The 110401-nt window shown below is 70.2% G+C and carries 114 protein-coding genes and 5 pseudogenes; 61 read left to right on the plus strand and 58 right to left on the minus strand.

Annotated elements, in window-relative coordinates; translation table 11 throughout:
• Positions 1 to 67: 67 nt before the first annotated feature.
• Together H4W81_RS47070 and H4W81_RS47075 are read right to left on the minus strand one after the other, a co-directional pair.
• A complete protein-coding gene (locus H4W81_RS47070) occupies positions 68 to 691 on the minus strand; it encodes a site-specific integrase (RefSeq protein WP_225958587.1) in 624 nt (207 codons plus the stop codon).
• Positions 673 to 1044: a hypothetical protein gene (locus H4W81_RS47075; RefSeq protein WP_225958588.1), complete on the minus strand. Its 372-nt coding sequence runs from the start codon at positions 1042 to 1044 to the stop codon at positions 673 to 675. The genes H4W81_RS47070 and H4W81_RS47075 overlap by 19 nt, the downstream gene beginning before the upstream one ends.
• Positions 1045 to 1518: 474 nt before the next feature.
• Between H4W81_RS47075 and H4W81_RS12985 the strand changes: the two genes are divergently transcribed.
• Positions 1519 to 2424 carry an MIP/aquaporin family protein gene (locus tag H4W81_RS12985; RefSeq protein WP_192775045.1) on the plus strand — a complete coding sequence of 302 codons (906 nt, stop codon included), beginning with the start codon at positions 1519 to 1521 and terminating at the stop codon, positions 2422 to 2424.
• Between the two features lie 60 nt (positions 2425 to 2484).
• A complete protein-coding gene (gene fdhA / locus H4W81_RS12990) occupies positions 2485 to 3708 on the plus strand; it encodes a formaldehyde dehydrogenase, glutathione-independent (protein ID WP_192775046.1) in 1224 nt (407 codons plus the stop codon).
• A 240-nt stretch (positions 3709 to 3948) separates the two neighbouring features.
• Here the strand turns inward: fdhA and H4W81_RS12995 are convergent, their stop codons facing one another.
• Positions 3949 to 4200: a hypothetical protein gene (locus H4W81_RS12995; RefSeq protein WP_192781467.1), complete on the minus strand. Its 252-nt coding sequence runs from the start codon at positions 4198 to 4200 to the stop codon at positions 3949 to 3951.
• Between H4W81_RS12995 and H4W81_RS47080 the strand changes: the two genes are divergently transcribed.
• On the plus strand, positions 4132 to 4347 hold the full coding sequence (locus H4W81_RS47080; RefSeq protein ID WP_420538751.1) for a hypothetical protein: 216 nt from the start codon (positions 4132 to 4134) through the stop codon (positions 4345 to 4347). The genes H4W81_RS12995 and H4W81_RS47080 overlap by 69 nt on opposite strands.
• 174 nt (positions 4348 to 4521) lie before the next feature.
• Here the strand turns inward: H4W81_RS47080 and H4W81_RS13005 are convergent, their stop codons facing one another.
• From H4W81_RS13005 to H4W81_RS13025, 6 genes are all read right to left on the minus strand, one after another.
• Entirely contained in the window at positions 4522 to 4785 is a 264-nt protein-coding gene (locus H4W81_RS13005) for a hypothetical protein (RefSeq protein WP_192775047.1), read from the minus strand.
• 312 nt (positions 4786 to 5097) lie between these two features.
• Positions 5098 to 5973 carry a sigma-70 family RNA polymerase sigma factor gene (locus H4W81_RS13010; protein WP_192775048.1) on the minus strand — a complete coding sequence of 292 codons (876 nt, stop codon included), beginning with the start codon at positions 5971 to 5973 and terminating at the stop codon, positions 5098 to 5100.
• Positions 5970 to 6161, minus strand: a complete 192-nt coding sequence (locus H4W81_RS47085) for a VOC family protein (RefSeq protein WP_225958590.1) — start codon at positions 6159 to 6161, stop codon at positions 5970 to 5972. The genes H4W81_RS13010 and H4W81_RS47085 overlap by 4 nt, the downstream gene beginning before the upstream one ends.
• Positions 6131 to 6361, minus strand: a complete 231-nt coding sequence (locus H4W81_RS47090; RefSeq protein ID WP_225958591.1) for a VOC family protein — start codon at positions 6359 to 6361, stop codon at positions 6131 to 6133. The genes H4W81_RS47085 and H4W81_RS47090 overlap by 31 nt, the downstream gene beginning before the upstream one ends.
• 300 nt (positions 6362 to 6661) lie before the next feature.
• A complete protein-coding gene (locus tag H4W81_RS13020; RefSeq protein WP_225958592.1) occupies positions 6662 to 6973 on the minus strand; it encodes a serine integrase family protein in 312 nt (103 codons plus the stop codon).
• Positions 6974 to 7061: 88 nt separating this feature from the next.
• Complete coding sequence (locus H4W81_RS13025; RefSeq protein ID WP_192775049.1) at positions 7062 to 8258, minus strand: cytochrome P450 family protein; 1197 nt, start codon at positions 8256 to 8258, stop codon at positions 7062 to 7064.
• A gap of 100 nt (positions 8259 to 8358) precedes the next feature.
• Between H4W81_RS13025 and H4W81_RS13030 the strand changes: the two genes are divergently transcribed.
• The gene (locus H4W81_RS13030) at positions 8359 to 9492 is read left to right on the plus strand and encodes a TetR/AcrR family transcriptional regulator (RefSeq protein WP_192775050.1); all 1134 of its coding nucleotides are present in this window, start codon (positions 8359 to 8361) and stop codon (positions 9490 to 9492) included.
• 23 nt (positions 9493 to 9515) lie between these two features.
• Positions 9516 to 10226, plus strand: a complete 711-nt coding sequence (locus tag H4W81_RS13035) for a phytanoyl-CoA dioxygenase family protein (RefSeq protein ID WP_192775051.1) — start codon at positions 9516 to 9518, stop codon at positions 10224 to 10226.
• 504 nt (positions 10227 to 10730) lie between these two features.
• On the opposite strand, the gene H4W81_RS13040 is transcribed toward H4W81_RS13035, so the two are convergent.
• Positions 10731 to 10904: a hypothetical protein gene (locus tag H4W81_RS13040; protein ID WP_192775052.1), complete on the minus strand. Its 174-nt coding sequence runs from the start codon at positions 10902 to 10904 to the stop codon at positions 10731 to 10733.
• A 20-nt stretch (positions 10905 to 10924) separates the two neighbouring features.
• On the opposite strand from H4W81_RS13040, the gene H4W81_RS13045 reads away from it, so the two are divergent.
• The 7 genes and pseudogenes from H4W81_RS13045 (at position 10925) to H4W81_RS48545 (ending at position 16298) form a co-directional block, all read left to right on the plus strand.
• Positions 10925 to 11449, plus strand: a complete 525-nt coding sequence (locus H4W81_RS13045) for a GNAT family N-acetyltransferase (RefSeq protein ID WP_192775053.1) — start codon at positions 10925 to 10927, stop codon at positions 11447 to 11449.
• A 319-nt stretch (positions 11450 to 11768) separates the two neighbouring features.
• Positions 11769 to 12275: a DUF1269 domain-containing protein gene (locus H4W81_RS13050; protein WP_192775054.1), complete on the plus strand. Its 507-nt coding sequence runs from the start codon at positions 11769 to 11771 to the stop codon at positions 12273 to 12275.
• Positions 12276 to 12371: 96 nt separating this feature from the next.
• Positions 12372 to 13847 (plus strand): basic amino acid/polyamine antiporter, encoded by a 1476-nt coding sequence (locus tag H4W81_RS13055; RefSeq protein ID WP_192775055.1) that lies wholly within the window; start codon positions 12372 to 12374, stop codon positions 13845 to 13847.
• 24 nt (positions 13848 to 13871) lie between these two features.
• Positions 13872 to 14399, plus strand: a complete 528-nt coding sequence (locus H4W81_RS13060; protein ID WP_192775056.1) for a copper chaperone PCu(A)C — start codon at positions 13872 to 13874, stop codon at positions 14397 to 14399.
• Positions 14400 to 14607: 208 nt separating this feature from the next.
• Positions 14608 to 15915 (plus strand): FAD-binding oxidoreductase, encoded by a 1308-nt coding sequence (locus H4W81_RS13065; RefSeq protein ID WP_192775057.1) that lies wholly within the window; start codon positions 14608 to 14610, stop codon positions 15913 to 15915.
• A gap of 45 nt (positions 15916 to 15960) precedes the next feature.
• A pseudogene (locus H4W81_RS48540) lies at positions 15961 to 16076 on the plus strand (hypothetical protein); the annotation flags it as partial.
• Positions 16077 to 16148: 72 nt separating this feature from the next.
• Entirely contained in the window at positions 16149 to 16298 is a 150-nt protein-coding gene (locus H4W81_RS48545; protein ID WP_264083288.1) for a transposase, read from the plus strand.
• Positions 16299 to 16493: 195 nt separating this feature from the next.
• Here H4W81_RS48545 and H4W81_RS13080 read toward each other — a convergent pair whose 3' ends face one another.
• The 6 genes from H4W81_RS13080 to H4W81_RS13105 form a co-directional block, all read right to left on the minus strand.
• Positions 16494 to 17033 carry a phosphatase domain-containing protein gene (locus H4W81_RS13080; RefSeq protein ID WP_192775058.1) on the minus strand — a complete coding sequence of 180 codons (540 nt, stop codon included), beginning with the start codon at positions 17031 to 17033 and terminating at the stop codon, positions 16494 to 16496.
• 296 nt (positions 17034 to 17329) lie between these two features.
• Complete coding sequence (locus tag H4W81_RS13085; RefSeq protein ID WP_192775059.1) at positions 17330 to 17551, minus strand: hypothetical protein; 222 nt, start codon at positions 17549 to 17551, stop codon at positions 17330 to 17332.
• A 70-nt stretch (positions 17552 to 17621) separates the two neighbouring features.
• Positions 17622 to 19337 (minus strand): ABC transporter ATP-binding protein, encoded by a 1716-nt coding sequence (locus tag H4W81_RS13090; RefSeq protein ID WP_192775060.1) that lies wholly within the window; start codon positions 19335 to 19337, stop codon positions 17622 to 17624.
• Positions 19334 to 21172 (minus strand): ABC transporter ATP-binding protein, encoded by a 1839-nt coding sequence (locus tag H4W81_RS13095; RefSeq protein WP_192775061.1) that lies wholly within the window; start codon positions 21170 to 21172, stop codon positions 19334 to 19336. The genes H4W81_RS13090 and H4W81_RS13095 overlap by 4 nt, the downstream gene beginning before the upstream one ends.
• Positions 21173 to 21188: 16 nt before the next feature.
• Complete coding sequence (locus H4W81_RS13100; protein WP_225958593.1) at positions 21189 to 21527, minus strand: cupin; 339 nt, start codon at positions 21525 to 21527, stop codon at positions 21189 to 21191.
• A 128-nt stretch (positions 21528 to 21655) separates the two neighbouring features.
• A complete protein-coding gene (locus H4W81_RS13105; protein ID WP_318781710.1) occupies positions 21656 to 23098 on the minus strand; it encodes an MFS transporter in 1443 nt (480 codons plus the stop codon).
• 317 nt (positions 23099 to 23415) lie between these two features.
• Between H4W81_RS13105 and H4W81_RS50020 the strand changes: the two are divergent.
• Positions 23416 to 23613 (plus strand): annotated as a pseudogene (locus H4W81_RS50020) (Tn3 family transposase); the annotation flags it as partial.
• On the opposite strand, the pseudogene H4W81_RS13115 reads toward H4W81_RS50020, so the two are convergent.
• Positions 23595 to 24080, minus strand: a pseudogene (locus H4W81_RS13115) (class I SAM-dependent methyltransferase); the annotation flags it as partial. The pseudogenes H4W81_RS50020 and H4W81_RS13115 overlap by 19 nt on opposite strands.
• 310 nt (positions 24081 to 24390) lie before the next feature.
• Here H4W81_RS13115 and H4W81_RS13120 point away from each other — a divergent pair.
• A complete protein-coding gene (locus H4W81_RS13120; protein ID WP_192775064.1) occupies positions 24391 to 25038 on the plus strand; it encodes a hypothetical protein in 648 nt (215 codons plus the stop codon).
• Between the two features lie 97 nt (positions 25039 to 25135).
• On the opposite strand, the gene H4W81_RS47100 is transcribed toward H4W81_RS13120, so the two are convergent.
• Positions 25136 to 25465, minus strand: coding sequence for a hypothetical protein (locus H4W81_RS47100; protein WP_225958594.1), 330 nt, complete (start codon positions 25463 to 25465; stop codon positions 25136 to 25138).
• A 145-nt stretch (positions 25466 to 25610) separates the two neighbouring features.
• Positions 25611 to 26573: an ankyrin repeat domain-containing protein gene (locus H4W81_RS13130; protein WP_192775065.1), complete on the minus strand. Its 963-nt coding sequence runs from the start codon at positions 26571 to 26573 to the stop codon at positions 25611 to 25613.
• Positions 26574 to 26993: 420 nt separating this feature from the next.
• Here H4W81_RS13130 and H4W81_RS50025 point away from each other — a divergent pair, with 420 nt between their 5' ends.
• Together H4W81_RS50025 and H4W81_RS13140 are read left to right on the plus strand one after the other, a co-directional pair.
• Positions 26994 to 27149 carry a helix-turn-helix domain-containing protein gene (locus tag H4W81_RS50025; RefSeq protein WP_192775066.1) on the plus strand — a complete coding sequence of 52 codons (156 nt, stop codon included), beginning with the start codon at positions 26994 to 26996 and terminating at the stop codon, positions 27147 to 27149.
• A 289-nt stretch (positions 27150 to 27438) separates the two neighbouring features.
• Positions 27439 to 28203 carry a hypothetical protein gene (locus H4W81_RS13140; RefSeq protein ID WP_192775067.1) on the plus strand — a complete coding sequence of 255 codons (765 nt, stop codon included), beginning with the start codon at positions 27439 to 27441 and terminating at the stop codon, positions 28201 to 28203.
• Between the two features lie 740 nt (positions 28204 to 28943).
• On the opposite strand, the gene H4W81_RS13145 is transcribed toward H4W81_RS13140, so the two are convergent.
• Entirely contained in the window at positions 28944 to 29729 is a 786-nt protein-coding gene (locus tag H4W81_RS13145) for a LysR substrate-binding domain-containing protein (protein ID WP_225958596.1), read from the minus strand.
• Here H4W81_RS13145 and H4W81_RS13150 point away from each other — a divergent pair.
• The 4 genes and pseudogenes from H4W81_RS13150 to H4W81_RS49290 form a co-directional block, all read left to right on the plus strand.
• Positions 29729 to 30436, plus strand: coding sequence for an alpha/beta hydrolase (locus H4W81_RS13150; protein WP_192775068.1), 708 nt, complete (start codon positions 29729 to 29731; stop codon positions 30434 to 30436). The genes H4W81_RS13145 and H4W81_RS13150 overlap by 1 nt on opposite strands.
• 235 nt (positions 30437 to 30671) lie before the next feature.
• On the plus strand, positions 30672 to 31538 hold the full coding sequence (locus H4W81_RS13155) for a metalloregulator ArsR/SmtB family transcription factor (protein WP_192775069.1): 867 nt from the start codon (positions 30672 to 30674) through the stop codon (positions 31536 to 31538).
• Positions 31535 to 32134 carry a dihydrofolate reductase family protein gene (locus tag H4W81_RS13160; protein WP_192775070.1) on the plus strand — a complete coding sequence of 200 codons (600 nt, stop codon included), beginning with the start codon at positions 31535 to 31537 and terminating at the stop codon, positions 32132 to 32134. Before H4W81_RS13155 ends, H4W81_RS13160 begins: the two co-directional genes overlap by 4 nt.
• Before the next feature lie 185 nt (positions 32135 to 32319).
• Positions 32320 to 32433: pseudogene (locus H4W81_RS49290) on the plus strand (IS630 family transposase); the annotation flags it as partial.
• 73 nt (positions 32434 to 32506) lie between these two features.
• Here the strand turns inward: H4W81_RS49290 and H4W81_RS13165 are convergent.
• The 3 genes from H4W81_RS13165 to H4W81_RS13175 all read right to left on the minus strand — a co-directional run bounded on the left by H4W81_RS13165 (position 32507) and on the right by H4W81_RS13175 (position 34884).
• Positions 32507 to 33049, minus strand: coding sequence for a DUF1707 SHOCT-like domain-containing protein (locus H4W81_RS13165; RefSeq protein ID WP_192775071.1), 543 nt, complete (start codon positions 33047 to 33049; stop codon positions 32507 to 32509).
• A 4-nt stretch (positions 33050 to 33053) separates the two neighbouring features.
• A complete protein-coding gene (locus H4W81_RS13170; protein WP_192775072.1) occupies positions 33054 to 33875 on the minus strand; it encodes an ABC transporter permease in 822 nt (273 codons plus the stop codon).
• Between the two features lie 64 nt (positions 33876 to 33939).
• A complete protein-coding gene (locus H4W81_RS13175) occupies positions 33940 to 34884 on the minus strand; it encodes an ATP-binding cassette domain-containing protein (RefSeq protein ID WP_192775073.1) in 945 nt (314 codons plus the stop codon).
• Positions 34885 to 34969: 85 nt separating this feature from the next.
• On the opposite strand from H4W81_RS13175, the gene H4W81_RS13180 reads away from it, so the two are divergent.
• Positions 34970 to 35740 (plus strand): TetR/AcrR family transcriptional regulator, encoded by a 771-nt coding sequence (locus H4W81_RS13180; protein WP_192775074.1) that lies wholly within the window; start codon positions 34970 to 34972, stop codon positions 35738 to 35740.
• 295 nt (positions 35741 to 36035) lie between these two features.
• Here the strand turns inward: H4W81_RS13180 and H4W81_RS13185 are convergent, their stop codons facing one another.
• Positions 36036 to 37037, minus strand: a complete 1002-nt coding sequence (locus H4W81_RS13185) for an SDR family NAD(P)-dependent oxidoreductase (protein ID WP_192775075.1) — start codon at positions 37035 to 37037, stop codon at positions 36036 to 36038.
• Positions 37038 to 37120: 83 nt separating this feature from the next.
• Between H4W81_RS13185 and H4W81_RS13190 the strand changes: the two genes are divergently transcribed.
• Complete coding sequence (locus tag H4W81_RS13190; RefSeq protein ID WP_192775076.1) at positions 37121 to 37741, plus strand: TetR/AcrR family transcriptional regulator; 621 nt, start codon at positions 37121 to 37123, stop codon at positions 37739 to 37741.
• A 33-nt stretch (positions 37742 to 37774) separates the two neighbouring features.
• On the opposite strand, the gene H4W81_RS13195 is transcribed toward H4W81_RS13190, so the two are convergent.
• Together H4W81_RS13195 and recD2 are read right to left on the minus strand one after the other, a co-directional pair.
• Complete coding sequence (locus tag H4W81_RS13195; protein ID WP_318781711.1) at positions 37775 to 38914, minus strand: L,D-transpeptidase; 1140 nt, start codon at positions 38912 to 38914, stop codon at positions 37775 to 37777.
• Positions 38915 to 39077: 163 nt separating this feature from the next.
• A complete protein-coding gene (recD2, locus tag H4W81_RS13200; protein ID WP_318781712.1) occupies positions 39078 to 41273 on the minus strand; it encodes an SF1B family DNA helicase RecD2 in 2196 nt (731 codons plus the stop codon).
• A gap of 62 nt (positions 41274 to 41335) precedes the next feature.
• Here recD2 and H4W81_RS13205 point away from each other — a divergent pair, with 62 nt between their 5' ends.
• From H4W81_RS13205 to H4W81_RS13215, 3 genes are all read left to right on the plus strand, one after another.
• Positions 41336 to 42667 carry a serine hydrolase domain-containing protein gene (locus H4W81_RS13205; RefSeq protein WP_192775078.1) on the plus strand — a complete coding sequence of 444 codons (1332 nt, stop codon included), beginning with the start codon at positions 41336 to 41338 and terminating at the stop codon, positions 42665 to 42667.
• Between the two features lie 71 nt (positions 42668 to 42738).
• Positions 42739 to 43602 carry a hypothetical protein gene (locus H4W81_RS13210; RefSeq protein ID WP_192775079.1) on the plus strand — a complete coding sequence of 288 codons (864 nt, stop codon included), beginning with the start codon at positions 42739 to 42741 and terminating at the stop codon, positions 43600 to 43602.
• A 163-nt stretch (positions 43603 to 43765) separates the two neighbouring features.
• Positions 43766 to 45001 carry a tryptophan 2,3-dioxygenase family protein gene (locus H4W81_RS13215; RefSeq protein ID WP_192775080.1) on the plus strand — a complete coding sequence of 412 codons (1236 nt, stop codon included), beginning with the start codon at positions 43766 to 43768 and terminating at the stop codon, positions 44999 to 45001.
• A gap of 18 nt (positions 45002 to 45019) precedes the next feature.
• Here the strand turns inward: H4W81_RS13215 and H4W81_RS48550 are convergent, their stop codons facing one another.
• Together H4W81_RS48550 and H4W81_RS13220 are read right to left on the minus strand one after the other, a co-directional pair.
• Positions 45020 to 45145, minus strand: a complete 126-nt coding sequence (locus H4W81_RS48550; protein WP_264083158.1) for a hypothetical protein — start codon at positions 45143 to 45145, stop codon at positions 45020 to 45022.
• Between the two features lie 89 nt (positions 45146 to 45234).
• The gene (locus tag H4W81_RS13220; protein ID WP_192775081.1) at positions 45235 to 46077 is read right to left on the minus strand and encodes a siderophore-interacting protein; all 843 of its coding nucleotides are present in this window, start codon (positions 46075 to 46077) and stop codon (positions 45235 to 45237) included.
• A 64-nt stretch (positions 46078 to 46141) separates the two neighbouring features.
• Between H4W81_RS13220 and H4W81_RS13225 the strand changes: the two genes are divergently transcribed.
• From H4W81_RS13225 to H4W81_RS13235, 3 genes are read left to right on the plus strand one after another with little or no spacing between them, the layout of a single operon-like run.
• Positions 46142 to 46906, plus strand: a complete 765-nt coding sequence (locus tag H4W81_RS13225) for a TetR/AcrR family transcriptional regulator (protein WP_192775082.1) — start codon at positions 46142 to 46144, stop codon at positions 46904 to 46906.
• 11 nt (positions 46907 to 46917) lie between these two features.
• Positions 46918 to 47385 carry a MarR family winged helix-turn-helix transcriptional regulator gene (locus H4W81_RS13230; protein ID WP_192775083.1) on the plus strand — a complete coding sequence of 156 codons (468 nt, stop codon included), beginning with the start codon at positions 46918 to 46920 and terminating at the stop codon, positions 47383 to 47385.
• A 26-nt stretch (positions 47386 to 47411) separates the two neighbouring features.
• Positions 47412 to 47597 carry a WYL domain-containing protein gene (locus H4W81_RS13235; protein ID WP_192780774.1) on the plus strand — a complete coding sequence of 62 codons (186 nt, stop codon included), beginning with the start codon at positions 47412 to 47414 and terminating at the stop codon, positions 47595 to 47597.
• A gap of 18 nt (positions 47598 to 47615) precedes the next feature.
• Here the strand turns inward: H4W81_RS13235 and H4W81_RS13240 are convergent, their stop codons facing one another.
• Entirely contained in the window at positions 47616 to 47882 is a 267-nt protein-coding gene (locus H4W81_RS13240; protein ID WP_192775084.1) for a DUF1876 domain-containing protein, read from the minus strand.
• 126 nt (positions 47883 to 48008) lie between these two features.
• Between H4W81_RS13240 and H4W81_RS13245 the strand changes: the two genes are divergently transcribed.
• Positions 48009 to 48947 carry a TIGR03885 family FMN-dependent LLM class oxidoreductase gene (locus tag H4W81_RS13245; protein ID WP_192775085.1) on the plus strand — a complete coding sequence of 313 codons (939 nt, stop codon included), beginning with the start codon at positions 48009 to 48011 and terminating at the stop codon, positions 48945 to 48947.
• A 12-nt stretch (positions 48948 to 48959) separates the two neighbouring features.
• Here the strand turns inward: H4W81_RS13245 and H4W81_RS13250 are convergent, their stop codons facing one another.
• Positions 48960 to 49586 (minus strand): TetR/AcrR family transcriptional regulator, encoded by a 627-nt coding sequence (locus H4W81_RS13250; RefSeq protein ID WP_192775086.1) that lies wholly within the window; start codon positions 49584 to 49586, stop codon positions 48960 to 48962.
• A 317-nt stretch (positions 49587 to 49903) separates the two neighbouring features.
• On the opposite strand from H4W81_RS13250, the gene H4W81_RS13255 reads away from it, so the two are divergent.
• Positions 49904 to 50275 carry a 5-carboxymethyl-2-hydroxymuconate Delta-isomerase gene (locus H4W81_RS13255; protein ID WP_192775087.1) on the plus strand — a complete coding sequence of 124 codons (372 nt, stop codon included), beginning with the start codon at positions 49904 to 49906 and terminating at the stop codon, positions 50273 to 50275.
• A gap of 55 nt (positions 50276 to 50330) precedes the next feature.
• On the opposite strand, the gene H4W81_RS13260 is transcribed toward H4W81_RS13255, so the two are convergent.
• On the minus strand, positions 50331 to 52256 hold the full coding sequence (locus H4W81_RS13260) for a PQQ-binding-like beta-propeller repeat protein (RefSeq protein WP_192775088.1): 1926 nt from the start codon (positions 52254 to 52256) through the stop codon (positions 50331 to 50333).
• 216 nt (positions 52257 to 52472) lie between these two features.
• Between H4W81_RS13260 and H4W81_RS13265 the strand changes: the two genes are divergently transcribed.
• Positions 52473 to 53081 (plus strand): TetR/AcrR family transcriptional regulator, encoded by a 609-nt coding sequence (locus H4W81_RS13265; RefSeq protein ID WP_192775089.1) that lies wholly within the window; start codon positions 52473 to 52475, stop codon positions 53079 to 53081.
• A 9-nt stretch (positions 53082 to 53090) separates the two neighbouring features.
• Positions 53091 to 54695 carry an FAD-dependent oxidoreductase gene (locus tag H4W81_RS13270; protein WP_192775090.1) on the plus strand — a complete coding sequence of 535 codons (1605 nt, stop codon included), beginning with the start codon at positions 53091 to 53093 and terminating at the stop codon, positions 54693 to 54695.
• A gap of 20 nt (positions 54696 to 54715) precedes the next feature.
• On the opposite strand, the gene H4W81_RS13275 is transcribed toward H4W81_RS13270, so the two are convergent.
• Positions 54716 to 55132 (minus strand): SRPBCC family protein, encoded by a 417-nt coding sequence (locus H4W81_RS13275; RefSeq protein WP_225958597.1) that lies wholly within the window; start codon positions 55130 to 55132, stop codon positions 54716 to 54718.
• A gap of 5 nt (positions 55133 to 55137) precedes the next feature.
• On the minus strand, positions 55138 to 56088 hold the full coding sequence (locus H4W81_RS13280; protein ID WP_192775091.1) for a helix-turn-helix transcriptional regulator: 951 nt from the start codon (positions 56086 to 56088) through the stop codon (positions 55138 to 55140).
• Positions 56089 to 56141: 53 nt separating this feature from the next.
• On the opposite strand from H4W81_RS13280, the gene H4W81_RS13285 reads away from it, so the two are divergent.
• Positions 56142 to 57236: an epoxide hydrolase family protein gene (locus tag H4W81_RS13285; protein ID WP_192775092.1), complete on the plus strand. Its 1095-nt coding sequence runs from the start codon at positions 56142 to 56144 to the stop codon at positions 57234 to 57236.
• On the opposite strand, the gene H4W81_RS13290 is transcribed toward H4W81_RS13285, so the two are convergent.
• The 4 genes from H4W81_RS13290 to H4W81_RS13305 all read right to left on the minus strand — a co-directional run bounded on the left by H4W81_RS13290 (position 57223) and on the right by H4W81_RS13305 (position 60630).
• Entirely contained in the window at positions 57223 to 58257 is a 1035-nt protein-coding gene (locus H4W81_RS13290; protein ID WP_318781713.1) for a winged helix DNA-binding domain-containing protein, read from the minus strand. The two genes, H4W81_RS13285 and H4W81_RS13290, sit on opposite strands and share 14 nt — an antisense overlap.
• 69 nt (positions 58258 to 58326) lie before the next feature.
• Positions 58327 to 58968 (minus strand): response regulator, encoded by a 642-nt coding sequence (locus tag H4W81_RS13295; RefSeq protein ID WP_192775093.1) that lies wholly within the window; start codon positions 58966 to 58968, stop codon positions 58327 to 58329.
• A complete protein-coding gene (locus tag H4W81_RS13300) occupies positions 58959 to 60011 on the minus strand; it encodes a sensor histidine kinase (protein ID WP_192775094.1) in 1053 nt (350 codons plus the stop codon). Before H4W81_RS13300 ends, H4W81_RS13295 begins: the two co-directional genes overlap by 10 nt.
• Positions 59995 to 60630, minus strand: coding sequence for a DedA family protein (locus tag H4W81_RS13305; RefSeq protein WP_225958598.1), 636 nt, complete (start codon positions 60628 to 60630; stop codon positions 59995 to 59997). Before H4W81_RS13305 ends, H4W81_RS13300 begins: the two co-directional genes overlap by 17 nt.
• Before the next feature lie 102 nt (positions 60631 to 60732).
• On the opposite strand from H4W81_RS13305, the gene H4W81_RS13310 reads away from it, so the two are divergent.
• From H4W81_RS13310 to H4W81_RS13320, 4 genes are all read left to right on the plus strand, one after another.
• Positions 60733 to 63315 carry a DEAD/DEAH box helicase gene (locus tag H4W81_RS13310; RefSeq protein WP_192775095.1) on the plus strand — a complete coding sequence of 861 codons (2583 nt, stop codon included), beginning with the start codon at positions 60733 to 60735 and terminating at the stop codon, positions 63313 to 63315.
• Complete coding sequence (locus H4W81_RS13315) at positions 63312 to 64010, plus strand: SWIM zinc finger family protein (RefSeq protein ID WP_225958599.1); 699 nt, start codon at positions 63312 to 63314, stop codon at positions 64008 to 64010. The genes H4W81_RS13310 and H4W81_RS13315 overlap by 4 nt, the downstream gene beginning before the upstream one ends.
• Positions 63962 to 64369, plus strand: a complete 408-nt coding sequence (locus H4W81_RS47105) for a hypothetical protein (RefSeq protein WP_225958600.1) — start codon at positions 63962 to 63964, stop codon at positions 64367 to 64369. The genes H4W81_RS13315 and H4W81_RS47105 overlap by 49 nt, the downstream gene beginning before the upstream one ends.
• A 146-nt stretch (positions 64370 to 64515) precedes the next feature.
• Positions 64516 to 65472: an acyl-CoA desaturase gene (locus H4W81_RS13320; RefSeq protein WP_225958601.1), complete on the plus strand. Its 957-nt coding sequence runs from the start codon at positions 64516 to 64518 to the stop codon at positions 65470 to 65472.
• A gap of 274 nt (positions 65473 to 65746) precedes the next feature.
• On the opposite strand, the gene H4W81_RS13325 is transcribed toward H4W81_RS13320, so the two are convergent.
• Positions 65747 to 66121 carry a nitroreductase family deazaflavin-dependent oxidoreductase gene (locus H4W81_RS13325; protein WP_192775097.1) on the minus strand — a complete coding sequence of 125 codons (375 nt, stop codon included), beginning with the start codon at positions 66119 to 66121 and terminating at the stop codon, positions 65747 to 65749.
• A 202-nt stretch (positions 66122 to 66323) separates the two neighbouring features.
• On the opposite strand from H4W81_RS13325, the gene H4W81_RS13330 reads away from it, so the two are divergent.
• Complete coding sequence (locus H4W81_RS13330; protein WP_192775098.1) at positions 66324 to 66938, plus strand: TetR/AcrR family transcriptional regulator; 615 nt, start codon at positions 66324 to 66326, stop codon at positions 66936 to 66938.
• A gap of 156 nt (positions 66939 to 67094) precedes the next feature.
• On the opposite strand, the gene H4W81_RS13335 is transcribed toward H4W81_RS13330, so the two are convergent.
• The gene (locus H4W81_RS13335) at positions 67095 to 67715 is read right to left on the minus strand and encodes a pentapeptide repeat-containing protein (protein WP_225958602.1); all 621 of its coding nucleotides are present in this window, start codon (positions 67713 to 67715) and stop codon (positions 67095 to 67097) included.
• Positions 67705 to 68418 carry a FadR/GntR family transcriptional regulator gene (locus tag H4W81_RS13340; RefSeq protein WP_192775099.1) on the minus strand — a complete coding sequence of 238 codons (714 nt, stop codon included), beginning with the start codon at positions 68416 to 68418 and terminating at the stop codon, positions 67705 to 67707. The genes H4W81_RS13335 and H4W81_RS13340 overlap by 11 nt, the downstream gene beginning before the upstream one ends.
• A 53-nt stretch (positions 68419 to 68471) precedes the next feature.
• Here H4W81_RS13340 and H4W81_RS13345 point away from each other — a divergent pair, with 53 nt between their 5' ends.
• Complete coding sequence (locus tag H4W81_RS13345) at positions 68472 to 70154, plus strand: 2-isopropylmalate synthase (protein WP_192775100.1); 1683 nt, start codon at positions 68472 to 68474, stop codon at positions 70152 to 70154.
• A gap of 23 nt (positions 70155 to 70177) precedes the next feature.
• Here the strand turns inward: H4W81_RS13345 and H4W81_RS13350 are convergent, their stop codons facing one another.
• A complete protein-coding gene (locus H4W81_RS13350) occupies positions 70178 to 72130 on the minus strand; it encodes a hypothetical protein (RefSeq protein ID WP_192775101.1) in 1953 nt (650 codons plus the stop codon).
• A 154-nt stretch (positions 72131 to 72284) separates the two neighbouring features.
• Between H4W81_RS13350 and H4W81_RS13355 the strand changes: the two genes are divergently transcribed.
• Together H4W81_RS13355 and H4W81_RS13360 are read left to right on the plus strand one after the other, a co-directional pair.
• Positions 72285 to 73394 carry an alkaline phosphatase PhoX gene (locus H4W81_RS13355; protein ID WP_192775102.1) on the plus strand — a complete coding sequence of 370 codons (1110 nt, stop codon included), beginning with the start codon at positions 72285 to 72287 and terminating at the stop codon, positions 73392 to 73394.
• A 23-nt stretch (positions 73395 to 73417) separates the two neighbouring features.
• On the plus strand, positions 73418 to 74287 hold the full coding sequence (locus H4W81_RS13360) for a bile acid:sodium symporter family protein (protein WP_192775103.1): 870 nt from the start codon (positions 73418 to 73420) through the stop codon (positions 74285 to 74287).
• On the opposite strand, the gene H4W81_RS13365 is transcribed toward H4W81_RS13360, so the two are convergent.
• Positions 74247 to 75455: a PucR family transcriptional regulator gene (locus tag H4W81_RS13365; protein WP_192775104.1), complete on the minus strand. Its 1209-nt coding sequence runs from the start codon at positions 75453 to 75455 to the stop codon at positions 74247 to 74249. The two genes, H4W81_RS13360 and H4W81_RS13365, sit on opposite strands and share 41 nt — an antisense overlap.
• A gap of 122 nt (positions 75456 to 75577) precedes the next feature.
• On the opposite strand from H4W81_RS13365, the gene H4W81_RS13370 reads away from it, so the two are divergent.
• Positions 75578 to 76804 (plus strand): MFS transporter, encoded by a 1227-nt coding sequence (locus tag H4W81_RS13370; protein WP_192775105.1) that lies wholly within the window; start codon positions 75578 to 75580, stop codon positions 76802 to 76804.
• Here the strand turns inward: H4W81_RS13370 and H4W81_RS13375 are convergent.
• From H4W81_RS13375 to H4W81_RS13385, 4 genes are all read right to left on the minus strand, one after another.
• Entirely contained in the window at positions 76731 to 78398 is a 1668-nt protein-coding gene (locus tag H4W81_RS13375; protein WP_192775106.1) for an alkaline phosphatase D family protein, read from the minus strand. The genes H4W81_RS13370 and H4W81_RS13375 overlap by 74 nt on opposite strands.
• 501 nt (positions 78399 to 78899) lie before the next feature.
• Complete coding sequence (locus tag H4W81_RS13380) at positions 78900 to 79199, minus strand: MFS transporter (RefSeq protein ID WP_318781715.1); 300 nt, start codon at positions 79197 to 79199, stop codon at positions 78900 to 78902.
• Between the two features lie 189 nt (positions 79200 to 79388).
• Positions 79389 to 79514, minus strand: coding sequence for a hypothetical protein (locus tag H4W81_RS48555; protein ID WP_264083159.1), 126 nt, complete (start codon positions 79512 to 79514; stop codon positions 79389 to 79391).
• Positions 79511 to 80020 (minus strand): NADPH-dependent FMN reductase, encoded by a 510-nt coding sequence (locus tag H4W81_RS13385; RefSeq protein WP_192775107.1) that lies wholly within the window; start codon positions 80018 to 80020, stop codon positions 79511 to 79513. The genes H4W81_RS48555 and H4W81_RS13385 overlap by 4 nt, the downstream gene beginning before the upstream one ends.
• Before the next feature lie 87 nt (positions 80021 to 80107).
• Here H4W81_RS13385 and H4W81_RS13390 point away from each other — a divergent pair, with 87 nt between their 5' ends.
• Together H4W81_RS13390 and H4W81_RS13395 are read left to right on the plus strand one after the other, a co-directional pair.
• A complete protein-coding gene (locus tag H4W81_RS13390; RefSeq protein ID WP_192775108.1) occupies positions 80108 to 82999 on the plus strand; it encodes an AfsR/SARP family transcriptional regulator in 2892 nt (963 codons plus the stop codon).
• 45 nt (positions 83000 to 83044) lie between these two features.
• On the plus strand, positions 83045 to 83947 hold the full coding sequence (locus tag H4W81_RS13395) for a zinc-binding dehydrogenase (RefSeq protein WP_192775109.1): 903 nt from the start codon (positions 83045 to 83047) through the stop codon (positions 83945 to 83947).
• Here the strand turns inward: H4W81_RS13395 and H4W81_RS13400 are convergent.
• Entirely contained in the window at positions 83934 to 84524 is a 591-nt protein-coding gene (locus H4W81_RS13400; protein ID WP_192775110.1) for a TetR/AcrR family transcriptional regulator, read from the minus strand. The two genes, H4W81_RS13395 and H4W81_RS13400, sit on opposite strands and share 14 nt — an antisense overlap.
• A gap of 92 nt (positions 84525 to 84616) precedes the next feature.
• On the opposite strand from H4W81_RS13400, the gene H4W81_RS13405 reads away from it, so the two are divergent.
• On the plus strand, positions 84617 to 85018 hold the full coding sequence (locus tag H4W81_RS13405; RefSeq protein WP_192775111.1) for a nuclear transport factor 2 family protein: 402 nt from the start codon (positions 84617 to 84619) through the stop codon (positions 85016 to 85018).
• Positions 85011 to 86015, plus strand: a complete 1005-nt coding sequence (locus H4W81_RS13410; protein ID WP_192775112.1) for a zinc-dependent alcohol dehydrogenase family protein — start codon at positions 85011 to 85013, stop codon at positions 86013 to 86015. Before H4W81_RS13405 ends, H4W81_RS13410 begins: the two co-directional genes overlap by 8 nt.
• On the opposite strand, the gene H4W81_RS13415 is transcribed toward H4W81_RS13410, so the two are convergent.
• Positions 86005 to 86373 (minus strand): nitroreductase/quinone reductase family protein, encoded by a 369-nt coding sequence (locus H4W81_RS13415; protein WP_192775113.1) that lies wholly within the window; start codon positions 86371 to 86373, stop codon positions 86005 to 86007. The two genes, H4W81_RS13410 and H4W81_RS13415, sit on opposite strands and share 11 nt — an antisense overlap.
• Before the next feature lie 67 nt (positions 86374 to 86440).
• Here H4W81_RS13415 and H4W81_RS48560 point away from each other — a divergent pair, with 67 nt between their 5' ends.
• The 3 genes from H4W81_RS48560 to H4W81_RS48570 all read left to right on the plus strand — a co-directional run bounded on the left by H4W81_RS48560 (position 86441) and on the right by H4W81_RS48570 (position 87466).
• Positions 86441 to 86746, plus strand: a complete 306-nt coding sequence (locus H4W81_RS48560) for a transposase (protein ID WP_264083290.1) — start codon at positions 86441 to 86443, stop codon at positions 86744 to 86746.
• Positions 86747 to 86807: 61 nt separating this feature from the next.
• The gene (locus H4W81_RS48565) at positions 86808 to 87347 is read left to right on the plus strand and encodes a Tn3 family transposase (RefSeq protein ID WP_192775114.1); all 540 of its coding nucleotides are present in this window, start codon (positions 86808 to 86810) and stop codon (positions 87345 to 87347) included.
• Positions 87332 to 87466: a hypothetical protein gene (locus H4W81_RS48570; RefSeq protein WP_264083160.1), complete on the plus strand. Its 135-nt coding sequence runs from the start codon at positions 87332 to 87334 to the stop codon at positions 87464 to 87466. Before H4W81_RS48565 ends, H4W81_RS48570 begins: the two co-directional genes overlap by 16 nt.
• Before the next feature lie 15 nt (positions 87467 to 87481).
• Here the strand turns inward: H4W81_RS48570 and H4W81_RS13430 are convergent, their stop codons facing one another.
• Positions 87482 to 88270, minus strand: a complete 789-nt coding sequence (locus H4W81_RS13430; protein ID WP_225958603.1) for an arginase family protein — start codon at positions 88268 to 88270, stop codon at positions 87482 to 87484.
• A 449-nt stretch (positions 88271 to 88719) separates the two neighbouring features.
• Here H4W81_RS13430 and H4W81_RS47115 point away from each other — a divergent pair, with 449 nt between their 5' ends.
• The gene (locus H4W81_RS47115) at positions 88720 to 88974 is read left to right on the plus strand and encodes a transposase (RefSeq protein ID WP_225958604.1); all 255 of its coding nucleotides are present in this window, start codon (positions 88720 to 88722) and stop codon (positions 88972 to 88974) included.
• 153 nt (positions 88975 to 89127) lie between these two features.
• On the opposite strand, the gene H4W81_RS13440 is transcribed toward H4W81_RS47115, so the two are convergent.
• Positions 89128 to 90447, minus strand: a complete 1320-nt coding sequence (locus H4W81_RS13440) for a serine hydrolase domain-containing protein (protein ID WP_192775115.1) — start codon at positions 90445 to 90447, stop codon at positions 89128 to 89130.
• Positions 90448 to 90582: 135 nt separating this feature from the next.
• Between H4W81_RS13440 and H4W81_RS13445 the strand changes: the two genes are divergently transcribed.
• Entirely contained in the window at positions 90583 to 90729 is a 147-nt protein-coding gene (locus H4W81_RS13445; RefSeq protein ID WP_192775116.1) for a hypothetical protein, read from the plus strand.
• Positions 90730 to 90771: 42 nt separating this feature from the next.
• Here H4W81_RS13445 and H4W81_RS13450 read toward each other — a convergent pair whose 3' ends face one another.
• From H4W81_RS13450 to H4W81_RS13465, 4 genes and pseudogenes are all read right to left on the minus strand, one after another.
• On the minus strand, positions 90772 to 92328 hold the full coding sequence (locus tag H4W81_RS13450) for a serine hydrolase domain-containing protein (protein ID WP_225958605.1): 1557 nt from the start codon (positions 92326 to 92328) through the stop codon (positions 90772 to 90774).
• Between the two features lie 741 nt (positions 92329 to 93069).
• A complete protein-coding gene (locus tag H4W81_RS50030) occupies positions 93070 to 93663 on the minus strand; it encodes an MBL fold metallo-hydrolase (RefSeq protein WP_192780782.1) in 594 nt (197 codons plus the stop codon).
• Between the two features lie 3 nt (positions 93664 to 93666).
• A pseudogene (locus H4W81_RS50035) lies at positions 93667 to 94032 on the minus strand (DUF4158 domain-containing protein); the annotation flags it as partial.
• A gap of 298 nt (positions 94033 to 94330) precedes the next feature.
• Positions 94331 to 94795, minus strand: coding sequence for a MarR family winged helix-turn-helix transcriptional regulator (locus tag H4W81_RS13465; protein WP_192775117.1), 465 nt, complete (start codon positions 94793 to 94795; stop codon positions 94331 to 94333).
• Between the two features lie 79 nt (positions 94796 to 94874).
• On the opposite strand from H4W81_RS13465, the gene wrbA reads away from it, so the two are divergent.
• The 3 genes from wrbA to H4W81_RS13480 all read left to right on the plus strand — a co-directional run bounded on the left by wrbA (position 94875) and on the right by H4W81_RS13480 (position 98740).
• Positions 94875 to 95555 (plus strand): NAD(P)H:quinone oxidoreductase, encoded by a 681-nt coding sequence (gene wrbA, locus H4W81_RS13470; protein WP_192775118.1) that lies wholly within the window; start codon positions 94875 to 94877, stop codon positions 95553 to 95555.
• A 25-nt stretch (positions 95556 to 95580) separates the two neighbouring features.
• Complete coding sequence (locus H4W81_RS13475; RefSeq protein ID WP_225958606.1) at positions 95581 to 97461, plus strand: MFS transporter; 1881 nt, start codon at positions 95581 to 95583, stop codon at positions 97459 to 97461.
• 64 nt (positions 97462 to 97525) lie between these two features.
• The gene (locus H4W81_RS13480; protein ID WP_192775119.1) at positions 97526 to 98740 is read left to right on the plus strand and encodes a S8 family peptidase; all 1215 of its coding nucleotides are present in this window, start codon (positions 97526 to 97528) and stop codon (positions 98738 to 98740) included.
• Between the two features lie 251 nt (positions 98741 to 98991).
• Here H4W81_RS13480 and H4W81_RS13485 read toward each other — a convergent pair whose 3' ends face one another.
• Positions 98992 to 100086, minus strand: coding sequence for a M20 family metallopeptidase (locus H4W81_RS13485; RefSeq protein WP_318781717.1), 1095 nt, complete (start codon positions 100084 to 100086; stop codon positions 98992 to 98994).
• 209 nt (positions 100087 to 100295) lie between these two features.
• Here H4W81_RS13485 and H4W81_RS13490 point away from each other — a divergent pair, with 209 nt between their 5' ends.
• Positions 100296 to 100490 (plus strand): response regulator transcription factor, encoded by a 195-nt coding sequence (locus H4W81_RS13490; protein ID WP_192775120.1) that lies wholly within the window; start codon positions 100296 to 100298, stop codon positions 100488 to 100490.
• Between the two features lie 766 nt (positions 100491 to 101256).
• On the opposite strand, the gene H4W81_RS47125 is transcribed toward H4W81_RS13490, so the two are convergent.
• Both H4W81_RS47125 and H4W81_RS47130 read right to left on the minus strand, forming a co-directional pair.
• On the minus strand, positions 101257 to 101544 hold the full coding sequence (locus tag H4W81_RS47125) for a hypothetical protein (RefSeq protein ID WP_225958607.1): 288 nt from the start codon (positions 101542 to 101544) through the stop codon (positions 101257 to 101259).
• Between the two features lie 4 nt (positions 101545 to 101548).
• Positions 101549 to 102637, minus strand: coding sequence for an AfsR/SARP family transcriptional regulator (locus H4W81_RS47130; protein ID WP_225958608.1), 1089 nt, complete (start codon positions 102635 to 102637; stop codon positions 101549 to 101551).
• Positions 102638 to 102819: 182 nt separating this feature from the next.
• On the opposite strand from H4W81_RS47130, the gene H4W81_RS13500 reads away from it, so the two are divergent.
• Complete coding sequence (locus H4W81_RS13500) at positions 102820 to 103950, plus strand: serine hydrolase domain-containing protein (protein WP_225958609.1); 1131 nt, start codon at positions 102820 to 102822, stop codon at positions 103948 to 103950.
• Positions 103951 to 104174: 224 nt separating this feature from the next.
• Positions 104175 to 104648, plus strand: a complete 474-nt coding sequence (locus tag H4W81_RS13505; protein WP_318781718.1) for a pyridoxamine 5'-phosphate oxidase family protein — start codon at positions 104175 to 104177, stop codon at positions 104646 to 104648.
• A gap of 422 nt (positions 104649 to 105070) precedes the next feature.
• On the opposite strand, the gene H4W81_RS13510 is transcribed toward H4W81_RS13505, so the two are convergent.
• Positions 105071 to 105811 carry a TioE family transcriptional regulator gene (locus H4W81_RS13510; RefSeq protein WP_192775123.1) on the minus strand — a complete coding sequence of 247 codons (741 nt, stop codon included), beginning with the start codon at positions 105809 to 105811 and terminating at the stop codon, positions 105071 to 105073.
• Between the two features lie 90 nt (positions 105812 to 105901).
• Here H4W81_RS13510 and H4W81_RS13515 point away from each other — a divergent pair, with 90 nt between their 5' ends.
• The 4 genes from H4W81_RS13515 to H4W81_RS13530 all read left to right on the plus strand — a co-directional run bounded on the left by H4W81_RS13515 (position 105902) and on the right by H4W81_RS13530 (position 110288).
• Positions 105902 to 107059, plus strand: coding sequence for an erythromycin esterase family protein (locus H4W81_RS13515; RefSeq protein WP_192775124.1), 1158 nt, complete (start codon positions 105902 to 105904; stop codon positions 107057 to 107059).
• A 604-nt stretch (positions 107060 to 107663) separates the two neighbouring features.
• Positions 107664 to 108074 carry a group II intron maturase-specific domain-containing protein gene (locus H4W81_RS13520; RefSeq protein WP_192775125.1) on the plus strand — a complete coding sequence of 137 codons (411 nt, stop codon included), beginning with the start codon at positions 107664 to 107666 and terminating at the stop codon, positions 108072 to 108074.
• 520 nt (positions 108075 to 108594) lie between these two features.
• A complete protein-coding gene (locus tag H4W81_RS13525; protein ID WP_318781719.1) occupies positions 108595 to 109125 on the plus strand; it encodes an RNA polymerase sigma factor in 531 nt (176 codons plus the stop codon).
• Complete coding sequence (locus tag H4W81_RS13530) at positions 109122 to 110288, plus strand: hypothetical protein (RefSeq protein ID WP_192775126.1); 1167 nt, start codon at positions 109122 to 109124, stop codon at positions 110286 to 110288. Before H4W81_RS13525 ends, H4W81_RS13530 begins: the two co-directional genes overlap by 4 nt.
• Positions 110289 to 110401 lie beyond the last annotated feature (113 nt).

Below are 110401 nucleotides of genomic sequence, written 5' to 3' on the forward strand. Positions count from 1 at the left end.
TCAACTCCAGGGCTCGGTGGTTTCGGGTCGGTCGGGATGATCAGGATCGACGGGTCGGCCGACTCGGTCACGTGCCGCCTCGGCGTGTGTCGCCGGGTGCGAGCAGGCTGGTGAGTTCGGCGATGGCGTCCGGCGACGGCTTGAAGTAGCGGCGGACGTTCTCCGCCTTCTTGTGCCGCGACTTGGCCATCAACATCAGCAGGCTCGCCCCCTGCTCCCCGAGGTGGGTCAGCCCGGAGTGCCGGAACTCGTGCAGATCCCAGCCTGTGCCCGCCCCGTGCAGCGCGGTGTGCTCGTCCAGCAGGGCGCGGGCCTGGCCGTACGACAGCCGGGCCAGCCCGGAATCCGGGCACACGTCCCGCGACGAGACGACCTTGCCCGGCCCGGGGCGGCGGTGAGTGACGAACACCGGGCCGCGGGTGCGGTTCTTCAGCAGCCGCGGCAGCAGCCGGGCGGTGCCGGCGTCCCAGTACACGGGCTCCAGCACGAAATCCTCGCGGGCCTGGCCGCGGCGGCGGGCCTTGGACTGCGCGCCGGCCTTCACCAGCGCGCGGCGGCCAGCGAAGTCCAGGTCCTCGATGTTCAGCGGCAGGATCTCCTCCGCCCGCGCCACGGTCTCGTACAGCATCCGGTAGAAGCACTTCTCCCGCAGGTGCACCTCGCGGCGGGCGATCAGTCGGTCGATCGCCATCTTCGAGCGCGCCGGCGTCTCGGAGTCCGGCGGGGTCGCTTGGACCAGGCCGGCACCTCCGGGCCGTCGAAGCCGCGCTCGGCGCACCAGGCGAGCCAGGACAGCACCGCCGCCCGGCGGGCGTTCCAGGTGTTCACCGCCGTCGAGCCCCACAGCGCTTCGAGGGCCTCGCCGATCTCGTCGTCCGCGACCTGCCCGAGCGGCCGGCCCTCGCCGACCCGTTCGGCGGTCTTGCCGACCCCGATCGCGTAGTTCCGCACCGTGTTCGGGTTGCCGAGCGCGTCGAGGAAGGCGTCCGCGGCGCCGCGGACGGTGAGCGCCTTCCCGGCGGGCAGCTGCGCGACGGTGGCCACCGCTTCCCCCTTGCCACAGATAACAGGGCCGCTTCGCGTAGCGGCCCGGAACCGCCGCCGCAGGTCGCGATCAACGATGCCCCAGATAATAGGGCATTATCCGTGGCAACACTCGACCTCAACCATCGCGAACACCTCCCTCTACCCGCTCCAAGATCATCCCAATGTGGGGTTTTGGGCTTATGTGGGCTGACCCCCGTGTAGGCCATCTGCGCCACAGCGCGCCGCCGAAGATGGCGCCAGCACCTCCACCTTGCTCGCCTCCCTGGCTCGCTACGTCCGCGTTTCCCCCGAAGCCCTGGCCCGCTGGCAAGAAGGCCGTGATCCGGCTGCTCGACGCCGGTGACCTTACGGTGAGGCGCGGCGCGTGGCGCAGCATGTCCACGGTACTGCGGGGCAATGCCGCCATTGTCGTGGTTAACACCGGGTATATATTCGAATTAAGGAGCAAACCATCGTCTTCGGGGGAGTGCGATGGTCGGAGATCTGCCGCGGCGACTCGTCGCGGAAGCCATCGGAACGATGTTGCTCATCCTTTTCGGCGCCGGATCGATCGTGGCCGCGCTGGTCATCGGTAACGGCCAGTTGGACTACGCCGGACTCGGCATCATCTCGCTGTCTTTCGCCGTGGTCGTTGCGATCGTCATCTACGCGTTCGGCAGCACTTCGGGCGCGCACATCAATCCAGCAGTCACCATCGCTCTGGCTGTAGGGCGCCGATTCTCGTGGGCTGAGGTGCCGTTCTACATTGGCGCTCAACTCGTCGGCGCGTTCGTCGGTGGTCTGCTCATCGTGGGCGGATTCGGCCGACGGGCGGTCGAGCTGGGCGGTGTTGGGCTTACCCGTCTCGGAGAGGGGGTGAGCTACGGGCAGGGCATTCTGCTCGAGGCGCTCGGGACGTTCCTGCTCCTGCTCACGATCATGGCGCTGGCGGTCGACCGCCGGGCGCCGACCGGCTGGGCCGGCCTGATGATCGGACTCGCCGTGGCGGGCGAGATCTTCGTGATCGGTCCGTTCACGAACGGTTCGGTCAATCCGGCCCGCACCTTCGGGCCGTACCTGACGAACAGCCTGTTCGGCGGTGACACGCCGTGGGCGCAGTTCGGCGTCTACATCGCCGGCCCGGTCATCGGCGCGGTGCTGGCCGTCGTGGTGTACGACCTGGTGGCCCGCCCGACCCACGAGGTGCCCGAGAGGGCCGAGCAGGGTGCCGCCGGGGAGATCGTCGGTGCGCGGGAGCCGCAGGGCGCGGCGCCCGAAGCCACCCGGCCGACTGCCGCGGGTGACATCCCGGGGGCCCGTCAGCCGCACGACGATCAAATTCGGGATCGCGTGGGGCACGGAGGCCGCCGGCGATGGCGTCCAGGCCGAGGGAGGTGATTCCGCGCGATTCCATGAACGACTACTCGTCCGCCACTTTCGTGCAAGGGAGGGTACGTCATGCCTGGCAATAGGGGAGTCGTATACGACGGTCCAGGCAAAGTCGAGGTACGCGAGACTAACTATCCCGATTTCGAGCTCAAGGATGGCCCGGGAGTAAATCCGGCCAACGTCGGGCGCAAGCTGCCACACGCCGCGATTCTCAAGGCCGTCGCGACGAACATCTGCGGCAGCGACCAGCACATGGTCCGCGGCCGCACCACGGCCCCGCCGGGGCTCATCCTTGGCCACGAGATCACCGGCGAGGTCGTCGAGACCGGCCCTGATGTGGAGTACATCAAGACCGGCGACCTCGTATCCGTTCCGTTCAACATCTCCTGCGGCCGCTGCCGCAACTGTAAGGAGCGCAAGACCGGCGTCTGCGAGAACGTCAACCCTGACCGGCCGGGTTCGGCGTACGGCTACGTCGACATGGGCGGCTGGGTGGGTGGACAGGCCGAGTACGTCCTGGTTCCCTATGCCGACTGGAACCTGCTCAAGTTCCCCGACAAGGACCGGGCCATGGAGAAGATCCTTGATCTCGCCATGCTCTCGGACATCTTCCCGACCGGTTTCCACGGCTGCGTCACCGCAGGGGTGAAGCCGGGGTCGAGCGTCTACATCGCCGGCGCCGGTCCGGTCGGGCTCGCCGCGGCCGCCTCGGCTTTCCTGCTCGGGGCCGCCGTGGTCATCGTCGCCGACCTGAACAAGGAGCGTCTGGACCAGGCTCACAGCTTCGGCTGCGAGACCATCAACGTGACCTTGGGCGAGCCGAAGGATCAGATCATGCACATCCTTCGCGAACCGGAAGTGGACTGCGCCGTCGACGCCGTCGGCTTCGAGGCTCGCGGTCACGGTAACGAGGCGGAGGTGGAACGGCCCGCCGCCGTACTCAACACGCTCATGGACGTCACCCGGGCGGGTGGCGCACTCGGAATCCCCGGCCTGTACGTGACCGGAGACCCGGGCGCGTCGGACGAGGCCGCCAGGCAGGGATCCCTGTCCATTCGGATCGGTCTGGGCTGGGCGAAGTCGCACAGCTTCACCACCGGCCAGTGCCCCGTCATGCGGTACAACCGCCAGCTCATGATGGCGATCCTGCATGACCGGGTACAGATCGCGAAGGCGGTCAACGCCACACCGATCCCGCTCGACCAGGCACCGCGGGGCTACCACGAGTTCGACGAGGGGGCTGCACGCAAGTACGTGCTGGACCCGCACGGCATGCTCAGCAAGGCGTCCTAGCGACGTCCCTTCCCTGCGAGCGGTAGGTCAGCGTGCAGCGGTCCGCGATCGTCATGCGGGGGAGCATCTGGAGCGGGGTGTCGCGGCGGATCTGTTCGTAACTCACCGGTTCCGCTGACCGAGCAGGCGCGTCCGCGCCGATAGCTTGTCGGTGACGATCTCTATCGTCTGCCCAAGAGCCTGTTGAAAGCGGACGCGCCCCCGACTCGGTCGAGCCGGGGGCGCGTCACGAGGTCAGCCTCAGGGTTGCTTCCACGGCTCGAAGTACGCGACCGTCGCGAAGTCGATCTCCAAGGCGTCGGGCGGGCTGCCGCCCGTCGCACTCGATCCGGTCACGAAGATCCGCACCCCGGCGCCGTCGGTCGCGTCCACGGCGAGCGCGAGCTCGTCACCCGAACCAACGGCGATGTCCTGCCAACGCTCCTGGTCGACGGCTATGTCGCCGGCGTGTTGCGGCCGGCCGGGGATGGGATCGAGGCCACCGCGTTCCATCCGTTGCCCGGCCAGGTGTGGGACGAGCTGGCCGCCGAGGCGCAGGCGCTGGCGGCGCTGCTGGCCGACCGCGAGCCGGGGGTTTACCGCCGCTATGACCGCTGGTGGTCCGATCTACCCGGTGCGGAGGTACGGATCGTCCGGTAGATGGATCATGGCTTGGCGCGAGGGAACTGGGAGGAAGGCAGGTCAGCGAAGTGGAGACACCTGTTTACGCGATGTCGCCAGTGCGTGTTACCACTGCCGCACTGGCGACATCGTCGCGCAGCCCCTCGGTGGTGATCGTGACTCCCGATTGGCTCATACCTCTCGCCCTTTCGGTCAGGGCTCGTCGCCCTCGGTCAATGCCCGCAGCACCTTGGCCTGCTCCACATCGGTTCCCTCGGCCCGCATCCGGGCCGCCTCCTCGCCGGTGAAACCCGCCGCACGCCAGGCCGCCACCTCCTCGATCGGCATGCCGGCGCGCCAGAACTCAGCCATCAGCGAAATAGCGTCCTGCCCCGAGGCGAGCACCCGTTCGGCCTCGCGGGCGGACAGGCCGAGCGCGTCGAAGACCCGCGCCTGTCCCGCCTCGACGCGGGGCATGACGAGCATCGGAAAAGTCCCGTTAGCAGAGCAGAGTTGAGCGCCTTACCGTGACTTTCCGTTCGGATGCGCCTCGCTGGAGGGTTTCCGCAGGTCATAGCGCGTAGAGCGGGCTATTGGGCTGTGATGTGCCGATCCAGGCGGGAAGTGATCCACACGAAGCGCAGTCGATCATGGTCCAGGTGTCACGGCGGCGGTGACGCGGGCGGCGTAGACCCCCGGTGTGCTTTGCGCTCAACCGGCCCGGCGCCCTTTGGATTTGACCGTGGGGGCGGAATCGACCAATTCCGCCCCCACCCTGACGACACCGGCTCAGGCCGGGGCGGGCAGATGGATCGAGGCGAGTTTGGCCGGGTCGACGACGATGTGGATGCCGGTGATCCGGCCTTCGGTGACTGTGAAGGCGATGGCGGAGAGAGGGGTGCCGTCGGGGCGCCAGGACATGTGGCCGGGGATGCCGTTGACCAGCACGGGTCGGTGGCGGGCGACCTCGCCGAAGAACATGCGGGCGCCGGCGGCGACCTCGGTGGCGCCGAGGGTGACGACCATGCCGTCGGAGGTGTCGACGGTCAGCTTCACGTTCGGGTCGAGGACACGCAGGAGCGCTTCGAAGTCGCCGCTGAGCGCGGCGGCGCGGAATGCCTGGACGACCTCTTGGTGCTCGCGGCCGGGGCCCGCCGGCCGGTCCGTGGCTTGGACCTTGCGGCGGGCGCGGCTGGCGATCATCTTGGTGGCGTCGGCGGATTTGCCCAGAATCTGGCCGATTTCGTGGAACGGGACCGCGAACATGTCGTGCAGGACGAACGCCAGGCGCTCGCTCGGGGTGAGCGAGTCGAGCACGACGAGCAGGGCGAGGCCGACCGAATCGGCCAGCGCCACCTGCTCGTCCGGCGCGGGGTCGTCGGCGGGCGTCACCACGAGGTCCGCAAACTCGTGCCCGTAGGCGGTCTCGGGGTGGGCTTGGCGGGATCTCAGGAGGTCCAGGCTGATTCGGCCGACCACGGTGGTCAGCCAGCCCGCCAGGTTGCCGATGGTCGCCTCGTCCTGGCGGACGAGGCGCATCCAGGCTTCCTGGACCACGTCCTCGGCGTCGGCGTGTGAGCCCAGCGCGCGGTACGCGAGGGCGCGCAGCCGATCGCGCTGGGCTTCGAACGCCTCGGTCACGAGGCCGGACGGGTGGGCGGTCACGGCTTTCGCTGCTGACGGAGCGAGACCCGGTTGCCGTCCGGGTCCGCCGCCTCGATGCGGACCCCGAACGGATAGTCCACGGGTTCGGACTCTTCGAAGGTGACGCCGCGCTGGCGCAGGATCTCGAAATCCTTTCGCAAATCGTCGGATTCGAGGATCAGCGGACCGGGCGCGGCATGCTGGCCCACGTCGCCCGGCTGTCCCGCGGCCGCGCATGCGACCACAGGAGGATCTGCACCGGGCTATCGGGAACGCCGACGGTGAGGAACCGTCCGTCGGGCCCCGAGAAGTCGATCCGCTTTTCCAGGCCGAGTCCCTCGGTGTAGAACTCCAGCGCGCGGTCCTGATCGGTGACGTAGATCGTCACGTACATGATGTTGGTCAGCATCCTGTTCTCGATTCACTCGTTGGTGCGACGACCGTTCGCATTCGGTCGTCGCACCTATGACGAGTGCCGACGGGAAAAGGTAACAGGACCGGTCTGCCGGAGCGGTTACCAGGCGCATGCGGTGTGGCTCGGCAGCACGCGTCCAGGCCCAGCACATGATTCAGCTGATCGAGACGGAACACACCCCCGCCAGGGAGTAGGGCCACCAGCCACCAGAATCGGTGGCCGCCCATCACCAGATCTTGGCCGTGTACCACCAGGTCCGGTTGGCCACTACCAGCCTGGGGGTGGGGTGTCTGATCAGGTGCTGGTCGGCTGGGGCTGCGCGGTGGTCTGTTCGTCGTGGTCGCGGAGCATGCGCAGGACGGTGGCGGGTGATGGGTGCTGGCCCTTCTTCTTGCCTGTGGTGATGACGAGCCGGGCGGCGATGTCGCGCAGGCTCAGGTTTTGTTCGCGCAGGTGGAGGGCGTGGGAGAGCATGGCGTCGTCGGTGACGGTGGCGCCGCCGATGTTCTTGCCGCGGGTGCGGGCGGACTCGTGGCCTTCGAGGGTGCGGTCGCGGATGTACTCGCGTTCCATGCCAGAGAGGGCGGCCAGCACGGTGAAGACCACTCCGGCCGGGTCGTGTGATTCCTGACCTGCTGGTGGGTCTTGCCGCAGAACGTGCAGGTCAGCGGGTTGGCGATGCGGGCCACCGGGGTCAGAGGGTGACCGGCAGCGTGAGCAGCCGCCAGGTGCCGGGGTCGGGGGCGCGCCGCGCCTCGTGCGGGGCGGCGGCCGGCGCCAGGTCGGGGTAGCGGCGCAGCAGCGCGGTCAGGGCGACCTCGGTCTGGACGCGGGCCAGTGCGGCGCCGAGGCAGAAGTGCGGGCCGTGGGCGAAGCCCAGGTGCGGCGCGGTGCCGGCGGGCCTGCCCAGGTCGAGGGTCTCGGGGTCGGTGAAGACGCGGGGGTCGCGGTTGGCGCCGGCGATGGAGACGCTGACGGCCTCGCCCTTGTGGATCAGCGTGCCGCACAGTTCGACGTCCTCGCGCGCGTAGCGGGGAATCGACAGCAGCTGCGGGCCGCACCAGCGCAGGAACTCCTCCACCGCGCGGGGCATGAGGACCGGCTCCTCGCGCAGCCGCGCCCGCTGCTCGGGGTGGGTCAGCAGGACGTGCACGGCGTTGGCGATGAGGTTGATCGGCGTCTGCCCGGCCAGGACGACATTCCAGACCATGGTGATCATCTCGGTGTCGCTGAGTTTGTCGCCGTCCTCGGCCTGGGCCGTGAGGAGGTCGGTGAGCAGGTCGTCGGCCGGTTCGGCGCGCCTGAGGGCGAGGGCGTCCCTGGCTCCGGCCACGATGCCGGGGATGGCGGCGCCGAAGCCCTCCCCGGTGCCGGCGGCCACGGCGGCGCCGTACTCGCGCCAGCGGGGCCGGTCGGCCTCGGGGATGCCGACCAGTTCGCAGATGACGTCGATGGGCAGCGGGCGGGCGAAGTGCGGGAGCAGGTCGACGGCGCCCCCGTCGAGGTGGTCGGGCAGCTCGTCCAGGAGCGCCTCGACGAGCGGTTCGATGCGGGGCCTGAACTCGGCGGCGCGCCTGGCGGTGAAGGCTGGCGCGACCAGCCTGCGCAGGCGCAGATGCGAGGGCGCGTCCATCTCCGTCATGGTCCGCAGGTACGGCCGGCAGTCCTCGGGGACGCCGGGCGGCGGGGTGAAGCTGCCGGAGGTGATCTCGAAGCGGGGGTCGCCGAGCACGGCCCTGGCCTCGTCGTAGCGGGTCAGCACCCACACCGAGAAGCCGGGAGCGCTGACGCGGGCCAGCGGCGCCTGCTCGCGGGCCCGGCCGTAGGCGGTGAAAGGGTCGCGCACCACGTCGGGGTCGGTGAGGTCGATCTCGGGGACGCCGCTGGTCATGAAGGACTCCAAAATCTCGAATGATCGGATCAGATGATGCTGTCATCTGAATGGCCACGGTATCTTGGTTTCGCGACGAACGGCAACGCGGAGGAGGCCGATGGACCGGCTCAGCAGGGCGCAGACGCAGCAGCTCAACCGCGCCAAGGTGCTGACCTCCGCCAGAGCCGAGTTCGCCGAACGCGGATATCGCGACGCCAAGGTCGACGGCATCGCCGAACGCGCGGGCCTGACCCGCGGCGCGGTCTACTCCAACTTCCCCGGCAAACGAGCCCTGTACTTCGCCGTCCTGGCCGACCTGGCCGAACGCGCCCCCGAACCAGACCAGCCGGGCCGAGCGGCCGACCTTGCGGCCGGTCGGGAGGCCGGGCAGGCGCTGGGCGCCTTCGCCCGCGCCTGGGTCGCCAGGCTCCCCCTGACCACCGACGACCACGACGGCGCCAGGCTCGGCACGGACCTGCTGGCCGAGGTGATGGCCGACGAGCGCACCAGGCTGCCGTTCGCGCAGCTGACGAAGCTGCAGGCGATCGTGCTCGGCCTCGCCCTGGAGCGGCTGCGCCCGCCGCAGGCGCCGCCCGCCCGCCTGGTGCACGTCGCCGAGGCGGTGCTGACCACCCTGTACGGCGCCGCCCAGCTGGCCGCCGCCGCGCCCGGCTTCGTCGAGCCGTTCAACGTCGTCACCGCCTGCGAGCGCCTGGCCGGGCTCGACCCGCACGACACCTGGCCGCCCCCGCACCTGCCCTGGATCCCGCGAGCGCGCCCCGCCGACGAGCCGTGGTCGCCGCCATCGGCCGCCGACGTGCTGCGCGCCGAGCCCGTACGCCCTGACGAGGACGGCGTGCTGGCCGTCCTCGGGCTGCACCGGCTGGAAGCCGTCGAGGAGGCGGTGCGGGCCGCGCCGCAGGGCGCGCGGGTGACCGCCGTGCTGGTCACCGGCGACCCGGGAGAGCTGGCGCCGCTGGCCAGGCTGGTCCTGGCCGAGCTGCGGCACGGCCTGCGCCAGGCGTTCGCGCCGCAGGACTGGCCCGCGCTGCGGGTGGTCTTCGACGAGAGCGGCGAGCTCGCGGCCGCGGCGGGCCTGCGCGCCGTCAGCGACGGCACGGAGGCCGCCGTCGCCGTCAGCGGCGCCCGCGTCGTGGCCCGCGCCGACGGCCGCGGAGCCTGTCACGCCGCCGCCTCCGTCCTGCACGACCACCCCGTCGCGAGCCGCGAGTTCACCGCGAAAAGCGATTGACGCGCATTGCTAGCGTGGCCGGCATGGGAATCAGTGACGATTTCATCGCCAACGGGTTCGTCAAGGTGCGGGCCGCGCCCGACGAGGTGGGGCTGGCCGCCCAGGCGCTGCTGTGGCGGCAGATCGGCCTGTCCCCCGACGACCCATCCGGATGGACCGAACCGGTCCGATGGGCCGCCGACCTGACCGGTGAGGGGCCGTTCGGGCAGATCATCAGCTCACCCGCGCTGGCGCGGACGCTGGACGAGGTGTGCGGGGAAGGCGGCTGGCTGCCGAGCGGCAGCTGCGGCAACATCCCGATCCGCTTCCCGAAGGTGGCCCCGGCCGACGACAGGGGCTGGCACATCGACCTCAACGTCATGCGCGAGGACGGCAGCTGGGCGGTCAGCGGCCGCCCGGCCACCCTGCTGCTGCTCATCCTGTTCTCCGAGGTCGGCCCGGACGACGCGCCCACCCGCATCAGGATCGGCTCGCAGCGCGACGCGGCCGCGGCGCTCGGCGAGGGCGTCCACGAGCATGTGCCGGCCAGTCAGTTGATCGAGGCGGCCAGCGCACACCGGCCGCTGGCCCACGCCACGGGCGCGCCGGGCGAGGTCTACGTGGTGCATCCGCTGACCGTGCACGCCGCGCAGGAACACCTGGGCGCCAGGCCGCGCTTCATGGCGCAGACGCCGGTCTTCCTGTCGGCCCCCTTGGACCCGTCGGCGGACACGCCACTCGCCAGGGCCGTGTAGCAGGACCGTGTAGCGATGTCACATTCCGCGCGGCCGGTCCCTCTCAGGAGGTGACATCCCGCGGAAGGAGCCGCCCATGACGCCCGACAGCCCGACGCAGGTCTTCCTCGACCATCGGGAGCTGATGTTCTCGATCGTCTACGCGATGCTGGGCAGCGTCGCCGACACCGAGGACGTGCTGCAGGAACGTGGCTGGCGTGGGAGCCGCGCAGCCGGGAGGGCGAGCCGATCGCCAACCCGCGCGCCTACCTGGTGCGAGTGGCGGTCAACGCGACGCTGGCCCGCCAGGCCGCCATCAGCCGCCGCAGGGAGCACTACGTCGGCCCTGGCTGCCCGAGCCGCTGCTGGCCGCCGACGGGTACCGAGACGGCGGTGCGCTCGGAGTCGGTGTCGATGGCGTTGCTGGTTGTGCTGGAGGCAGGTCGCCGCCCTCCTCCCGCTTCAGCTCGGTCACCTGGCGGGCCAGGTACGCGCCGATCACGCGGGAGTTCCAGCCCTTCTCCTTCAGCGTCGTGGAGAATCCTTGCCCATCTCCGGCCAGTCGAACTCGCCCTGGGGGTCGCAGATGTAGCCGTCGATGGAGGTGTGGATCCAGTGGATGACGCTGCGCCTGGTGGTCTCTCCTGTTCCGTGGTGGCTTTCACGGACAGGTCGGAGCAGCGGACGGGTTCTCGACACGCGCGCCCTATGATCTCCGGATGGATATTCGCAAAGGTGGACCAGGTGACGTGGCGGCGGTGCTGCGGATGTTCGACAGCGCGATCGAGTGGCTGGTGGCGCAGGGCAGGACCGGCCAGTGGGGCAGCGAGCCCTTCTCGGCCGACCCCAAGCGGGTCGGGCAGGTGACCACCTGGGCCGAGGGTGAGGGCATGCGCATCGCGATGCTCGACGGCGAGGCGGCCGGGTGCATGACGGTCGGCGGGCCGCTGCCGTACGTCACCCCTGCCGAGGAACCCGAGTTGTACGTGCAGGGGCTGGTCATCGACCAGCGCTTCCACGGGCGGGGCGTGGGCAGGGCGCTGCTGGACCGGGCGGTGAGCGAGGCCGAGGACAGGGGCGTGGACCTGGTGCGGGTCGACTGCTACGCGGGCGATGACGGGCAGTTGGTGCGCTACTACGAGAGCTGCGGCTTCCGGCGCGCGGAGACGTTCACCGTGGGCCAGTGGCCGGGGCAGGTGCTCGAGCGCAGGGTCTCCGAGAGGGTCTCCGGCGCCGCTCGCTGAGCGCTCGTGAGGCGCCTGCCGCACACTCGATGTCGGGGGCGCAGATCGAGGAGATCAGATCGCGGCGCGCTTCCCCGAGGCCCGGTCTCTCCGGGGTGGAGGTGCGCCCGATCATCGATGCCCGTCTGACCACTCAGGAAGCACCAGCAGCCCGATTTGGTAAAGGAAGTCCACTCTAGGGGTTCGTGAAGCGTTTGAGGCGGAATGATGGCGATTGCGGCGCCGAGCCCGGACCTTGATCAGAGTCCGTACGGCGGCGCCAGGTCTCCCCCCGAGACGCACAGCCCTGACGACAGGGCGTCAAGAATCGGGGACATTCATGAGCAACCTCATCGCCATCGCCTATCCGGACGTCGAGACCGCCATACGCGTACGCGACCGGCTGCTGGACATGCAACGCGAGAAGCTCATCACGCTGGCCGACGCGGCGGTGGCCGAGAAGAAGGCCGACGGCAAGATCAAGCTGCACCAGCTGCGCGGCACCGTCGGCGGCGGCGCGGCCGCCGGCACGTTGTGGGGCGGGCTGATCGGCCTGCTGTTGCTGGCCCCGCTGCTGGGCATGGCCGTGGGCGCGGCCGCGGGAGCGGCCGGTGGCGCGATGACCGACCTCGGCGTGGACGACTCCTTCATGAAGGACCTCGGCCAGCGCCTGCAGCCGGGCGGCGCCGCGCTGTTCCTGCTGGTCATCCAGAGCACTCCGGACAAGGTCGTCGCCGAGGTCGCCCCCTACGGAGGGGAGATCATCCAGACCTCGCTGAGCGCGGAGGCGGAGGCCGCCCTGCGCGAGTCGGTCGAGGCGGCGCGATCGGCTGCCGCGGCCCGCTGACGGACCGGGCCTACCTGCCCTTCTCCGCGTGGTCCACGGGTTCACCGGGTTCACCGGGTTCACAGTCGAGCGGCTCGACGACGAACGGCAGCGCACATGAGCGAACACAGGGGTGAACACAAGGCTGGACACGGCGCGGTCGCGCAGACCTCGAGCGCGCGGAAGCTGCCGCTGCTGACACTGACCGCGATGGTGGTCGGGTCGATGGTCGGCGCGGGGGTGTTCTCGCTGCCCCGCAACTTCGCCCAGGCCACCGGCGTGCTCGGCGCGCTGATCGCCTGGACGGTCGCCGGGGTGGGCATGCTGATGCTCGCCTTCGTCTTCCAGACGCTGGCCGTGCGCAAGCCCGACCTCAACGCCGGCGTCTACGCCTACGCCAAGGCCGGGTTCGGCGAGTTCCCCGGTTTCTTCTCCGCCTTCGGCTACTGGGCCAGCGCCTGCGTCGGCAACGTCTCCTACTGGGTGCTGATCAAGTCCACGATCGGCGCGGCCGTGCCCGGCTTCGGCGAGGGCGACACGCTGCTGGCCGTGGCGGTCTCGGTCGTCGGCGTGTGGGCCTTCCACTTCATGATCGTGCGCGGGGTCAAGGAGGCCGCCGCGATCAACAAGATCGTGACGATCGCGAAGCTCGTGCCCCTGCTGTTGTTCGTGGTGATCCTGCTGGTCACCTTCAAGGCAGGTATGTTCGGCGCGAACTTCTGGGGCGGCCGGCAGCCTTCGGCCGGAGCGCTGTTCGGGCAGGTCAAGGCGACCATGCTGGTGACGGTCTTCGTCTTCCTCGGCGTGGAGGGCGCCAGCGTCTACTCCCGCTACGCCAGAAGGCGCGAGGACGTCGGCAGGGCCACCGTGCTCGGCTTCCTCAGCGTGCTGGCGCTGTTCGCCTCGGTGACCATCCTGTCCTATGCCACGCTGCCCCAGGGCGAGCTGGCGGGGCTGCGGCAGCCGTCCATGGCGGGGGTGCTGGAGTCGGTGGTCGGCGGGTGGGGCGCCGCGCTCATCAGCGTCGGCCTCATCGTCTCGGTGCTCGGCGCCTACCTGGCCTGGACGCTCATGGCCGCCGAGGTGCTGTTCGTGGCCGCCAAGGACGAGGACATGCCGGCCTTCCTGCGGCGGGAGAACGCCAAGGGCGCGCCGGTCGCGGCGCTGGTGATGACCAGCGTGCTCATCACCGCGGTGCTGGCGATCACATTGTTCTCCGACGACGCCTTCGCCTTCACGCTGAAGCTGTGCAGCTCGCTGTCGCTGGTTCCGTACCTGCTGGCCGCGGGATACGCGCTCAGGCTCACCCTCACCGGAGAGAGCTACGACACCAACGCGCAGGGGCGGCGCAGGGACCTGATGGTGGCCGCGCTGGCCGTCGTCTACACCACCTTCCTGATCTTCGCGGCGGGGCTGGAGTTCCTGCTGCTGTCGTTCGTCATCTACGCGCCCGGCACGATCTTGTTCATCATCACCAGACGCGAACGCGGCAGGAAGGTCTTCTCCCCCGCCGAGCTGGTTCTGTTCGTCGTGGCCGTCGTGGGGGCGGTCATCGGCGTCGCCGGTCTGGCCACCGGCCTCATCACCATCTGACCATGATCGACAAGGGGGTGTGACATGAACAGATCCGATCGGGGAGCGCGTGCGGCGCTGCACGCCCTGCTGGCGGCCTGCCTGCTGCTGGTGTGCCTGGCCTGCGCCGAGGAGCGTGGCCCCGAGCAGTGGGACCGCGGCGGTCTGGTCGACGGGCAGGTCGGCCCGGTCCAGCTGATCCACGCCCACATCCTGGCCCCGCCCATGGGCGAGCAGAAGGCCGGCGACGCCCTCGGGCTGTACGTGACGCTGGTCAACAACAGCGACAGGGACCAGGTCCTGGACGGCGTCAGCACCGTGCACGCCGACAGCGTCGTCTACCGGGAGGGCAGGGAGAAGCCGCAGCCGATCGAGGTCACGGTGCCCGCGCGCCGTATCGCCAGCCTGCAGGAGGGTCATGACCGGCCGCACCTGGAGCTGGTCGGCATCCACCGCCCGCTCGGCGCCACGCCCATCGACGTCACCTTCCGCTTCCCCTCGGCCGGGACCATCACGCTCCGCATCCCCGTGCTGCCGCTGTCGCGGGGCGCGGGCTACTCCTCTCGGGGGTGAGCCGGGAGCGGGTGTTGACGAGCATGCGAACGAAAGTCGCGCGCCGCATCGACGGAGCCTGCCTCAACCGGGCGGTCGACGCCTACCTGATGGACGGCCAGGTCCCCGCCAGGGGGACCACGTGCCGGGCGTACTCCGCCTGCCGTACCCCAAGGTGTCTTCCCCGGGACGACGACCGCGCCGGGTGTGGCGGGCGACGATCTTCCTCATGGACAACAGACTGCGCGACCTCGTCGAGGGCGCCGTGCACACCCCTGGCGACGAGCGCTACGAGGCGGAGCGGCTGCCGTGGAACCGTCTGATCGACCCCAGACCGGCCGTCGTCGTCGAGGCGGCGAGCCCCGGCGACGTGCGGGCGGCGCTGCTGGTGGCCCGCGAGCACGGGATGCCGTTCGCCGTCCAGTCCACCGGGCACGGCACGCTGGTGCCCGCCGACGGCGGGGTGCTGGTCAAGACGACGCCGATGGCGTCGGTGCGCGTCGATCCCGAGCGGCGCACCGCCCGCGCGCAGGCCGGTGCGATCTGGTCGGACGTCATCGCCGCCGCCGCGCCGTACGGCCTGGCGCCCGTCTCGGGCACCCCCGCGATCGGGATCACCGGCTACACGCTGGGCGGCGGCACGGGATGGCTGTCGCGCCTGCACGGCTACGCCGCCGACAACCTGCTCAGCGCCGACGTCGTGACGGCCGAGGGGCAGTGCCTGACCGTCAGCGCCGAGGCGCATCCCGATCTGTTCTGGGCGTTGCGCGGCGGCGGCGGCAACTTCGCGGTGGTGACCGCCCTGGAGTTCAGGCTGCACCCGGTGGGCGAGGTGCACGCGGGGATGGCGCTGTTCCCGATCGAGCGGGCGGCTGACACGCTGGCCCGCTACCGGGAGTGGGCGCTGAGCGAGCCGGACGAGCTGAACACCTCCGTCATCGTGATGCGCGGGCCCGGCAGCGGCTGGACGCTGGCCGTGCGGGCCTTCCGCGCGGGCGGCGACGGGCGCGCCCTGGAGTCGTTGCTGGAGGTGGCCGGGCCCGCGCTCGGCGGGGGGTTCGCGGCGATGAGCTTCGCCGAGGCGGCTACCGCGTTCGGCGGTCCCCCTCCCCCGCCGATGGCCGTCCTCCAGCACCTGGACCTGCTGGAGGAGGTGTCCGACGAGGCGATCGAGACGATCGTCAAGAGCGCGGACGAGCCGCTGACGGCGATCGAGGTGCGGCACTGGGGCGGCGCGATGGCCAGGCCCGCGCCGGACGCGGGGCCCGTAGGGCACCGGCAGGCGCCGTTCTCGGTGATCGCCACCTCGGTGCTCGACGGCTCCCGCGAGCGCGAGGAGGTGGCCGAGCGCCAACGGGCGGTGGCGCGGGCGCTGCGACCGCACGCCACCGGCGGCTCGTTCCTGAACTTCCTCACCGACCCGGGCCTGACGGCGACGGCCTACAGCGCCGCCGACTTCGCGCGGCTGGGCGAAGTGAAGCGGGCGTGGGACCCCGACAACGTGCTGGGCCACACGCACAACATCGCCCCGGCTTGACGCTCAGCCGGCTCCTGGTCCTGGGGTGGGAAAGCCGAAGACGGCCGCATCGACAAGACGATGCACCTGTTCAGCGTGCTGGACCCGATGGACGGCAGCTACCGGCGCAGCCTGGGCCAAGCAGTTGCCGTCCAGGAGTCCCGGCACCGCCTCGCCCGGAGGATCTGCCACGGCAACGCCGGGAAGATCCGACAGGCGTATCGGCGCTGGGGCTGGTCGTCAATGCCGCGGTTCTGCGGAACCCTTTGTCGGCGATCGTCGACCGGCTGCGCGCCCAGGGCATCCTGGTCAAGGACGAGGGCGTGGCCCGGCTCAGCCCGCTGGGCCACGCCCATCTCAACTGCCCAGGCCGCTACGTCATTGCCTCCTCTGCACCCGAGTAGGGCCTGCGGCCGCTGCGAGACGCGCCGCTGCCCGAGCCTGGCGCTCGCACCGGCGAAGCAGCCGTGGTGGATGAGGACGGAGTGCGCGGCGTCCACCTTTGATCGTTGGTGTGCCGAGGTGAGGTCAACGGCTAGCCCGGACAGATCTCGCGGGGAGGCTGTAGGCGCTCGAATCCATGCCGGCCGCGATATGGCTCAGCGTGATGTCTCAGGATCAGCACCCTGGTCGCGCGGATCCGAGCGGAGGGGTGGTGGGAAGCGCAGTACCCAGCGGCGCTGCCACGGGGTCTCGATGGCCCGATGGTGGTGGTGCTCCCGTGTCCAGGCGACGGCGTCGGCCGGGTCGAGACCGGCCAGGACAGCGAGGCAGGCGACGACCGTGCCGGTGCGGCCGACGCCGCCCCCGCAGGCGACCTCCACCGCGGCGCCCGTCCGCGCTCGCTCGTGCAGCGCGCGGATCTGCTGTACAGCCAGGTCGCGGTCGCGGGGCAGGAGAAAGTCGGGCCACTGGATCCACGCGTGGGGCCACCGCAGCCCGCTCTCGTGGCGGCGGCGGAGCCGGTCGGAGCCGAGGTAAAGGCCGAAGTCGGGCATCGGCCCCTCCGGCAGCGGACGGCGTAGGCCGCGGCCGCGGATCCAGGAGCCGTCCGGGAGCCGGAGGGCGCCTACGAGCGGCGGCCCGCTCACCGGCCTGCCGACCGGGCCGGCTGGCGTGCTGTCCATAGGGTCTTTCATCGGGGTTCTCCTTGTGCCTCTCTGGGCGGCGCTGTCCAACCGCCGCCGTGCGCGGTGATTCGCTACCAGAGCATGACTCTCCGCTCAGCTGGATGTTTGCTTCAGGCGTTTCGCCGGTGAAACACCGCGCCGACCGCGCGTTCTCAACCAGCCGACATGTCATGCTCCAGAGGCTACGAATGATCAGACAGGTCCGGAATGAGACGCATGGCCGTTTCGGGGCTGCGGAAAACCGCAGATGCAGGCGCCCTCGGAGACGCGGACCTGCGGACGCTGGCCTCCGATCACGACGTCACCTACTTCCGCGCGCTCGGCACCATGATCACGTATCCGGACCAGCTCGTCTGGCCGCTGGCGGTGCTGGCCGTCGGCGCGGTGGCGGGCCTGGCGCTGCTGGCCCGCATCAGGCGGCTGCTGAGCCTGCCCCGGCTGATCGCGGCGGCGTTCTCGGCCGTGGTGCCGTTGGCGGTGGCGACCGCCGGGGCACGGGCGGGAGCGGGGCGGCGCTCGGCGAGCAAGAGCGGGGCGCGTTGGCGTCCGCCGATGAGGTGGGCAGTCCCGCAACAAAGGATCGAACACCGTACCGACTCATTCACTCGCTACCGATGTCATGGAAATTTCCCAGAAATCGGCGTAGCGGCCGCCGTGGCGCAGTAGCTCGTCGTGGCTGCCTTCTTCCACGATCCGACCGCCGTCCAGAAAGACGACACGATCGGCGCGTCGGACGGTCCGCATCCGGTGCGCCACCATCACCACCGTCCGGCCCGCCATCAGGCGCTCGATACCCGCGTGGACGGCCGCCTCGTTCACTGGGTCCAGCGCGGAGGTCACCTCGTCCAGCAGCACGATGGGCGCATTCTTCAGCAGCGCTCGCGCGATCGAGACCCGCTGGCGCTCACCACCCGACAGCAGTGCGCCGCCCTCGCCGACATTCGTCGCCCATCCGCCGGGCAGTCGCTCGATCACCTCGTCCAACCGCGCCGCGGTCGCCGCCGCCCGCACCTCGGCAACGCCTGCGTCGGGACGGCCGAGGCGCACGTTCTCCTCGATCGTGCCGTCGAAGAGATAGACGTCCTGGAAGACGATGGCGATCTGCGCCATCAACACCTCAGAGCTGATCGCGCGCACGTCCACGCCTCCCACGCGCACCGCGCCCGCGTCCACGTCGTAGAAGCGCGCGAGCAGCTGAAGCAGGGTGCTCTTGCCCGCGCCCGAGGGTCCGACGACGGCAAGCCGCTGCCCCTCCGGCACGGACAACGACACATCGTCGATCACCGTGCGATCGCCATGCCGGAAGGCGACGGACTCGAACTCCAGGTCATGGCCTACCGGCTGGATCGGCTCGCGAGCTTCCGGCAGCGGCTCGGTACGCAGCACCGTGTCGAGTCTCGCCAGCTCGGAACGTGCGCCGCGCACCTTGCCACCGATGTCCGACAGCGACAGCAGCGGATCGGCGCAGCGGGCGGCGAGCACCAGGATCGCCAATACCTCTGCCGTACCGATGCTCCCGCCGAGCGCGAGGTAGGCGCCCAGGACCAGCAACACGGTGAACATCGCCTGCACCACGAGCGTCAAGCCCACCGCACCGGACAGCGCCGACAGCGTGGAACGGCGGGACGCGCGCTGGACTTCCCGCAGCGAGTCGTCGAGCAACCGGAAGCGTTCGACGGTCCGGCCGCCGGCTCGCAGCACCGGCTGGGCCTGGAGATATTCGATGACTCGCCCGGTGGCCTCATGGCCGCGTTCGGCGCGCTCCGCATCGCCGGCGGCCATCGAGCGTCCCGTCCAGATCTGGATCGCCGCCACGACCGGGGCGGCGACCAACGCGGCCAGCCCCATCTGCACATTGAAGGCGAACATCACGGCGACGATCGTCAGGGGAGTCACGCAGGCGGAGATGAACGGTGCCAGCAGATGCGCGATCACGCTCATCGCCTGCAGGACGCCCTCGCTGGCCAGGACCGACACCTCCCCGACGCGACGGGCGCTGTACCAGCCGATGGGCAGTCGGGCCAGATGGCCGCCGAGCCGGTGATACATGCCACGCAACAGCGTGGTCCCGACGCGGAAACCGGACAAATCGCTGTAATAGCGCAGCGCCGCGTAGACCGCGACCGCGGCCCCGAACGCGATCAGCCAGGGCCAGGCGTCCCCGGGCGTGTTCCCGAACAGTGCCCGCAGCACGGGAACCAGCAGGGCGTAGGACAAACCCTCGGCTATCGCGGTCGTCGTCATCAGGGCCACGGTGCGACGCACCGGCTGGGCGTACTCGTGTCCGAGCACGCGCAGCAGCATTCGAATCATCGGAGCTCGTCTCCTTGCAGTACGCCACGGTGGGTTTCGGTCTCATCGGCGATCGCCGGCCGGTGGGATTGCCAGAACGCGGCGAACTTGCCGTTCTGTGCCAGCAGCTCGGCGGGCATGCCGCGCTCGACGATCGACCCGTTCTCCAGCACCACGACGGTGTCGGCGTCGGCGACCGTCTCCAGGCGATGGGCGATGACCAGGATCGTCCGATCGCCACCCAGCGTCGCCAGGGCCCGGCGCACCGCCTGTTCGGTCTGCGGGTCGGCGAAGGAGGTCGCCTCGTCGAGCACCAGAATGGGCGTGGCGGCGAGCAGCGCGCGGGCGAGCGAGATCCGCTGTGCCTCGCCACCCGACAGTCCGGCGTCTTCACCGATCACCGACTCGTATCCGCGCGGCAGCTGAAGAATTCGATCATGAATGTTCGCCAGCCGGGCGGCGCGAACCACGTCATCGCGGTCGGCATGCGGTACCGCCAGCGCGATGTTTTCCGCGACCGACGCGCGCAGCAGGCGCACGTCCTGGAAGACGAAGGAGACCATCCGGTAGAGCTCCCGACTGCCGATCTCGCGCAGATCGACACCGCCCAGGACGACCGAACCGTGGGTCGGGTCGAAGAACCGCGGCAACAGCTGAACCAGCGTGGACTTTCCGCTTCCCGACGGCCCCACGATCGCGGTGACCGTTCCCGGCTCGAGCACCAGGTCGATCCCGCGCAGCACCTCGTGATCGGCTTCGTAACCGAAGCGGACGTCACGCAGTTCCACCCGGTGTCCCTGTGGTGCGACCGGGTGCGCAGGCTCCGCCAGCGACCGCACCTCGAGCACGTCCCGGATCCGGCCGACCGCGCGACCGGCGGCCTGCATCTCGTCGAAGCCGTGGCCGAGGGCCGCCACCGGAGCGGTCAGGCCCAGCCCGAGCAGCAGGAAGGGCAGCAGGTCGGCCGGGGCCAGGCCACCGGACGTGATCAGAGCCGTTCCGCCGATCAGCACCACCAGCAGCACGAACGGCGGCGACAACGCCACCTGCATCCCCGCGCCGATCCCGGAGATACCGTGCACCAACCGGGAGAAGATGCCGACGAAATCGTCCACGGCCGTAAGGAATCTGCGGTGGGCGCGACCGGATCCGCCGAACGCCTTGACCACCGAGATCCCCTGGACGAACTCGACGACGGAACTCGAAATCCGTCCCATGGCCCCGTCGAACTCCTTCTGCTCGCGCAGCCGGGTCGGGGTCATCATCAAGGGGACCAGCGCCACCGCCAGCACCACCGGGATCAGCGTGATCAGCGTGAGCCGCCAGTCGACGGTGAACAAATAGATCAGCGACACCAGCGGCACCACGAATGCGGCGACGAGCTCACCCGGGGTGTGGGCGATGAACGGGTGCACGGCACTCACGTCCTCCCCCACCACCTTTGCCAGCTCTCCGGTCCGGCGCCGGGAGAACCAGCCGATCGGTACGCGCCCCAGCCGCGCGGCCAGTTGCCGGCGGAACGTCAGTTGCACCTGGCCGTCGACAAGATGCCCGATTCCGGACGACGCGGCCGTGAACAGCAGCCGGACGAACAAGCCGACCGCACCCGCGATCACGACGGTCCAGACATGACCGTGATCGATCGGGCCGGGCGACAACAGAGTACGACCCAGTTCGACGACCGCCAGCAGCGGCGCCAGACCCGCGACAGCGCCGATCACCTGCAGGATCACAACGGCGGCGAAACTCCAGAGATAAGGACGCAGCAGCCCTGCCATGCTCTGCCCCGCCGCGGAATCGGCATCCGGTGGCGGTTTGGACTGCTCCCTCGCCTTGGCAAGGTCGGTGGCGTTCATCGCTCTCCCGTCTTCGTCAATCTCGTCGCGACCAGACCCGTGGCTGAGCCGATGGTGGATGAGGACAGGGTTCGGTCCGCTTCTCCAGCCGGCTGCCACGCGGCAGAGTGGGGATGTGCAGCTCGATGCGGTGCCATCGCTCGCGCGGGACGATGGCAGCGGCTCCGGCCGTCAGCCTGGACTCTTCCTCCTCCAGCCCCGGCCGCTCCGGACGGAGGTAGAGGCGTATCTTTCCGATGAGGCAGGACACGACCTCCTCGGCCGCGGGGTGGACTTCCCAGTGGTCGGTGTGGACGTCGGCGTCGGTCTTCGCGTGGAAGGCCATCAGCTGCCAGCCGTCCCGGTCGGAGTCCATTGGTCTTTTCTCGGCGTGAAGCTTGCCGCCTTGGTGAAGGTGGATCGATCGAGGTAACAGCCATACCGAAACGACCTTCCTGCGGTGATCTTTCAACTGGTGGGTTGCGGCATGGCGTGGATCGCTGGTCAATCCCGGGCGGGGAGCGAATCGCGGTCATCGGCCTGCTCAGCCCGTGATGGTGGGCTGGTCCGGCGCAGGACGGTGAGGGCGATGAGGACGGCGGCGGCCAGGAGCGCGGCGCTGAGGGTCAGGCCGAGCGCGTACCCGTCGTTGAGGGTCTCGGGTGTGGCGGTCTGGCCGGTGCGGTGGTGCGCCACGGTGCCGAGCACGGCAAGCCCGAGCGAGGCGCCGATCTGGCGTGAGCTGTTGAGCAGGCCCGATGCGGTGCCGGTCTCGTGGCGCGCGACGCCGACGGTGGCGATGGAGACGAGCGGTCCGAGGCCGAGCCCGAAGCCGACGCTGGCGACGATCGAGGGCCCCAGGACGTCGGTGGTGAAAGCGCCGTCCGGGCTGATCAGGCCGAACCAGGCGAACCCGGTCGCGGTCAGCAGTCCACCGATGACCAGAAGCGTCCGCGGCGCGAGACGGTAGCCGAGTTTGACGGCGAGCACGGAGCCGGCGACCACGCCGAGGGCCAACGGCAGGAACATGAGCCCGGTCAGCGCCGGCCCCGTTCCGAGCACTCGTTGGAGGTAGAGGGAGACGAAGTAGAAGGCCGAGGCGAGGGCCGCACCGACCAGGAGGTTGTAGGCGTTCGCACCGGCGACCGAACGGTTGGCGAACAGGCCGAGCCGGATCAGCGGTTCGCGGGTGGTAGTCCGCTCGACGTGGACGAAGGCGACCAGCAGTGCTGCGGCGACCGCCAGGGTCGTCACGGTGACCGGCGACGTCCACGGATACTGGTCGGTGCGGACGACGCCGAACACGAGCAGCGTCATGCCCGCCGTGGCCAGGACGGCACCGAGCACATCCGGACGGCTGCTGCGAGCAGGGGGCGGGCCGGCGGCGACACCCCGCCAGACCAGGGCCAGCGCGCAAGCGGCCATCGGCACGTTCACGAACATCACCCAGTGCCAGCTGGCGTACTCAGTGAGCAGGCCGCCGATCAGGACGCCGAGGGCGCCCCCGGCGGCGTTCGTCGCGCTCCATATTCCGAAGGCCCGGACGCGGGCCTTGCCCGTGGGGAACGTCGTGGTCAGCAGCGCCAGCGCGGCAGGAGCCAGTGCGGCGGCCCCGATGCCCTGTACGGCTCGGGCGGCGACCAGATGGCCGGGTTCCTGGGCGAACCCGCCGACGAGTGAGGCGAGGCCGAACAGACCGAGCCCGAGCAGCAGGACCCGCTTGCGGCCGTACCGGTCGGCGGCCTTGCCGCCCAGCAGGAGCAGCCCGCCGAAGGTGAGCGCGTAGGCGTGGATCACCCAGGTCAGGCCCACTGCACTGAAGCCGAGGCCGGCAGCGATCTGCGGGAGTCCGACGTTCACGACGGACAGGTCCAGCGACACCATGAACTGCACGACGGCCACCGCGGCGAGGGTGAGCCCCGGCCGAGCACCCGACTCGATGACCACGCTTCCGCCCGCTGATTGTCTACTTGTCAACGCAACTCAGCCCTCTGAGCTGGGGGCATTCTTGACATGGGCGTTTCCGTCACCGCACAGCGCTTGCTGGTAGCAGGTCGATAGCGCGTCGTCGATGGCAGCCCGCCGGCCGGCAACGCCGCCCCGTGGATGTCGTGACTGACTTCTCATGACCGCAATCGTCGTCCAGCCACTGTTCAGAGGCGTCCTGCAGGCGGAGTCATTTGCCGCTACCACATCGGGATCAACGACCGACCGGACTACGACGCCGGGAGTAGTCCCGCAGTACGGCATCGCAGGATGAGCGGGTGCTACGCCGACTGGGCTCCCACTCCCGCAATAACGAGATCTATCGGGCCTTTCGCGAGGTCGGGCGCAGCGTGCGCACCGTGGCGCTCCTGCGTTTCCTGGCCGATCCCGCGCTGCGGCGGCGCGTCACCGCGGTCACCAACAAGGTCGAAGGCTTCAACGGCCTCTCCGCCTGGCTGCGCTTCGGCAACGACGGCCCCCAGTCCTCCAGGTAGTGCAGCACCAGGAACGCGATGACATCGTCGAACGCATCGTCGGGGAACGGCAGCGGATCACGCAGGTCGGCCACCCGCAGATCCGCGCCGTCACCGAGCCGCCGCCGGGCCTGCTCCAGCATTCCGGCGCTGGCATCGATGCCGGTCACGACGGCACCCCGCTCGCGCAGCGCCGCGGACAGCGGACCCGAGCCGCAGCCGGCGTCGAGGATCCGCCGGCCGGTCACCTCCCCGGCCAGGGCCAGGGTGGCGGGCCGCTCGTAGTAGGCGTTCAGGATGCTGGTCTCGTTTTCGGCTGTGTACGCCTCGGCGAGACGGTCATAGTCGTTGACTCGGGACAGATGGGCGGACTCAACGTGATTGTCGGGCACGGTAGACATGCGGACCATCCTGGCTTTCCAGGCTCGGGCGACGCCAATCTTGATTTCAGGGGTGACTTCTGGTCCCATCTACGGGTGAATTTCGGCCCCGCTTCGCGATCTTTGTCGGTGCGGAGTGCCAGCGAGATTTGGCCCCACCTTCCCGTCGCCGTTGATGGGTGCAGACATAGTCGATGAGGGAAACTCCGGCGCGGCGTCGAACCAATGGTCGTGTAGTGGCATCCAACAAGATCACAGGATCGGAAGGGACTCATGTGATCATCTGGTTGAACGGTGCCTTCGGAGCAGGCAACCATGTCACCGTGGCTGGGCCTTTCGATAGGCGACCGTGGCTGCGCATGACGCAGGGTGCCCTCGCAGCCGTGAACGTGTCCCAGGCATGGTGATCCGCAAACGCGCCCCACGCTCCACGCAGCGAATCGACGTGACCTGCCTTCCCGAAAACGTCGTGGCGCTCATCGACGCCCTTGAGCCCGGCGAGAACTTGATCATCACGCGTGACGGCGAGTCGATCGCGACGATCTCCAGCACCATCGACGTGCTCCAAGGCGCCATCGTCGATCGCGACACGCCAGAGGAGGCCAACGACCAACCACCGATCGACTACGACAACGTGATCGTCGTCGCCACCGCGATGAAGCTGTCAAAGGCGGCCCGGATGTCGCTGTCCACCCAACTGGGGGCGGACTACATCGTGCTCGACATGCTCGCGGCTCCCGCAACGGCCGACGTCCTGCTGGCACCACCAGGCAGCCCGCAGCTGATCGCCGGTCTCCGATCGATGTTCCCAAAAGCTCGTGTCATCATCACCGAAATCGAGGACCACGAGCTCGGAGTCAATTATCAAGGCCCGGTCCGGCGCCTGCTCAACGCCGGCGCCGATGCCTACCTGCCCGCGACGAGCGTCCCTCGTCTGGCCAAGCAGCTCGACTACACGCTCACTCATGGGCTTCAACTCACCGGCGGGATCGCCACGCCACGAGAAATCGCACCGGCCACGGAACCACCAGATCCCGAAGATGACTGACCCCGTTGCTGCTCCTCCTCACGGCGAACCACGAGATCAACTCGTTCGCCGAACGCCGGGTCCCTCAGCCACGGCGGGCCTACGTGCCTAACGTGCCTTAACGACCATCAACCAGCTGACCAGCCAGATCGCTTGCCAGGCCTAGATAACGATGGCGCCCGCTGTCGCCGGGCGCGAGCAAGCTGGTGAGCTCGGCGATGGCTTCCGAGGACGGGCCCGGTCCTGGGCGGCGGTGCGTGACGAAGACCGGGCCGCGGGTGCGGCCCTTGAGCAGGCGCGGCAGCAGCAGGGCGGTGCCGACGTCCCAGTAGAGGCTTTCCAGCACGAAGTCTTCACGCACCTGGCCCCGGCGGCGGGCCTTGGTCCGCGCGCCTTTGGCCTTGACCTGACACCGGCGCCCCGCAAGGTCCAGGTCCTCGATGTTCACGCCCAAGACCTCTTGCGACCGCCCGGCGCTCCGCGTGGACCCGGCGCGTCCGGCGCTGGCGCCCTGCCGGGCGACCGACATGGGCGCGCCGGAACCTGGTAGTCAGGCCGCTGGCCGGGTCTCGAGATGGGCAGCAACCGCGTGATCAGTGCCAGTAGTCCCGTTCGGGCAGTCGCAGGTAGGTGTCCGGGTGGGTGATCGCGTGGGCGTCGGCCGGACGCAGGCCCGCGCCGGCGAAGCAGTAAGCCTCGGCGTAGCCGTCGTACAGGTATTTGAGCAGGATCTCCTCGGCAGAGTCAGCGGAGGACACGTCGCCGCCGCCCGGGTGGGTGTCCCAGTCCACGACCTCGCCGTCGCGGTAGACGCGGCCCTGATTGCCGCTCTTGGGGTTGGCGTACATGCCGTAGGCGACCGTGCCCGCTGACAGTGCCTTCATGACGCCGGGGGTGGAGGCCATGTATCCCCACTGCTGGCTGACGACGCAGCCGCCGGGCACGTCGGTGAAGCCGATGAGCTGCATGGCCTCGTCGTCGAAGGGATCTTCCATGATCTCTTCCAGCTCTTCCTCGCTGGCGGGTTCGGCGGCCAGGCGCTGTGCCGCCTCGGCGGCGCTGATGCCGCGGACGCACGCCAGGCTGAAACCGTCGTCCTCGATGTCGCCCAGCGCGCCGGTCAGGCGTTCGGCCTCCGCGACGGCGGCGGCCTCGGCCTCGGTCAGACCCGCATGACCGAGCGGGAGTGGGAAGAACAGGCCGGGCGTGGGGCCCGCCAGGCTGAGCCGGCCTGGCGACCAGCCGCCCATCATGGGCCGCCACGGGTCCGCTCCGGCAGCGACCAGCGCACGGGCGTTCTCGGGCCGGTTGTTGAAGACAGCCTCCCAGAGCGCGGTGCGGCCCTCGCACTCCGCGTCGACGTCATCGACCCGCCCGGCCAGCTCGGCGACCACCTCCGGCGAGCCGCGCTCCGCCGCAGCGTGCAGCGGCCGCTCGTAGGGGTACGCCCCATCGTTCGGGTCGGCGCCCGCGTCGAGCCTGGCGCGGACGAGAGCGAGGTCCTTCCAGGAATGCCACCCGAAATTGGACCATCCGGCGGTTTCGTTGGCGGTCATGACGGCTCCTTCGAGATCACGTGAGCGGATACGAGCGGGGCCATCATGGCGGAGGGCAAGGACAATTCTGGCGTTTGCGCTCCCGACGGACCGCACCGTCCTGCCACCGGCCGGTGGGACGCGGGCCGGCCGCGGTCGCGACGGCGGCCGAGGCGGCGCGTCCGGGATGGACGTGTCCCGGCCCAGCGCGCGCACATCTTCACCGCTGCGTCCTTGCCTTCAAGTGGTGTGTCGGTCTGGTAGGAGCCGGCAGCGCCGTGGCGGAACGCGGAGGCTGGCCTCGGCGACACCTTCGTGTTCTGGCCGCGCCCGACCTCCAGGTTGTTGTGCTGGTTTCCTGCGTTGGCGGGCGAGGAACCCGCGATGGCAGGAGGAGTGCACGAGGCGGGTCGGGTTGCCGGCCGGTGAGCCGGGTTGCCCGTGGATCACGAGATAGTCGGGTCCGGCCGAGACGAGGGCTGGACGCTGAGGGAGATCGCCGCCGAGCTGGGGTGCCCGCCGCGGAGCGTGACCATCTGGCTGAGAGCGAGGGGATTCGAGCTCTACGGGTCCGGTGCGCCCGTCCAGCACCGTTGACAGGACTCGGGGAGAACGTGCACCAGCTTCGCCACATGCATCCGCGCACAGCCACGCAGCGAGGAGTGGCGATGATTGGCCGTCTCCACATGGCCACGGCCAGCGCGCGAGCAGGCCGGCTCCCGACAGGCGTGCGGCTCGGGCTGGTCTGGTCGGTGAGGACATGCCCGAGCCACTGCTGGAACAGCCGGCTCCAGCTTGTCCAGGGCGAAACACAGGCGCCGAGACGGCATCGTGATCACTGCCCGGCAGAATCGGCTGACACTGCAGCCGATCGAAGGGTCCCTCTATGAAGCAAATTGTCGGTGCGCTCCTGGCCGGCGTCCTCATCGTCACCCCCGCCCAGGCCGCCGTCACGCCGGCCGATCCTGTCCCCGCGCTGAAGAGCCGCGTCGCGGCAGGCAGGGGCGTGATGTTCACCGACGTCACCTCTTTCGTGGAGCTGTCGGGTAAGACGAAGGTGATGAACCGCAGAGGAACGCTCCAGTACGGCAAGTCCGGGTTCGCCGCCTCCGACATCTCCGTCATAGTCGCCGACCAGGACAAGGTGTCCACCGTCTTCGCCGACGAGCGCGCCATCACCGTCGGAAAGGTGTCCTACAGGAAGGGCGGCCCCCTCGCCCCAAGGCTGCCCAAGGGCAAGAGCTGGATCAAGATCAACAAACCGGTCCCGGTCGGAGTGAGCGGCGCGTTCAGCCAGCCCGTCAACGCCGCGGAGCCGGAGACGCTCAAGGCGCTGACCTCCATGGGCAGGCGGACGGGCCTGACGTACACAGGGAACATCACCTTCCAGCAGCTCAGCAAGATCTCCCCGTGGGCTCGGGTGAGCTTGCCAAGCAGGCGGGGCGAGGAGCTCATCCGCTATACGCTCACGCTGGGCTCCGACAACCTGCCCAGGAAGCTGGTGACGACCTACCTGGCGGAGGGTCATTGGCTCGGACGAAGCAACGAGGGCGACGAGGTCCACCACGAGACCGTCTACAAGGGGTGGGGCGGCCGCTACACGATCACGCCTCCGCCCGCCAGCCAGGTCTATTCGAGCAAGCAGCAGTAGCTCGAACTTGGGTACGACGGTTCAGCTCCGGGACGCTTCGACGCTCGACGTTGCGGGGTCGACCAGCATCCGAGAACGCGCCGACATCGGCCACTCGGCGGTTGACCGCGACGCTCACGGCCGACAGATCGTCCTGGCTCACCTCGCCGGTGAAGCCCACGCCCTGCAACATCAGGTGCAGCCACTCGACGGGGATCGGTCCCAGCGCGCCGGTCGCCCCCAAACTCTGGCTGGACCTTGGCCGCGAAGTCGAGGAGTGCAGGCCTGGACGCCGATCCGGTCACCGGCGCCAGCCTGCACCGGCGCAGTTGTCGTTGACCTTCACACCTGGGAGCTACCAGCCCGGAATACGCGCAGGCGGTGCTGACGTCGGTGTCCGCCCGGCGGACCCACGCCTACGCCGCCAAGGCCCGGTGGCACGCCGTGCAGCGCTGCTGGACGGCCACAAGACGATCATCTTTCCACGATAGGCCCCACCAGCATCGGGCGGCCGAACATGTCCGGCGTGAACGACACGGCCCTTGAGCAGCAACTGAACGGCCAACGGCGTTAGCAAGCCGGGCAGGACGGAGTTACCGCCGTCCACCGTTTGGTTGCCGCCCGTGAGGGCCCGCGCGAGTTCGGGGCGGACGGTGGCGCGGGTGGAGATCTTCTCGGCGAAGATGCGGGTGATGCCTGCGACCTTGAGCGCGTCGGTCTGGGTGTCGAGTGACTGGCGCAGGGTGCCGCGCTACCCCTGCTTACGTGGTCGGACCGGAGTACTCCAGGGCCAGCTCGTCGGCCAGGTCGGACGCAATTTCGATGGCGATCTCGATCGCTCGGGCTGCCAAGGGAGAGTGGGTACGGCCGGCCCGCCAGTGCAGGCAGACCTCGCGTGGGGGAATGGCCGGTCGCAGCTCGTGGACGCGGAGCCGGTCGTCGGACTCGGCGTCGGCAGCGTGGATGGCGAGCCACGGCAGCACTGCCGATCCCATCCCAGCTCGCACCATCGACAGCAGCGTCTCGTTGCCTGCCGTACGGAAGACGATCTTCGGGTTCGCGCCGGCGCGGGTGAATGCCTCCTCCATCCTGGGCTGGTCGCAGGTCGACGGCCAGGCCACCAGCGGTGCGCCGTCGAGCTGGTCCAGCGGGACAGAATGCTCGGAGAAGGTGCCGCGCCTGGCCACCAGCAGGTACGGATCGTCGAGCAGCTTGACATGCTCGACGTCGCCGTTGAGGGGGCCATCGTAGAACAGCAGGTCGAGATCGCCGATCTGAGGCGCCTCCGGCTCTTCCTCAGACAGCCGGATGTCGCAGCCGGGGTGCTCGTCGCGCAGCCGACGTACGACGACCGGCGAGATCACCGTGGATACGCTCTGGAAGGTGCCGATGTCGATCCGGCCGTCGCCGGCCTGGAACCGGTCCACGGCCTCGGCCAGGGCTGCCGCCTTCGCCAGCAGCTCGCGTCCGTGCTCGCGGTCGCCGTCGTCGTGCGCTCCGAGTTCCAACGATAAATCCGGGTTCCAACGATCAAAGGGAGAGTCCAATGAGCACATTCGTGTTGATCCACGGCGGAGGAGACGTCGGATGGTCCTGGCACCTGGTGGAGGCCGAGCTACGAGCGCGTGGGCACGACGTGCTGGCTCCCGACCTTCCGGGTGATGACGAGTCGAAGACCCTGGCGGACTACGCCGACGCCGTGGTCGAGGCCGTCGGTGACAAGCAGGACCTGGTCGTCGTGGGCCACTCGTTCGGTGCGTTCACCGCCCCGTTGGTCGCCGATCGGCTGCCCGTCGATGTGCTGGTCCTCCTGGCCGGCATGATCCCGTCGCCAGGTGAGTCGCTGGATGAGTGGTGGGCCAACACCGGCTGCCAGAGCGCGGTAGAGGAGCAGGCCAAGCGCGATGGCGGTTTGACCGGCAGCGCGGATCCATTCGTGAGCTTCTACCACGATGTACCCCGGGAGCTGGCCGAGGAGGCGATGGGCAAGGAGCGCGACCATCCGTCCAGGGCCGCATCGGCCGCTCCGTGGCCGTTGGATGCGTGGCCGAACGTGCCGACGAGGTTCGTGCTCTGCAGCGAGGACCGCTTCTTCCCGCCCGACTTCTTTCGCCGGCTGGTGCCCGAGCGTCTGGGTATCGTCCCCGACGAGATCGCGGGCGGCCACTGCGTCGCACTCAGCCGCCCCAAAGAGGTGGCGGACATGTTGGCGGGCTACGCGGCTACCGCGTCTGCCACGAGGATCGAGCAGTGAACCGTTCCTCGGCGGCGGCTGGCCTGCCGGGCGTCGAGGCATGGACGCGGCCCGCGCAGACCGCCGCGCCGAGAGGCAGGCGCTTGGCCACGTCGAGGACGAAGATGGTCGTTTTGACGACTGGGGACACCTTCGGGAGTGGAGGGCCAACCCGGCCTGCCCGATCCCGACACTGCCCGACGAAACCACAGATATTCCTTGACACGAATATTCTCTATAGAGAATACTTATGTCCATGGACGCACTCCTCACCGCGCTGGCCGACCCGGCCCGCTGGCGGCTCGTGAGCCTGTTGGCCGAGCGGCCCCGCTCGGTCGGTGTCCTCGCCCAGCTCGCCGAGGCGCGCCAGCCGCAGACGACCAAGCACCTGCAAGCCCTTGAACGCGCCGGCGTCGTCACCTCCCAGCGCACCGGCCAGCGCCGCATCTACGCGCTCCAGCCTGGTCCCCTGCGGGAGTTGGCGGCTGCGCTCAGCCGGCTCGCCGACACCGCCGACCAGGCCGGTGGCTCGCGCGAGACCTACGACCGCTACGGGCTCAGCCTCCACGCGGAGCGGCTCGCCGCGAAGGAGCCGGGGTGGGCCGACAGCCGCTCGTTCAGATTCCTCCGGTCGCTGACGGGACCTCCCGAGCTGGTCTGGCGCCACCTGACCGAGACCTCCCTGCTCGCCCGATGGTGGACGCCGGACGACCTGCGCGTCTCCGAGCTCGTCTTCGAGGCGCGACCGGGCGGGCGGATCGTCCACGAGTACCGCGATGCCGAGGACGCCGACGGCTCCGACCTGGTCGCCGGGCGCGCGCAGGGAGTCGTCGACGACGTACGCCCGGGTGAGCGCCTCGCCTACCGTCTCTCCCCGCTGCTTCCCGACGGCGGCCTCGCCTTCACCGCCCACGTCGACCTCGGCCTTCGGCCCACCGATACCGGCACGGACCTCGACGTCCACTGGCGGATCACCGACAGCACGGTCGACTCCGCGGACTTCATCGCAGGCATCGAGATCGGCTTCGGCCAGAGCCTCGACAAGCTCGCGGCGACCCTCGTCGCGGATTCCGACAGCACCGACGACACCGGGCACGACACCGATACAAGGAGCACGAAATGACCAACTCGACCGGCCGCAGGGTGACCGCGAACCTGAGCCTCACCCTCGACGGGCGTTACAACGGTCCTGGCGGGCCCGGCGATTTCGGGGCGTTCGCCCCGTATGTGACCACCGAGGTCGCGCGAGACCACATGACCCGCATCTGGGAGGGCGCGACGACGGCGCTGCTCGGCCGGCTCAATGCCGAGGGTTTCATGGGGTACTGGCCGCCGGTCGCCGAAGACGACAACGCCGATCCGCGTGATCGCGGATACGCGAAGTGGCTGGTCGACACGGAAAAGGTGGTCTTCTCGACCACCTTGACCGAAGCGCCGTGGGAACGCACCCGCGTGGTGAACGCCCCCGCCGCGGACGTCGTCGCCGAACTCAAGGCCACCGGTGAGGGCGACATCCTCGTCAACAGCAGCGCGAGCATCATCAAGGCGCTCCTCTCGGCGGACCTGCTCGACCGGCTGTACCTCATGATCTTCCCCGAGATCGCCGGGGGTGGGCAGCGACTGTTCGACGACGGCCTGCCTGCTTCGAAGTGGACGCTCACGCACCAGGAGACCGGCGAGCTGGGCGAGGTCGCCATGGTCTACGACCGAGTCCGCTGAGCCGGCCGATCAGCGCACTCAGCCGGCGAGGTGGCCCCAGCTCGAAGCCCCGATAGTTGCGTCACGGCGGTCGCGCCGAGCTCGCCGTGACGCAACCCGGTCAGAGCCCGCCAGGGTCCTACTCGCTGGGGTCCTGGTGAGTTCGTCGGCGAGGCTGCGCAGTTCGACGGCGAACGCCGCCCGGGCGCAACGCCAACGCCCGCCACCACGACGTCCTGGCCGCCGAACGCAAGGAACGCGCCCGGATCAGAGGTGAGAAGGGCATCCGCTGGGGCGGACGCCCTCTCAAAGCCGCAGCCTGCACAACCCGGCGAACCTACGTGGCCACAGCACCAGCAGTCGAGCGGGGACGAAGAAGTGCCGGATGGGGCCTCAACGCCGCGCGTGGCGGATCTTCAACCGTCCTAACCCCATGGTCCCGGAGATCCGGATCTTCGGCCCGCCGGGGCGGGAGCGCCGCCGGGTCTTGTAGAGCGGGTCCTTCCACCCGGTGCGCAGATCCTCGACGTCGACGATCGCGTCGCGAGGCACCGTGATCTTGGCTCTGCCGGTGCCGAGTTGCAACTCGATGTCGACTACCGGATGGTCGATGACCGCCCGGGACAGGTCCAGGTGCACCCTTCCGAGTGCGGACTCGACCTTGAGGATCCGAGGGACCCGCCATGCGCCGCGCCGCTGGATCCGTCCGCTGACGGCGGCAATCGTGGACGTGGTGCCCGCATTCTCCTCCGGGAGCGAGGCCAGAGCCGACACGAGCTCGCTGGGCGTCTTGGCGGTGAGCACCTGGTGGAGGCGTTCGTTCATCTCCTCGTGTGAGATGTGCCCTTCGATGTACGCCTCCTGCAGGCGCTGCACGGCCGTGTCGCGTTCGTCTTCGCTGATCAGTGACGGCGGGCCTTCCGGCAGGGACGTCACCGTTTCACCGTCCCCTGCGCTTGTAGGTACGGACCGACAGCGGGACGAACACCACCAGCAGCGCAGCCGACCAGAGCAGGACCGCGGCCACCGGATGCGCGAGCGGCCAGGCCACGTCGCCGGACGTCACACCCGGATTCCCGAACAGCTCCCGGGAGGCGGCGGTGATCGCGCTCACCGGGTTCCAGTCGGCCAGGAACCGCAGCCACCCCGGCATGCCGTCGGTCGGGACGAACGAGTTGGACAGCATCGTGAACGGCAGGAACAGCGGCACCATCGCGTCGGCGACCTGGTCGTTCTTCACCGCCAGGCCCACGTAGACGCCCACCCAGCTCAGCGCGTACCGCAGCAGCATCATCAGCAGGAACGCCCCGGCCGTGGGTATCAGACCGCGGTGCGGCTGCCAGCCCACCAGCAGGCCCGCCCCCACCATGATGGCCAGGAGCGGCAGGCCGATCAGGGAGTCTGCGCCGGTCTGCCCGAACGGCACCGCCAACCGCGCCATCGGCATGGAGCGGAACCGGTCCATGACCCCGCGGGAGGCGTCGGTGGCCACCCGCGTCATGACCCCCATCACCGCCGAGAAGGTCACCATCGAGAACAGCCCGGGCATGAGGTACTCGCGGTAGTCGCCGCCGCCCGGCACCTGGATCGCGCTGCCGAAGACGTACCCGAACAGCACCACCATGATGGCCGGGAAGATCAGCGCGGCGACGAGTTCCCCGGGGTCCTGCCGCAGCCGTCCCAGCTCGCGGCCGACCAGGGTCAGCCCGTCGGTGAACGTCCAGCGCAGGCGGGGGCCTATCGGCGGGGTGAGGGCGGTCATGAGCCCTCCTTCGTCGGTCTCATGACCAAGGTTCTGTGCTTATTGATGACCTCGACAAGCTCGGTCACGAGACGTTCTCCTTCCGGTCGGTGAGGCGCAGGAACACCTCGTCGAGGGTGGGGCGGCGCAGGCTCACGTCGGCCGCGGCGACCCCTGCGCGGTCGAGCTCGCGCACGATGTCGGCGAGCCGGAAACCGCCGCCGGGCAGGGCGACGCTGAGCTGGTCGGCGCCCGTCATCGTGGGATCGGTCCCGACCAGGGCGTTCAGCGCGGTCGCCGCCGGACGCAGCGCGGCGGGGTCTTCGAGAACGACGTCGAGGCGGTCCCCGATCGTGGCCTTCAGCTCGTCGGGAGTGCCCGTGGCGATGACCTGTCCGTGGTCGATGACGGCGATGTCGTCGGCCAGCTGGTCGGCCTCGTCCAGATACTGCGTGGTGAGCAGCACCGTGGTGCCCTCCGCCACCAGCTCGCGGACGCTGTCCCAGATCTCGCCGCGGCTGCGCGGGTCCAGGCCGGTGGTCGGCTCGTCCAGGAAGAGCACCTCGGGGCGCAGGATGAGGCTGGTGATCAGGTCGAGGCGGCGCCGCATACCGCCGGAGTAGCCGGCGACCTGACGATCGGCGGCGTCCATCAGACCGAAGCGTTCGAGCAGCTCGTCGGCCCGCTGGTGTGCCTCGCGCCGGGACAGGTGGTAGAGGCGCCCGAACATGCGCAGGTTGCCACGGCCGGTGAGCTTCTCGTCCACGGCGGCGTACTGGCCCGCGAGCCCGATCCTGGCCCGCACCTTGCCGGCCTCGCGGACGACGTCGTATCCGGCGATGCGGGCGTGCCCGGCATCGGGATCGGACAGGGTCGCCAGGATGCGCACCGCGGTCGTCTTCCCCGCGCCGTTCGGCCCCAGCACGCCGCAGACCGTTCCTCTCGGGACGCTCAGGTCCAGGCCCCGCAGCGCATGGGTGTCACCGAAGGACTTGTGCAGCCCTTCGGCGACCACGATCGGATCCGCCATGATCCCTCCACTGGGTACGTTGTACGCGGTTATGGCGGCCAGACTAAGTTACTGGGTACTATGTACGCAAGTAGGGGGTGGAACGGTGACCGACGCCGAGTACGTGAACATCTGGATGCGGCCCGAGCGCCCGGCCCGCGGGCCGAAGCCGGCCTACAGCCGCGCGCAGATCACCGAGGCGGCGGTCCGGATCGCCGACGCCGAGGGGCTGGAGGCCGTCACCATGCGGCGGATCGCCGCCGAGATCGGCGCGGGCGCGATGTCGCTCTACCGGTACGTCCCGAGCCGCGACGACCTCATCGAGCTCATGGCCGACCGGCTGATGGGCGAGATCGACGTCGCGGGCCTGCCCTCCGGCGACTGGCGCGCGGACCTGACGCGCTACGCCGACGGCATGCGCGCGATGTGGCTGCGGCACCCGTGGATCATCACCGTGCACCGGTCACTGCCCAGCTTCGGCCCCAACCAGCTGCTCCTTATCGAACGAGTGATGGGAGCCCTCGACGCCCACGTCTCCATCGACGAGAACCTCGGCCTCATGGCCATCCTGAACGGCTACATCGAGGGCGCCGTCCGCGAGGAGATCAGCTGGGCCGAGGAGGTCCGCCGCAGCGGGCTCAGCGAGTCGGAGTGGATGGTGCGGAGCTCCCCGCGCGTCCACCAGCTGGTGAAGAGCGGGGAGTACCCGATCTTCACCAAGATCGTGATGCAGGCGCGCCAGCCGCACCTGAGCCGCGACGACCAGTTCCGGTACGGGCTGGAGCGCGTCCTCGACTGCATCGCCGCGGCCCTCCCGCCAACGGTCGAGCCTCCGGTCGCGGCGCACCGAGAGGGGCAGGAAGACCGCGACGATTAGCAGCGGCCAGGCGATGGCAGCGGCAGCGCGTGCTGCGCTGCCCATGACTCCCCCGCCAGCCCGGGATTGCCGAACAGGTCCCGGATCGCGGTCACCGTCGCCGACAAGGGTGTCGGGTGGGGAGTCGTAGATCAACGCCGGCGTCTCCATCGAGGCCGTCCGCCGCCGCCTCGGCCACGCCTCCACCGAGGCCACCCCGCTCTACGCGCTGCTGGACAAGGTCGCCGACGCCGCGGCCAGACAACGCGCCGAGGAACCTCACGACCACGAGCGACCTCTCACGCTGCGATAAAGCTCATTTCCAGCTGTCCGCCGGTTCCTCAGCCCCGTGGTCGAGGAGCGTGTTGATCATCTCCTGGATCTCGCTCTGCCCGGCCGGGCCGAGGGCGCGGCCCAGAGCGTCGGCGAGCTTGTCGAAGGGGTCGCTCATCGGCAGGCCGGGCACCTGCTCGGCGAGTTCGGCGACGGTCCACAGGCCGTCCTTGTCGATGGTCGCGCCGCGCGACCAGCCGTGGTTGACCGCGACCGACCCGCCGCGGACGGAGAGCACCTGCCCGGTGAGCGGGCAGGTGCTGGTGGCCAGATAGGCGGCGATCGGCGCGCTGGTGGAGGGGTGCAGCGGGTCGAAACGTCCCGGGGACGGCTCCGCGCTCATCCCGGGGACCTCGAGGGTGAGCCGGGTGCGGGCCATGGAGGGCGAGATGCAGTTGACGCGGACGCCGTACCGGCCGAGTTCGAGGGCGCCGACGGTGGTCATCGCCGCGACGCCCGCGTTCCCCGCCGCGTAGGAGGCCTGCGTGGGCAGGGGGTTGAGCAGGCCGGAGCCGGAGGAGGTGTTGATGACGGCCCGGTCGATCCGGTCGCCGGCCTCGAACCGCGCGCGCCAGTGCCGGGCCGCCCAGCGGGTGACCGCGAAGGTGCCTTTGAGCTTCACGGCGACGACGTCGTCGAAGTCCTCCTCCGACAGGTTCACCATCGCGCGGTTGCGTTCGATGGTCGCGTTGTTGACCACGACGTGGAGGTCGCCGAAGGCCTGCACGGCCGTGTCCACCATGCGCTGGGCGCCGCGCCAGTCGGCGACGCTGTCGGTGTTGGCGACTGCCTGGCCGCCGCGGGCGACGATCTCCTTGACCACCGCGTCGGCCACGCCGCCGTCGCCGCCCGTGCCGTCGATGGCGACGCCGGGGTCGTTGACCACGACCTTCGCGCCCTCGGCCGCGAAGAGCAGGGCCTCCTCTCGCCCGATGCCGCGCCCCGCGCCGGTGATGAGAACGACGCGTCCGTCCAAGCTGCCCATGGATGATCACTCCTCAATTCGGTGCACTTGATGAAGTAATACATTGCATGAAGTGATGCATGGAATGCAATAGGATGTGGCGCATGACGGGAAGCGCGCAGAGCGTGGGACTGCGGGAGCGCAAGAAGCGACGCACGCGGCAGGCGCTGGTCGACGCGGCGGTCGGCCTGTTCGAGGAGAAGGGCTACGAGCACGTCACGGTGGCTGAGATCGCCGAGGCGGCGGAGGTGTCCACCCGCACGTTCTTCCTGCACTTCCAGGCGAAGGAGGACGTGCTGTTCGCCAACGCCGACGTGCGGATCGACCTGGCGCTGCGGGCGGTGGCCGAGCGCAGCGCCGAGGAGCGCTTTCCCGACGTCCTCGTGCGGGCGATGGAACAGATGATCGGCAACAGCTGGGACAGCGATCTGACCAGCGGGCTGGCCGCTCTCCGGGTACGGCTGTCGGCGTCGGCGCCCGCGCTGCAGGCGCGGATGTTGCAGCGGTACGTCGCGGCCCAGACCGAGCTGGCGCAGGCGCTGCACCGGGCCTATCTGGAGGAGCTGGATCCGGTCACCGCCGCCGCCCTGGTGGGCGCGATGGTCGGCGCGGTGAGCGCCGCGACGCTGGCCAGCCTCCAGCGTGGCGACCAGCCCGAGGATGTGCGCGACGCGATGCGGCAGGCCATGGAGCTGGTCGCGGGATGCGAAGGCCGGCCGCGCTGACGAGCGGCCGGCTCAGGGAGAGCGACGGGGCGGTTACAGGGCCGAGCCCTTCTTCCACTCCTTGAACGACAGCTGCCAGAAGCCCCAGCCGTTGTTCCACTCCAGCTTGCGGGTGGTGCCGATGATGTCGACCACGTCGCCGCGCTGCATGGTGTCGTGAAACCACTTGGCCTGGTCGGGGCGGGAGTTGATGCAACCGTGGCTGACGTTCTGCCGGCCCTGCGCCCACACGTTGTTCTTGGCGTGGACGTACTCACCCGAGTTGGAGATGCGCACGGCGTGGTTGATCATCACGTCGTAGTAGCCGGGGTCGCCCTTCTTGCGGCCGGGGGAGATCATCCGGACCGGGTTGGCGCGCTCCATTGTGAGGTGGACGCCCGAGGTGGTGGTGTACTCCCGCGTGGTGGCCATGCCCGCGCTGATGCGCATGGTCTTGACCTTCTTACCGTCGCGGTAGACGTACATCATGTGCGTCTTGGTGTTGATCTTGCTGATCTGCTTGGCGCCGATCTTGATGGTCGTCGTGTAGTCCTTCACGCCGTACATGTCCTTGCCGCCCTGCACGCCGTTGAGGCGGGCGGTCAGCTTGACGTCCTGGTGGGCGGGCCAGTACTTCGCGGTGCGGTAGATGACGGTCTTGTCGTTGATCCATCGCCACGCGCCCTCGACCGGCTTCTCGGCCTCGACCTCGAGCGCCCCCTCGACGGCCTCCTTGTCGGCGACCGGGTTGTTGAAGGTGACGATGATCGGCGCCCCCACGCCGACCTTCTCACCCTTCTGGTTCGGGGTGACGTCGGCGACCTCGAGCTCGACCTCGGGCTTGAGGGTCTTGAAGCTCGCCGCGGCGGTGGTCGACCCGGCCTTGGCCGAGACGCTGTAGCTGCTGGTCGGCTTCAGCGGGTCCTTGGAGACCCACTTGGTCTTGTCGGCGTTGAAGGAGCCCTCGAGCTGCTTGCCACCGCCTTCGACGACCACCTCGTCCAGCGCGCCGCCCGAGGCGGTGACCACGACCTTCTTGTTCGGCTTCACCTTCGAGCTGCCCTCGGCGGGGCTGATCTTGATGGCGGGGGCGGGCGAGGCCGACGCCGAGGCCGTCCCCGATCCTCCAGCCGCGGCGGGGCCGCCCGTGGCGGCCGAGCCGCTCGAGCACGACGCCGTCAGCGCGGCGGCCACAATGACCGCGGCTCCGGCGACCGGCCTCCTCCAAGCTGGCGTAACACTCAACACAGATCTCTCCCCCAGAGCAGCAAAGCGCACCCAAAAACCTTAATGGTCATACCTGTTAGATGCCGAATCATATGGGAGAGTTCGGTAACAATCAGGACACCGAAGGCTGTCAACCAGTTGACAGGCGGTGAGTCAGGCCTGTGTGCCTGCGGCCCGCGCCCTTGGTGCGGATGGCCTGAGCCAGTGCGCGGCGCGAGCCGACGATCACCACCAGCCGTTTCGCCCTGGTGATCGCGGTGTAGAGCAGGTTGCGCTGGAGCATCATCCACGCGCTGGTGGCCAGCGGGATGACCACCGCCGGGTACTCGCTGCCCTGGGAGCGGTGGATGGAGACGGCGTAGGCGTGGGCCAGCTCGTCCAGCTCGTCGAAGGAGTAGTCGACGCTCTCCTCCTCGTCGGTCAGGACGGTCAGCTTGTGCTCGTCGGGCCGGATGTCGGTGACCACCCCGACGGTGCCGTTGAAGACCCCTGCCGCGCCCTTGTCGTAGTTGTTGCGCAGCTGGGTGACTTTGTCGCCGATCCTGAAGACGCGCCCGCCGTAACGCCGCTCGGGCATCCCCTCGCGCGCGGGGGTCAGCGCCTCCTGCAGGGCCAGGTTGAGCGCGCCCGCGCCCGCCGCGCCCCTGTGCATGGGTGCCAGCACCTGCACGTCGCGGCGGGGGTTGAGGCCGAACTTCCTGGCGATACGGCGGGCGACCACGTCCACGGTGAGCGTGGCGATCTCCTCGGGCTCCTCGCAGGGGAACAGGAAGAAGTCCTTCATGCCCTCCAGGACGGGATGGCGGCCGGTGTTGACCCGGTGGGCGTTGACCACCACGCCCGACTCCTGCGCCTGGCGGAAGATCTGCGTCAGCCGTACCCGGGGGATGTCGTCGGCGGCCAGCAGGTCCTTGAGCACCTCACCCGCGCCGACCGAGGGCAGCTGGTCGACGTCGCCGACCAGCAGCAGGTGGGCGCCGGGGGCGATGGCCTTGACCAGCTTGTTGGCCAGCAGCAGGTCGAGCATGGAGGCCTCGTCGACCACGACCAGGTCGGCCTCGAGCGGGTTGTCGCGGTCGAAGGTGGCCTCGCCGCCCGGGCGCAGCTGCAGCAGGCGGTGCACGGTGGTGGCCTCGTGGCCGGTCAGCTCGGCCAGGCGCTTGGCGGCCCGGCCGGTCGGGGCGGCCAGGATGACCTTGGCCTTCCTGGCGCGGGCCAGCAGCACGATGGACCTGACGGTGAACGACTTGCCGCAGCCCGGACCGCCGGTCAGCACGGCGACCTTCTCGGTGAGGGCCAGGCGGACGGCCTGACGCTGCTCGGCGGCCAGTTCGGCGCCGGTCTGGCCGTGCAGCCACTGCTCGGCCCTGACCCAGTCGACGTCGGCGAAGCCCTTCAGCCGGTCGCGGCCGGTGCGCAGCAGCGTGAGCAGGCTGCCGGCCAGCGACAGCTCGGCGCGGTGGAAGGGCACCAGGTAGATCGCGGGCACCACGTTGTCGCCCGCGGGGATGTCCTCGCGCACCACGCCCTCCTCGGCGACGAGCTCCTCCAGGCAGCTCTTCACCAGCTCGGGCGGCACCTCGAGGATCTTGACGGCGTCGCCGACGAGGTTGGGGGCGGGCAGGTAGCAGTGGCCGTCGTCGGCGGCCTGCGACAGGGTGTAGCGCAGGCCGGCCTTGACGCGTTCGGGGCTGTCGTGCGGGATGCCGACCGCCTGGGCGATGGTGTCGGCGGTCTTGAAACCGATGCCCCACACCTCGTCGGCCAGCTTGTACGGCTGGCCGCGCACGACCGAGATCGACGCCTCGCCGTACTGCTTGAAGATGCGCACCGCGATCGAGGTGGACACGCCCACGCCCTGCAGGAAGATCATGACCTCTTTGATGATCTTCTGCTCTTCCCAGGCGACGGCGATCAGCTTGGTCCGTTTGGGACCCAGGCCCGGCACCTCGACCAGGCGTTCGGGACTGCTCTCGATGACGTCGAGGGTGTCGGTGCCGAAGTGGTCGACGATGCGCTCGGCCATCTTGGGGCCGATGCCCTTGATCAGGCCGGAGCCCAGATACCGGCGGATGCCCTGGACGGTGGCGGGCAGCACGGTGGCGTAGGACCAGACCTCGAACTGCCGGCCGTAGCGGGGGTGGGAGGTCCAGCGACCGGTCAGCCGCAGCGACTCGCCGACCTGCGCGCCCAGCAGCGGACCCACCACGGTGAGCAGCTCGGCGCCGGAACGCTCGGTGGCGACGCGGGCGATGGTGTAGCCGCTCTCCTCGTTGGCGTAGGTGATCCGCTCGAGCACCGCCTCCAGCACGCTGCCGTTCTCCACGCCGACCATCCTAAAGGCGATCTTTTCGGCGTCCCACGTGTCTCTCGATACCCTTCGGCGTTATGAGTGAAGTGGGTGAGTCCACCGCCAGGGCGCTGCTGCGCCGGCTGGCCGTGGAGCAGAGTGAGTCCAGGGTGCCGTCGCTGACGGCGGCGATCGTCCGCGACGGCCAGGTGGCGTGGTTCGGCGGCAGAGGCAAGGTAGGCGAGGGCGAGCCCACCCGCGACACGCAGTACCGCCTCGGCTCGATCACCAAGAGCATGGTCGCCGTCGTCGTCATGCGGCTGCGCGACGAGGGCCTCGTCGACCTGCTCGACCCGATCGGCAAGCACGTCGAGGGCACCCCCTTCGAGCAGGTGACGATCGCGCAGCTGCTCTCGCACACCGGCGGGCTGACGGCCGAGCCGCCGACCGAGTGGTGGGAGCGCACGCCGGGGCTGCCGATGGAGGACCTCCTGGGGCGGCTGGGGCCGGACAGCTCCAGGCACCGGCCGGGACGCCGCTTCCACTACTCCAACCTCGGCTTCGGGCTGCTGGGCGAGCTGGTGGCGCGCCATCGCGGCATGCCGTGGCTCGAGGCGGTCCGGCGGGAGGTCCTCGAGCCGCTCGGGATGAACGACACCACCGCCAGGCCGCGCGCGCCGCACGCGACCGGCTACGCGGTGCACCCGTTCGCCGACGTGCTGCTGGCCGAGCCCGAGCACGACGCCGCCTCGATGGCGCCCGCGGGCCAGCTGTGGTCCACGCCCGCCGACCTGGCCCGATGGGCGATCTTCCTGGCCGGCTCCAGCGACGGGGTGCTCGAGGAGTCGACGCTGGCCGAGATGCGTGAGCCCGCCACCGTCGCCGACGACGACGCCTGGAGCGCCGGCTACGGCCTGGGCCTGCAGCTGCTGCGCCACGCCGGACGCCGCCTGGCCGGCCACACCGGATCGATGCCGGGCTTCCTGGCCACCGTCTGGGCCGACCCCGCCGAGCGGGTCGGCGTGCTGTTCATGGCCAACACCACCGCGGGGGTGCGCGGCACGCTGATGACCGACCTGCTGGCCATCCTGGCCGAGCACGAACCGCGCCTGCCCGAACCGTGGCAGCCGGTCGCGGCCGACCCCGACCTGCTGGCCCTGACCGGGCTGTGGCACTGGGGGCCGACGCCGTACCTGCTGAGGCTGCTGCCCGAGCGGGGCCTGTCGCTCACGCCCGTGCGCGGCACCGGCCGCGCCTCCCGCTTCGTGGCCCAGCCCGACGGCACGTGGCTGGGGCTCGATGGCTACTATGCCGGGGAGGTGCTGAGGGCAGGCGACGGCTACCTCGATCTGAACACCTTCATCTTCACCCGCGAACCCTATGACCAGGCCGCGCCGATTCCCGGCGGGCCCGGAGACTGGACGGCATGACCGTCAGCTGAAGGCGGGGCTCGGCTGATATCTACAAGACCCCAGCTCGAAGCGGGTGCAGGATGGCTGCCATGGATATCGACAAGGTTGACTCGTTCATGGCCGGCCACGCGCGTCTACTGGACCGGCGCCGCTTCGAGCTGATGATGGGCCGCGGGGGCCGGGCCGCCACGCTGGCCGCGCTCGAGGGCTACCGCAACGCCGACGGCGGCTACGGCTGGGGTCTGGAGCCCGACCTGCGCTCGCCCGAGAGCCAGCCGGGCGCCGCGTTGCACGCCTTCGAGGTGTTCGAGGTGGCACCGAGCCCGCGCGCGGCCGAGCTGTGCGACTGGCTGCAGACGGTGACGCTGCCCGACGGCGGCCTGCCGTTCGCGCTGCCGCTGACGGTCACCGAGGCGACCGCGCCGTGGTGGCAGGGCGCGGATCCCTCGGTGTCGTCGCTGCAGATCACCGCGGTGACGACGGCGGCGGCCTGGCGCGTGGCCGCCCACGACGCCGCCGTCGCCGCGCACCCGTGGCTGGCGCGGGCGACCGGCTACTGCCTGGAGGCCATCGCCGGGCTCAAGGAGCGGCCGCACGCCTACGTCCTGGCCTTCGCGGTGCGCTTCCTCGACACCCAGCCCGGCGCGTCGGACCTGCTCGACCGGCTGCGCGAGTTCGTGCCGCCCCACGGGGAACTGCACGTGGAGGGCGGCACCGAGCACGAGATGCTGCGCCCGCTGGACTTCTCCCCCGCCCCCGGCCTGCCCTCGCGGGAGCTGTTCACGCCCGAGTCGGTGGCCGCGGACCTCGACCGGCTGGAGAGCCTGCAGGAGGCGGACGGCGGGTGGACGGTCGACTACGCGACGATCTCCCCGGCGGGGGCGCTGGACTGGCGCGGCGCCACCACCGTCAACGCCCTGGAGATCCTGCGCCGCAACGGCAGGCTCGGCTAGGCCCCTTCCTCGGCGGCGGGTGCGACACACCGTGACCACCGTGCGCGGCGTCCTGCGGGACGGCCCCGCGGCGGGATGACCCTGCAAGCCGGCTGAAAGGGACTCATAACCATTAGGGGCTAGAAAAGGCACGAACCGCCCACCAGGGATGGAGTTGCCTCTAATGATCAGTCTCAAGCACGCTCTCAACGCCGTCATGCCCCGCCCTCGCCATGCGTGCCGCCGATCGCCCGAGGGCGGGCCGATGGCCGAGGTGGTCGACGGGATCTCCCTGGCGCGCCTGGCCACCGGCCAGGTCCGCCGAGGAGGGAAGCACTTCCTGCCGGAGCGGCTGCTCGTCGAGCTGAGCGACGTCCGCGGCCAGCGCGCCGGGCCTGATCCGTTTCTCGACGCGTTCCTCGACTGCCTGTTGGACAAGCACGAGGGACGTTTCTGGAACCGGACGTATCTGGCGCTGTCGCTTCTGGAACGCCTGCTGGACGATCAGCGCTCAGGGCTGAGCCCGTCCCGGCTGGCCACCCTGCTGATCTCCGACGTCGTGCGGTTCGAGATCGAGGCGGCGGGCGGCTCGGCGGAGTTCCCGGCCAGGGGGCGGCCGGATCCGATGACGCTGCGCAAGCGGCTGCGGCACGCGCTGCGGTTCGTGGCCGACGACCTCGACGCCCCGCCGTCCCTGCTGGCTCGGACGGTGGCCGAGTCCCGGCCGGAGGAACTCCTCGACCACCTGCCCAGGCCCCCGGCGACCCCGGCCGGCCAGTGGTTCGGCGTCACCGTGCAGCCGGTGTACGTCCTGCACGACGAGTACTTCTTCATCCGCGTCCTGCAGACCCATGAAATGATCTTCACCACGATCGCGTCCGACATGAGGGCCGCGATCGCGGCGTTGCGCGAGGGGCGGGTGGAGTCCTGCGTGGCGCGCGTGGATCACGCGGTCGCGGTGTTCGAGCGCGCGGCGTCGCTGTTCCGGATGGTCGCCACGATGCGGCCAGAACAGTTCTGCGGCTTCCGGCAGTACACCGACGGCGCCAGCGCCATCCAGTCCGAGCAGTACAAGCGGTTCGAGATCCTGTGCGGTCCGCCGCCCGACCCGCGGCTGCACTCATCCGCCTTCACGAGCGTGCCGGTGGTGCGCGCCGAGGCGGAGCGCGACCACGACAGCCTCACCGGGGCATATCTCGAGCTCCGCGGCGAGGCGGGGTTCGACCCGGCGCAGTGGGCGGCGCTCGACGCCGCGCTCGCCCGGTTGGAGGCCGTCCACCAGCGCTGGAAGTCCACGCATCGCTCGCTGGCCGTGCGCATGCTGGGTGACGCGCCCGGGTCGGGCCACACCTCCGGCGTCCCCTACCTCACGCAGTGCCTGGACAACCGCCTGTTCCACCAGCTCGGCGAGGCCTCCTGACGCCGCGGGAGGCCCCGATCAGCTGCCGACGCTCTGGTAGTGCAGCAGCTGCGCCCGCCAGATGCGGGTGCGGACGGCGCCGAACGGGCCGGTGAAAGTGCGGGGGCGGCGGAAGACCTTGGTCAATCCCTCGACTCGGATCACTGACACTTTCTTTCACACGGCCCGAATCGACGGCAATTGTTTTAGCGGCTCTCTTCAGGGCGAAGAGCTGCGGTGGGCCTGTCCGTCGGCTAGCCGGTTCGGAGCCTTTCGTCGGCCTCGGCGAGGTCCTCGGCGGTGGGGGCGTCGTCCTGGGTCAGCTTGAGCCGCCAGTAACCGGCGAAGTCGATGGCGCGCTTGTCGATCCCGCGGTCGTCGACCAGGTGCCTGCGCAGCGCCCTGACCGTGCCCGACTCCCCGGCGATCCAGGCGAAGACCCGACCCTCGGGCAGGTCCGCCTGCCGTACGGCCCGCAGCAGCGCCTCCCCCACCGGCTCCTGCCCCCTGTGCAGCCAGTGGACGGCGGCCGCGCCCGCGCTCGGGCAGGGCTGTTCCTCCGCGGCGTCGGCGACCTCGATGTAGGCCACGGCCCTGTGCCCCTCGGGCAGCCAGTCGAGCAGGGTGCCGATGGCCGGCAGCGCGCTCTCGTCGCCGGCGATCAGCAGCCAGTCGGCGGCGGTGATGGACTCGTCCAGCGGGGGCTGCCTGGCGAAGTAGGGCGAGGGCCCGAAGATGCCGAGCGTGTCGCCCGGCCGGGCGCGCTGGGCCCAGCGGGTGGCGGGCCCGGTGTCGCCGTGCAGGACGAAGTCGATGTCGATGACGCCTTCGCCGTGGCTCCTGAGGGTGAAGCTGCGCATCCACGGCCGCTCGTTCTCGGGGATGGCGTTGAAGGCCTGGTACCAGGCCATCAGGTCGTCGCCCGCCTCGGGCAGCACCACGTCGTGGCCCGGCCTGGGGAAGTAGAGCTTGACCTGCAGATCTGGTTCGTCGCGGAAGAAGGGCTCGAGGCCGCCGGAGGTGAAGGTGATCCGGACCATGTGCGGGGTCAGGGGCACGACTCGCAGGACGCGAATGAGGGAGACTGGCAGCGACATGCATATCCTTATGCCGTAAAGAGTTAGCTCGAGCAGATTAGTTTATGCTGTAAGGAGTTGCAAGGTGACCGTGTTCGCAGGTCAGGGCTCGGTGGCGGCGCTGTGGCGGGCCAAGGAGGAGACCAAGCCGAAGCCAGGGCCGAAGCCGCGCCTCAGCGTCGGCCTCATCGTGGACACCGCGATCACGGTCGCCGACGAGGCCGGGATGGCGGCGCTGTCGATGCGCGCCGTCGGCGAGCGGCTGGGCCGTACGGCGATGGCCCTCTACACCTACGTGCCGAACAAGAGCGAGCTGCTCGACCTCATGCACGACAGGGCGCTGGCCGAACTGCCCACGGACTATGACCTGGACGAGGGCTGGAGAGCGGCGCTGACGGCGTGGGCGGGCGACACCTGCGCCTTCTACGTGCGCCACCCGTGGACGCTCCAGGTCTCGCAGGCCCGTCCCGTGCTGGGCCCGCACGAGTTCGCCATGCTCGACACGCTGGCCCGCGTCCTGGCCGCGACCGGGCTGGGGCCCCGGGTGCTGCGCGGCGTCGTGGCCGCCCTGTTCGACGTCGTACGGGGGGCCGCCAGGACGATCTCCGAGGCGCGCAGGGCGCCGTCGGAGACCGGGGTGGCCGACGAGGAGTGGTGGACGGCGCGCTCCTCGCTGCTGCTGGAGGTCGCTCCCGACTTCGCCGAGCGGTTCCCGATGGCGGTGTGGCTGGAGAGCGAGCCCATCTCGCCGGTGGCGGGCGAGCCGTACCTGGAGGCGGCGGCCCGGCAGGCCTTCCAGTCGGGGCTGGCCGTCCTGCTGGACGGCATCGAGGCCGCCACTCGCGCCTAGAGTTGGTGTCCATGGAATCCAGTGAGCTGCTGGGCACACGGCTGCGCCTGCTCCTCGACCTGCTCGACGACGGCGTCACCGCGCTCTACCCCTCCCTCGGGCTGGCCGGCTTCCGCCCCCGCTTCACCCCGATCCTGCGCCAGTTGGCCGCCGAGGGTCCCGCCTCCATCCGCGACCTGGCCCGCGCGATCGGCGTGACGCACTCGGCCGCCAGCCAGACGGTCGCGCAGATGGCCAAGGAGGACCTGGTCGCCCTCTCCCCCGGCGCCGACGCCCGCCAGCGCATCGTGCGGCTGACCGGCAAGGCCGAGGCGCTGCTGCCGGCGCTGGACAAGGAGTGGACCGCGACCGCCGCCGCGGCGGCCGAGCTCGAGGCCGAGCTGCCCTACCCGCTCAGCCGCCTGATCGACGAGACGCTGGAGGCGCTGCGCCGCCGTCCGATGCGCGACAGGATCAGCGCAGCCGCCAGACACCTGTAGCACAGGAGGCCAGCGCGCCGTACGGCCTGGCCGCGGTCAACCACCGCTGGTACCTGGTGGCCTTCGACGAGCACCGGTCGGACTGGCGGATCTTCCGCGTGGACCGCATGGGTGCGCCGCACCGCACAGGTGTCCGCGTCGGGGCGCGTGAGCTGCCCGGCGGGGTCGACGCGGCCACCTGTGCGGTGTCCTCGATCAAGGCGATGGGCTGAGCGTCCCGGCGGGGAGGCTCAGACGGTTCGCGCGGGTCCCGACATCTCGGCGATGTCCTCGGCCCCGTCGCCGAGGAGCTTGTCGGCCAGGTCCATCAGGGCACGGCCGGCCGCCAGCTCGTCGCCGATCTCGGGGACGGGGCGGTCGTCGGGGTTGCGCCGGGCGTAGCCGACGCTCTGGTGCCGCTGGTTGCCGGCGGTGTACAACACGGCGGTGGCTGAGGTGCGCTTGTCCTCGTCGTCCTCGCTGATGAGGATCTTGACGGTCCATTCCTCGGTTTTCATGACGACTCCAGATGTAACGAAGGTGACGATACGGTCATATACCCAGCATCCCCCCATAAGGGTGACAAGCGCGAGGCCAACCACCCAGGAGGTTCGCCTCGGGCGCGATCGGGTAGCAGCGGCGCCATGCCTACGTACGGATTCCACGCCTCGCACGAGCAGGTGCCGCCCCGAGACCTTCTCGATGCCGTAACGGCCGCCGAGGAGGCCGGCTTCGGCGCGGCCATGTCGTCGGACCACTTCTCGCCGTGGAGCGAGCGGCAGGGCGAGTCGGGTTTCGCCTGGTCGTGGCTGGGCGCCGCGCTGGAGCGTACGTCGTTGCCGTTCGGAGTCGTCAACGCGCCGGGGCAGCGCTACCACCCCGCGATCATCGCGCAGGCCATCGCCACGCTCGACTCGATGTACCCGGGCCGGTTCTGGGCCGCGCTCGGGAGCGGCGAGGCCTCCAACGAGCACATCACCGGCGCCCCGTGGCCGCGCAAGCAGGTGCGCAACGCCCGGCTGCGCGAGTGCGTGGACGTCATCAGGGCGCTGCTGGCAGGCCAGGAGGTCACCCACGAAGGGCTGGTCACCGTGGACCGGGCCAGGCTCTGGACGCTTCCCACCGAACCGCCCGACCTCGTCGGGGCGGCGGTGAGCGAGGAGACCGCCCGCTGGTGCGCCGAGTGGGCCGACGGGCTGATCACCGTGGGCGGGCCGCAGGCGGCGGGCGTGGCGCGGGCCTACCGGGAGGCGGGCGGGCGCGGCCGGCTGCGGCTGCAGGTCCACCTGAGCTGGGCGCCCACCGAGGAGGAGGCGCTGCGGCTGGCCCATGACCAGTGGCGCTCCAACGTGTTCGCGCCGCCGGTCTGCTGGGACCTCGACCGCGTGGAGCTGTTCGACATCGTCTCCCGTGACGTCTCGCCCGAGAAGGTGGCCGAGGTCGTGCACGTCTCCGCCGAGGTGGGCCGCCACGCGGAACTCCTGCACTCCTACGCCGAGCAGGGGTTCGACGAGATCTTCCTCCACCATGTCGGCCGGGAGCAGCGCCCGTTCATCGAGGCCTTCGCCGAGATCGTCAAGTGAGCCGGCGCCGGGTCACGGCGGCGCGCCGGGCAGTCCGAGAGTGCGGTGGATCATCTGGTGCATGTGGGCGCGGAAGCGCCGCATGGCGCGCGGGTCGTCGGGGCCGCGCCGCTGCGCCGCGGTGTCGAACACGCCGCTCAGGACGAATCCGTGCACGCACCAGATCATCGAGTTGATCGTGTAGTGCACGTCGGCGTGCTCGATGTTCGACGCCGGGATGATGTTCTCGATGGCGAACTCGGCCAGCGGCTGGGCGTACTTCGCCTCGAGGTTGCTGACGTCGCTGGCGTCCGACAGCCAGCGGTGCATCCACAGCGCGGGCACCTCGGGGTGGTCGGCGGAGAAGTCGATGTAGGCGTCGATGAACCGGTGCACGGCGGCCACCTTGTCCTCGGGCGGCGCGGCCTGCACATCCTTGATCCTTGCCTTCACCATGGCCGCGTGGACCGTGTGCGCGCGCTCCATCACCGCGAGGTACAGGTCGCGCTTGGAGCCGAAGTGGGAGCTCACCGTCTTCGCGGTCAACCCGGCGGTCTCCGCGATCTGCCCGATATCGGTCGCGTCGTAGCCGAGCGCGGCGAACAGCTTGGTCGCGGCCTGGAGGATGCGCTCCCGCTCACCCCCTTTTCCTGGCGTCATACAGGTGACCCTAGAATCCGCCGTCGGCTGGGCAAATCACGTGATCGATAAATACCGGTCAAATAGCTCCCGTGCGGATAAAAGAGGCAAACTACGGCCCACCTCCGCACTTACGGGATGGCCCGCCGGCAGGCGGGGCAGCCCGGAGCGCGACCCGGAAGCGGTCACGTTGGTCGGCGCTGTTGTTCGATGTAGGCCCTGATGATGGAGAGGAGGGCTCCGCCGCAGGAGGCTGCGACCTGGACGGGGGGCTGGTTCCCCGTCAGCATCCATTCTCATTCGTACGCTACGACACCCTTCCGGAGGACTGAAACCCCATGCCGCAGATCACCGTGGAGTACTCCGCGAGCCTGCAGGACGCCTTCGACCGCCGCGCCTTCGCCCTGGCCCTGCACACCGCGGCGGCGCCGATCATCGACAGCGAGCTCGAGAGCTTCAAGTCCCGCTCCTACCGCGTCGACGACGAGGTCATCGGCGACGGCTCGCCCGCCCAGGCCATGCTCCACGTGGAGGTGGCGATCCTGTCAGGACGCGACCAGGACACCAAGCGCCATCTGGCCGCCACCGCCCTGTCCGTGGCCGCCGACCACCTGACCCCGCCGCCGGGTCTCACCGTTCAGACGACGGTCGAGATCCGCGATCTCGACAGCGCCACCTATCACAAGCGCGTCGACACCGGCCGCGCATGAAGGCGGCGCCGCCCGTCCCGACCTCGCGGGGCGGGCGGCGGATGAGCCGCGCGCCTCAGAGCACGACGCGCACGAGGTTGCGGCCGCGCAGGGCGTAGAGCGCGCTCCCGTCAGGCGCCGCGGCCAGCAGCGGCTGGGAGCCGTAGGCCTGCGCGGCGAGCCCGTCGACGACGGTGGAGAGCGTCATCGTCAGCGGGTCGATCCGGTAGACGCTCTCCCCGTCGGTGCCATAGAGGTCGCCGCCGGCCCGCACGATCGTGCCGGTGCGCGACTTGCTGAGCGGCACCTGGACGGTCCTGGTGACCTGCCTGCTCCTCGGGTCGAACTCGAACAGCACGCCGGTGTCGGCGATGCCGTACAGCATGGCGCCGTGGGAGACCAGCTCCGAGAGCACGGTCGCGCCCTGGACGGGGGTGACCGACCAGCGGACCTGCTTGGTGCGCAGGTCGAAGGCGGCGAGCTTGGCCTCCTTCGCCACCGGGGTGGTGCCGAGGCCGCCGCTGATCTCGCTGGCGACGTAGGCGGTGCCGGCCTTGGCGGTGACCGAGCGGATCGACTGGTTCTCGATGATGTTCCTGAACGTCTCGATCCGGTCGCCGCGCGGGTCGTAGAGGGCCAGCGCGCCGCCGTGCAGGCCGTACTCCGGCTGGGTGCCGACCAGCAGCCGCCCGCTGACGGGGTCGTAGTGGGCGTCCAGCGGGCGGTTCTGCTCCTCGCCGACGCGGGTCAGCCTGCGCAGGTCGGTGCCGTCGGGCCGCATCCCGAACAGGTAGGCGAGGGTGTAGACCGACAGGTAGACCTGCTTGCCGACGACCGTCATCGCCTTGGCCTCGCCGGGCAGGAACGTGCGGGTGCTGCCGCCGGTGGCCAGGTCGTGCACCTGGATGCCCGCCTTGCCGCTGACCAGTACTTGGTCGCGCGTCGCGGTGACCGCCATCGCCAGCTCGGGCGCGGGCGGCATGCCCGCCTCGGTGAGGTCCACGCCGGTGAGCTCGCCGCCGGCCACGTCGTACTCCACGACCGAGCTGGTCAGCACGCCCGTCACCGTGCCACCGCTGACGAAGATCCGGTTGAACGACGCCCCGTCGTACGGCACCGCCAGCCGGTCGAGCTGGGCGGTGTCGCGGTCGTAGCGGTAGAGCGTGCCCGAGGGCCTGGTGCCGAAGTAGACGTCGTTGTTGGGCGCGTCGATGCCGATGGCGGTGACGTAGGAGTCGCCGGGCGCGTCGACCAGCACGTGGCGCGAGGGATCGGCGGTCTCCATCAGCATCAGGTCGCCCGTGGCCGACAGGCCCGCCGCCAGCAGGCCGCCCTCCAGCGCCAGGGTGGCGACGAAGGTGCGGTCGGCCAGCTCGGCGGGAAGGAGCTCGCGCTTGGCGCCGGTGACCCTGTCGATGGCGATCAGGTGGGCCTTGGCGCCGACTCCCGCGTAGATCGTGGTGTCGTCGACCGCGATGCTGCGCACGTACTGCTCCCCCGCGACGGCCTGGCCGAAGTCGCGCGTCCTGCCGGTGGCGGGGTCGTACTCGACGACGCGGCCCCTGGGGTAGGTGCCGGCGTAGATCTTGCCGTCGGGGGCGGCGTCGAGCGACCAGATGAAGTTGTCGGGCCGTACGTCGGCGACCTTCGCGGCCGTGCCGGTGCGGGTGTCGACCTTGTGGATGTCGCCCGGGGTGTAGGTCCCGACGTACAGGTCGGTGCCGACCGCCGCGGCGGCCCACGTGCCGTCGCCGGTGGGCAGCTCGGTGATCGAGGTGACCTTGCGCTGGGCCGGGTCGTAGGCGCCGATCCTGGTCGGCTTGATGCCGCCGGTGCCCAGGTAGAGGCGGTCGCCGACGAACTCGGCCGCGCTGATCGAGGTCACCTCCGAGGCCGGGCCGAGGTCCTCGATGACCGGCGCCGCGCTCGCCGCGGCGGGGGCGCTCGCCAGCCCCAGGGCCAGAGCCAGGGTCAACGCCGTGGCGAACCGTATCCTTCTCATCCACTTGCCTCTCGAGGGGCTTATTACGGACCAGGCCGATATTCGCTCAAGTCGTACCATGCGCGGAAACGATCGAGCAATACCTCCGCCGCGCATATTCGCGCACGCCATCGCGAGACCGCCCTTCGAGAGGAACGGTCTTCAATCAAGTGATTGACAGCGGGAGGAGTCCGGCCTACGTTTTCTATCAATTGATAGAAAACAAGGGGGCGAGCCATGACGGTCAAGAGGGCCACGCCGGGGCCACGTTCGGAGGAGCGCAGGCAACGGCTCGTCGCGGCGGGCTACCGGGCGATGGTCAGGTCCGGACTGGCCGGCGCACGCACCCGCGACATCGCCGCCGAGGCCGGCATCACCGTCGCGACCCTGCACTACTACTTCCCCACCAAGGACGACCTGGTGCGGGCGGTCCTGGAGCACACGATCAGGGAGAGGATGCTGGCTCCCCTGCGGCTGGAGACCGACTGGGCCGACGGCCTGGCCGCGCTCAGGACGATGCTCACCGGCCTGTCCCTCCAGGCCGAGGCGGAGCCGGGGCATTTCCGGCTGCTCCACGAGATGACCTGGGCCTCCCGCGAGGACCCGGCGATGCGTGCCATGCTCGCCCACTGGCACGACGACTGGCACGACACCATCACCGGCTGGCTCGAAGCCGGGCAGCGAGAGGACCGCGTTCGCCCTGATCTCGACGCGGGAACCGTCTCGGCGTTGATCATCTACATGGTGCTCGGCATGGTGATGAGGCCCCCCATGCCCGCCGGCGTGGATGCGCGCCTTCCCGGCGAGTTCGACCGGTTGCTGGCCTCGATCGAAAGATCACCATGAGGAGACGACATGTCCCATGAGCGAACGCAGGTACTGGTCGTCGGCGGCAGTCTCGTCGGCCTGTCCACCGCCCTGTTCCTCCGCCGGCACGGCGTCGACGTGGTGCTCGTCGAGCGCCATGCCGGCACGTCCATCCATCCCCGCACCCCCGGCTACAACGCCCGCACCATGGAGCTGTTCCGCGCGGCGGGCATGGAGGAGGCGGTGCGCGCCGCCGGCCCGTGGCGGCTGAACGGCTCGGGCCTGCTGTGGGCGGAGAGCCTGACCAGCCCGAACCACCACTGGCTCGCCCCACCCAACGCCCACAGCGTGCAGGACGGCTTCGCCGACGTCTCTCCCTGCGACGACGCGGTGCTGTCCCAGGACGTGCTCGAACCGGTGCTGCGCGAGCACGCCGAGGCGCTCGGCGCCGACCTGCGGTTCGGCACCGAGCTCACGGAGTTCGACAGCGCGTCCGACGGGGTGACCGCGACCTTGACCGTGCGCTCCAGCGGCACCCGGGTAACCGTGCGCGCCGACTACCTGGTCGCCGCCGACGGGGCCGCCAGCGCCGTCCGCGCCCGGCTCGGCATCGGCACGAGCGGGGTGGGCGTGCTGGAGCACGTGGCCGGCATCATGGTCCGCGCCGATCTGGGAGCGGCCCTGCGCGACAGGAGGTTCGCCATCTGCCAGGTGGACAACCCGCGCTTCTCCGGGATGGTCCGCGTCGTCGGCGACAAGATCGCGCTCCACGTCACCTTTCGTCCCGACCGTGGAGAGAGCGCGGACCAGTTCACCGGGGAACGGTGCGTCGAACTGACCAGAGCAGCGGTGGGACTGCCCGATCTGGCGGTCGAACCACTCGACGTCCTGCCCTGGCAGATGACCGCCGCCGTGGCCGACAGGTTCGCCGAGGGCCGGGTGTTCCTCGCAGGGGACGCGGCCCACGTCATGCCTCCCGCGGGGGCCTACGGCGCCAACACCGGCATCCAGGACGCCGCCAACCTGGCGTGGAAGCTCGCCTACGTCCTGCACGGCTGGGCGGGCGCCGCGCTCCTCGACACCTACGACGCCGAACGACGTCCGGTCGCCCAGCTGACCGTCGAGCAGGCGCTGGCCACGGGCAGGGCGTGGTTCGGCGCCGACCTGCCGTCCGAGGTGGCGGCGATCGAGCTCATCGACGAGGTGGCCATGAAGTTCGGCTACCACTACCGCGCGGGCGAGGCGCCCGTCGAGGACCCGCGGCGGCCCACCGGCCGCCCGGGCACCCGCGCCCCGCACGTGTGGCTGCTGCGGGACGGCAAGCAGGTCTCCACCGTCGACCTCTGGGCTTCGGGGCTCGTGCTGCTCGCCGGGCCAGGCGGCGCGGCCTGGGTCGAGGCCGCCTCCGCCGTCGCCGGGCGGGACGGCCTGCCGCTCACGGCGTACCGCGTCGTTCGAGAGGAGGCGCAGTGCGCGCTGCCACAGCTCGCGGACCCCGTGGGCCGGTGGGCGAGGCTGTCCGGCGTCACCGGCGGCGCAGCGGTCCTGATCCGCCCTGACGGGTTCGTGGCATGGCGCGCGGAGGAGGCCTCAGGTCAGGACCCCGCCGACGCCCTCACCGACGGCCTCCAACGCGTCCTCCAAGGCGCCTGACCCCGGAAGTGGCGCTCGGGCTACCGTGCGCGGCCGGACGTGGCGGCTCGGATGAGGCGGCGCAGCGTCCAGCGCATGAAGATCTTGGCTGCCGGTCGCACCAGCCGACCGAACGGCAGGGACAACTCCTCCGCCCAGATGAGCCGTCCGCCGCCGATCCTGAAGACCCCGGTGCCGCGGACCAGCCGTCCCGTATGGGTGACCGCGACCACCTCCGGCGGCTCCCACCGGGTGACGGTCATCGTGTCGAGGAAGCCGATCCGGCCGACCCCCGTGAAGGCGGCCAGCTCGGTCCCCGCCCCGCGGCCGTCGCCCGCGACGACGCGCGCCCTGGTGAGGAACATCCACTCGGGGTGGCGCGGCCAGTCGGTCAGCACCTCGAACAGCCGCGCCGGGGGAACGTCGGTCTCCACGGCCACGGCCAGGCGGGTCGGCATGATCCCTAGCCTACGCCCGCGCCCCTCAGCAGCCTTCCGGCCAGCTCCGCCAGCGCCGCGGGCAGCTCGGGCGGTTCGTGCACCTCGAACTCCGCGCCGATCATGCCCACCAGGTAGGCGATGCCCTCCAGCGAGTCGGCCCCCACCTCCAGCAGGCAGGAGCCGTCGTCGATGGAGGTGAGCGTGCCCATCGTCGGGCTCACGCGCTGCCGTACCCGGGAGATCGGGGCGTGCACGGTGACGCGGGCGCGGTAGCGGTAGACGGAGGAGGCGACCCGGCGGGAGATGTAGGCGGCCAGGTCGGCGGCGGGCGGCTCGCGCGGGGTGAAGCGGGCGCCCAGCGAGGGGGTGCCGACGCGGTCGACGCGGAAGGTGCGCCAGTCGGCCCTGTCGACGTCCCAGGCCAGCAGGTACCAGCGGCGGCCGAGGTGGGCCAGGCGCAGCGGCTCGACGTGCCTGCGGGCGGCCTCGCCGCGGAAGGCGAGGTAGTCGAAGCGCAGGCGCTGCCGGTCGCGGCAGGCGGCGGCGATCGCGGTCAGCGTGGCGTGATCGACCTGCGGGGTGCCGCCCGCCATCGTGACCGTCGCCTCCTGCAGGGCGGTGACACGCGAGCGCAGCCGGGCGGGCAGGACCTGTTCGAGCTTGGCCAGCGCGCGCACCGAGCTCTCCTCGATGCCCGTCACCGTGCCCGCGGCGGCGGTGCGCAGGCCGACGGCGACGGCGACCGCCTCCTCGTCGTCCAGCAGCAGCGGGGGCAGGGCGGCGCCCGCGCCCAGGCGGTAGCCGCCCGCCACTCCCCTGGCCGCGTGGACCGGGTAGCCGAGCTCGCGCAGCCGCTCGACGTCGCGCCTGAGCGTGCGGACGTCGATCTCCAGCCGTTCGGCGAGCTCGGCGCCGGTCCAGTCGCGACGGGACTGGAAGAGCGACAGCAGTCGGAGCAACCGGGCCGAGGTCATGAACGTGCATATTAAGGGCGGCAGCTGTCCTTTATTGCTTCTACCGTCGAGGTATGGAAATCAGGGAGTTCCGCATCGATGTCCCCCAGGCCGACCTCGACGATCTGCGCGACCGGCTGAGCCGTACCCGCTGGCCCTCGGAGATTCCTGGGCAGGGCTGGAGCCGCGGCGTGCCGACCGGATACCTCAGGGAGCTGGTGACCTACTGGCTCGAGCGCTACGACTGGCGGGCGCAGGAGGCGCGCCTCAACTCCTTGCCGCAGTTCACCACCGAGATCGACGGTGCGAACGTGCACTTCGTCCACGTCCGTTCGGCGCGCGAGGACGCGACGCCGCTGATCCTCACCCACGGCTGGCCAGGGTCGTTCGTGGAGTTCGTCGACCTCGTCGAGCCGCTGTCGCGCGACTTCCACCTGGTGATCCCCTCCATCCCCGGCTACGGCTTCTCCGGGCCGACGGCCGAGGCCGGGTGGGATCTCGCCCGCGTGGCGCGGGCGTGGGCGCAGCTCATGAGCCGTCTCGGCTACGAGCGGTACGGCGCGCAGGGCGGCGACTGGGGCTCGGGCATCTCCCGCGAACTGGGCATCGCCGAGCCCGAGCGGGTGATCGGCGTGCACCTGAACTTCCTGCTCACCTTCCCCTTCGGCGACCTGTCCGAGCTGAGCGAGGACGACAGGCGGCGCCTGGCCGACTACGACGCCTTCGAGGACCGGACCGGCTACCTGAAGATCCAGGCCACCAGGCCGCAGACACTCGCCTACGGCCTGCACGACTCCCCGGCCGGCCAGCTCGCCTGGATCGTGGAGAAGTTCAAGGAGTGGACCGACTCCAAGGACGTGCCCGAAGAAGCGGTGGATCGCGACCTCATGCTCACGAACGTGATGATCTACTGGCTGACCGGCACGGCGGGATCGTCGGCGCAGCTCTACTACGAGTTCGCCAGGTCATGGAGCCGGCCACGGCGGCTGGAGGTGCCCACGGGCATCGCGGTCTTCCCGGCCGAGAACGCCAAGCCGGTGCGGGCGCTGGCGGAGGCGACCAACGCCATCGTGCACTGGAGCGAGTTCGACAGGGGCGGCCACTTCGCCGCGATGGAGGAGCCCGACCTGCTGGCCGCCGACATCCGCGCGTTCTTCAGCCGAATCTGATGACCGGCTTCTTGCCGGGCTCGGCGAAGGCGAGGAGAGCGAGGGCCTCGGCCTCGATCTCCTCGCGCGGGACGGGGCCGAACGGGGTGACCGTCACCGTGGCGGCGGTGCGTTTCCAGCTGCCCTGGACGTAGCCGTCGACCAGGACGGTGCCGTGGACCTGGCCGTTGATGGTGATGACGCGCTTGCGGTGCTCGTCGGAGATGACCCTGGTGCGGTCGGCGTGGCTGAGCACGAGGTTGTCGAAGGGGGCGACGAGCCGGACGGGCGCGGGGGTGTCCTCTTCGGGGCGGGGCGCGTCGGGCAGGTCGAGCAGGCCGCCGCCGAGATCGACCAGGTCCATACGGGCGACGGTGGCGCGCAGGCCCGTCAGGCCCGACCACGCCTGCATGTCGGCGACCGTGGCCGGGCCGAAGGCGGCCAGGTAGCGGGTCAGCAGCGCCGCGAGGTCGGGCGCGGGGTCGAGGTCGCGGCCGAGCCAGGCCTCCACGGGGGTGAGGACCGCGTCGCCCGACTTGCCCCACACCGCGCGCGGAGGCAGCTGGACCATCGGCAGCAACCAGCGCAGGATCACCGGCAGGGCGGCGGGCTCGGCCTCGGGGAAGCGCTCGGCCAGCAGCGGCGTCATGGCCTTGACCGACAGCGGCCGCTCGGTCAGCAGCGCCCTGCCCTCGGCCACCACCGCGTCGTGGTCGAGGCCGTCGACCGTCCTGGCGGCCAGGGCGCGGGTGAGCATCGGCTGGATGAGCGGCCTGATGGCCAGGCAGTCGAGGGCGCTGACCAGGTGGACGGTGCCGCGCATGAGCGTGATGCGCACGACCTCGCGGCCGAGCAGCAGGTCGGACAGTTCCTTCGGCGCGAAGCGCTCCAGCCGCGACCACAGCCCGAAGTAGGGGGCGAAGGGGGCCTGGCCCTGCAGCCCGACCAGATGCTCGATCGCTCGCAGGGGGCTCATCGCGTGGCGGCGCAGGAGCAGCTGCCTGGCGAGGGTGGCGCGATTGAGCGCCCGCTGGCTGATCACGCGTCCACCCTAGCCAGCGTCACCGACGTTCCCGACCGCGGCCGCCATGCCGCCCGCGGGCGCCCAGGGCTAGGACAGGAAGCGCAGCACCGCGAGCACGCGGCGGCTGTAGCCGGTGGTGTGGGACAGGCCCAGCTTGTCGAAGACCGAGTTGACGTGCTTCTCCACCGCGCTCTGCGAGACGAACAGCGCCTCGGCGATGGAGGCGTTGGTATAGCCCTGCGCCATGTGCTCGAGCACCTCGCGCTCGCGCGGCGTGAGCCTGGCCAGCGGGTCCACCTGCGGCGTGCGAGCCAGCAGCTGACGTACCACCTCGGGGTCGAAGGCCGCCCCGCCCTCGCCGACCCGTTCGAGCGCGTCGAGGAAGTCGCCGACCTGCGCGACCCTGTCCTTCAGCAGGTAGCCGACGCCGTCGACGTCGCCGGACATCAGCTCGGTGGCGTATCTCTTCTCGACGTACTGCGACAGCACCAGCACCCTGACCTCCGGCCAGCGGCTCCTGATCTCCAGGGCTGCGCGCAGGCCCTCGTCGGTGTGCGTGGGCGGCATCCGCACGTCGACCACCACGATGTCGGGCCGCTCGGCCGCCACCGCCTCGACCAGCGCCGCGCCGTCGCCGACGGCGGCGAGCACGTCGTGGCCCTCCTCGGCCAGCAGCCTGACCAGGCCCTCGCGTAGCAGCGTCGAGTCTTCGGCCAGGATCACCCGCACGGCAGCTCCGCCCGCACCTCGGTCGGACCGCCCGCCGGGCTCGACACCGTGAAGGCGCCGTCGAGCGCGGCAACCCTGCGGGCCAGGCCGGACAGACCGCCTCCCGACGGGTCGGCCCCGCCCCTGCCGTCGTCTCGGACGCTCACGACGAGCATTGTCCCATCGACGGCGACCTCCACGGTGATCAGCCCGGCCGCGGCGTGCTTGGCCGCGTTCGTCACCGCCTCGCAGACCAGGAAGTACGCGGCCGTCTCCACCTCGCGCGGCGGCCGCGACCCGAGCTCGCAGCTCACCTTCACCGGTACGGCGGAGCGCTCGGCGACGGCGGCCAGCGCCTCGCCGAGGCCGAGGGTGTCCAGGCCGCTCGGATAGGCCCGCCACGCCACCTCGCGCAGCTCGGCGAGGGCCTGCTGGGCCTCCTCGTGGGCCTGTTCGAGCAGCTCGACGCGGCCGCGCTTCGCCCTGCCGATCACCATGGCCAGCGCCACGAGCCGCTGCTGGAGGCCGTCGTGCAGGTCGCGCTCGATGCGGCGGCGTTCTGCGTCGACGGCGGCCAGGACGCCCGCGCGGGTCTCGGCGAGCTCGGCGATCCTGCGTTCGAGCGCCTCGGTGGAGTGCGGGCCGAGCATGTGCAGCGCGAGGCGGCGCTCGAGCGCCTGCACGCCCACGATGCCGGACAGGTCAAGGAAGAGCAGCACGACACCCCCGACCGTCAGGTAGATCAGGATGGCGGGGGTCATGTACATGCCGTCGAAGGCCTCGCCGTGCGCCCACGTCCACACGATGCGCAGCGCCGTACCGACGCCGATGACCAGCAGGGCGACCACGAGGCCGCCCAGCACCCCCACCGGCGCCCGCATCGCCAGGTAGCGCAGCGCCTGGCCGCGGGAGAAGTCGCCGACCCGCACGCCCAGCCGCCGCGTCTCCAGCCGCGCCACCTGTGCGGCGCGGCCGGCGAGGCGGGGGTGGGCGAGAAAAGGGAGCGCGACCAGCTCGGCGACGGCGGTCAGCGCTCCCAGAGTGACGCTAGCTACGACCCGCATGCTTGCCCTTGCGGCGCTCGGCGAGCCGTACCCCGATGAAGATCAGCACGGCCAGCACCACCACGCCGATGACGACGTTGGTGCCGATGCCGACGTAGCCCTCGACGAGCTCCCAGTTCTCGCCCAGGAGGTAGCCCGCCATCACAAAGATGGTGTTCCAGATCGCGCTGCCAAGGGTGGTGAAGAGAAGGAACACCCCGACCGGCATGCGTTCCACCCCCGCGGGGATCGAGATCATGCTGCGGAAGATGGGGATCATCCGCCCGAAGAACACCGTCTTCACACCGTGTTTGGCGAACCACGCCTCGGTCTTCTCGATGTCGGAGACCTTCACCAGCGGCAGCCGTCCCGCGATGGCCACCACCCTGTTCCTGCCCAGCAGGGCGCCGACCAGATAGAGGGCCAGCGCGCCGATGACCGAGCCCGCGGTCGTCCACACCAGCGCCGCGACCAGCCCCATGCGGCCCTGACCTGCGGTGAATCCGGCGAGAGGGAGGATCACCTCGCTCGGCAGCGGCGGGAAGAGGTTTTCCAGCGCGATGGCCAACCCCGCGCCGGGCGCACCCATGGTCTCCATCAGGCCTGTGGCCCACCCGGCGATCCCGTCGTTAGTTGTCATGCCCTCGAGCCTATGAGCGAGCCAACGGTGTGCGAATGCGGTCATCTTCCGAATTGTGGGTGTGGTAAACCTCAGCTACAGCGTACGGTACGCTGTACGGCTATGCGGGAACTCCTTCGGCACGCGGCCATCTTCGAACCGGGCGACCCGCCCAGGATGGGCACCATGGCCTTCCTGGACCCAGAAGGCGGTGAGCGGGTCACCATCGCCGAGCCCGAGGGACTGCGCGAGGCGCGGGTCACCCGCGTTCCGGTCAATGAGGCGATCGCGGCGCTGAGCAAGGCCCGGGGCGACGACAGCGCCCATCCTGCCACCCGATTCTGGGGCGCGGTGGCGCTGCTGGCCCTCCAGCTGGTCGCCAGGGGGCGCATCAGGCCTGGGGTGACCTCCGGCGACTTCGCCGCCTGGCGCGCGGGGCCGCTGGACGCCGCCGACGTGGCCAAGGTCAGGGAGCTGGCCGACGCGATGCCCGCCGCGGCGCGGGCGATCCCTCTCGACGGGGTGTTGCTGCTCCCCGACGCCGAAGGGCTGGTGCGCGCCTTCCTCGACGCGGTCGCCGACGGGATGCCGCGTTCCCCCGGCGCGGTGCGGGCCGTCGGCGTGCCCGCCTTCTCCGCCGCCAAGCCGGTGAAGGCGCCCCAGCTGCGCGAGTGGGCGGCCGACCCCGGCGTACGGCTGTCGCTGCGCGTGGAGAGCGCCGGCGCCGACCACGAGAGGTTCCGCGCGGTCGTGCAGCTGCACGGCCTGGCCGACCCCACGATGGTCGTCGACGCCGCCGACCTGTGGGAGGGCCGCGACCCCGGCCTCGGGCCGAGGGCGAAGGTCGAGGCCCTGGTCGAGCTGCGCAGGGCGGCCAGGCGGTGGCCGCCGCTGGAACGGCTGCTCGACGCCGAGGTGCCCGACGAGCTGGAGCTCACCGACGACGAGGTCTCCGACCTGCTGTCGGGCGGGGCCACCGGCATCGACGTGCACTGGCCGCGCGAGCTGGTGCGCGGCGTGAGCGCGCGGGCGATGATCGACGGCGAGTCCAGCGGGCTGTTCCGCTTCAACTGGCACCTGTCGCTCGGTGACGACCCGCTGACCGCCGCCGAGATGGACCGGCTGGCCGAGGCGCACCGCCCGGTCGTACGGCTGCGCGACCAGTGGGTGCTGATCGACCCCGAGACGGCCCGCAAGGCCGCCCACCGTGAGATGAAGCCGCTCACCGGCATCGAGGCCCTCGGCGCCGCTCTCACCGGCACGGCGCTGGTCGAGGAGGAGGAGATCGAGGTCTCCCCCGGCCCCGCCCTCGACGAGCTGCGTGGCAGGCTGCTGGCCGAACCGGTGGAGCAGCCCCCGGCCCTCGCCGCCACCCTGCGCGACTACCAGCTGGCCGGGCTGCGCTGGCTGGCCCAGATGACCGCGCTCGGGCTCGGCGGCTGCCTGGCCGACGACATGGGACTGGGCAAGACGATCACGCTCATCGCCCTCCACCTGCATCGTGGCAGCGGCCCGACGCTCGTCGTCTGCCCCGCCTCGCTCCTGGGCAACTGGGAGAGGGAGATCGCCAGGTTCGCCCCTGGCGTGCCGGTGCGGCGCTACCACGGCGCACAGCGCACGCTGCCCGAGACCGGCTTCGTGCTCACCACCTACGGCACCATGCGCGTCGACGCGGCCAAGCTGGCCGAGCACCCGTGGGACCTGGTGGTCGCCGACGAGGCCCAGCACGTCAAGAACCACCGCTCGGGCACCGCGAAGGCGCTGCGCGAGATCCCTTCGGCGGCCCGCGTCGCCCTGACCGGCACCCCGGTGGAGAACACCCTGTCGGAGCTGTGGGCGATCCTCGACTGGACCACGCCCGGCCTGCTGGGCTCGCTGACCCGCTTCCGCGCCAGGTGGGAGCCGCAGCCCGACAAGCTCGGCCGTCTCATCGCGCCCTTCCTGCTGCGCCGCAAGAAGTCCGACCCCGGCATCGCGCCCGAGCTGCCGCCCAAGACCGAGACCGACCGGCCCGTCTCCCTCAGCAGGGAGCAGACCGTGCTGTACGAGGCCACGGTGCGCGAGCTGATGTCGGCCATCTCCGAGGCCGGCGGCATGGCCAGGCGCGGCCTGATCGTGAAGCTGCTCACCGGGCTCAAGCAGATCTGCAACCATCCCGCGCAGTTCCTGCACGAGAAGGATCCCGTCCTGGTGGGCCGCTCGGGCAAGCTCGAGCTGCTGGACGAGCTGCTCGACACCATCCTCGCCGAGGACGGCGCCGTGCTGGTCTTCACCCAGTACGTCACGATGGCCCGCCTGCTGGAGCGGCACCTCGCCGCCAGGGGCGTGGCCACCCAGCTCCTGCACGGCGGCACCCCGGTGCCCAGGCGCGAGGAGATGGTCAGGCGCTTCCAGGACGGCGAGACACCCGTCTTCCTGCTCTCGCTGAAGGCCGCGGGCACCGGGCTCAACCTCACCCGCGCCGACCACGTGATCCACTTCGACCGGTGGTGGAACCCCGCCGTCGAGGACCAGGCCACCGACCGCGCCTACCGCATCGGCCAGACCAAACCCGTCCAGGTGCACCGGCTCATCGCCGAGGGCACGGTCGAGGACCGCATCGCCGCGATGCTCGAGACCAAACGGTCGCTCGCCGAGGCCGTGCTCTCCAACGACTTCACCGAACTGACCGACGCGGACCTGCTCAACCTCGTGGAGCTGCGATGACCGCCGCCAAGGGTTTCCCCGCCTTCCCCCCGCAGCGCGCGGGGGCCCGCTTCGCCACCTCGTGGTGGGGCAGGGCCTGGCTCAAGGCGCTGGAGGACACCTCCCTCGACCACACGCTGCTCGCCAAGGGCCGCGCCTACGCCAAGACCGGGCAGCTCGGCCCCATCACGGTCAGCGAGGGCCGCATCGCCGCCATGGCCTCGGACGAGTACGCGGCGGTCGTGCACATCAGCCCACTGCCCGACTGGGACCGCTTCCTCGAGCAGGTCGCCGCCAAGGCGGGCCACCTGGCCGCGCTGCTCGACGGCGACATGCCGTACGACCTGGTGGAGCTCCTGCCGGGCGTGGGCGACCTCGAGCCCGACTGCGACTGCCCCGACTGGGGCCACCCCTGCAAGCACGCCGCGGCCCTGTGCTACCAGGCCTCCTGGCTGCTGGACCGCGACCCCTTCCTGCTGATGCTCATGCGCGCATGGACAAGGACGACCTGCTCTCCGCGCTCCAGCGGGCCGCCGCTCCCAAGGGCACGCCGGTCGAGGAGGCCTACGCCCACGGCGTCCCGCCCCTGCCCCGCCTCGTATCCGCGGAACTGCCGGCTCCCGAGCCGCTGGAGGTGGAGCCCGCGCCCGGCATCGACCCCGCCGCCATGCGGGTGCTGGCCGCCGACGCCGCGCTGCGCGCCCGCGAGCTGCTGACCTCGGGCGCCGCCGCCGTCCTCACCGAGTTCCACGACAGGGTACGGCTGGCCGCCGTCCACGACCTCGACATCGGCCTGCCCGCCGCCGTCCAGGCCTGGCGGTACGGCGGCGGCGCCGCCCTCGAGACGCTGACCACGGCGTGGACCCCGCCCAAGCAGGCCGTCGCCCGAGCCGCCTGGCAGCTGCCGGGGTTCGAGGCCGCGCGCAACCGCTGGACACACGGCGACGTCCAGCTCCGCTTCGGCAAGGACGGCCGGTGGTATCCCTTCGTGGCTGCGGACGGCGACTGGCGCCCCGCAGGCCCGGCCGAGTCCGACCCGGCCGCCGCGCTGGCCGCCGCCCAGGGAGCCGACTGAGCTCGCGTTCGCGGAGGTAGACTCGGGTGCACCGAGGTCTCTTCGCGCGTTGGCAGTCAGGTCGGCGTCGCCCACGGCGATTCACTCTGCATCGGCCCCTGAGCGGGCCTGGACAGGCGACAATGACCGATTCTCCTTCTCTCGCCATGCGAGCCAGACCCTCCACCCAGGGCTACGACGGAAGCACTCCCTTCCCCGCACAGGAGGCGCCAGCCGAGGCGGGCCCTCTCCAGATCGCCCTCACCACCGCGATCGTGGTGGCGCCCTTCCTCGCCCTCGCCGCCGGCGTCTGGCTGGCGTGGGGCAGCGGCATCTCCCTCGTCGACGTGACGCTGTTCGCGGTGCTCTACATCGTGACGGGGCTCGGGGTGACGGTCGGCTTCCACCGGCTGCTCACGCACCGCTCCTTCGTCGCGCGCCCGTGGCTGCGCGTCACGCTGGCGATCGCCGGCTCGATGGGGTTCCAGGGCAACGTCATCGACTGGGTGGCCGTGCACCGCCGCCACCACGCCTTCACCGACAAGCCGGGCGACCCGCACTCTCCGTACCGCTACGGCACCCACCTGCGCGGGCAGCTGCGCGGACTGGCCCACGCCCACCTGGGCTGGATGTTCACCGCCGACCCGACGCCCGCCGAACGCTACGCCCCCGACCTGCTCGACGACCCCGCCATGGTGCGGATCTCGCGCGCCTTCCCCGCGTTGTGCGCGATCTCCCTGGCGCTGCCGTTCGTGGCCGGCTGGGCGATCAGCGGCACCCTGTACGGCGGGCTGACCGCCTTCCTCTGGGCCGGACTGGTCAGGGTCGCGCTGCTGCAGCACGTGACGTGGAGCGTCAACTCGCTCTGCCACATGATCGGCGACCGGCCGCACGCCACCCGCCGCCACGACCGCTCGACCAACCTGTGGCCGCTGGCGCTGCTGTCGTTCGGCGAGAGCTGGCACAACGGCCACCACAGCCAGCCCAGCTGCGCCCGCCACGGCCTCGGCCGCCGGCAGATCGACCCCTCGGCCGCGCTCATCCGCCTGTTCGAGCGCCTGCGCTGGGCCGCCGACGTGCGCTGGCACCGAGAGAGCAGACGCGAGACCGACCGCGCCGCCTAGAGTTTCATCCGAGGGGCCTTTTACCTTTTCTCTCACCTGAGCAGGGTTCCTGAATTCTTGGTGGCCCGGCGTCAATCCCCCCGCCACGTTCGTCCAGGCACAATTCTGACCCTCTCACGGAGGTTGCGTTTTCTGTGAGGCTCGTTCCATGAGCAGTGGCTCTCAGAGGTGCTTGCCGAAGAGGCGTCAGCAGCGACACGCCACTGGGTGTCGATGCTTGTCCTCAGCGAGTTGTTGAAAACGGTGGCCGAGGCTCCGCGCTGGACGTCGATCGTCAGCCTGCGACCAGGTCCATACGGAGGAACTCGGTGATGCGGAGCAGCCTCGGTGGGCGTGCCACCTCATCGGAGAGGGCCTGGAACGCCTCGTCTTCCCCGACGAGGCGTGGGGCGGCGAGTTCCACCTCCCTCCCGTCGACCCGGAGCCGCGCACCGTCTGCTGCCAGGACGTTCTGCACCCAGTCCGAGCGCGATCCATACACCAGAACGAACAGGTAGCCGCCGTCGACAGGATGCGCATCGAGAGGCGTGCGGTACGTCGCGCCAGAGGTGCGACCGACGTGAGTCAGCACCGGCCACTTCCCGCCCGCGATCGCGCGAGGGTTGAATACCCGCTTGTTCACGTGCCCCCACCACCTCGGCATCGGCATCGGGATCTCCTTCTCTCGCCCCGGCGGGGCGCGTCGTAGGTCAGACGTTCGCCGAGCTCCCAGCTCATGCCAACCCGGGAGGACTTACATCAGTAAGGTGGCTTACTTGTGTAAGGCTGGCTTACACTTGTAAGGTTGTCAACCCGTCCCATACTTCGGAGCCGTCGTGTCACCACCACCACAACCGCTCAGCAGAGGTCTCGTGCTGGAAGCCGCGATCCGGGTCGCGGATCGCGGCGGCGTGGAGGCGATCACGATGCGACGGGTGGCGCAGGAACTGGGCGTGGAGGCGATGTCGCTCTACCACCACGTACCGAACAAGGACGCGATCCTCGACGGCGTGGTCGACGTGGTATTCGCGGCGATCAAGCTACCCAGTGCCGAGTGCGACGATTGGCGCGACGCGATCCGTGCGCGCGCCTCCTCCGCGCGTGCGGTCCTGTCGCAGCACAGCTGGGCTCTCGGCCTCATGGACTCCCGTCGTAACCCGGGGCCGGCGACGCTACGCCACCTCGACGCCGTCCTCGGTGTCCTCCGGGAGGCGGGGTTCACGCTGCCGATGGCCGCGCACGCTGTCTCGCTCATCGACAGCTACATCGGCGGGTTCGTCCTCCAGGAGGCGAACCTGCCGGTGACGACGCCGGACGATGTCGAGGCAGTGGCCGGCAGCATCCTCGAGCACCTGCCGGTGGACGAGTTGCCGTACCTCACAGAGATGATCGTCGACCACGCCCTGCGGCCGGGCTACGACCACACGAGCGAGTTCGGCTACGGCCTGGACCTGATTCTGGATGCGCTCGAAGTTCGCCGGAGGTAGAGCCCCGATACCGCTACGGGAGACTCACCTTGCCCCTCCCCGGAAACGCTCGCAGCGGGGACTGGCGGCGCGTTCAGATTCACCCGCAGCGCGCAGTACCTGCTCAGCCCGATCCTGTTCCCCCTCGAGGAGCCGACAGGGGACGACCCCCGGGGGTCACTCCTTGACGCTGAGGCCCAGGTTGGTCGCGAGGGTGATCGCCTGAACCGGGTCGATGATCGCCCCGGCGATCTCGCAGGTGACCGGGTCGAGCGAGGTGAGGTCGCTGCCCCGCAGGTCGCAGCGGGTGAAGTCGGCCTTGCTCAGCCAGGCCCCCGACAGATCGCACCCCTTCACCTTGGCGCCCGCGAAACGCGCCCCCGTCAGGTCGGCCTCTTTCATCCGCACGTCGGCGAACGAGGCGTTGCGCAGGTCGGCGCCCGGCAGCCCGACGAACGACCAGTCGCCGCCCGAGACCTTCATCAGGTCGTAGGTCGAGCCGTCGAACATGCTGCCCACGAACTTGCACCGGGTGAAGGTCGCGTCGAAGAACGACGTCCTGGTGAAGGTGCAGTTGATGAAGCCGCTCTCCTCGTGGGTGGAGGCGTTGAAGCGGCAGTTGCGGAAGGTGCACTCGAAGAACTCGGCGCCGCTGCTGACAGCCTCGGTCAGGTCCACGTCGACGAACGCCACCCGCCGGTGCTGCTCACCCGACAGGTCTCTGCTGTCCCAGTCGGCGGCGCGAACGGTGGTGTCGGTCGGCGGCGCGGGAGCCCCGTGTTTGCGGTCAGCCATCATGCGGCGAAAGCGTAGACGGCGACGCCGACAGTTTCTGGAGCGCGCGCAGCGTCGCGGCCAGCTCCTCGTGCAGGATGCGGCTGGCCGCCTGCCTGTCGAACTTCTCGATCGCCGTGACCAGCCCCGCGTGCGAGGCGTCGCCGGGGTTACGGTCGGGTCCGCGCAGGTCGAGCAGGTCGACCAGGTCGATTAGCCCCTGCCGCAGCGCCGGCACGAACTCGGCGAACAGGTCGGTCAGCACCGGGTTGCGCGCGGCGGCCACGACCGCGGCGTGCAGCGCGATGTCGGCGTCGACGAAGGCGGCGTCGTCGCCCGCCGCGGCCGCACGCCTGGCCGCGAGGGCCGCCTTGAGCGCCTCGAGGTCGGCGGGCGTTCTCCGTTCGGCGGCCAGCCTGGCGGCCTGCACCTCGACCAGCATCCTGACCTCGTACACGTCCGCCACGGCCGCTCGGCGCAGCCGGGCGGGCCACTCCTCCGCGACCTCGGTGGCGATGACGAACACGCCGGAGCCCTGCCGCGCCTGCAGCAGCCCCGCCCCCGCCAGCGCGCGCAGCGCCTCCCGGACGGTCGACCGCCCCACGCCCAGCGTCTTGGCCAGCGTCGTCTCGCCCGGCAGCTTCGTGCCGACGGGGTACCGGCCGGCGGCGATCTCCTCGCGGAGGTGCTGGGTGGCCTGGTCGACGAGCGGGCTGGGACGGAGCATCGATAAACCTCTCAGGTTGTCTGAGGAGCTGAGGTGTGCTTAATCTACCGCACATGACGTGGAATGCCCAGCGCCCGAGCCCCATGCCCTACCACCGTTACCAGTCCTTTGACGAGCGGGTCGAGGTGCCGCTCACCGAGCGCGCCTGGCCGGGCAACCGCCTCGACCGGGCGCCGCTCTGGGTGCCCGTGGACCTGCGGGACGGCAACCAGGCGCTGGCCGAACCCATGGACACCACGCGCAAGCGCCGCCTGTTCGACCTGCTGGTCAGGATGGGCTTCAAGGAGATCGAGATCGGCTACCCCTCGGCCAGCCAGACCGACTTCGACTTCGTCAGGCACCTGGCCGAGAGCGATGCCGTCCCCGACGACGTTACGCCGGTGGTCTTCACCGCCGCCCGCCGCGATCTGATCGAGCGGACCTTCGCCTCGATCGAGGGGCTGCCGCGCACGGTCGTGCACCTGTACACCGCGACCGCGCCGGTCTGGCGCGAGGTGGTGCTGGGCAGGACCAGGCCCGAGATCCGCGCGCTGATCAAGGACGCGGCCGAGCACATGGCCAGGCTGGCCACGGCCGGCACCCGCTTCCAGTTCTCGCCCGAGGTGTTCAACCTCACCGAGCCCGACTTCGTGCTGGAGGTCTGCGACGGCCTCACCGAGCTGTGGGACGCCTCGCCCGACCGGCCCGTGATCCACAATCTGCCGGCCACGGTCGAGATCGCCACCCCGAACGTCTACGCCGACCAGATCGAGTACATGCACAGGCACCTGGCCAGGCGTGAGTCGATCATCCTGTCGGTCCACCCGCACAACGACCGGGGCACCGGCGTGGCCTGCGCCGAGCTGGCCGTACTGGCCGGGGCGCAGCGGGTGGAGGGCTGCCTGTTCGGCACCGGCGAGCGCACCGGCAACGTCGATCTCGTGACGCTGGCCATGAACCTCTACGCGCAGGGCGTGGACCCGATGCTGGACTTCTCCGACATCGACGCCATCCGCGAGACCGTCGAGGCGTGCAACAGGCTGCCCGTGCACCCGCGCCACCCCTACGCCGGCGAGCTCGTCTACACCGCCTTCTCCGGCACCCACCAGGACGCCATCAGCAAGGGCCTGGCCCACCAGAAGCCCGACGAGCCGTGGCGGGTGCCGTACCTGCCGATCGACCCGGCCGACGTGGGCCGCGGCTACGAGGCGGTCATCCGGGTGAACAGCCAGTCGGGCAAGGGCGGCGTCGCGCACCTGTTGCACACGCACTACGGTCTCGACCTGCCCGTACGGCTGCGCGCCGAGTTCGCGGCCGTCGTGCAGGCGGCCACGGACGGCAGCGGCCACGAGGCGACGCCGCGAGACCTGTGGGAGCTGTTCGAGGCCACCTACCTCGACGCTCCCGCGATGGCCTGGAGCACGTTCGAGGCAGCGCCCGGCGAGCATCACTTCAGCTGCGAGCTGGGCGAGGGCGTCGGCAACGGCCCCCTGTCCGCTCTCGTCGACGCCCTGCGCGGGGCCGGGATCGACGTGGACATCCTGCACTTCGCCGAGCACGCGACGGCCGCGGGGCCGGACAGCCCCGCCATCGCCTACGCCGAGTGCAGGGTGGCGGGCACGACCTGTTGGGGCGCCGGTCAGGACACCTCGGTGTTGACCGCCTCGGTGCGGGCCGTCCTCTCCGCCGTCGCCAGGGCGCGGCGTGGACGTGCGGCGGCGGCGACCGTGGCCAGCGCCGCCACGGCGGGCGCCTGATAGCACGTATTGGAACGATCGGTTTAATATTGTCCGGACCGGCACGGCTCCCCGCCGCAGGTGTCGGCCACCACACCGGTCTTGAGGAAGATGGCCTTCTGCAGCTGCGCCTCGGGGGTGCGGCGCGGGTCGGAATGCGGGTCGGCGCCCTCGGTAGGCGGGGTGTTGGTGAGCGGAGGGGCGGGCGTGCCGCTGTCCCAGACCACCATGGCCGAGCCCGGGTGCACGGGGCCGCGCATGGGCCTGATCCCCCAATACGGCACCACGTCCGGGCTGCGTCCCGGCGCGAGGGCGGGGGTGCGCAACCTGGCGCCGATCGTCCTGGCCTCGACGTCCGCGCTCACCTGCGCCACCTGGTGGTCGCCGAAGGCCACGTGCATGAGCACGCGGTGCCTCGGGGTGCCGCGCAGGGGGTCGTCGGTCATGTGGGCGGCGTAGCCGTTGGCCTCTCCCCTGTCCCACAGCATCTGCATCAGCGCGAGGATGATCTGCTGCTCGAGCCGGTCGGGGTAGGCCCGGTCGAGCACGGCCTGGAACGGGCCCGCGTCGGAGCTGCGGTTGAACAGCGTGCTGTAGTTCATGCCGGTTACCCCGAGCACGCCGCGCCCGATGTCGGTGGACAGGGCCACGAGCGCGCCGCCGAGGATGCCGCCCTGGCTGTTGCCGTCGAACACCAGGCCCTCGCGCGCGTCGATCAGCGCCCTGCCGTCCTGCCGCTGGAAGGCGGGGTGGGCGGTGAAGCCGTCGCGGGCGGTCATGGCGCGGCCGAGGTACATCGCGTTGACGAAGCCCTGCTGGGTGCGGTCAGGGATGGTGTGGAAGCGCGACAGGTCGGCGAACGTCGACACGACGTGCGGCACGTCCTCGTCGGCCATGCCGATCCACTTGGTGGCGCAGAAGACGAAGCCGTGCTTCTGCGCCATGGTCTTGACGTTGTCGGCGCCGACCTCGGCCTGCCTGCCGAGCAGGCCGTGGCCGTACAGGGCGGCGCGGGCGGAGCGCTCGAAGGCCACGCGCGGCACCTCGCAGCGGAACGGGGCGACCTGCTCGTTGCCCGGCAGCCTGGCGGGCCGCCCGTCCGGACCGTAGTGCAGGCCGGACCCCGGAGGGCCGCCGGGCCTGTCGAGATAGCTGGGCACCTGGAACGTGCCCTCGATCCTGCGCCCTATCCTGTCGTCCTGCTCGGGGGTGAAGTCGGTGACGGCGGTGACCTCGAACCTCGGCGACCCGCCGCGCAGCTGCCGTAACGCGTCGTCGCGCATGGTCAGCGCGCGTTCGGTCAGGCCGCGCTCGCTGGCCACCGTGAAGTCCCAGGCCAGGTAGAGGCCGTCGCGGCCGATGCCGTGCCGGGCCAGCCTGGACAGCAGGCGTCCCCTGCCGTCGGGGTCGTCGCCGGCGAGGATCCGCGCGTACACCGCGCCGGGCGGGATCGGCGCGCCGCCCGCGTCGCGCAGGTGCCGCAGCACGACCGCGTACGTGCGGCCCTCGCGCAGGTTGCGCGCGGGACGCACGATGAGCGCCCGCCGCTCCGGAGTCGAGGCGTTGGCGTCCAGCTCGGCCCAGTACGGCCAGCGCTCCCCCGTCTTGACGTCGACGAGCACGATCGGCGCGTCCCGATCGAGGGACCTGCCGATGTCGGTGATCGGCGCGGCGCCGGTCGCGGTCAGGTCGAGGCCGGGCACCCTGGCGAGGATCATGGAGCCCGGCGAGAAGCCGTCGCTCCTGTTCCACTCGGCGGGCGCGATCGGCACCCCCGCGGCGTTCTTCGGCATCGTCTCGGCCGACAGCGCGACGCGCCGTCCCGTGTCGGTCGTGGGGTCGGCGACGGTGAACCAGTCGTTGGGGAAGGGCAGCAGGCACGCGGCCGGATCGATCGGATCACAGGGCGGCGCGGGCTCCTGCGGCGCGGCGGCCCCGGTGAGAAGCGCGGCGACGAGCAGGGCGGCGGCACAGACGGCGGGCAGGCGCACGGTCACGATCTGGCACCTCGGCGGGTCGTGGAAGGGCGCTCATCATCGGCGCGCCCTCACCGGGTCGTCAATGCCTTTGTGACGGGTCACAGGAATGGCCGCCCCGGTTTGCCGCGTGGCCCAATTCACAGATCCGCGAGCCCCCCTCATGGTGTGTGCCATGCAGCGACGTGCCTTCCTCTTAGCCGTGTCCGCCGCCGCCTTCTCCGGCTCCCTCTGGCAGGAGGCCGCCATGGCCGCCGCGGGCGAGAGCCCGTACGGGCCGCTCGGCCCCGCCGACGCCAACGGCGTCGCCCTCCCGTCCGGCTTCACCAGCAGGGTGGTGGCCCGCTCGGGCCGGCCGGTCGGCGGCCTGCTGTGGCACCCCGCGCCCGACGGCGGGGCCTGCTTCCCCGACGGCACCGGCTGGATCTACGTCTCCAACTCGGAGATCCCGCTCGCCGGCGGCGCCTCGGCGATCAGGTTCGCCGCCGACGGCTCGATCACGCGGGCCTATCGGATACTCAGCGGCACCAACCTCAACTGCGCGGGCGGCGCCACCCCGTGGGGCACCTGGCTGTCGTGCGAGGAGATCTTCCGCGGCAAGGTCTACGAGACCGACCCGTACGGCACGCGCCCCGCCCAGCCACGCGGCGCGATGGGCAGGTTCAAGCACGAGGCCGCCGCCTGCGACCCCGACCACCGCGTCGTCTACCTCACCGAGGACGAGCAGGACGGCTGCTTCTACCGCTTCCGCCCCACGACCTGGGGCGACCTGTCGAGCGGCCGCCTCGAGGTGCTCTGCGAGGGCCCGGTGTGGCGCGAGGTCCCCGACCCCACACCGGGCGCGCTCCAGCGGCAGACCCGCCACCAGGTGAGCCAGGCCCTGCACTTCGACGGCGGCGAGGGCTGCCACTACGCGGGCGGCGTCTGCTACTTCACCGCCAAGGGCGACCGCAAGGTCTGGGCCTACGACGCGAACGCGGGCACACTGGGCTCGATCTACGACGGCGGCGGCACTCTCGACGGCGTCGACAACATCACCGGCACCCGCGCGGGTGACCTCTACGTGGCCGAGGACGGCGGAAACATGGAGATCAACATCATCACGCCCGACGGGATCGTCGCACCCGTGCTGCGCCTCGACGGCCAGAGCAGATCCGAGATCACCGGCCCCGCCTTCTCCCCCGACGGCTCCCGCCTGTACTTCTCCTCCCAGCGCGGCACCAGCGGCGAGGCGGCGGGCACGGGCGGCATCACCTACGAGGTCACCGGACCCTTCCGCCACTAGCGCCAGAACGACAGGAACCCCCCATGAGCCTTGCCGCAGTCCTGCTGCCGATCGCCCTCGCCGTCATCATGTTCGGCCTCGGGCTGGGCCTCGCGCCCGCCGACTTCCGCCGGGTGCTGCAGTACCCGAAGGCCAGCCTCATCGCGCTCGCCTGCCAGGTGCTCGTGCTGCCCGCCGTCTGCCTCGGGCTCGTCCTGCTGTTCGGCCTGCCGCCGGTGCTGGCGGTCGGCATGATGCTGCTGGCCGCCTCACCGGGCGGCACCACCGCCAACCTCTACAGTCACCTGTTCGGCGGCGACGTCGCGCTCAACGTGACGCTCACCGCGATCAACTCCGTGCTCGCCGTCTTCACGCTGCCGCTGATCACGAACCTGTCGATCTCGTTCTTCGCCGCCGAGGCGGGCACGCTCGGCCTGCAGTTCGACAAGAGCGTGCAGGTCTTCGCGATCGTCCTGGTGCCCGTGGCGATCGGCATGCTGGTCAGAGCCAGGTTCACCGGCTTCGCCGACCGCATGCACACCCCCGTGAAGATCACCTCGGCGGTCATCCTGGCGCTGGTGATCGTGGCCTCGGTGCTTCAGGAGCTCGACAACATCGGCGGCTACATCCGCGACGTCGGCCTGATCACGCTGCTGTTCAGCGTCATCAGCCTCGCCGTCGGCTACTGGGCGCCGAGGGTGTTCAGGGTGGGCAGGCGCCAGGCGATCGCCTCGTGCATGGAGATCGGCATCCACAACGCGACGCTGTCCATCACCGTGGCGGCGGGGCTGCTCGGCAACACCCGGATGGCCATCCCCTCGGCCACCTACGGCGTGCTCATGTTCTTCACCGCCGCCGTGGCGGGCTTCCTGCTCAGGGCGACGAAGGAGGAGCCGGTCGCGGCCGGCTCATGACGCGGCGCGCGGCCAGCGCCGCCCCGATGCTCTGCAGGTGCGTGGGGTCCACCGGGTCCAGACCGGTCAGCGCGACGGCCCTGCGCAGCCGGTAGTCGACCGTGTTGGGGTGCACGTGCAGCCGCTCGGCCGTCCGGCGCCGGTCGAGGCCCGTCTCCAGGTAGACGGTGAGCGTCTGCAGCAGGTCGGGGTTGTCGGTGAGCGGGTCGAGCAGCCTGGCCAGGCCGCTCATCGCCTCGCTCGGCCTGGTCAGCTGATACTCCAGCAGCACGTCGGCGAGCCGGTAGAGGCCGGGCGGATGGTGGAACAGGTGCACCACGTCGAGCACCTCCTGGGTCAGCCTGGCCGCCGCCGCCACCCCTTCGGGCGGCGCCACCTCGCCCGCCGCGCGCACCTCGGCCCCCGCCGCCTGGCCAATGGCCGCCACCAGCGCGCCGGCCGAGCCCCACGCGAGATCGGGCACGAGAATGAGCCCGCCGGTCGGGTCGAGCAGCGACAGCACCGGCTCGGCGGAGAACCTCTGCGCGGCGTCGCGCAGGCGGTGCAGCCTGCGTCGCGCCGCGATCGCCGCGGAGCGCTCGCCGGGATGTGGGCCCAGCGTCACCGCGAGCACCAGGTAACGGGCCGCGAGCCTGATCCCGGTGGCGGCCTGCGGCTCGCCGCCGAGCAGGGCGGAGATGGCGGCGTGCCGGGCGTGCTGCTCCTGCCGTACCAGACTCTCGCGTTCGTGCTGGTAGGCGGCGCAGACCGCGGCGGTGACCGCCTCGGTGTAGCCGAGCATCAGCCGGCCTGCGGCCAGCGCGTCGGCCAGGTCCTCGGGTGCGGCGCCGGCCAGCACGTGGTCCCAGACGCGCCCCGCGCCCAGGTGGTAGGCGGCCAGCATGGCCTCCAGCGGCACGCCCTCCTGCGCCCTGCGGACGGCAGAGGCCCGCAGCGGCGCCAGCTCGGCCGCCGTCGGCGCCCGCCGGTCGCGCAGCAGCCTGACCACCAGGCGCAGGTTCAGCTCGGTGATCTGGACGATGTCGCCCGCGAGCTCTTCCTCGGGTAACTCCCGGTAGAAGGGGATCTCCGCCACGAAGCCGCGGACCAGCTCGCGGGCGAGCCTGACCACCTGCCGGTCCAGGACCTCGTGGACGGCACACCCCGACAGGCGCAGTGGTTCGGACATCGGCCGGCTCCCAGGTGTCGCGACGACTCACCAGGATGCCAGGAACGGCCGGGCCGCCGGGTTCACGGTGAGGTCTCAATCCCGCCAGCGTCCAGGGGCCGCGCGTTGCTGAAGTGGAGCACGTGTCCACCTCAACCACGTCCACCGACATCCCCGCCGCCACCACGCGCTCGCCGCTGATCGGCTGGCTGGCCGTCGTCTCCGTCATGCTCGGGATCTTCTCCATCGTCACCGCGGAGATCCTGCCGATCGGCCTGCTGACCGCCATCGGGTCGGACTTCGAGATCTCCGACGGCGCCGCCGGGTTGATGATGACGATGCCCGGCATCCTCGCCGCGGTCGCCGCCCCCGCCGTCACCGTCGCGACGGGACGGCTGGACCGGCGGTGGATGCTGTGCGCCCTGATGCTCCTGCTCGCCGTCGCCAACTTCCTGGCCGCCGCCGCGACCTCCTACTGGGTCATGGTGGTGTCCAGAGTGCTGGTCGGCCTCGTCATCGGCGGGTTCTGGTCGATCGGCGCGGGCCTGGCCGCACGCCTGGTGCGGCGGGAGCGGGCCGGCACGGCCACCGCGGTGATCTTCTCTGCCGTTCCGCTGGGCTCGGTGCTCGGCGTGCCCGCGGGCACTCTCGTCGGACACCTCGCGGGCTGGCGGGCCGCCTTCGTCATCATGGGGGCGCTGACGGTCGCGGTCCTCCTCTCGCTGATCGTGCTGCTGCCGCCGCTGCCCGCCGAACAGGCGACCAGGCTGAGAGTGCTCACCGGCCTGCTGCGCGACAGGGGCGTGCGGGCCGGGCTGGTGCTGACGTTCCTCGTCGTGCTGGCCCACTTCGGCACCTACACCTACGTGACGCCCTTCCTCCAGCAGGTCACCGGCGCGAGCCCGGCCGTGATCACGACCTTCCTGCTCGTGTACGGCGTGGCGGGCATCGCCGGCAACTTCGTGGCGGGCGCCACGGCGACGCGCGCGCTCGGGGCGACGTTCGCCGTCAGCGGTGGCCTGATCGCCTTCGCGACCCTGCTGCTCCCCGTGCTCGGGACGAGCCACCTCGGCGCGCTCGCACTGCTCGTCGTGTGGGGCCTGGCCTACGGCGCGGTGCCCGTCTGCTCCCAGACCTGGTTCGCCGCCTCCGCGCCGCACGCGGCGGAGGCGGCGACCATCCTGTTCACCTCGTCCTTTCAGGCGACCATCGCCGCCGGCGCCCTGCTCGGGGGTGTGGTGGTGGACGCCGCCTCCCCCTCCGCGGTCATGGCGCTCGGCGGCGCGGTCGCCGTCCTCATGGCGCTGTGCGCCTGGGCTGCTGCTCGGCCAGATGGTCGAGCTCGCTGGCCACGTCGGGTATCGACCTGACGCCGACCGGCGGGTTGTCGGCGGTCTGGTGCAGCCCAGGCCGGCCCGCCTCCACCGCGAACGACGCCCTCGTGCTGACCGGCGCGCCCGGCCGCGAGACGTAGGGGACGACCCGGTAGTCGACGGTCAGCGCCTGCGGGGTGGCGGTGGCGCGCACGTAACCGCGCTGCACGTTGTGGAACTTCAGGTGCGGGTTGGCGGCGAGGAAGGTCTGGCCGAGCCGGTCCTGGTCGGCGCCGTCCCTGCCGGAGGAGATGGAGGTGCCGGCGAACTCGACGCCCATGACGGGCGAGTTCGGGTCGTCGAAGTTCGTCCTGAGCTCGGCGGCGAGGCTGCGATGGATGTCGCCGGACAGGACGACCGGGTTGCGCACCTCCCGCTCCACCATGCCGGTCAGCAGCCGGTCGCGGGCGGCGGCGTAGCCGTCCCACAGGTCCATGCCGAAGGACTGCACGTCGGGACTGGCGTCGTGGTCGAGCGGCGCCATCAGCAGCTGCTGCGCCACCAGGTTCCACGTCGCGTGCGAGCGGTGCAGGCCGTGGAGCAGCCACTCCTCCTGGGCGGCGCCGAGCATGGTGCGGGCCGGGTCGAGGCGGTCGGCGCAGCCGACGACCTCGCCGTCGCCGCACGGCTGGTCGTCGCGGTACTGGCGGGTGTCGAGCACGCTGAAGGAGGCCAGCCTGCCGAACGTGGCCCGGCGGTAGAGCCGCATGTCCGGACCCCACGGCATCGACGAGCGGCGCAGCGGCAGGTGCTCGTAGTACGCCTGGAACGCCGCTGCCCGCCGCTGCAGGAAGACCTCCCTGTCCTGGTCGGGCTCCTTGTCGATCTGGGAGATGTCCTTCGCCCAGTTGTTCTCGACGTCGTGGTCGTCGACCGTGACCATCCAGGGGAACATCGCGTGCGCGGCCTGGAGGTCGGGGTCGGTCCGGTAGAGGGCGTGCCTGTTGCGGTACTCGGTGAGCGTGAAGGTCTCCTTCAGGTACTGCTCGGGCAACCGGACGCCGCGCACGCCGCCGGTGGCGCCCACGCCGTACTCGTAGAGGTAGTCGCCGAGGTGGAAGACCACGTCGAGGTCCTCCTGCGCCAGATGCCTGTAGGCGGTGTAGAAGCCCTCGTACCAGTTCTGGCAGGAGACGAAGGCGAAGGCCAGACTGCTCAGGTCGGCGCCGGGCGGCGGGGCGGTCTTGGTCCTGCCGACCTGGCTGATCTCACCACCGGCGCGGAAGCGGTAGAAGTACTCCCTGCCGGGGCGCAGCCCTTCCAGCTCGACGTGCACGCTGTGCCCGCGCTCGGGCGTGGCCCTCGCGACGCCCTCGCGGACGACCCGCGTGAACCCCTCGTCCTTGGCGACCTGCCACTCCACGGGCACGGCCTGGTCGGGCATGCCGCCCCTGCCGTCCACCGCCAGCGGGTCGGGCGCCAGCCTGGTCCAGAGCACCACCCCGCTGGGAGTCGGGTCGCCCGAGGCGACGCCGAGGGTGAAGGGGGTGCCGCTGGCGGCGGAGGCCGAACCGGCCCAGCCCGGGATCGCGGCGGCCGAGCCCGCCACTAATGTGGCGGTGAGGAATCCACGACGACTGAAATTGCGCATTCGTGCTCCTGTGCGTCCGGAAAAACGGCGCACCAAGCACAACAGCACAAAGTGTTCAAGAGGTGGGGCTTTCATAACATCGTGCTAAACGATCTCCAGCCAGGCCTCTGTCGCGGGAGAACCTTCCGATGACCGGCGGGATTCACCTGAGCCGGCGCGCGCCCTCCGAGCGGCGGACGTTGGCTCCATCCTGTAGGGCGGCGCTGATGGTCGGCTGAGGGTTCGCTGGGGGTAGGCGGGCCCCGGCCGACCGCCGTGCGTCGCACGCCAGCCGATGAGCAACAGGGTCGGTCGGCCGCGCGCGGGCCGTGTCGCCGGCGATCGGCCGCAACTGGTGGGAGTCGGTACGGACCATGTCGGCCAGGGAGGAGGGATGAGCACACCGATCCGTACGCCCTTGTTGCCGCGCAGCAGCGCGGGCAAGGCGCCGAAGGTGACCGAGTGTGTCGACGGCAGCGGCGGCACCAGGCCGAGGATCCCGACTGCCGCGAAGGCGGTGCGTCATCCGCCGAAGTCGCCGATCAGGGTTCCGGCGGGGATGCCGACGACGGAGGCGGTGGAGACCCCGCCGAAGATGACCGCGGTGGCCCGGGCGACGTGCCGGTTCTGCACGAGCCGTACGGCCAGGCCGCCGGCGATCGCCCAGAAGCCGCCGACGCTCACCCCGATCGCCAGCCGTGCCACGAGCACGACGGTGAAGTTCGGCGCGATGGCGCTGACCAGGTTGGCGACCGCCATGAGGCCGGTCAGTACGGCCAGCAGGACCCGGCGGTCCACCCGGGCGGCGGACACAGTGATCACTGGCGCCGAGATCCCGGCGAGCAGGCCGGGGACGGTCACTATCAGCCCGGCCGTCCCTCAGATACGCCCAGAGCCGAGCTGATGGGGGTGAGCAGGCCCACGGGCAGCAGTTCGGAGGTCATCAGGGAGAAGATCCCCAGGGTCACGCGAGAACCGCGAGGCAGCCCGTCCGAGTGACGACGGTGCTCATCAGAGCCTCACCTGCATCCGCTCACGCATGGAGGGGCCGACCGGCATCCAGGTGTCGCGGGCCGGAAGCTGGCCCGCGAAGCCCTCCGGGCGGGGCTCTTCGACGAGGATGGCGGCTGCCTTCATGACGTTCTCCTCAAGGCGTCGAGCAGGCCCTCGGCGTCCAGATCTGCGGGGGTTTGGTGGTGGTAGAAGGCGACGGTCTCCTCGACGATCACCGCTTCGAGCGCGGTGAAGACCGGGCGTAGCTGCTCGACGGCCCGCAGCCCGCCGCTGGCTTCGCCGTAGGAGACGAAGGCGACGGGTTTGCCCCGCCACTCCTCGCGGTACCAGTCGATGGCGTTCTTGAGAGAGGCGGGAAAGCTGTGGTTGTACTCCGGTGTCACGACCACGAACGCGTCCGCCTCGGCCAGCCAGGGCCGCAGATTCTCCACGGCGGGCGGCCCGGCGGGGCCCTCCGCCGGAAAGACGGGAAAGTCCACGGGCATGACCGCCGGCAGCCAGGCCTCGGCCAGGTCGATGACATCCACGTCGAGGTCGTCTCGGCGGCACGCCCTGGTATGGAACCAGGCCGCCGCGGTGGGGCCGAACCTGCCCTGCCGTACGCTGCCGATGATGATCGCGAGTCGCATCCCGCCTCCTCTCGTTTCGGTGACGGGCTCCACTGTGCTGATGGCACGCACGATCGGCTGGGGGTCGACCAGGGATAGCCTTGCCTGATGCGATTTGGGGTGCTTGGTCCGCTTTCGGTGTGGGCGTCAGACGGGACGCCCATACGCGTTCCCGAGCTGAAGGTCCGCGCGCTGCTCGCCGACCTGCTGGTGCACGAGGGGCGGCCGGTGTCGGCTGATCGGCTCCTGGACGATCTGTGGGGCGAGGAACTGCCGGGCAACCCCGCCAACACGCTGCAGACCAAGGTCTCCCAGCTACGTCGCGCGCTGGGTGATCGGCAGCTGGTGGCCTACCAGCCGGCCGGATACTCCCTGGTCAGCGACTCGGTGGACGCCATCCAGTTCACTCGTCTGCTCGCCGGTGCGCTGGCGAGCGAGGACCTGCGGGCGAAGGCCGACCTGCTGTCCGACGCGCTGGCGTTGTGGCGCGGTCCCGCCTACGCCGACTTCCGCGACTCCTTCGCGCAAGCCGCAGCCGCCCGTCTCGACGAACAGCGCCTGACGGCGCTCGAAGAGCAGGCAGAGGTACGGCTCGCACTCGGCGAACACAGCCGCCTGGCCGACGAGCTGGGGGAGCTGGTGGCAGAGCATCCCCTCCGGGAGCGGTTGCGGGCGGCTCATCTGCGCGCGTTGTACCGGTCAGGACGGCAGAGCGAGGCACTGGCCGGGTACGCCGAGCTTCGTGTGCAACTGGCCGACGAACTGGGTCTGGATCCGGGTCCCGAGCTGGTCGCGCTCCATCAGGCGATCCTGGTACAGGATCCGGCGCTGGCGCCCGCGCCCGTGTCGTCCTTGACGAACGTTCCCTTGCCGGTCACCTCGATCGTGGGCAGGGACGAGGCGGTGACGGAGGTTCGGGCACTGATGGACTCCTCCCGGCTGGTCACGTTGACCGGTCCGGGCGGGGTGGGCAAGACCCGGCTGGCGCTGGCCGTCGCGTCTTCGGTCGAGCTCCCCGGCGGCGTGTGGCTGGTGGAGCTCGCCGGGGCCACCGGGCAGGTGGCTGAGTTGGTCGCTGCCACTTTGGGCGTGCGGGACGAGACTTCCTCGCCTTCTCAAGTCCCCGTGCCGGATCTGGCGAATCGGCTGGCCGACGCGCTGCGCGGGCAGCGGCTGGTGCTCGTGCTCGACAACTGCGAGCACCTGGTCGGCGAGGTGGCCGCGCTGGTGGAACTGCTGCTGCGGACGGCGCCAGGGGTGCGGGTGCTCGCCACCAGCCGGGAATCGCTGGCCCTGCCGGGCGAGGCGCTCTTCGTGGTGCCGCCGCTGGACCAGGCGAGCGCGGTCGCGATGTTCGTGGAGCGCTCGGGCTCGTCGCCGGATGCCGAGAGCGCGCCGTGGGTCGAGGCGATCTGCCGGCGGCTGGACGGGTTGCCGCTGGCGTTGGAACTGGCGGCGGCCCGGGTGCGGGCGCTGGGCGTGCGGGGGGTGGCCGAACGGCTCGACGACCGGTTCCGGCTGCTGGCCGGGGCGGGGCGGGGCCGGCCGGCCAGACAGCAGACGCTACGGGCGGTGATCGACTGGAGCTGGGAGCAGCTCACCGAGCCGCAGCGCTCGGCGATGCTGGCACTGGCGATCCATCCGGGCGGTTGCACGCTGGAGGCGGCCGAGGCGGTCGGGGTCGATCTCGACCTGCTCGACCAGTTGGTGAGCCGGTCGATGGTGACGGGCGCGCCCAGATACCGGCTGCTGGAGAGTGTGGCGGCCTACTGCCTGGAGCGACTCGATCAGGACGATCCAGTGGTTCGAGTCAGGGACGCCTACTACACCGAGCTCGCCGTGCGGGCCGCGCCTCACCTGTACGGCAGCGCCCAGCGGCAGTGGCTGGGGCGGCTGGACGAGGAGGTGCTCAACCTCAGGGCGGTGTTGGACTCGACGGGGTCCCCACGACTGGTCGAGGCGCTGACCTGGTACTGGTACCTGCGAGGCAGACATCAGGAGGGGTATCGGCACACCAAGGGAACGGCTTGGGGTTCGGGGTTCGCGATGCTGGCGGGCGCCGGCCGTATCGACTCGACGGAGTTCCCCGACGCCAGGTCACGCTGGTTCCTGGCGCACGCCTGCCTGCATTTCGGGGACGTGAGCACGGCGGTGGGGCTGCTGGACGAGGCGTTGGCACAGTTCAGGGCGCTGGACGATCGCTGGGGCGAGGCGGCGGCGCTGGCGAGCCGTACCAAGCAGGCGATGTTCCAAGGCGACTTCGACCTGGCCGCGAGCAGCGGCGCCCAAAGCATGGCGATCTTCGGGGAGCTGGGAGATCGATGGGGGCAGCTCCAGGCCTCGGACATGCTCGGCTACCTGGCGGAGGTCACCGGCGACTACGCGCGCGCCGACCGGCTCCATCGGAAGGCACTGCGGATCGCGGAAGATCTGCGGTTGTGGACGGACGTGTCGTACCGGCTGTCCAGCCTGGGGCGGATCGCCTTGCTGACCGGCCAGCTGGAGCGTTCGGCCGAATTCCACGAACAGGGAATGCGGCTGGCGGGCGAGCAGGCCAACAGGTTCGCCGAGGAGTTCGCCAGGGTGGGACTCGGGCTGGTGGCCCGCCGATCGGGTGACCTTGATCGGGCCGAAGAGCTGTTCCTCGAGTCGTTGGAATGGAATCGGCGGCTGGAGACGGACTTCGGGGTGCCGTTCTACGGGGTGACGTTGATCCTGGCCGAGCTCGGGTTCATCGCCTCCGGGCGGGGGGAGACGGCTGCCGCCCGGACGCTGCACCTGGAAGGGCTGGCCGCCGCTCGCGAGGTCGGCGATCCGCGATCGGTGGCGTTGGCGCAGGAGGGGCTGGCCGAGGTGGCGGCGTTGGAAGGCTCGTACGAGGAGGCGGCCCGGCTGCTGGCGGAGGCGGCGGCGCTCAGGGAGTCGGTCGGCGCGCCCCTGCCACCTGGCGAACGCGGCGATGTGGACCGCGTCCGCGACCTGATCGCGGCCGGGTCGTGAGCGACCATCAGCGAACCGTGCGTGGGGGTCGGCAGAGTGGCTCACATGAAAGCACTGATCTTCAACCCTGACCTGTCCTTCGGCGTCGTTCCCGACCCGGTCCCGTCGCCCGCACAGGTGCTCGTCCAGGTGTCGGCCGTTTCTCTCAACTTCGGGGAGATCGCCTTCAGATCCGCGCAGATCCGGCCCGATCACGTCTCGGGATGGGATGCGGCCGGAGTGGTCGTGCGGGCGGCCGCCGACGGTTCGGGGCCCGTTGTGGGCACCCGTGTGGTGACGTTCGGCTGGTCGGGGGCGTGGGCCGAGTTGCGGGCCGTGGACACCGCTGAGCTGGCCGTCGTACCGGACGACGTCGATCTCGCCCTGGCCGCCGCCCTGCCGGTCGCGGGTGTTACCGCGCTCCAGGCGGTGCGGCGGCTCGGCCCGGTGCAGGGGCGAAGAGTGCTGGTCACCGGGGCGTCGGGCGGCGTCGGCAGATACGCGGTCCAGCTGGCCGCCCGTGCGGGGGCGCACGTGATCGCCTCCGTCGGCAGTCCGTCACGGGCCGAGGGACTGCCGGAGCTGGGCGCGGCCGAGGTCGTGCACGGTCCCGCCAACCTTCGCGGCCGGGTGTACGGCGTGCTGGACACCGTGGGCGGGCAGCAACTGGCCGAGGCGTTCTACCGGTTGGAGGACGACGGCGTGATCCAGGCCATCGGAAGGGCCGCCAAGGAGCCGACAGTGATCGACTTCGAGGAGGCCGGGAGCCGGTCCTTGCGCGGACGCATCGAGAACTTCAACGTGAGCACCCCCTTCGCCGACGACCTCGCCGAGCTCGTCGGCCTCCTGTCCAGAGGCGAGCTGGACGCTCAGGTGGGCTGGCGCGGCCCGTGGGACCGGGCCATGACCGCGGCGGACGCCCTCCTGACCCGCCGAGTCCAGGGCAAGGCCGTCCTCACCCTCCCTTGAGAGACAAGCCCTGGGAGGTCACGAGGATCTGCTCGGCGAGTTCGCGGGCGTGGGCCGCGGGGTCGGTGCCGGGCCGGGTGGCTCCGGCCGCCAGCGTGCCGTCGATCAGCAGGAGGAACTGGTCGGCCGCGTGCGCGGGCCGGGGATGCCCAAGGGCGGTGAGGTCGTCTTCGAGGAGCTGGTGCACGCGCCGGTGGTACTCACGGACGATCTCGTGTGCCGGGTGGTCGCGCTCGACCAGGGCCAGGTCGGCGGCCAGATAGCGGCAGCCGTGGAAGTCCGGCCCGGCGACGACCTCGGCGAGGCGGTCGAAGACGGCCAGCAGGCGGTCGCGTGGATGGTCGCCCGCGGCCTGCATCACCCGCCGGTAGTCGGCCTCGTCCTCAGCGGTACTGCGCTGGAGCACCGCCGCGATCAGGCCGTCCTTGCCGCCGAAGTGCTCATACAACGACCGGCGGGCCACGTTGGCCTCCCTGAGGAGGGCGTCGACGCCGACGTTCACGCCGTGGGTGTAGGTCAGCTTCTGGGCGGCGTCCAGCAGACGCTCTCGCGGCCCGGGCTTGGCAGGGGCACTCATGGTGGTCCAGCCTTCCAGCAGTTGACAGGTAGATCAACCAGTCTATATAAATCAATCAGTAGACCGACCGTTCTATCTATGAGGTGTTCAGCATGTCGTTCCGCACCAGCACCGAAGTCATCGACCGCTTCAACCGCGCCTTCATCGACCACGACCCCGACCTGCTCACCGACCTGATCGGCGAGGACTGTGTGATGGAGGCGGTCCAGCCGGCCCCCACCGGAGAGCGCGTCGAGGGTGGCGAGGCCTGCCTGGCCTGGTGGCGGACGCTCGTCGAGGACCGCACCACCCAGTTCGAGCCGCAGGAGGTCGTGATCGCCGCCGATCGGGCGACGATCCGCTGGCACTACCGATTCGGCGACGGTCCCACCGACTGGGTGAGCGGGGTCAACCTCATGCGGGTGCGCGACGGCGTGATCGTAGAGGCCCTCGGCTACAGCAAGACCGCGGGCGAGGTCCCCCTGGCCACCGAGGGGAAGCCCGAGAATGCGTAGTTATCATCTCGACAGCGGTGCCGGAATCGACGGCCTGGCGATCCGGTGGCACGACGATCCCGTCCCCGGTCCCGGGCAGGTCCTCGTCGCGGTGCGCGCCGTCTCGCTCAGCTACCGCGAGCTGATGGTGCTGCGCGGCGATTACGTGCTGCCGGTGAAGCCGGACGTGGTGCCGGTCTCGGACGGAGCCGGTGAGATCGTCGCGATCGGCTCCGGGGTCCGCACCGCCCGAGTCGGCGACAGGGTGACGGCCACGCTCTTCCCGAGCTGGCAGGACGGCCCGTTCGGCGCCCAGCACCTGCCGCAGCGGGGCGGCTCCCTGGACGGCATGCTGACCGAGCTCGCCGTGATCGACGAGGACGCGCTCGTGCCGATTCCCGATCACCTCTCCTACGAGGAGGCCGCGACACTGCCCTGCGCCGCGGTCACCGCGTGGAACGCCCTGACCGGTGACGGCGACGGCCTGCGGCCGGGCCAGACACTGCTCGTGCAGGGATCCGGCGGGGTATCGCTGTTCGCGCTCCAGCTCGCCAAGGCGCTCGGCGCCCGGGTGATCGCCACGACCAGCAGCCCGGCCAAGGCCGACCGGCTGGCCGAACTCGGCGCCGACGCGGTCATCGACTACCGGGCCACCCCCGACTGGCCGGAGGGGGTCCGGGAGCTGACCGCGGGCCAAGGGGCCGACCGCATCGTCGACGTCACGGGCCTGCTGGATCAGTCACTCAAGGCAGTGGCGATAGCGGGCCACATCGCCTGCGTGGGCTTCGTCTCCGACACCGCGCCGCCGATCGACCCCCGGGTGCTGTTCGCCTCCGGCGCCACGGTGCGCGCCGTCGCCGTCGGCAGCCGCGCCCAGTTCCTCGCGATGAACCGCGCCATGGAAAATCACCGGCTTCGTCCCGTCATCGATAGGGTGTTCGCCTTCGACGACGCCCCCGACGCCTACCGCTACTACGCCTCGGGCAAGGCCCTGGGCAAGGTCGTGATCAGGCTCTGAAGCACCTGACCGCAGCCGGGGTCAGCCGCCCAACGGTTCGCGGCCTCCTGGAGGTGCCCTGGTGGGCGACCTGTATGAAGCTCAACCTGTGCGGTTCTCTGCCGGGGAAACCGCCCCTCTGGCGCCCGTTCCGGTCCGGGTTCCGGAACCGCCGGGGCGGCGTTATCCAAAGGCTGGAAGGAGGCTCACCGCCGAACACCACCTCGGGATGGGCGCGAAGATTGTGGTACCAGGCTGGGTGCTTGGGCTCGCCCAGGTAGCAGGCGATCGTCACGCGGTCGCCGTCGTGAAAGTAGACGCATTGCGCCGGCGGACCACGGGGCGAGAGGATCGACGTACGGCAACGACATCGCGGCACCCTCCTTCATGAAGCGTCCGCTGGCGCCAGCACGGACAACGCCGACAACGTCGACACCGAGCCGGCGCTGCGCCGCACCCGGCGCCTGTTCGTCAACCGCGACAACCTGCGGGCGGCGATCCGCACCATGGTCAACGAGACGCTGAAGGCCTGCGATGTCGCGTTGTGGGGACCAGGCACCTCCTGCGCGTCGGACTCCCGCAAGTTCGGATCATGGTCGGCGAACATGATGACCGAATGGCACCAGTGCTACGGAGGTGCCGGAATCATGGTGTATTGGCACGTCGAGCGAAAATCGGTGTGCATCTACAGCCAGGTCACCAGCACGTCCGCCTCCGAGGTGGCCTCGATGATGGCTTGCTGCGGCACCTGACCTCGGCGGAGATCAATCGCCAGTACATGGCGCCTAGATCGTCGGGTTCGCCTTCGCGCATTTGCTGGGCTTCCAGCTGCTGCCCCGGCTGAAGAACATCGGCTCGGCGCGGCTGTACCGGCCCGGGCCCGGGGAGGATGAGGCCTGGCCGGAGCTGGAGGAGGTGCTGTCGGGCAAGACCATCGACTGGGACCTGATCGGCCGCCAGTACGACCAGATGATCAAGTACGCCACCGCGCTGCGGCTGCGTACCGCCGAGGCCCACCAGATGCTGCGGCGCTTCACCCGGGGTGGCCCCAAGCACTCCACCTACCAGGCCATCGAGGAACTCGGCCGCGTGATCAGGACGATCTTCATTTGTGACTATCTGGCCAGCGAGGCACTTCGCCAGGAGATCCATGAGGGCCTGAACGTGGTGGAGAACTGGCACTCGGCCAACAAGGACATCTTCTACGGCAAGGCGGGTGACCTGACCGGCGATGACCGGGAGACCGTCGAGGTGTCGGCGCTGGCGCTGCACCTGCTCCAGGCCTCGATCACCTACTTGAACACGATCACGATTCAGCTCGTCATGCGCGAGCCGCAATGGCAAAGAAGCTGACCGCCATCGACCGGCGCGGCCTGTCGGCCCTGTTCTGGACCCATGTGAACCTGTACGGGAGGCTGGAGCTCGACATGAGCAAGCACCTGGACCTGGCGAGCAGCACGCGGCGTGACTGATCACCTACTCGACCGTCAGCGCATCAGCGCGGCGCCCAGCAGGCGGATCGTCTCGGCCTCGCCGGGGTTGACGTCGTCGCTGGATGGCGCGTGCTCGGTGATGGCTGCCCCGATGATGTCGTCCACCTGGGAGACGAGATCGACCAGTCGCTGCGGCTGCGCGCCGTTCGGCTCCGGGTAGCAGGTCGCGCCGAAGACGGCGGGCTCCAGGACGTCGAGGTCGATGTGCACGTACACGGGGCCACGCAGACCGTCGAGCACGCGCTCCAGGTCGTCGACGCCGTACCTGCGCATGCCCTTCGCGAGGTACTCGTGCTCGGACACGTCACCCGCCCGCTCCCCGGCGATGATCACCTGCTGTGGTGCCAGGGGCTGCTCCAGCGTGAGGCCGGCCGGCCCGTCTCCGAGCAGCGCGCGCACCACCATCCCGTGGAAGGCGCCCGATGGCAGGGTCTGTGGGCTGTAGACGTCCGGGTGTGCATCGATCCACAGCACCGTCAAAGCGTCCCCATAGCGGGCGTAGGCAGCGGCGATCGGCGGGATGTCGACCGCGCAATCGCCGCCGATAGTGATCACCCGGTCGTCGATGCCGGCCAGTGCCTTCTGCGTCATCCGCTGGTTCTCCACGAGCACGTCGTATGCGCGGACCCCGGCGGCCTTGTCCCCGCCAGTTTCAATCACCGGCACGGTCACCACCGCGTCGGCAGGAACGAGCTCGGCGGCGCGGCGGGCACCGGCCATCAGCCGCGGCGCCTTGCTCGACGCCGATCCTTGCCATTGTGGTACGCAGAGCACAGTCGTCATGCGGCGACATTACGAGATGCCAGGATCAAAGGTCTAGATCGTTCTCATGCTTCATCAATAAAATTTCCACCAGATCGGTCTGGTGGCAGGAATCTGTACCCCCGCGGCGCGGTTCGGCGATCCAGCAGCCGACACCTGACGGCAGGTCACTTGCACAACATCGTCGCGCGTCATCGGATGACGGGTTGCGGGATAACCTTCGTTTCTGGCGAGATAGCGATCACGGGGCGGGCATAAGCTGGGCAGCCATCCTTCGGCACGGGGACCTCGTTTCCCGGTTATCTGGCAAGCTCAATAGGCTCCTAGGCTGAGGATCTTCGGCTCTCTGGCAGAGGGGGTGACCTGTTGGCGACACGGGTGTTCGCAGACCAGGAGCTGGAGGTGCTGCGGAAGTTCCCCGAGATCGGCCGGGAGGAACTGTTTTCGGTTCTTCACCCTGACCCCTGCAGATGTCGCGTTCGTCGATCCTGGCCGTGGTCGTGGCCCATGTCACCGACCAGCACACCACCTACGGCACGAAGATCATCGTGGCGACCAAGCGGGAAGCCCACTACGTCCTCGATGACATCCTCGGCAACGCCACCGACATCCCGATCACCGAGCACGCCACCGACACCCACGGAGTGACGCTGGTCAACTTCGGCCTGGTCCAGCTCGGCCCGACCGGCTACCGACCCCTGCGCGTCCGCGACACCCTGTTCTAGACAGCGCCCGAGGCATGCTCGGCCGCCTCCGTGCCTGTGGATCGGCCACGCCGAGCTCAGTGAGGTCGGCGTGGCCCGGTTCACGCTCTATCTGATGCACGACGGTAGGGAGTCCGCGCTCAAGGCGTACGGGTCCGTGGTGCTCGGCCCCGTCTACTGAGCCGGCTTGGCCCCGTCAGCCGACCTGGCCTGCCCGTCGCAGAACACCGTCTTGATGAGGTTGTTCAACGCCTTCGGGAACTCCGTCGCCATGTCCATTGCAGCGTCGCCGGTGGTGATCGAGGCGGTCATGGTCTTCTTGCCGTCCGGCGTGCTGTACATCAGCGCCCCGTAGCCGTTGTTGCTGCCGTTGTGGTTGAGGATGGTGCCGACGCAGCCCGGGCCCAGGTCCTGCACGTACAGCCCGAGGCCGTAGGTGCCGTAGAGGCCGGCGCTGTTCGGGTGCGGCTTGCGCATCTCGGCCAGCAGCTTGGCCGGCAGGAGCGTGCCGTCATTCAGCGCGGAGAAGAACGTGTGGAGATCCTCGGTGGTCGAGATCATCTCACCGGCGGCGGAGATCCAGGAGGGGTTCTGGCGGGTGACGTCGATCACCTTCCACTGGTCGGCGGCGTCTTCGTAGCGGTAGTAGGCGTGGGCGTACGGCGCGGGCATCCCCGAGCGGGTGCCCGGCACCACGGTGTGCTCCAGCTGGAGCGGCCCCAGGATCCGCCGCTTCATCTCCGTGGCGTAGGAGTGGCCGGTGACCTTCTCGATCAGCAGCTTGGCCAGCACGTAGTTGACGTTGGCGTAGCTCCAGCTCGTCCCCGGCTCATACTTCGGCCGCTTGGACAACGACAGCCGTACCAGCTCCTCGTCCTTGTAGGTGTGGAACCGCTTGGCCACCCACTCCTTGCCCTGCACGGGGATCAATGACACCGGTTTCCCGTCGGGGTCGACGTCGAAGGTGTAGTCGAACAGCCCGCTGGTGTGCTGCAGCAGCATCCGCACGGTGATCCGCCGGTCCAGCTTGTACTGGGGCAGGTAGTCGGCCACCGGGGCGTCCAGCCCGATCTCGCCGGCGGCTACCAGTTTCAGCACCAGGGTCGCGGTGAAGTTCTTGGTGGTGCTGCCTATCCGGAAGTGTCCGTTCGTCGGCGGCTTGGCGCTTGCGCCGAGCTTGCGCACCCCGGCGCTGCCGACCCACTGGCCTCGCTCATCGTTCACGCGCATCTGCATCCCGGCGAAACCGGCATCGATGAATGCCTGGAGGGCCTTCTGCAGCTCCGGACGATCCTGCCCGGCAGCAGCGGCCTTCGACACGGCCCTGCTGTCCGCGGCGGCCATCCCGGGGGTGGCCGCCCCGGCAAGCAGCGCGGCCGCCAGGGCCGTGACCGCCACTCGCCGGAAGACCTTGCTGCGGATGACCGGGGGTTGGTGCACGCCGAAGAAGCGCGCCTTGGTCGCCGTGATCGCTGGTGGGGATTGAGTTTTCATGGTTCCTCATGTCTGGTGTCGCGCTTAGGCGACGAGCTCGCCGAGCGATTCGGGGTCGATGGGGATGGGATAGGCCGGCGGCGGCGTGTCCATCGGCTCGCGTACCGGGAAGTCCCAGGCGCGCTTGCGCACGTCATGCGGACAATCGATGAGTTGGTGCTCGGCCCCGGGCGCGATGGGCAGCTCGACATCCTTGTCGGCGGCGATGAGTCGGCCGACCAGCCGCAGCGTGTGGTCCGGGCGGACCTGGTCGTCTATGCCGGCGGGCGTCGGCCGGGGTGAGCGAGCCGGCGTGGCTCGTACGGGTCCACGGTGCTCGGCTGTCTACTGGGTCAGCTCGGCCGCGTCGGCCGTCCCGGCCTGCCCACCGCCGAACACCTCCTCGACGAGCCTCTGCGTCGCCTTCTGGAACGCCTCTCCCATGGACAGTGCGGCATCGTCGACATAGTTCAGCGAGGCGGTCAGGGTCTTGCTGCCGTCGGGCGTGCTGTACATCAGCCCCGCGTGGCCCGTGATGCCGCCGTTGTGGGTGATGACGGTGCCGCCGCCCGGCGCGTCCTGCACGAACACCCCCAGGCCGTAGCCGGCCTTCGGCTCCGGCGTGCACATCTCGGCCAGCAGCTCGGCCGGCAGGAGCTTGCCGCCCACCAGCGCGGAGATGAACGTGTGCAGGTCCTGGGTGGTTGAGATCATGTCGCCGCCGGTGGAGATCCAGGACGGGTTCTGGCGGGTGACGTCGACCACCTTCTCCTGGCCATCCTCCTCATACCGGTAGTAGGCGTGGGCGTGCGGCTCGGGAACGTCCGTCGAGGTGTCCGGCGCCACGGTGCCCGACAGGGCGAGCGGCCCCAGGACCAGCCGCTGCATCTCCTCGCCGAGCGAGCGGCCGGTGACCTTCTCGACCAGCAGCCTGGCCAGCACGTAGTTGGTGTTGGAATAGCTCCAGTCCGTCCCCGGCTCGAACCGCGCCGGCTTGGACAGCGCCAGCCGGACCAGCTCCTCCGGCCGGTAGGTCTTGAACCGGTCCTCCACCCACTCCCGGCCCTGATAGACGATCCCCGGCACGTACTCGGGGTAGTAATCGCCGGTGAAGTTGAACACCCCGCTGGTGTGCTGCAGCAGCATCCGCACCGTGATCCGCCGGTCCAGCCCGAACTCGGGCAGGTAGTCATCCACCGGCGTGTCCAGCCCGATCTTGCCCTCGGCCACCAGCTGCAGCACCACGGTCGCGGTGAAGGTCTTGGTGTTGCTGCCGATCCGGAAGTGCCCGTTCGCCGGCGGCTTGGCGCTCTGGCCCAGCTCGCGCACCCCGGCGCTGCCGACCCACTCGCCTCGCTCATCGTGCACGCGCAGCGTCACCCCGACGAAACCGGAATCGACCATCTCCTGGATGAGCTTCTGCAACTCCGGGCGATCCTGCCCGGCAGCGGCTGGCGGCACGGCCACACTGCTGTCCGGGGTGGCCACCCCCGGCGTGGCCGAAGCGACGTCGAGGGCCTCGGTGATCTTGCGGGCCATCTCCGCCATGGTGGGGCTGACCTCGCCCTTCTGGGGCCGGGTGGCTGCCTCGACGGCGACCAGGACGGTGCGGCGGAAGTTGTCGGCCTCTGCCGGAGCCTGCTCCTTGAGCAGGCTCATGGCCGCGGTCAAGGCCGGCAGCACCTGATCGGCAAGTGCGGCGGTGGACTTGCCGTTCAGGCCCTTGGGCGCCTTGGCGAGCACGTGCCCAACCAGGCCGGTCGCGGAGGTCAGAGCGATGGAGCCTTCGGCGGCGGCCTTATGGGCCGAGCCGGCGGCACCAGCGGCGGACATCAGCGAGACGGCGCCCCACGCGGCGGTGCGCAGGGTGAGCTTGTCCTGCTCCTTAAGGGTGACGGACATGATCGCATGCTCCTTTAAACCAATGAGAAAAATTCACTTCAACGGACCGATGGTGAAATGCGGTCCTGTGGTGCCCGGCCCGGGGTAGCTGAATTGCTCAGGTCGGATCGCCCGAGAAGATCGCACCCAGCCTTGGAGCCGCAGTCGCTGAACCGTTCATGGCATCCACGATCGCCGACCGCTCTGATACCGGGCCGTTGCCGTCCTGACGCGGCCGCTGACACGACACCGCACGGTCGACGGCGAGCGCGAGGGTTGATCAGCTGGGTCGAGGACGTCCGTGAGGGGGTTCAGTGGCGGGCTGGAGGAGTGGCAGGAGTGGTTGCCGCTGCTCGGGCTGGAGTCGGTCCCGCATCGCGACGAGGGGCGAGGACAGGGCATGCATGGCTCGATTGGCGCGATCTCCCTCGCCGCACCCCGGCGAAACGTTGAAAGGGGACGCTTCAGAAGCTGGCGGGAGGCGCTGACGGGCCGGTGCTCGTCCGTTGACAGCGGTCCCGGCGCCTGTCAGGTCAGATCCGGGGGGCCGAGGAGTGGCGGCAGGCCTATACCGCGAAGCGCACCGCGCACGGCTAGCACAGCGCAGCGATACACCACGAGTTTCACCGGTTGTGACGGCCGTCGGAACCGGTCACCTCTCCGACATTTCGCTCAGGCCGCCTCTCGCGAAAGTCCCCTCAGAACCGGGGGCGGGAGCGGTGAAGGTCTCGGTCCAGCCGCTGACCCTGGCGTTCCGGAGCGTCAGCGGGGAGTGGCCGCCGTCGGGGTGAAGGGAGCGCCGTGGCCGGGGACGATGACGTCGGCGACGGCCAGCACGCGCCCCCTGCTGGTCCGCAGGACCTGGCGGTCGATGGTGACCGGGTCGTCGGCGGGGCCGTCGGCCCGCCACCACAGGTCGCCGGCGAAGGCCACCACGCCCTCTGAGGTGCCGGCCAGCAGGGTGATGTCCTCGGCGCTGTGGCCGGGGGTGGCGATCAGCCTGATCGACGGGGAGAACTCGTACCCCTCGGCGTCCCTGCTCGTCCAGTCCTGGCCCCGGTAGATCGCCTTGTGGTCGTGGATCCGCGCCTGGCCGAACAGGCCGACGTTGAGGATGTTGTCCGGGTGGTGGTGGCTGAGTACCACGTCGGTGATGTCGTCCGTCTTGAGGCCGAGGTCGGCGAGCGCGTCGAGGATCACTGACTGGCTCGCGACCATGCCGGGGTCCACCACGATTCTGTGGTCGCCCTCGGTGACGTAGGAGACGGTCGCGGCCACGCCGGGTCCGGTGGACGTCGTGTAGCCGGTGGCGAGGATATGGAAGGCGGCCGAACGGCCGCTGGGTGCGTCGGTCATGGCAAGCAGTCTGGCGATGGCACGCACCTGGAAACAGTGGCCGGAACACCCATTATCGTGGGTTTCGTGCCAAAGTCTCGCTCGGTCGCCGCCTATGCACAGCCGCTCCGCGACCCTGGGCCACAGCCGCCGGCGGCGCCGAGGCCACATCGTCGGGCACGAACCGAGCCCCGGCAGCGTACAGAGCTGGACCAGCATGCCCAGCTGGTCCACTGAGCGCCGCCCACGACCTGGATCGACGAACGCCACATCAGCCGACGTCGGCGTGAAGTACCGGATCAACTCATCTGCGCTGATCTCCTGGAACGAGCGCAGCTGCTCCAACTGCTCCTCGGAGAACATCTTCTCTGACAACGCACCACCCCACATGCCGTACCGGACGAAACCGGAACGAACGTAGCGGCAGTGATCATCAACCCGCCACAGGCGGTCTAGCGCCTCCGTTACCGCAGGTCAGAGGCGACTTCTTTGGAAAATTCTTCATTGCTACCGGGACCCCGGCTTGACTGGCCGATTGGTTGCTGCTCAAGCCCCGTGACGCCGTCGGTCGAGCCGGTGCGCACGATCTGTTCGACGTGCTCGCGGACCCACCCCGACGCGCTCGGTTCGTAATCACCGGTCAACGCCATGCCCTGATCAACGTGCCCGGCCCGTCGCGATCCCACGACTAGACCGTGCCGGCGCCCATGTGGGTGGCAGGGCGCCTGGTATCCACGTTGCCGGTCAAGGTCTTGAGGATACCGGGAAGTGCCGCCACCGTTTCGGCGGGCAGGCCGGTCACGGTCTCCTCCGCCAGGGCGCACCATAGCTGCTTGACCTGGTCGGCGAGCGCCTGGCCGCCGTCGGTGAGTTCGACGATGCTGGCGCGCTTGTCCGAGGGGGCGGATTTGCGGCGGATGTGGCCGGCGGCTTCGAGCTTGCGGGTCATGAGCGTCACGCTGGGCGGCTCGCAGCCGAGCGCCTCGCTGAGCTGGGCCTGGATCATCGGGCCGGTCCGGGCGAGTTCGAGCAGGAGCGCTTCCTGTCCGGGGTGCAGGCCGAGCGGGGCCAGCAGCGCGGCGGCCCTGGCCCGGTGGCGCAGGCTCAGCAGGCGGATGGCCTGGTTGAGGGCGTCGGCTTGCTCGAAGTCCATGGGCTCTCCTTGACTGGATTAGTTATGTGCATAATATTTATCCGCGTAACTAATCCTACATGACATCGAGGGAGCCGACATGACCGTGAAGGTCGCCGTCATCTACTACAGCGCGACAGGTACTGTGCACGCACTCGCGCAGGCCGTCGCCGAGGGCGCCGCCTCGGCCGGGGCCGGGGTGCGGCTGCGGCGGGTCGCCGAGTTGGCACCCGACAGCGCGATCGCCCAGAACCCGCAGTGGCGGCGGCACGCCGACGCCACCACGTCGATCGCCCAGGCTTCGGTTGAGGACCTGGCGTGGGCCGACGCGTTCGCGTTCGGGACGCCGACCCGGTTCGGCGCGCCGGCCGCGCAGCTCAAGCAGTTCATCGACCAGGCCGGCGGGCTGTGGCGGGAAGGGAAACTGGCCGACAAGCCGGTGACGGCCTTCACCTCGGCGTTCAACCGGCACGGCGGCAGCGAGGCCACGATCTTGTCGCTGGGCAATGTCTTCTACCACTGGGGGGCGCTGATCGTCCCGCCCGGATTCACCGATCCGGTCGTGTACGCCGCAGGCGGCAACCCTTACGGCACGTCGTTTGTGACCGGCCCGACCAGAGACGGCCCAGACGCCGCGGCGCTGGAAGCGGCCAGGTACCAGGGACGGCGGCTGGCCCAGATCACGATCCGGCTGCTGGGCCGCGGCCGCGTGACCGACGCCGCCGCGGGCGACGGGAACCCCCGCGCAACCATGGCCGGAACAACCTCCCACACCGCATGAGCGGCGGATTAGCAAGGAGGAAGTCATGACAAGCACCAGCACCGCATCTCAGCGGGCCAGGCCGCACGCCGGCCCCGCCTGGTTGGTCCTGTCGCTGGCGTGTGCCTGCCAGTTCATGGTGATCCTGGACGCGTCCATCGTTAACGTCGCCCTGCCCTCGGTCCGCGAGGACCTCGGCTTTACACCGACCGGCCTGGCCTGGGTGGTGAACGGCTACCTGCTTACCTTCGCCGGCTTCATGCTGCTGGGTGGCCGTGCCGCTGACCTGTTCGGCCCGCGCCGGATGCTGGCCGCCGGGCTGTTGTTGTTCTCCGCCTCGAGTCTGGTCGGCGGCTTGGCAACCGCTCCGGAGGTCCTGGTGGCGGCCCGCGTCGTGCAGGGCATCGGAGCCGCCATGATGGCCCCGGCGACGCTGACCGTGATCAACACCTCCTTCACCGAGCCGAACGCGCGGGCCAAGGCGTTCGGCGCATGGTCTGCCGCGGGCGGTGTGGGCGGGATGGCCGGCGCGGTCGCGGGCGGTTCCATCACAACCGGCCTATCGTGGCGGTGGGTCTTTCTCATCAACGTGCCGATCGGCGCGGCGCTGATCGTAGTGGCCATGATGTCGCTGGCCGCCACGCGAACCGGCCGGCGGGAATCGCTCGACCTCACTGGCGCGGTCACGGGGACGGCGGGGCTGGCCGCGCTGATCTACGGGGTCATGCAGAGCGCCGATCATGGCTGGACGTCCGGGCTGGTCGTCGGGCCAGTAGTGGCGGGCCTGCTCCTGCTCGTCGTCTTCACCGTGGTGGAGGCGCGTTTCGCCAGCCAACCGATGATGCCCCTGCGGCTGTTCAAGATCCGGGGGGTGGTCGTCGGCAACGGCATGCTGCTGCTGTTCGGCGGAATTGCCATCGCGATGTGGTATTTCACGTCGCTCTTCCTGCAGAACGTACTCGGCTTCAGTGCGCTTCAAGCCGGGCTCGGGCAGACACCCGCGGCAGTGATGTTCATGGTGATCGCGCGATGGGCCGCCGCCCTGCTGCCACGAACCGGTGTGCGCCCCCTGCTGCTGGCCGGCAGCGCCTGTTTCCTGGCCGGTTTCGGCTGGCTCTCCCTGGCCCACGCCGACAGCGGCTACGTCACCAGCGTGCTCGGGCCTACGCTGCTCATCGCGGTCGGCATCGGGCTGACCTTCCCCACCCTCATGGCCGCAGCGACCGCCGATGTTCCCGAGGGCGACGCGGGGATCATCGGCGGCCTGGCCAACACCGCCAGTCAGGTAGGCGGGTCGATCGGCCTGGCGGTGCTCGCGACGGCCGCCAGCACCAGAGCCGCGTCGGAGGCCGATGGGAGTTCCCCGGTCGACGCCCTCGCCGTCGGCTACGACCTGGTCTTCCTCATGGCGGCTGGGCTCGGCCTGGCCATCGCGGTGGTCGGCTTGCTACTGCCGCGGCACCGGCGCGGCTTACCGCCGGAGACGCCGCGTGCTCACTCGCCGCACTCCGGGCGCAGCGCCTGTCCACGGCGCTGCGCCCGCTTCTGGTCGGCCTCAGCCAAGCGTCATCCTCGGCCTCGCCGACGCCGTCCCGAGGAGTATTTCGCCGCCGCCCGTGCTCTGGTCATCCCCGGACGTGCTCGGACCGCCCTGACTGCGGCGGTCAGACGTAGCGCGATCCCTCCGGAACCGCCAGCAGCCCCGACAACGCCTGGCAGGCCCGCATCGGCGCGGCGCACCTGCTTGGCCACCGTGGCATACATCCGCGCGTCGACGACGGCGGGCCCGCACAGCCTGCTGCGGGCGACGATGCCCCGCGTCTGGGGCAGCAGCATCAGCCCCGCCATCGTGGGGGAGTTCGTGCCGCATAAAGGTCGCGGTCGCGAAACACGTCTGACCATAAGCGGATTTGACGTCAAATTTTAGGTCTTGTCAGTCCTTACGGTGGATTTTACTTTCATGGTCAACGACCCACGAAGGGACACCCCCCATGGTCTTACGCAAGGTGGCCTTACGCCGCTGGGCCGCGGTCATCGCCGCGGCCGCCGCCGTACTCGCGAGCTCCGCCCCCGCCCTCGCCGACCCCGAGCCCTCGGGCAAGCTGGTCACCCCAAGCGCCGAACCCCAGGACCTCGTCGCCGGCACCTACATCGTGGTCCTGAAGGACCGGCCCGAGGTGTCGAGGGCGGCCACCGACCTGACGGCCAGGCACGGCGGCACGAAGTTCAGGGAGTACACGCACGCGCTGCGCGGCTTCGCCGTCCACGCCAGCGAACGGCAGGCCAAGCGGCTGGCCGCCGACCCCTCGGTCGAGTACGTGCAGCAGGTGGTGGTGCACCGCGCGTCCGACACCCAGCCGAACCCGCCCTCGTGGGGCCTTGACCGGATCGATCAGCGCAACCTGCCGCTGAACAGCTCCTACACCTACGGGCCCACCGGCGCGGGAGTGCGCGCCTACATCATCGACACCGGCATCAGGCCGACTCACCGCGACTTCGGCGGGCGGGCCTCCATCGGGTTCGACGCGATCGGCGACGGCCAGAACGGCAACGACTGCCACGGCCACGGCACGCACGTGGCCGGGACCACGGGCGGCTCGGCCCACGGCGTGGCCAAGGGCGTGACGTTGGTCGGCGTCCGGGTGCTCAACTGCGAGGGATCGGGCACCACCGACCAGGTCGTGGCCGGCATCGACTGGGTCACCGCGAACGCCGCCAAGCCCGCCGTCGCCAACATGAGCCTCGGCGGCAGCGCCGACGCCGTGCTGGACACCGCGGTGAAGAACTCCATCGCCTCGGGCGTCTCCTACGCCATCGCGGCCGGCAACGGCTTCTACGGGCTGTTCGCGCTGGACGCCTGCACCCAGTCCCCCGCCCGCGTCCCCGAGGCGATCACCGTCTCGATCACCAACAACACCGACACCAAGCCGTCCTGGGGCAACCGCGGAACCTGCGTGGACCTGTTCGCCCCGGGTTACAACATCACCTCGGCGTGGAAGGACTCCGACACCTCCACCAGCACCATCAGCGGCACGTCGATGTCCACCCCGCACGTCGCCGGAGCCGCCGCCCTGTACCTGCAGGGCCACCCGGCCGCCACCCCGCAGCAGGTGCGCGACGCGATCGTGAACAACGCCACGACCGGCGTCGTCAAGAGCCCCGGCAGCGGCTCGCCCAACCGCCTGCTCTACATCCCGGGGCTGTAACCTCTCCCCCCGCCCCGCGGACACCCCTGTCCGCGGGGCGGCCCCGGCTCTCATCTCGGGCCGCCGACAAGCCACCTCCGTGTCAGGGCGATCCCGGTGACCCGCCCCTGAATCTCGCGCGTACGGCATGGCCTGCGGCTCGACAGGGCGGCGGAGTGCCGGGCACATTCTCGGGTCGGGGCCTGTCATACCCCCTCAGCGATGGAACCCCCGTCGCACGAGAGGTGACCCAAGGAGCACGCCATGGCCGATCAGCCCGCGCGGACGTCGTCGATCAGCGCCGCCAGCAATGCGGCTCGCTCGGCCATCGCCGAGATCACGACGTACTCGCCCTCGGCGTGCGCGTGGTCTCCGACCGCGCCCATGCCGTCCAGCGTGGGCACGCCGATGCCCGCCGTGAAGTTGCCGTCGGAGCCGCCGCCGACCGCGACGCCCGTCAGCTCGGGCAGCCCCAGCCTCCTGGCCAACCGTACGGCCCGCGTGAACAGCTCCCGCGACCTGGCCGCCTCCAGCGGCGGCCGGTTCGGCCCGCCCACCACCTCGATGGACGCCCCCTCCAGGCGGGGCCGCAGGGCGCCGAACGCGGCGTCCACCCGGGCCTGCTCGGCGACGGTCTCGGCCCTGACGTCCACGGTGAACCTGGCGTGGGCCGGCACGGTGTTCGTCGTGGTGCCGCCGCCGACCACCGTCGGCGTGACCGTCGTGCCGCCCCGCTCGAACGCCTGGACGGCCAGGACCTGGTGAGCCAGCTCCACCGCGGCGTTGACCCCCTTGTGCGGCTCCAGCCCGGCGTGGGCGGCCCTGCCGCCGATGAGCACGTCGTAGAGCGAGACGCCCTTGCGTTGCACCTTCAGCGCGCCGTCCGCGCTGGCCTCCAGGACGAACGCCGCCGTGGCGCCGCGGGCCTGCTCCTCGATCCAGGCCCGTGACGTCGGCGAGCCCAGCTCCTCGTCGGTGGTCACCAGCAGCGTGACCCCGTCCAGGTCGTCGAGCGTGGCCACCGCGTGCAGGGCCTGGACCAGTCCCGCCTTCATGTCGAAGCAGCCAGGCCCGGTGGCCAGGTCACCCTGGACCTCGAACGGCCAGCGGTCGAGCGTGCCCAGCGGCCACACCGTGTCCAGGTGGCCGACCAGCAGCACCTTGGTCCTGCCGCCGAACCGCCACAGCAGGTGCGGCCTGCCCTGCCTGGTGACCACGTCAGGCCGGCACCCCGTGATCCGCCAGGCGATCTCCGTCAGGACGTCGGCGGCGCGCATCGTGGCCTTGACGTCGCCGGACGGCGACTCGCAGGTGACGAGAAGTTCCAGGTCTCGGACCATCTGGCGGACATCCAGGAACGTGCTCACAGGGCGTTCTCCTTCACGACGGCGGTCTGTCGCTTCGGATTGTGCTGCGCGAACGCCCGGCGCGGCTTCGTCGCCTGGACCGAAAGAGCGCCGCCACATAGGGCCCCACGCCCGGAGAGATCACGATCTTGAGGAGCACATCCCCGAGAAGTCTCCCCGCACCCATGACAGGAGACCCGTGACCTGGCCGTCCACCGGCGAGTGCGGGTATGTGGCGCACGCGGGAGGAGGTCGCAGACGCCGAGATCGCCACCCGTCTGTGTGTCAGCGAAGCCACCGTCAAAGCCCACCTCAACCGGGCCATGACGAAACTCAACCTCACCAGCCGCGCCCAGGCCGTGGCGCTGGCGTACGAATCCGGCCTGATCACCCCTGGCAGGGAAACCTCGTCCCGCGCGCTATGAGCGCAGCTTCGTCAGCCGGTCGATGGCCTCTTGCCGGGTCATGTCGACGCCTTGGCGGTAGGCCCTGTCGTATTCGGTACGGCCGAGCCGGTCCACGAGAGCCTCCACGAGCGAGCGCAGTTCGACGTCGCCGTGGTCGAAAGTGCCGCGGACGGCCCGGCTCGCCGAGCGCGGTGGCCGCGCCGGCCGGATCGCCCTCCAGGAACAGCAGCCGGGCAAGGAGCTGGGCGGCGGATGGGATGTCCATGTGCGCCGCTTGGACGGTGCGCGGCAGCAGCTCGCGTGCGCGTGCGGCGTCCCCGGCGGTGAGGAGGTTCGCCATCCTGGCGGAGACCAGCTGGTTCTGCATCGTCTCGGCCGGGAGGGGCAGCTCGCGGGCGAGCGTCTCCATCCGGGGTCTCCAGCATCCGGTACCCGTCGCCGGCCCGCTCCACGATGGACTTGTCGACCAGGGAGTCCAGGAGATAGATGACCTCGCCCGCGGGAAGCGTCTCATCCGAACAGACCGCCTCAATCGCGGCGATCCCGGTTCTCGCCGGAAATATCGAGATCCGAGCGGCCAGCGTCCGTTCTTGATCGGTGAGGAGGTCCCAGCTCCATTCGATGACCGCATGGAGGGTCTGCTGGCGGGGCTGGGCGGTCCGGTTGCCGGTGCTGAGCAGCCGGAAGCGGTCATCCAGCCGCCGGGCGATCTGGTCGGCGCTCATGGTCCGCAGGCGCGCCGCGGCCAGCTCCAGGGCCAGCGGCAGTCCGTCCAGCCGGCGCACTATGTCCACCACCGGCCCTGCGGTGGGCGCGTCCAGTGCGAAGCCTGGCTGTACGGCCGCCGCCCGATCGAGGAACAGCCGCACCGCGGCCGATTCGGCGGCACGGTCGGGATCCGCGTGCGCCGGGGCAGTTCGAGCGGGCCCAGACGGCACAGCGCCTCACCCATGACCTCGAGCGGCTCCCGGCTCGTGGCCAGGATGGTCAGGTGCGGCCGGCGCTCGAGCAGATGCCGGGCGAACTCCGCGACGGGTCCGGAGATCTGTTCGCAGTTGTCCAGCACCAGCACGCCTTCACCACCGGCGAGCAGGTTTGACCACTCGATCCAGTGGCGTACCGGAGAGTCGGCCGTCGGCGACGCCGAGCGTGCCCAGCACCGCCTCGGGCAATCCGTCCGCTGTGTTCACCCCGGCCAGAGAAACGAGCCAGACCCGGCCGCGCCGATGGGCCCGATGCCGGCTCACCGCCTCCGTGGCCAGCCGGGGCTTCCCCACTCCCCCGGGACCCACGACGGTGACCAGCCGGGAGGTCTCCAGCAATCCGGCCAGCAGCCTCAGCTCGTCCCCCCGGCCGACGAAGCTGGTCAGCTGGGCCGGCAGGCGTCCCGGCACCGCCTCCGGCCGAGCCTGTACGGCCTCGGGGATCTCCCGCTCACCCCGTAGCACGGCGAGGTGCGTCTTCCGCAGCTCCTCGGACGGGTCGACGCCCAGTTCCTCGGCGAGCGTTTCGCGGACCTTCTCGAACACGGCCAGCGCATCGGACTGGCGGCCCGCCGCATGCAAGGCCCGCATCCGCAGCCCGGCCAGCCGTTCCCGCAACGGATGGGCCGCGGCCGCCGCCTCCACATCGGCCAGGATCTCGCCATGGCGCCCCAGCCGCAGCTCCGCCTCGAAACGGTCTTCTGCGGCCCCGACGCGCAGCTCGTCCAGGCGCGCGCCGGCCGTACCGGCGAAAGGGATATCGCGCACATCGGCCAGCGCGTCTCCCCGCCACAGCGCCAGCGCCTCGCCCAGCAACGAGGCCGCCCGCTGCACGTCACCTGCGGCCAGTTCGCGCCCGCCCCGCTTCGCCAGCTCCTCGAACCGGACCGCGTTGACCTGCTCGGCGCGTACGTGCAGGCGATATCCGCCGGCCACCCTCTCCACCACCCCGGCCTCGCCCAGGGCCTTGCGCAGCTGATGTACCAGCGCATGCAGCGCATTGACGGTGCCCCCGTGCGGATGCTCACCCCACAGACCGTCAACGAGTGCATCGACCGATACCACCTCGCCTCCGGCCAACGCCAGCCGGGCCAGCAGCGCGCGAACCATGGCGCCGCCGACGTCGATCGGCGCGCCATCGTCGGCGTAGGCCCGGACCGGCCCCAGCATCTCCATCCGCATGCGCACAAGGCTATGAGGACGGGGAGCCGAAGGGGCACGGGCCACTGACAGTGGCTCCGCGCCGACTGTAAGGGCGTTCTAAGAGGCCTGTCAGCGCCCGTGGACATCGTTGTGGACGAACGGAAGAAACGCGTGACCGTCCCTCAACGGACACGCGACGGTTCTCTCAGAAAGGCATGGATATGACAGGGCGCGAGAAGCTGCAGCAGGTGCTCGACCGGGCCGTGGCCGAGGTGGGCGTACCCGGCATCGTGGCCGAGGTCCGGGATGCGAACGGGAGTTGGTTCGGGACCGCCGGCGTCGCCGACATCGAGAGCGGTGCCCGGCGCCAGCAGGGGGAATACCTGCACACCGGCAGCAGCGGCAAGGCCTTCACCGCCGCCACGCTGCTGGCCCTGGAGACCGAGGGCCGGCTGAGCATCGAGGACCCGGTGAACACGTGGCTGCCGGGTGTGTTGGACGTCAACGGCTACGACGGCAACAAGATCACCATCAGGCACCTGCTCAGCAACACCAGTGGTCTGTTCGCCACCGGCCTGGCACCTGAGTTGAGCCACCGATACGCCACCCGTTCCGGGTTCGTCGAGCATCGCTTCGACGCATTCACCACCGAGGACCTGCTGAGGCTGACGGTCTCCCAGCCGCCGGTCGGTGCGCCCGGCGAACGCTTCGAGTACGCCAACGGCGGCTTCTACCTCGCCGGGGCGATCATCGAGAAGGTCACCGGCAACGGCTATGCCGAGGAGGTCGAGCGCAGGGTCATCCGGCCGCTCGGCCTGGCCCACACCTACGTGCGCCCCTCCGGGGACACGGGATACCCCGATCCGCACCCGCGAGCGTACTCGAACCTGTTCTTCAAGGACGGCGCCGACCCGGCGGCGATCACCCCGGAGAACTGGGAATCGATGATGGAGGATCCCGGCCTCCCGCCCCTCGACGTCACCGAGTGCAACACCGCGCAGGGCTGGTCAGCCGGCAACGTCGTCTCCACCACCGGCGACGTGATCCGCTTCATCAACGCGCTGGCGAGCGGCAGCCTGCTGCCGCCGGCCCAGCATCGCGAGATGTGGACCACGGTCTCCATCGAGGGTGGTTACTGGATGCCGCACGCCCGATACGGCCTCGGCCTGTTCGAGTTCGACAAGGCGGGGTTGCGCGGCGTGGGTGGCAGCCTCTGGGGATCCTGGTTCTTCGCTGTGGGCACCCCCGACGGCGAACACACCATCGCCATCCACACCAACACCGAGTGGAAGTCCTGGGACCTCATGTTCAAGATCATCGAGGCGGAGTTCGGCATCACCATCGGTGCGTAAGCGTTTGGCCACCGGCTCGTGGTGTCCACGAAGGACAGGCGCGAGCCGGTGGCCGTCCGCCTGGTGGCCGATACGGCACAGCGTCGTACGCCGACGATCACACAGGCGCGCCACCGGTCCTCGAGATCGGTGCGACGAACCTGTTCAACCGGCTCAACGCCTCGACGCGGCAGATCGCAGGGGGCTGGGGCTGGGGCTGACCGATGAGCGCTACCCTGACCACCGTGAACCCTCCCGCCCGCGCCCTCGACCGGCGCATCCGCGACGCCCTGGACCGGCTCGAGCGCGATGTCGACGCCTGGTTCGCCACCGCCGATCCGGCCGGCCTGCCGTACCTGGTGCCGCTGTCGTTCCTGTGGGACGGCGAGGCCCTGCTCATCTCCACGGCCAGGACCAACCCGACGGCCAGGTTCCTGGAGGCCACCGGCAAGGTCAGGGTGGCGCTCGGCCCCACTCGCGACGTCGTCCTGATCGACGCCGAGGTCCGCGAGGTGATACCCGCCGCCGAGATCCCGGCCGAGGTCGGCGACGCTTTCGCCGCCAAGGCGGGCTTCGACCCGCGCAAGCAGCGCGGTGCCTACCCCTACTTCCGTATCATCCCACTCCAGGTGCAGGCCTGGCGCGAGGTGAACGAGCTCGCCGAGCGCGATCTCATGATCGACGGCAGGTGGCTCAGCGCTCCAGATACGGACCGGTGATCTGAGGACGTCGCGCATCTGGGGGCCATGTGGCGCTTGCCTGGATGCGCCTCCCACTCAGATCGCCCGATGACAGATGATCATCCGCCGTGATCCCCCGACGCAACCTGCCCGAGTACGCCCAGCCGCCCTCGGGCCGGCCCCTTGACCTGGGATTTCAGGATGAAACAAGCCCAATGGGCCGGCAATCCCTGGATGAGCGCTCCGACCCTGTACTCCCTGGGGTGCGGCCCGTCTATGGTGGCGGGCCGGCGAGCGCGTGCCTCCGCACCGTGTCACCGTCATTGGCATGTCCGCCGCCGTCGGCGCGGTCCTAGGGCACCGTGAGAGTATTCAACGACGCCAATGCGCGACATTCTCAGGCACCACGTGCTGCTTTTGATCGAATGCTGCACCATTGATCAGGCGAAATGCCCCGTCACTCATGCATGGTTTCCTTCCGTGGCCATGCCGTTTCCTGTGGTGGACGTGACTCGGCCGCAGGATTCGCGGGCGCAGAGGTACGCGTCCAGGTCGGCGGCGCCCTTGAGCATGGCGCGGCCCCGGGCGGACAGACGGGCCTGCCAGTCGCACAGGGTCGACTCCAGCGGGGCGACTCCTCCGGCGGAGCGGACCTGAGCGATCAGCGGGGCGATCTGCTCCAGCAGGTAGCCGCCCCGCCTGAGCTGGTGGGCCAGCCGGACGTCCCGTACGTCGGCCGCGCTGTAGATCCGGTAGCCCGTCTGCGGATCGCGGCGCGGCCGGACCAGCCCGGCGTTCTCCCATTTGCGCAGGGTGGCAGGGCGGATGCCGAGCCTCCTGGCCAGGGGGCCGATGAACGTGTCGCCGCGTTCCTGCGGCACGGGCGCCAGATCGCGGAGCGCGGCTTCGACGGCCTGGAGGGTGCGGCGGTCGTCGAGGAGTTGGCCGTGGCTCTCGTCGATGAGCCGCAGCGCGTCCTCGGTGGCGCCCCGGTTGACCGCCTGCATGATCGACGTGGCCATCTGGTGACCGTGCCCGGGCACGAGGGAGAGGAACGCGCGCAGGGCTTGCGCGTGCAGCGGCGTATAGGTGCGATAGCCGTGGACGGTGCGTTCGGCGGCGGGCAGGATGCCGGCGTCCTCGTAGTTCCTGATCGCCTGGGTGGACAGGCCGTGCTCGCGTGCCAGGTCCACTGGCCTCATGGATGCATCACCGATTGAAGGTCCATCGCGATGAGAGCGGGATTTCCACGGAAAAGTTTACACCGAAAGTTCAGCGATACCGTTGAAGGTATGGATATCAAGGACACGGCCCGGCCGCTCGATGGCGCGGGCGTCTCGGCGTTCCTCCGGTCGCTTCCCGCCAAGCCCCTGTTGCTCGGCCTGGGCGAACCCAGGCACTTCGTGGGAGAGCTGGGCGAGTTGCGCAACGAGATCTTCCGGCATCTGGTCGAGCACGAGGGCTACCGATCGTTCGCCATCGAGAGCGACTGCCTCATGGGCCTCGTGGTCGACGACTACATCACGACGGGCGCGGACACGCTCGACGACGTCATGGAACGCGGCTTCAGCCACGGCTTCGGCGCGTCACCGGCCAACCGCGAGCTCGTGCGCTGGATGCGCGCGTACAACGAGGAGCATGACGAAAAGCTCCGGTTCTACGGCTTCGACGGGCCGCTGGAGTATTGGGCCGCGAGCCCGCGCCAGGCGCTCACCGGCCTCCACGGCCTGCTCGACGGCCCGCTCCCGTGCACGATGGAAACCCTCGACACGCTGCTCGGCCCGGACGACCGGTGGACGAACGAAGCCACGGTCATGGACCCGTCCCAGTCGATCGGACAGTCCGCCGACGCCCAGCGGCTGCGGCTGCTCGCCGACGACCTGGTGGCGCTGCTCGACACGCAGGCGCCGCGGCTGAGCGCGGAGGACAGAGAGAGGGCGGCACTGTACGGGCGCACCGCCGTCGGCCTGCTCCGCTACCACCGCTGGATGGCCGACACGTCCCCGGCCCGGATAGCCAGGCTGTCGGGCCTGCGGGACGCGATGATGGCCGCCAACCTGCGTGCCGTCGCCGAGCACGGTCCGGCCCTGGTCTTCGCCCACAACCTCCACCTGCAGCGGAACAAGAGCTTCATGCCGCTCGGCGACCAGCAGTTGGAGTGGTGGAGCGCAGCGGCGATCATCGATGCGCACCTGGGCGACCGGTACGCCTTCCTGGCCTCAGCCCTCGGCACGGTGGGCGACCACGTCCCGCCCCCGGACACCGTCGAGGGCCTCCTGTCCACGCTCCCGTGGGACCACTCCCTCGTCGACGCCCGCCGCCTGGCCGAGGCCATCACGAAGCCCGCCCCGCGCGTCTCCCACGATTTCGCCTATTTCCCGCTGGACCCGGCCCAGCTCGACATGATCGATGGCGTCGTCTTCCTCAAACAGGCTGTCAGGCTGGGTTGACACGCACGCGCATCAATCACACCATCCATGCCCGTCCCCTCACCGAAGGCGGCCGCCCGCGATCGCCAGGCGATTGCTGCTGTGCGGGCTGGTCGCCGGCCCGCTTTGACGGGTGACTGGCTGCGCCGACAAACCGAGGGCTTCCCAAAGATGCGGGTATCGCGGTGTCCTGCCTGATAGAGGTCCGTTCTAGAGGGCTGCCGTGAACCTCGTCGGCGGCAGGTCTATCCGGACCAATACTTACCGCACGCGATCTGACGCGTCCCGAAACCGCGAAAGATCCGGAAGAACCTCCGCAAAGGGATAATGACCAGGGCAAACGTGATCCCATGTACCTGGTGACAGCTTCGTTAGTGCGCCACGAGGCGCTGTTTGTCCGAATGGAGGTGAAAGACCGTCCATCGCCCGGCCGTCGTAGCGGCGGGGTGAAGCTGGAGGCAGCCTGAACCGGGAGCCGCCGGGGAGGGTGGGAGCAGCCTCGACAAAGTCGCGCCGGTCCAGCACTACCGGATGGACCGGGCGCGGTGAGCGAGACGGGAAGGGATACGAGAGAAACCGGTGTTGTTACGCCTCTTGAGCTGTCGCCAGCTCCAACCCGGTGGATATGGGCTGGATGGCGGCTAAGGCCGTTCAGGCGATCAAGGACAAGGTGTCGGCGAAAACCTACAGGTCAACCCTCAACCAGGATCTGGACAGGCTGATCCTCAGCTTGAACCGGACGCTGCGCGAGTGGGCGAACTACTTCCGCCACGGGGTCTCCAAGGCGGCCTTCGGGTCAATCGACGCCCATGCCTGGGGTCGGCTGATGCGCTGGATCCGTCGCAAGTACGCGGGCAAGGCCCGCATGGGGATGCCCGAGTTCCGGCGTCGCTTCTGCGACGTCGGCTGGCGGATCGCACACCGGGGAGTGGCATTCACCGGCGCGTCCAGCGTCGAGGTGAGGCGCTACCGCTATCGCGGCAGCAAGATCGCCACTCCCTGGACCCCAGCACCGGCAGCCGCCACAGGCGGCTGACCAGCGGGCAAGGCATGTGGAGCGCCCGGTGCGTGGAGACACGCACGCCAGGTGCGGCGGGCGGGCCGGGGAAACCCACCGTGAGCAATCACGACAGGGCGCCCCGGTCCGACCCAACACGACGCAAATCCACTCTGGCCCGCGACCTCACGGCCCGGTGAACCGGTCGCGGGGCCGGTCTCGCCCGCCGCCCGCCGGGTCGTACCGCGGGCCATCACATGGGCCTGCCTCTAGCGGATAGGCAGAGGCCGGTATCGGCCTCTGGAGCAGCCTCTACTAGTCACGATGGGACTCGTCGGAGCAGTCGGTGAAGGAGGTGTTGGGGCTGGTGCGCAGGTTGTCGAGGGACATCCAGCCGTACGTCGACGTGCCCTTCACCCTGGCGTAGACCCACTGGCTGCCCGTTCACCGGAGACCCTGCACGGACCCAACGCAAAGCCGCGGCGGAAATCTTGTGGACAGCCGGTAAGACCGGGCCGCCCTCGACCACTACCTAGTGAGTGTCAGTGAAGGAGCCTGGGTGCTGAACCAAGAGGAGTTCGCCGCGCTGTTCGATGCGTGCCATCCCCGCGTGTACGCGTACGCGGTGAGCCGATGTGGCCGCCGGCTAGCTGAGGAGGTGGTCAGCGAGACGTTCGTGGTCGCCTGGCGGCGGCAAGACGACATTCCGGCCAAGAACGCGCTGCCGTGGCTGCTGGGCGTCGCGCGCAACGTGATCCGCGAGGTCTACCGGGAGGAACTCCGGCGGGCGGCGCTGGACGACGCGTTACAGGGCTGGGCCGACGAGATCGGACCCGATGTGGCCGAAGAGGTGGCGGAGCGCGCGGCCGTGTTGAGGGCGCTGGCCACGCTGAGCGACGAGGACAAGGAGGTGCTGATGCTGGTCTCATGGCACGGGCTGACCTCCGTGGAGGCGGCCAAGGTCGTCGGGAGCTCCCGGTCGGCCTTCTTCGTACGGCTGCATCGCGCCAGGCGGCGTCTGGAGGCGGCCATGGACGGCGTGACGGCGGTGCGCGGTCAGCGCGCGCTGGTATCGGAGGAGGAGCAGTGAAGCGGAAGAACGTACTGGACGTCCTCGCGGCGGCCCGTCCCGCCGACCTCGACCCGCCCGGGACACCCCGCGCACAGGTCGTGGAGCTGCGCGCGCCGGTCAGAGGGTGGCACGCCCGATGGCTCGGAGCGGTCGCGGCCTCCCTGGCGACGGTGTCCGTGATCGCCGTCATGGGGGTTCCCCGCCTGATGGGCCAAGACACTGTCACCGGACAGGTGGCCGGCCGATCCTCCGCGAACGTCCTGGACATGGCGGCGGACCGGGCGGCCGGTCAGCGACAGGCGTTCGGACGCTACTGGCACACTGCCGGCCTGATCCTCGGGGAGGAGCTCATCGGCTCACCGGACAACCGGTATCGGATCAAAACCCGTGTCCAGACGAGCCGCTGGGTGCCGCTCGGCCCGGAGTCGTACACGGTGTTCACGTTGCGCGGCCTGCCCACCGTACGGGCCTCGGCGGCGGACGAGCAGGCATGGCGGCGGGCGGGCGCGCCCAAACTCTGCGGCAACGACTCCGACTGCGGGAATGACACGGCGCCGCTCGGACGCACCAGATTCATGTTCATGCCCAGTACGTGGCCGATCCGAGACGAGGGTCTCACTCTTTCGGCGAGCGAACTGCTCGATCTGCCTCGCGATCCGGACGCGCTGAAGAAGCGGCTGCTGTCGTTCTGGCCCGCTTACGAGAAGACCATGGCCGCCTGGCCGTCACCGCCCCCGGGGGCATCGCTGCCCACCAAGGAGTCCTGGCTCCTGGACCTGTCGCTGGAACTCCTTGAGCACTTCCCGATCTCGGCGGGGACCCGCGCCGCCCTCTACCGGATGGTGGCGAGTCTGCCCGGCACCCGCGCCTTGGGCCAGGTCCGGGACGCCGAGGGCCGCCTGGGGATCGGTGTGGGATGGCGACGGGCGATGGGGGACGGGTGGAGCGAGGCACAGCTCATCGTGGACGAGTCCAGCGGCAAGCTGCTGGCGCTCCAGCAGGTCGTGGTCGAGCAGGCGTCGCAGGATCCGCCCGGTGCCGACGGGATTGCCGGCCTGCCCGCGGGGACGATCTACCACGCGCTCGTCTACCAGAGGGCCACCTGGACTGACACCCCTCCCACTCTCCCCGCCGACTGCCCCTCCCAGAAGGAGAACGGCAGGAACGAGTGCCTCGGATGACGCCACGCCCTGCCTCATCCCGCCGTCGCTCGGAGGGTTTGTTGGACCATTTGCGGGAGACCGGGACCCGCCGGGCACCTGGCCGAGCTGGCCGGCGCGCTGGAAGGCGCCTA

The organism is Nonomuraea africana (genome assembly GCF_014873535.1).
Lineage (GTDB): Bacteria > Actinomycetota > Actinomycetes > Streptosporangiales > Streptosporangiaceae > Nonomuraea > Nonomuraea africana.

Coding starts and splice junctions, on each gene's coding strand:
- H4W81_RS13515 (WP_192775124.1), top strand. CDS start 105,902: ATGGATATCAAGGACACGGCCCGGCCGCTCGATGGCGCGGGCGTCTCG.
- H4W81_RS13310 (WP_192775095.1), top strand. CDS start 60,733: ATGCGGGAACTCCTTCGGCACGCGGCCATCTTCGAACCGGGCGACCCG.
- H4W81_RS13260 (WP_192775088.1), bottom strand. CDS start 52,256: ATGAGAAGGATACGGTTCGCCACGGCGTTGACCCTGGCTCTGGCCCTG.
- wrbA (WP_192775118.1), top strand. CDS start 94,875: ATGACCGTGAAGGTCGCCGTCATCTACTACAGCGCGACAGGTACTGTG.
- H4W81_RS13090 (WP_192775060.1), bottom strand. CDS start 19,337: ATGATTCGAATGCTGCTGCGCGTGCTCGGACACGAGTACGCCCAGCCG.
- H4W81_RS13500 (WP_225958609.1), top strand. CDS start 102,820: ATGACAGGGCGCGAGAAGCTGCAGCAGGTGCTCGACCGGGCCGTGGCC.
- H4W81_RS13390 (WP_192775108.1), top strand. CDS start 80,108: ATGCGATTTGGGGTGCTTGGTCCGCTTTCGGTGTGGGCGTCAGACGGG.
- H4W81_RS13355 (WP_192775102.1), top strand. CDS start 72,285: ATGCAGCGACGTGCCTTCCTCTTAGCCGTGTCCGCCGCCGCCTTCTCC.
- H4W81_RS13155 (WP_192775069.1), top strand. CDS start 30,672: ATGGACGCACTCCTCACCGCGCTGGCCGACCCGGCCCGCTGGCGGCTC.
- H4W81_RS13375 (WP_192775106.1), bottom strand. CDS start 78,398: ATGCGCAATTTCAGTCGTCGTGGATTCCTCACCGCCACATTAGTGGCG.
- H4W81_RS13440 (WP_192775115.1), bottom strand. CDS start 90,447: ATGAAAACTCAATCCCCACCAGCGATCACGGCGACCAAGGCGCGCTTC.
- H4W81_RS13250 (WP_192775086.1), bottom strand. CDS start 49,586: ATGACGCCAGGAAAAGGGGGTGAGCGGGAGCGCATCCTCCAGGCCGCG.
- H4W81_RS13150 (WP_192775068.1), top strand. CDS start 29,729: ATGAGCACATTCGTGTTGATCCACGGCGGAGGAGACGTCGGATGGTCC.
- H4W81_RS13360 (WP_192775103.1), top strand. CDS start 73,418: ATGAGCCTTGCCGCAGTCCTGCTGCCGATCGCCCTCGCCGTCATCATG.
- H4W81_RS13140 (WP_192775067.1), top strand. CDS start 27,439: ATGAAGCAAATTGTCGGTGCGCTCCTGGCCGGCGTCCTCATCGTCACC.
- H4W81_RS13060 (WP_192775056.1), top strand. CDS start 13,872: ATGAACAGATCCGATCGGGGAGCGCGTGCGGCGCTGCACGCCCTGCTG.
- H4W81_RS13055 (WP_192775055.1), top strand. CDS start 12,372: ATGAGCGAACACAGGGGTGAACACAAGGCTGGACACGGCGCGGTCGCG.
- H4W81_RS13405 (WP_192775111.1), top strand. CDS start 84,617: ATGTCGTTCCGCACCAGCACCGAAGTCATCGACCGCTTCAACCGCGCC.
- H4W81_RS13325 (WP_192775097.1), bottom strand. CDS start 66,121: ATGCCGATGCCGAGGTGGTGGGGGCACGTGAACAAGCGGGTATTCAAC.
- H4W81_RS13340 (WP_192775099.1), bottom strand. CDS start 68,418: ATGCTCCGTCCCAGCCCGCTCGTCGACCAGGCCACCCAGCACCTCCGC.
- H4W81_RS48570 (WP_264083160.1), top strand. CDS start 87,332: ATGGCAAAGAAGCTGACCGCCATCGACCGGCGCGGCCTGTCGGCCCTG.
- H4W81_RS13255 (WP_192775087.1), top strand. CDS start 49,904: ATGCCGCAGATCACCGTGGAGTACTCCGCGAGCCTGCAGGACGCCTTC.
- H4W81_RS48555 (WP_264083159.1), bottom strand. CDS start 79,514: ATGAAGGCAGCCGCCATCCTCGTCGAAGAGCCCCGCCCGGAGGGCTTC.
- H4W81_RS13045 (WP_192775053.1), top strand. CDS start 10,925: ATGGATATTCGCAAAGGTGGACCAGGTGACGTGGCGGCGGTGCTGCGG.
- H4W81_RS47130 (WP_225958608.1), bottom strand. CDS start 102,637: ATGCGGATGGAGATGCTGGGGCCGGTCCGGGCCTACGCCGACGATGGC.
- H4W81_RS13285 (WP_192775092.1), top strand. CDS start 56,142: ATGGAAATCAGGGAGTTCCGCATCGATGTCCCCCAGGCCGACCTCGAC.
- fdhA (WP_192775046.1), top strand. CDS start 2,485: ATGCCTGGCAATAGGGGAGTCGTATACGACGGTCCAGGCAAAGTCGAG.
- H4W81_RS13170 (WP_192775072.1), bottom strand. CDS start 33,875: ATGACCGCCCTCACCCCGCCGATAGGCCCCCGCCTGCGCTGGACGTTC.
- H4W81_RS13320 (WP_225958601.1), top strand. CDS start 64,516: ATGCGAGCCAGACCCTCCACCCAGGGCTACGACGGAAGCACTCCCTTC.
- H4W81_RS13480 (WP_192775119.1), top strand. CDS start 97,526: ATGGTCTTACGCAAGGTGGCCTTACGCCGCTGGGCCGCGGTCATCGCC.
- H4W81_RS13220 (WP_192775081.1), bottom strand. CDS start 46,077: ATGTCGCTGCCAGTCTCCCTCATTCGCGTCCTGCGAGTCGTGCCCCTG.
- H4W81_RS13185 (WP_192775075.1), bottom strand. CDS start 37,037: ATGGGCAGCTTGGACGGACGCGTCGTTCTCATCACCGGCGCGGGGCGC.
- H4W81_RS13300 (WP_192775094.1), bottom strand. CDS start 60,011: ATGCGGGTCGTAGCTAGCGTCACTCTGGGAGCGCTGACCGCCGTCGCC.
- H4W81_RS13065 (WP_192775057.1), top strand. CDS start 14,608: ATGGACAACAGACTGCGCGACCTCGTCGAGGGCGCCGTGCACACCCCT.
- H4W81_RS13035 (WP_192775051.1), top strand. CDS start 9,516: ATGGGAATCAGTGACGATTTCATCGCCAACGGGTTCGTCAAGGTGCGG.
- H4W81_RS50030 (WP_192780782.1), bottom strand. CDS start 93,663: ATGACCGACGCACCCAGCGGCCGTTCGGCCGCCTTCCATATCCTCGCC.
- H4W81_RS13080 (WP_192775058.1), bottom strand. CDS start 17,033: ATGAAAGACCCTATGGACAGCACGCCAGCCGGCCCGGTCGGCAGGCCG.
- H4W81_RS13385 (WP_192775107.1), bottom strand. CDS start 80,020: ATGCGACTCGCGATCATCATCGGCAGCGTACGGCAGGGCAGGTTCGGC.
- H4W81_RS13190 (WP_192775076.1), top strand. CDS start 37,121: ATGACGGGAAGCGCGCAGAGCGTGGGACTGCGGGAGCGCAAGAAGCGA.
- H4W81_RS47070 (WP_225958587.1), bottom strand. CDS start 691: ATGGCGATCGACCGACTGATCGCCCGCCGCGAGGTGCACCTGCGGGAG.
- H4W81_RS13400 (WP_192775110.1), bottom strand. CDS start 84,524: ATGAGTGCCCCTGCCAAGCCCGGGCCGCGAGAGCGTCTGCTGGACGCC.
- H4W81_RS13050 (WP_192775054.1), top strand. CDS start 11,769: ATGAGCAACCTCATCGCCATCGCCTATCCGGACGTCGAGACCGCCATA.
- H4W81_RS13430 (WP_225958603.1), bottom strand. CDS start 88,270: ATGACGACTGTGCTCTGCGTACCACAATGGCAAGGATCGGCGTCGAGC.
- H4W81_RS13445 (WP_192775116.1), top strand. CDS start 90,583: ATGCGGACAATCGATGAGTTGGTGCTCGGCCCCGGGCGCGATGGGCAG.
- H4W81_RS13275 (WP_225958597.1), bottom strand. CDS start 55,132: ATGCCGACCCGCCTGGCCGTGGCCGTGGAGACCGACGTTCCCCCGGCG.
- H4W81_RS13450 (WP_225958605.1), bottom strand. CDS start 92,328: ATGTCCGTCACCCTTAAGGAGCAGGACAAGCTCACCCTGCGCACCGCC.
- H4W81_RS13520 (WP_192775125.1), top strand. CDS start 107,664: ATGGGCTGGATGGCGGCTAAGGCCGTTCAGGCGATCAAGGACAAGGTG.
- H4W81_RS13240 (WP_192775084.1), bottom strand. CDS start 47,882: ATGAAAACCGAGGAATGGACCGTCAAGATCCTCATCAGCGAGGACGAC.
- H4W81_RS47090 (WP_225958591.1), bottom strand. CDS start 6,361: ATGCTGACCAACATCATGTACGTGACGATCTACGTCACCGATCAGGAC.
- H4W81_RS13210 (WP_192775079.1), top strand. CDS start 42,739: ATGGATATCGACAAGGTTGACTCGTTCATGGCCGGCCACGCGCGTCTA.
- H4W81_RS13270 (WP_192775090.1), top strand. CDS start 53,091: ATGTCCCATGAGCGAACGCAGGTACTGGTCGTCGGCGGCAGTCTCGTC.
- H4W81_RS13025 (WP_192775049.1), bottom strand. CDS start 8,258: ATGACCAGCGGCGTCCCCGAGATCGACCTCACCGACCCCGACGTGGTG.
- H4W81_RS13130 (WP_192775065.1), bottom strand. CDS start 26,573: ATGACCGCCAACGAAACCGCCGGATGGTCCAATTTCGGGTGGCATTCC.
- H4W81_RS13315 (WP_225958599.1), top strand. CDS start 63,312: ATGACCGCCGCCAAGGGTTTCCCCGCCTTCCCCCCGCAGCGCGCGGGG.
- H4W81_RS13030 (WP_192775050.1), top strand. CDS start 8,359: ATGGACCGGCTCAGCAGGGCGCAGACGCAGCAGCTCAACCGCGCCAAG.
- H4W81_RS47105 (WP_225958600.1), top strand. CDS start 63,962: ATGCGGGTGCTGGCCGCCGACGCCGCGCTGCGCGCCCGCGAGCTGCTG.
- H4W81_RS13490 (WP_192775120.1), top strand. CDS start 100,296: ATGTGGCGCACGCGGGAGGAGGTCGCAGACGCCGAGATCGCCACCCGT.
- H4W81_RS13215 (WP_192775080.1), top strand. CDS start 43,766: ATGATCAGTCTCAAGCACGCTCTCAACGCCGTCATGCCCCGCCCTCGC.
- H4W81_RS13335 (WP_225958602.1), bottom strand. CDS start 67,715: ATGATGGCTGACCGCAAACACGGGGCTCCCGCGCCGCCGACCGACACC.
- H4W81_RS13305 (WP_225958598.1), bottom strand. CDS start 60,630: ATGACAACTAACGACGGGATCGCCGGGTGGGCCACAGGCCTGATGGAG.
- H4W81_RS13230 (WP_192775083.1), top strand. CDS start 46,918: ATGGAATCCAGTGAGCTGCTGGGCACACGGCTGCGCCTGCTCCTCGAC.
- H4W81_RS47115 (WP_225958604.1), top strand. CDS start 88,720: ATGTCGCGTTCGTCGATCCTGGCCGTGGTCGTGGCCCATGTCACCGAC.
- H4W81_RS12985 (WP_192775045.1), top strand. CDS start 1,519: ATGGTCGGAGATCTGCCGCGGCGACTCGTCGCGGAAGCCATCGGAACG.
- H4W81_RS13100 (WP_225958593.1), bottom strand. CDS start 21,527: ATGGACTCCGACCGGGACGGCTGGCAGCTGATGGCCTTCCACGCGAAG.
- H4W81_RS13365 (WP_192775104.1), bottom strand. CDS start 75,455: ATGTCCGAACCACTGCGCCTGTCGGGGTGTGCCGTCCACGAGGTCCTG.
- H4W81_RS13160 (WP_192775070.1), top strand. CDS start 31,535: ATGACCAACTCGACCGGCCGCAGGGTGACCGCGAACCTGAGCCTCACC.
- H4W81_RS13510 (WP_192775123.1), bottom strand. CDS start 105,811: ATGAGGCCAGTGGACCTGGCACGCGAGCACGGCCTGTCCACCCAGGCG.
- H4W81_RS13120 (WP_192775064.1), top strand. CDS start 24,391: ATGGTGATCCGCAAACGCGCCCCACGCTCCACGCAGCGAATCGACGTG.
- H4W81_RS13410 (WP_192775112.1), top strand. CDS start 85,011: ATGCGTAGTTATCATCTCGACAGCGGTGCCGGAATCGACGGCCTGGCG.
- H4W81_RS13345 (WP_192775100.1), top strand. CDS start 68,472: ATGACGTGGAATGCCCAGCGCCCGAGCCCCATGCCCTACCACCGTTAC.
- H4W81_RS13395 (WP_192775109.1), top strand. CDS start 83,045: ATGAAAGCACTGATCTTCAACCCTGACCTGTCCTTCGGCGTCGTTCCC.
- H4W81_RS13280 (WP_192775091.1), bottom strand. CDS start 56,088: ATGACCTCGGCCCGGTTGCTCCGACTGCTGTCGCTCTTCCAGTCCCGT.
- H4W81_RS13245 (WP_192775085.1), top strand. CDS start 48,009: ATGCCTACGTACGGATTCCACGCCTCGCACGAGCAGGTGCCGCCCCGA.
- H4W81_RS13005 (WP_192775047.1), bottom strand. CDS start 4,785: ATGCCCCGCGTCGAGGCGGGACAGGCGCGGGTCTTCGACGCGCTCGGC.
- H4W81_RS13175 (WP_192775073.1), bottom strand. CDS start 34,884: ATGGCGGATCCGATCGTGGTCGCCGAAGGGCTGCACAAGTCCTTCGGT.
- H4W81_RS13265 (WP_192775089.1), top strand. CDS start 52,473: ATGACGGTCAAGAGGGCCACGCCGGGGCCACGTTCGGAGGAGCGCAGG.
- H4W81_RS13475 (WP_225958606.1), top strand. CDS start 95,581: ATGACAAGCACCAGCACCGCATCTCAGCGGGCCAGGCCGCACGCCGGC.
- H4W81_RS12995 (WP_192781467.1), bottom strand. CDS start 4,200: ATGGAACGCGGTGGCCTCGATCCCATCCCCGGCCGGCCGCAACACGCC.
- H4W81_RS13095 (WP_192775061.1), bottom strand. CDS start 21,172: ATGAACGCCACCGACCTTGCCAAGGCGAGGGAGCAGTCCAAACCGCCA.
- H4W81_RS13205 (WP_192775078.1), top strand. CDS start 41,336: ATGAGTGAAGTGGGTGAGTCCACCGCCAGGGCGCTGCTGCGCCGGCTG.
- H4W81_RS13465 (WP_192775117.1), bottom strand. CDS start 94,795: ATGGACTTCGAGCAAGCCGACGCCCTCAACCAGGCCATCCGCCTGCTG.